This window comes from Streptomyces sp. NPDC005799, from assembly GCF_040630525.1.
GTDB lineage: Bacteria > Actinomycetota > Actinomycetes > Streptomycetales > Streptomycetaceae > Streptomyces > Streptomyces griseorubiginosus_B.
On sequence record NZ_JBEXXQ010000012.1, the window covers coordinates 1 to 115343 of the forward strand.

Below are 115343 nucleotides of genomic sequence, written 5' to 3' on the forward strand. Positions count from 1 at the left end.
TTATGAAATTATATGTGTATGGATTTTACCACTTGGTGGCCTGACCTGAGGTCGGCCCGCCCGCGTCGAGCGGGCGGGCCGGAGTGGTTCCTGCCGCCGCCGGGGGCGAGCCCGGCGCTTCTGTGATCGCGTTCAGTCCTCGGAACCGGCCACGGACGGATCCTCCAGCTCGTAGCGGAGCACGCCACCCGTCGCCGGGAAGGTGTCCGGCAGGAACGCGGTGCCGGCCGGGCGACCGTCGAGGGTCAGGGACCGTACCCGCGAAGTCGTCGCCGACGCCCGCGGGGCCAGGACCGTGAAGGTGACCCCGTTGCCGCGGTGGACGGTGACGGCGGGGAACAGCGGGCTGGCGAGGGCGAGTTGGGGGCTTCCCGGGATGTGCGGGTACATGCCGAGGGCGGCCCACACGGCCCAGGACGACATGGCGCCGAGGTCGTCGTTTCCCATGAGGCCGTCGGGGCGGTCGGCGAACAGGCTGGTCAGCACCCGCCGCACGGTGTCCTGGGCCCGGTCGGGACGGCCCGCCGAGTCGTAGGCCCACGGGGTGCCGAAGGACGGCTCGTTGCCCAGGTAGGCGTACGGCTCGTCGGGACCGGCGTTGAGCCGGGTGAAGAAGGCGTCCAGGCGGGCGGTGACAGCGGCGTCGCCGCCCATCGCGGCGAACAGGGCGGGCAGGTCGTGCGGGACCATCCAGGTGTACTGCGCCGCGTTGCCCTCGACGTACTCCGCGCGCTGGGCCGGTGTGAAGGACGGCCGGCTGCCGTCGGCGGCGCGGGGCTGGAGGTAGCCGCTCGCGGGGTTGAACAGCGAGCGCCAGCTGCCGGCGGCGCGCGTCAGGGCCGCCTCGCTGTCCGTCTCGCCGAGGCGACCCGCGAGACGGGCGAGGGCGCCGTCGGCGACGGCGTACTCGAGAGTGCTGGACGCACTGCCCCAGACCCCCTTGGTCGCGGTGGGGACGTAGCCCAGGCTGTCGTACTGCTCATGGCCCGGTCGCTGCCTGCTGTCGTGCCGGCCCGCCAGTGCGGTCCGCAGCAGGCCCTCCGCGTCGAAGTCGGTGGCGCCGAAGGCGTGGATCGAGGCGGCGATCGCTGGCAGCGGGTCGCCGACCATGACGCCGGTACCGCCGTTGGCCACGGTCCAGCGGTCGAAGTACCCCGCCTGGCGGCCCTGTTCGAGGATCGACTGGGCGATGTCGGAGGCCTCGTGCGGGGCGAGCAGGGCCAGCAACTGGACCTGGGAGCGGTAGACGTCCCAGCCGGAGAAGTCGGCGTACTGCGCGTGGCCGGGGCGGGTGCGGTGGACGAGGCCGTCCATCCCCGGGTAGCGGCCGTCCGCGTCGCTGAGGACACTCGGGTGCAGCAGCGAGTGGTACAGCGCGGTGTAGAAGATCCGACGCTGCTCCTCGGTGCCGCCCCGCACGGCGATCCTGCCGAGCCACCTGTTCCACAGGGCGCGGGTCGACCGCCGTACGGCGTCGAAGGGGCGGTTCTCCTGTTCCACCAGGGCGTTGGCGCGCGCGGAGTCGACGCTCACGAAGGAGATGCCCACCCGGGCGGTCACCGTACGGGTACCGGGCGCGAAGGAGACGTACGCCCCGGAGCTCTTGCCGTCCAGGGGCTCGGCGGTGGCGAAGGGCTGGTCGAAGACCGCGTGGAAGTAGAGCCGGTAGCGGTTGGACTTGCCGCAGAAGCCGCCACTGTCGGTGTGTCCCGACAGGGTGCGGGACCCGATGGTGATCTCTCCGGTGGCGCCGTTGAACGCCCGGGCCGCGTCCACCGTCAGCGCGGCCGGCTCGGTGCCGTCGGCCGGGTAGGTGAAGCGGGCGACGCCGGAACGCCGGGTCACGGCGATCTCCGTGTGGATGCCGTTGTCGAGGCGGACCCCGTAACTGCCGGGCGACGCCGCCTCGTTGACGTGGGAGAAAGTGGCGAAGCGCGCGGCCGGGTCCGGGTCGGGGCGGCCGGAGAGCGGCATGAAGGGGATGTTGCCGTAGTCGCTGCAGCCCGCGCCCGAGATGTGGGTGAGGCTGAAGCCCCGGATCCGGTTGTCGGGGTACGCGTAGCCGCCGTGCTGGTACGTGACCGTGTCGGGGCTCCACTGGATCCCGCCCAGCGGCGCCGAGGCGCCGGGGAAGGTGTTGCCCCCGCCGCCGCCGTGACCGAAGTCGACGCCGCCCGGTGACGTGCCGACGAAGGGGTTGACGTAGCCGGCCGGGTCGTCGGTGAGGCGCGTGGTGAGGGGCGCCGCGTGGACCGGGGGGGCCAGCAGGACGGCCGAGGCCAGGGCGGCCGCGAGGGGGTGCAGGCGCAAGAAGCTCTCCTGGAAGCGGTCGGGCGTCGTGGTGTCGTACGACGACGGTCCGCTCACGGTCGCCTCCGGGAGGCCCGATCGCGTGACGCCTGGCCGCGGCACGCCGATTAATCAGGCTCCCGGCGCAATGCCCAGCCAGGTCGGCATGATGGGGGTGCGGCGCGGCAGCTCGTGGCAGCCGCGCCGCAAGTGCGGTGTCCGCGGGGGACGTTGCCGGGGCGTCAGCCCGTCGGGGCGACGGCCCGGCCGGTCTGCGGCGAGATCATCCCGGCGCACAGGCCGCGGGCGGTGAGGCCCTGGGCGATGCGCGGGACGGCCGCGACCGTGTTGGCCGGCCAGTCGTGCATCAGGATGATCTGGCCGTTGGTCAGCCGGCCCGCGGCCTGGACGATCGCGTCCGTACCGGCGCCGTTCCAGTCCTGCGAGTCGACGTCCCAGATGATCTCCCTCAGCCCGTACTTGGCCTCGACCGTCCGCACCGTCGCGTTGGTCTCGCCGTACGGCGGCCGGAACAGCCTGGGACTGCCGCCGCCCGCGCCCGCGATCGCCTGCTGGGTGCGGGAGATCTCCGAGTCGATCTGGGACTGGGCGAGCTGGGTGAGGTGGGGGTGGGTGTAGCTGTGGTTGCCGACCCACATGCCCGCGCTCACCTCGGCGCGGACCTGGGCGGGATAAGCGGCGGCGTACTGGCCCTCGTTGAACATCGTGGCCCGCAGCCCGCTCTGCCGGAGCGCGTTCAGCAGATTCGGTGTGTTGCCGGAGGGGCCGTCGTCGAAGGTGAGTCCGACGTAGCCGTTGCAGGTGGCGGCTTGCGCGGGAGCGGTGGCCAGGGCGAGGGAGCCGGCGGCGAGGGCGACGGTGGCGGTGACCGCCAGCAGGGGCCGCAAGGGCGCGGCCCTCATGACGACACCGTGATGTTCGAACTGCCGCTGCTCTGGTAGCCCTCCGTCGCGAGGATCATGTAGTACTTGAAGCTGCCGAGGGGCATGCCCGCGCGGGCCCAGGCGTCGAAGTGGTTGCCCGTGGTGATGGAGCCGCCGGTCCGCTTGGACTGCCGTACGCTCCAGTACTGGTTGAAGGTCTTGTTGCCCTCGACGGACGGCGCGTTGTACCGGGTCGTCTGGTAGATGTCGTAGGTGCCGCCGTCGCTGGTGACCGTGCCTTTGTACGTGCCCGTGGGCCGGTAGGTGCCCCAGTTGTCGACGATGTAGTACTCCACGAGCGGATTCGACGTCCAGCCGTACAGAGACAGGTAGCCGTTGCCCGAGGGACTGAAGCTGCCGGAGTACGACACGGTCCTGCGGGAGCCGTTGCTCCAGCCCTTGCCGGCGACGAAGTTGCCGGTGTTCCGCCAGCTGGTGCTGTAGTTCCCGCCGGAGCCCAGGGTCATCGAGACCGTGCCCTGAGCGTCGGTCCAGAACGAGTAGTAGAAGCCGTTGTTGCTGCCGGTCTGGTTCGTGGTGATGACGGTGGCGGCCCGGGCGGTGCCGGGCAACGCCAGGGCGGCGGTGGCGCCCAGCAGCATCGCGCAGGCGGTCCGGCGGGTCGTCGTGGGTGCGGGTGCGACGTCCATGAGCGGTTTCCTCCGTGTCCTCCAAGGGGGTGGGGTCCGGTCGAACAGTGTTGGCCTGCACCCGTCAAGCGTCAACAGTTTCGGTCGGTATTTCGAAACATTCGGCACCCTGAATGGCGCTCGGACGGAAAAATGAGCAGCTCGAAGCGGCAAGTGATGTGAATGAGCCGTATGGCGCATTTTGCCGAGAAGATGAGACAGATGAAGAGACCTGCGATTCTCCGAATGTTTCGAAGCCCTTCCGGATGAAGTCACACGTCGCGGTGCTCGATGCCCAGCAGGCTCGCCGCGGCGCGGAAGTCCGCCGCGTGGTGGCCGAGGGCGAGGGACCAGTGGTGGCCCACGCCCGTGGCGCTCCAGGCGTCGACCCATTCGCCGGGGTCACGGCCGAAGTCGACGCGGCTGGTGGTGTTGCCGATCTCCAGATGGGGGCCGGGAACGACGGCGCCGTCGGCGGTGACGAACGACAGGCCGCCGTCTGCGTCCTGACCGAGGCCCAGCAGGGTGACCGGGCCGTGCCTAACGTCGAACTCCACGCTGACGCCCCAGCCCCGCTTGCCGTGGTAGACGCCGAGCCCGCGCAGCAGCGGATCGCGTGCGCTGACGGCGAGGTGGCCGGGTCCGTCATGGCCCATCTCCACGACGCCGGCCTCGAAGTCGAGGGCCTGGATCTCGGTGAACGAGCCGCCGGCGCCCACACTCTGCGAGGCCAACTGGGCGACGCTGGTGCGCAGTTCGTACTCGCCGGCCGCCGGGATCCCGCGCGCGGTGAGCAGGGAGGCACCGAGGATCATGCCGGCGCCGAGCCGTTCGTGGAGTTCGCCGTCGAGGCCGCGGTGGTAGTACGCCAGGGTGTCCAGGCCGAAGTCCTCGACGAGCCGGTCCAGGGCGACCGAGACGCTCGCGCCCCACGCGAAGTCCTCGTCGGCCACGCTCTCGTCGACGGTGAACAGGCGCCGGGCCAGTGCCACCCGCTCTCGGGTCTCCGCGTCGGTCACCTTCTCCACCCGGTGGCGCAGATCGTCGAACTCCAGCATCTCCACGTGCGAGCCGAAGGCCGTGGGCAGCAGGGTCAGGTCGGTGGACACGTCGAGCATGCCCGGATACAGATGCCCCATCAGACCATGCCGGGCGTGCCGCAGCGCGGCCCGCACATGAGCCGCGCGGATCCACTGCTCGATGCGCCGCCACGCCGACTCCTGCCGCAGCCAGCCCGAGACCGACCGGAAGGGGATGCCCGCGCGCCGGAAGACGTTGCCGACCTCGGGCACGGGGCACTGCCCGCAGTAGGCCAGCCAGGCGCCCGTGTCGAAGGTGGCGTGGTCCATCCGCTCGGTGGGCTGCAGGTCGACGACCAGGACCGGGGTGTGCGAGCGCCGGGCGATCGGCAGCACCATCGACGAGGTCAGATACGTCGTCAGGAACAGCACGATCAGATCGCAGTCGGCCCGGCGCAGCCGCTCGGCGGCGGCCGCTCCCTCCTCGGCGTCGGAGATGAACCCGACGTCCGTCACCTCCGCGTCCAACGCCCCGATCCGCTCGGCGACATACCGCGCCGACTCCCGCAACTGCGGCAGCAGTCCCGGGAACTGTGGCCAGTAGGCGCCCAGACCGCCGGCGACCAGTCCGATCCGGGTACGGCGGCGACCGACCGGGGGAAGCAACTCTTCTACGGGCACGGGGCGTTCGGCGGTTGCCATGGTCGATGCTCCTCGTGAGGTGCGCGGTCGGTTCAGGTGGGTGCCACCCGCAGGTCGGCCGGGTCGGGGTGCACACGGGCGGAGCGGCGGATCAGGATCCGGACGATGAACACGCCGGCGAAACCCGCCACCGCCATGCAGAGCGTGATCGACCAGAGCAGGAGTGCGGGGCTGCGGTCGAGCAGGGCGGGCGTGAAGAAGGCCGCTATGGCGAACACCCCGCGCGAGACGGCGTAGGTGAGGCCCTGGGTGGTGCCGCGGGTGTCCGGGGGCAGGGTGAGCTGCGACCACACCTTGTAGTTGGCCTCTCCGGCGAGGGGGCTGGAGAGCTGGTAGAGGACGAAGAAGACGAGGATGCCGGCCAGGGTGCCGGCGGTGGCGGAGGCGATGCAGAAGGCGGCGACCTGCACGACCGCGGCCGTGTGGAACAGCCGGTCCCGCCAAGGGGTGTCGGCGACCTTCACGAACGCCACGGTCAGCAGCAGACCGATCGGGAGGAAGGCCAGGTTGATCCCGGTGGCCAGGCTCTGCGAGGCGCCGCTGACGGTGACCACCAGATAGGTGCCGAACTGGCCGAAGGTGTTGGCGCCCAGGCCCCAGGTGACGTAGAAGACGAAGGTCGCGGCCATCGGCAGCAGCGCGGCACGGTTCCAGATGTTCCTCAGCGCCACGCCCTTGGGCGCGATCTCGCCCGCGATCAGCGGCGCGTCCCGCAGCTCCACCCGGGGTGCCGCGTCCTGCTCGCCGAGCCTCAGCCGGGAGCGCAGCAGCCAGGTGACGATCGCGGCGACGGCCAGATGCCCCGTGATCAGACGCGCTCCGACCATGCCCGTGGTCGACAGGACGAAGCCGAGGAAGATCACCACGACGATGCCGAGCATCCACATCACCTGGGTGAAGGCCACCAACCGGCCGCGGGCGTAAGCGGGGGCGGCGTCGGAGACCACTGCCAGGGAGGTCGGCAGGTCGGCGCCCGCCGCCAGACCCGCGACCAGGACACCGGCCAGCAGTACCAGGTCGTTCGGCGCCAGGGTGATCAGGATGGCCCCCAACGCGTAGCAGAGGATGTCCAGGTTGTAGACCCGGCGCCGGCCGAAGAGGTCGGCGAGCCGGCCGCCGACCAGGGATCCGACGGCGATGCAGATGGTGACGATGGCGCTGATCGCGCCGGCCATCCACACGCCCATGTCGTAACTGTCCCGGTAGATGGCCAGGTTGACCGAGATGCTGACGATGAGCGCCGCGTCCAGGTAGGAGGCCATGCCCGACAGGGCGGCGACCTTCCAGAGCAGCCTGGGGACGGGTTGTTCCGCTTGATCCGGTGAAGCCGAGGGTCGGGCCATGATGCGACTCCGTCGTCTGGGGAATGGCCGAGCGGAGGGGGACGTCGCGGCTGAAGGGCCGGGTCGCAGTGACTATATGAGCAAAAAAACGTTCCAACAAGGCGGGAAGCACGCATCATCTGCGCCAGAGTGAATGCGACTCCGATGGACTCCCCGGTCTGGCCGCGGCGCTTTCGGTGTTCTACGGTGAATCGGATGTAGAACGTTTTTTGATCCATGAGAGCGTCCGATCCGTGACCGGGAGGACCGCGTCCGTGATCTCCCCAGAGCTGCGACAGCTGTTTGAGAATCCACCCCGGGACTTCGGCCCGACCCCGCTGTGGTGGTGGTCCGGCGCACGGGTCACCCGCGATCGACTCGCCTGGCAGATGCGCAGATTCGCCGAGGGTGGCGTCCACAACCTCGTGGTCATCAACCTGGCACCGGCCGGCCCGAGTTTCGGCGCCCGGGCCGACGAACCGGCCTGGTTCGGCGAGGAGTGGTGGGCGCGCTTCACCGACGCCTGCGAAGTCGCCCAAGACCTTGGCGCGCGCCTGTGGTTCTACGACCAGATCGGGTTCTCCGGCGCCAACGTCCAGGGAAACGTGACCCGATGGCATCCCGAGGCGACAGGCCGAGCCCTGCGCCCGCGCCGGACGGTCGTCGCCAACGGCAGGGTGGAGCTGCGGAGTTCGGAGACCCTGGTCGGGGCCTACGACTCCGACGGCCGACGCCTCATGGACCTCGCCGCCGCCGAGGGGCGCGAGGTCGAACTCGTCACCGCCGTACCCACCGCATTCGACTACCTGGACCCGCACGCCGTGCGCCTGTTGCTGGACGCCGTCCACCACGAGTTCGACCGCCGCGTCCCCCAGTACCTGGGCAACGTCATCGCGGGCAGCTTCCAGGACGAACTGCCCGGCACCAACTCCTGGAGCCACCGCTTCGCCGAGGAGTTCCGCGCCCGGCGCGGCTACGACCTGCTCGACCATCTGCCGGCCCTCTTCCACGACGCCCCACAGGCGACGAGGATCCGCGGCGACTACTACGCCGTCCGCGCCGAACTCACCGAAGAGGCCCTCTTCCAGCCGCTCGCCGCCTGGCACGAGGACCGTGACATGCTCCTCGGCTGCGACCAGACCCACCCCGCACGCGCCGGCCATCCGACCCAGTCGACGCAGCTCTACACCGACTACTTCCGTACCCACCGCTGGTTCGGGGCGGCAGGCAGCGACCACCACGGCGACTCCAAAATCCACTCCTCCATGGCCCACCTCTACGGCCACGAACGCGTCTGGATCGAGGCGTTCCACTCCTCCGGCTGGGGCGGCACGCTCGAGGACACCTACGACTGGCTCCTGCCGTTCCTACGCAGTGGAGCCAACCTGTACAACCCGCACGCCAGTTACTTCGGCACCGCGGGCGGCTGGTTCGAGTGGGCCCCGCCGTCCACCGACTGGCGCCAGCCGTACTGGCCGCAGTACCCCGCCTTCTCCCGGGCCGTCGCCCGGATCTGCTCGATCATGTCCTGGGGGAGCTACAGCGCCGACGTCGCCGTCCTCCACCCCACCGCCACCTCGCAGGCCCGTATCCCGCTGGACGCGCCGATCCGGCACTTCGGCGCCGGCAGTCTGGGCGAAGGACACGCCGAGGTCGACGAGACCCAGGAGCACTATCTCGACCTGTGCGGCATCAACAACTGGCTGCACCCCCGGATCGGCGCCCTGGACCGCCACCGCGTCGCTTTCGATGTCATCGACGACGCTTCCGTACAGCGCGCCGCAGTATCCGAATGCTCCCTACGGATAAGGGACTTGGCCTACCGGGCGGTACTGCTGCCCTCGACCGACATCCTGGAGGAGGAGACGGCACGCCGTCTCACGCACCTGCTCGACGCGGGCGGGCGGGTCGTCGCGGTCGGCCGGGTACCGACCGCCGCGGCCGGGCTCGCCGGTGACGACCCGGCGGTGGCGGCGCTGACGGCGCATCCGAGGCTGGAGCGGGTGAGCGACGCCGAGGCCGGCGCGGCGGCCGTGGCCGACGGCGCCGCATACGCGACGGGTGACGTGCCGCTCCTCGTCAGAAGGCGCGAGGGGACGGCGGTCGCCCTGGTCACCGGTGCCTTCCCCGACGCCCGCCGGCACCCGCCCGGGGGCAACCACACCGTCGACCCCGCCCGCTACGCCCGCACCACCTCCGTCACCGTGCACGCCCCGGTCAGCGAGGCCGAGGTCTGGAACCCGGCGACCGGAACCCGGCACCCCGCCCACGTCACCGTCTCCAACGGGGTCTCGACCCTTGACGTACCACTCGACGGCGCCCCCGCCGCCCTCGTCGTCTGGCGCGAGGGCAACCCGGCGAGTCCCATGCCCGCGTCAACGCCCCACGAGTTTCGCACGATTGACATCTCGACCGGCTGGGACGGCCGCCTGGTACCCACCATGGACAACACCTGGGGCGACCTCGCCCTGCCCGCCGGTTCATCCGTCGACGAACCCCAGATCTGGACCATGCGCTGGACCGAGAACGACGCCGACTGGGAGAACTCGCGGGTGACCTACGGCAACAGGGTCCGCGTGCTGCCTCCGCTGCCCTCAGCGAAGGCCCCCGATCCACTCGATCCCGAGGCCGTCGCACGCGTCCTGGCCGGCGACCAGCCCCTCGTCCCCTGGGACGAGAACTGGGGTGTCGGGCTGTTCTCGTCGAGCCGTGGCGTGCCTGATCCCGAGGGGCTGCTGGGCAACAAGGGGATGGTGAACGAGGAGTTCGTGCGGGTCCCGGCGCCGGCGGACGGCACGGTCGCCCGGGTCCGGGCCCTCGTGCGGACCGACCATCGCGGACCCGCCGATCTGCACGTCGGCGCCGCGGCGGTCAAGCGGGTGTGGTGGAACGGGGTGTCGCTTCCCGCCGGCCCCGGCTATCTGGCCACCGCTCGAGTGGAGGTGGGGCAACCGCACAACGTCCTGGAGTACGAGCTCGCCGACGCCGAGGAGCGGCCTTCCCAGATCCTGGCCCATGCCCATGCCTCCCTGGGCAGCTACTTCTGCCTCTCCCTGCCGGACGGGTTCTCTCCGCGTCCGCAGTTCATGTGTCTGCCCGAAGGAGTACGGCCGGACGGCGCGGCCACCTACCGGGGCCGCATCCATGTGCCCCCCGAGGGCGCGCGAGCGGTGCTGATCGTCGGGGCGGCGGTGGGTGTCACCGTGCTGCTGGACGGAGCCGTGGTGGCCCGGCAGGAGAAGGTGGAGTACTACGAGTCCGACTGGGGTGCCGTGCCGATGTTCTTCCGGCACGAACTGGCCCTACGGTCGGGCGATCACGTAGTCGATCTCGTGGCCGACGGCGCGGTGTTCGTGGACCTGGTGGCCGACGCGGGATCGGGCGCGACCGCTCTGGTCAGCGGCGCCGGTTGGGAGGCGGAGGCAGGGGAGTGGCGCGGACGCACCGTCGAACTCGTCGGCCGCTGGGGTGAGTTGCAGCACTGCCATGCGGCGGTACGGCCGCACCCGTTGCCGGACACCGAGTGGCTCACCGGCACACCGGTGCTCGGCACGGCGGTACTGCCCCTGCGGACGACCGATGACATCCGCGCGAGCACCCAGCGCTTCCGCTTCACCGTGCCGTCGGGGACAGTGGCGCTGGACCTGCCGGTGGAGCCGTCCGCAAGGGTGAGGGTCGGAGGCGGCGCCGAACAGCCGCTGAACGGAAGCGAGTTGACTCTTGAGGGGCCCCTGCGGGAGCCGACCGGGATCGAGGTCCTCACTGCGCCCACGGCCACTCGGCGGGGCGGATCCGCGTGGCGGGGTCCGGTGCGCGTCCGTACCGTGCCGGCTCCGCTGCCGCTGGGGGACTGGCGGTCGCTGGGGCTGGGCGGCTGGAGCGGTGCGGTGACGTATGCGCGGGAGCTGGAGGTGCCGGTAGGCCCTGATCCGGTGCTGGATCTGGGGAGGGTGCGGGGCAGCGTCGAGGTGCGGGTGGACGGGGAGCGGGTCGGGGAGGCGTTCTGCGCGCCCTACCGCTTCGCACTGCCCGGTGCCGCCGGGCGGACCGTCCGGGTGGAGGTGACCGTTCACGGCACCCTGGCGCCGTACTTCGCCGAGGCGACCCCGACCGCCTGGGCGTTTGCCTGGCAGCTCTCGGCGGGGCTGCTGGGACCGGTGACGCTGCGGGTCGCGGACTCAGGGGCCGGAGACTGACCGGGTGGAGTCCCGCAGGACCAGGCCCGGCGCGAACACCCTTGCCTCATGGGCGTGTTCGGCACGCGCCTCCACCTCGTCCAGGAGCATCTCCACGGCGGCCCTGCCGAGATCCTCGACGGGCTGCCGTACCGTCGTCAGGGTCGTGCCCACGAAACTCGCGATGTCGAGGTCGCCGTAGCCGACCACCTGCACGTCCTCGGGCACCTTCACGCCCCGCTCGGCGAGTCCGCGGCACAGACCGGCGGCGAGGAAGTCGTTGGTGCAGAACACACCGTCGGGCAACTCCTCCAGGCGGTCGGCGATCCGGGTGCCGTACGCCACCGTCATCTCCTCGGCGACCACCTGGCCCAGCCGTGCCTCGCGCCGGGTGCGCACGGCCTGCCGGGCGCCCTGGTACCGGTCGGCGCACTGCCGTATCGAACGCTCTCCGTTGACCACGAGGATGTCGCGCGCTCCGCAGTCCAGCAGGTGCTGTACGGCGATGCGGCCGCCCGCGATGTCGTCGACCGACACGGAACAGCCGTCCTGGGACGGCATCGCGCGGTCCGCCAGGACCAGGGGGATGCCGCGTTCCCGCAGCCTGTCGAGGCGGGTGGGATCGGCGCTGAGCGGTACCACCACGACCCCGACGGCCCGCTGCCCGGCCAGCATGGTGAAGTAGCCCTGCTCCCGCTCCGGGGCGTCCCCGCTGTGGCAGAGGACGAGACTGTAGCCGTGGTCGTAGGCCGCGTCGGCCGCGCCCCTGGCGATGCGGGAGTAGAAGGAGTTGGTGACGTCGGGCAGCACCAGGCCGATCGACGAGGAGTGGCCGGTGCGCAGGCCGGCGGCCGCCGGGTGGGGGACGTAGTCGAGTGCGGCGACCGCGTCGCGGACCCGTGCGGCGGTGCGGGCGTTGACGCGCTCGGGGCGGTTCAGCACGTTCGACACCGTCGACACCGACACGCCGGCGGCGGCCGCGACGTCCTGGATACGGGCGGGGCGAACCGGAACGACGTCCACCCCCCTCGCTGTGAAAGCGTCGCGCGACCAGGCACGACGTGGTCCCCATGGGCGACGTCAGTGTACCCCCGGAGAGGCTTGTATCGTTTTCCGTCCGTTCATGAGGGGGGCTGTGAGCCGGTCGTGACCGGTGCTGCACACTGTGCCCATGACACGCATGAGGAAGCTCGCGGCCGCGCTCTTAGCCGCGTCGGCGCTGCTCGTGACGCCCCCCGCCGCCTCCGCCTCCCCCACTCGTTCCGCGCACAACTACCTCGCCCGCGAGACCCTCGACCGCCTCCCCCTGGGGCCGGTCACCGCGGGCCACGGCTGGACCGCCGACACCTCCGGCGGCTCGCTCACCGTCGAACCCGCCACCACCGGCCATGGCCGCGAACTGCGCCTCCACACGGAGGGCAACGGCCGTGCCTTCCTCGTCTTCCCCGGTCTCGCACCCGCCGGCAACAGCTTCTGGGCCCAGCTGCGTCTGCGCGTCGACCGGTTCCCCACGGCTCCCGACTGGGCGCACTGGACCATCGCGGAGGCCTCCGGCTCCGATGTCCCCACGCTGGTCCGCCCGTTGGGCGGTCAGTACGTGCCCACCTCCGGAGCCAACTTCTGGGGAGTCGGCTCCGACCTCGGCCCCACCGGGGACTGGACCGCATGGCGGACCTCGGCACCCGCCGCGGCGGCCACATGGCAGTGCGTCGAGTTCCACCTCGACGCGAAGGACAACCGCGTCACCGTCTATCTCGACGGTGTCGAGCGGCCCGAGTTGACGGTGTCCACCAAGCAGCACGGCGGCACCGCCGACGGCTTCGTCTTCCCTCACTTCGACAAGCTCAAGCTGGGGTGGCAGTTGTACCAGGCGAACCCCACCCCCTCCGCGTACGACGTCCGCATGGACGACGTGGCACTGAGCAACAGGCGCGTGGGCGGGTGTGCCTCATGACACGAGGACCGACAGGACGACCGATGCGGGGACTGACGCGCCGAGCGCTGCTGGGAGGGCTGGCCGGCGGGCTCGCGGCCGCGACCACCGGGGCGGGCCCTGCCGCCGCGGCCGGGCGGAGCACTCGGGCGGGCCGGGAGCCGTACGTCCCGGTGGCCGTGAGCGGCGGCGGTGGTCCGCTCGGCACGGACCGGGTGCATGTGCTGAAGATCGGCGCCGACAGCGCGCGGACGGTCCTGGTCCTGGTACCGGGCATGTTCGGGGCGGCCAACGACTTCCGGCTGCCGGCCCGGGACGTGGTCGCTGCCGTTCCCGGGGTGCAGGTGTGGGCCTTCGACCGGCGTGAGGAGAACCTGGCCGACCGCTCGGGCTTCGCCACCCCGGACCCCGCCGCGTACTACCTGGACGGCCACTACCGCACGCAGGATCCGGCGGCCTCCGCGTTCGCCGCGCGGTGGGGCCTGGCCCGCACCCTGGAGGACCTCCGGACGGTCGTCGCGGTCGCGGCCGAGGGCGGTCGGCGCCGGGTGGTGCTCGGCGGCCACTCCTGGGGCGCGACCACGGCGATGACGTACGCCGCCTGGGACTTCGACGGCTGCGCCGGATACCGGGATCTGGCCGGCCTCGCGGTGATCGACGGCGGAGTGCGCGGTGCCTTCGGCGGTACGGGGGAGCCGGTCGAGGACTCGCCGGAGCAGGTGCGCGAGCGGCTCGCCGCCATCGACGGCGGAGCGGTCTTCGACCTGACCCTGAGCGCCGTCGGGCTCGGCAGCCGGGCGGAGAGCACCCAGATCTGGTACCAGCTCGCGGGCTGGTACGCGCACCGGGACCCGGACGGCCGGTCGGTCCTGCAGCCCCGGATGCCCGACGCCCTGCGACCGCCCGTACCCGTCACCAACGCCGGTCTGCTGGGCACACTGGTGGACGCCGGGTTCGGCTGGCCGAACGACATCAGCGTGCACTCGGGGCACCTCGCCGACGGCGGCGACGTGCGCGGGTGGGTCGACACCGGTATCACACCGATCGGCCGGGTCGCCGCGACGTACGCGGGCGGCCCGGTACCGGCGGTGTGGGAGTGGTACTGGCCCGCCCGCCTCTCCGTCGACCTCGACGTCGCCGACGTCTACCGGGACACCGACCTGACCCGCTCGCTCGGGCTGCGGCTGTACCACGCGGCGGAACTGAACACGCCCCTCTACGTGTTCGAGACGAGCTACGCCAAGGGCACGGTCGCCTCGGCCGCTCGCGAAGTCGTGAGCGACTCGCGTATCCCGTACGCGAGATACGCGAGCGACGCCGGGATGAACCACCTCGACCCGCTGTTCGCCGCGACCGCGCACAACACCCTCACCCACACCCTCACACCGTTCCTCACCGGCCTCGACTGACGGCTCACCGCGGGACGGGCGGTGTCGGCGGGGCGCGCACGCTTCGCCGACACCGGGTCGGTACACGGCGCTTGGCGCTACCGAACAGGGGAGAGGAGCAGTACGGCGACGGCGACCGCGAGGGTCAGGAGGCCGCCGCCGGTGATCGTCCAGGTCGTACCGAAGACGGCACCGGCCGTGCCGTGGGCGAGGCCGCCCCCCATACGGCGATCGAGACGCCGATCGCCACGCCGTGACGAGGCGACGCGAGTGAACAGGCCGGAGAACAGGGCCGCCAGCAGACCGCCGGCCGAGAGCGCGGCGTACAGCACGCCGATGTCGGACGGGTGGAAGGCGCTCCCGGGGTTTTCCTCCCGCCGCGTCCGTGGCTCTGGCAGGATCGTTACTCCTGTCACTCTGGCAACGGAGGTCCGGTGCACGGACGGTGGCTGTTCCTGTCGGCGGCCGTGGTTCTCATCGTCGCTTCCCTGACGGTGGTGATCCTCTCCGGTCACCAGGCCGACGCCGGGCGGGTCTCGGCCGCGCCGACTTCCGCCACGGGCGCGGAGGTCACTCCCGCGTCGGCCTCACCGACTCCCTCCGCTCGTGCGACCGAAGCATCGCCGAGTGTGTCCGCGGGACGCACCGCGAGCAAGAAGTCCCCGTCGGCGACCGCTTCTTCGGCGACCGCCCCGCCGCTGAAGGCGTCCGCCGTGCCGGTCGGCCAACCGGCTTCCGGTGCGGCCCCGTTGGCGGGACGTATCCGCCCCGGCGTCACCCACCGGGGGGTCGCCACCTTCTACCAGACCGACGGCACCGGGGCGTGTCTGTACGACGCGAGCAGTGACGTCCTGACCGGGGCGATGAACACCGCCGACTACGAGGGGTCGAAGGCGTGCGGGGCGTATGTGGTCGTGCGGGCCGCGAGCGGTGCCTCCGTCACGGTCCGCATCACCAACGAGTGCCCGGGCGACTGCGCCGTCGGTCAGATCGACCTCAGCGCACAGGCCTTCGCCAAGCTCGCCGCGCCCTCGGCCGGCCGTGTCCCGATCACCTGGGAACTCGCGAGCCCCGGCGACGTCGGCACTCTCTCGGTTCGCTACAAGACCGGGTCCACGCGGTACTGGTGCGGCATCCAGGTCATCGGCCACCGAAATCCCCTCGCCCGGCTGGAGGTTCGCGCCGGCAGTGGCTGGCGGCAGCTGGCGCGCGCCGACTACAACTACTTCCTCGCCGAGGACGGGGGCGGCTGCGGGGGCCCGATCAGGATCACCGACATCTACGGCGAACAGCTCACCGTCGACGGCATCGCGATCCGGCCCAACGTCGTGCAGCCGACCCGGGTCCAGTTCGCCCGGCACTGAGCGCCGTCAGCTCCGGTACCCGCGCAGCTTCCGGTACAGGGTGGCGCGGGCGATGCCCAGGGCCGCCGCCGTACGGGCCTTGTTGCCGCCGTGCAGGCGCAGCGCCTCCAGGATGGCGGCGCGCTCGGCGTGTTCCATCGGGGTGAGGGGGCGGGCCGAGGGCCCCTCGCGCACGGGATCCGGCAGTTCGGCGCGCCGGACGGGACCGGTCACCCCGCGCTGTTCCGCCAACGCCCGTACCAGATGGGCGAGTTCGGTGACGTTGCCGGGCCAGGGGTGCTGCTCCAGGGCGCGCAGCGCCTCCAGTGTCCAGGTCACCGGCGGCCGGCCGGGCGCGGGCCTGGGGGTGAGGGCGGACAGCAACTCCCGTACGTCCTCCGGGCGTTCGCGGAGGGCGGGGAGGGGCACGGAGCGTGCCGCGAGGGTGTCCAGGAGCCGTTGGAGGCAGGGGCCGGGCGGTGTGCCCGGGGTATAGGTGAGCAGAAGAGGCGCGTCGGGGCGTGTGGCGAGCAGTGTGTTCAGGAGAGCTGTGTCGGGTTGGGTGAGACGTTCGGCGTGGCGGATGAGGACAGGGCGGTCCTCGTGCCGCAACGCCCAGATGTCGCGCGGCAGTTCGCCTTCGGCCGCGTCCACGACCAGGGGGTTCGCGACCAGCTCGCGGGCGAGCGAGGTCTTCCCGGTACCGCGCTCGCCGACGATCAGCAGTGGTTCCGGGGATCCGGCCAACTCCACTGCACGGTCCACCGCATGGCACCACGGCACCGAACGCCCGGCCAGACCGACGGCGTGCCGCGGGGCGGCAGGCACCTTCGCGGGCCCCGCCTGCTCCACCACACCGACCGCCCCGGCCACCAAGCCCAGGTGAAGGACCGGAGCCAGGGTCGCCGTGCGGGCCGGGAGACGGATGCGGTACGAGGCCTCAAGTCCCGTGCCGGAGGCGGACACCGCCGCCCGAGGCACCGTGTGCGCCTCGCCGCCCCAGTCCCGCAGCAGCGCGACCGCGTACCTCTCCAGCGTGTCCAGCTCCTCGGGTGACAGGAGTCGTGCCGCGGCCTCGCTGACGAGCCTGCTGCGGCCGTCGAGGGCCAGGGCCGCGCGTCCCGTTGCGCCGGCGGCACGCAAGTAGGCGTCCAGCAGCGCCCGTTCGGCCGCCCGGGAGCGGGACAGCAGCTCGGCCTCGACGGCGAGCGCGGCGGCCTCGGCGAGCGCGGCGCCGGGATGCGGTGCGTTCTCGGCGCACAGCTCGGAGGCCACCGTCACCGTGCCCAGGAGGTGTCCGGTCTCCGGGGCCCTCACCGGCACGCTGACCGCGGAGACGTTCTGCCATGCGTCGAGGAAGTGCTCGGGGCCGTGCAGCTCGGCACGGCCGTGCGTGTGCAGGGCGCGGGCCGCGCTGTTCGGGCCGACGGCCTGCTCGGAGAGGTCGGGGCAGGGACGGCTCGGGCCCAGTCCGCCGGACCACAGCACCCGCAGCCGCTCGTCGGTGAGCACCAGCGAGGTCCGGCCGGTGCCGAGTGTGGGGGCGATCCGGTCGAGGACGGGCCGGGCGGCGGTGAGCAGAGGGGGCTCCGGCGCTCGTACTGAAGGAGGAGGCGGCGCGAGGGCCTTGGTGTCGGGTCGTACGCCGAAGAACCGGGCACGCCTCCAGGCGGCGACGACGTCCTCGGGCACGCCGTCCGGGACTTGCTCGCCCCGCAGGAACAACTCCCGGGCCCTGCGCAGCGTTGCGAGGGTCGGGCGGACGGCGGGGCGCTCTGCGGTGGTCACGGCGGGGTTCACCCTACCGGGAGCAGTTGAACACGCAACCATAGGTCCGGGAGGCGCACTGTCTCTTATTGAGACACCCGCGCCGCCGCCCGGGCGTACACGATCTTGAAGAGTCGGCGCCTGTTCTCAGTCCCTGGAGCGTTCCCCGTGCACACCGTCGAGCCCGATGTCGTCACCGACGTACTGATCGTCGGCAGTGGCCCCGCCGGCGCCTCCGCCGCGCTCGCCCTGAGCACCTACGGCGTGCCGAACGTCGTCGTCACCCGCTACGCGAGCCTCGCCGACACGCCCCGGGCGCACATCACCAACCAGCGCACCATGGAGGTGCTGCGCGACCTCGGCGTCGAGGACGAGGTGATCGCCAAGGCGACCCCGCAGCAGCTGATGGGCAACACGACCTTCTGCACCAGCCTCGCCGGCGAGGAGCTGGGCCGGGTGCGCTCCTGGGGCAACGACCCGCTCGTCCAGGCCGCCCACGAACTCGCCAGCCCCACCCGGATGTGCGACATGCCCCAGCACCTCATGGAACCGGTGCTCATGGACGCGGCGGTCGCGCGCGGCACGCGGCTGCGCTTCAGCACCGTCTACAAGTCCTTCGTACAGGACGCCTTCGGCGTGACGGTCACCGTCGAGGACCGGCTGCGCGGCGACGAGTACACCATCCGCGCCAAGTACCTCATCGGCGCCGACGGCGGGCGCAGCAAGGTCGCCGAGGACGCCGGACTGCCGATGGGCGGCCAGATGGGCGTGGCCGGCAGCATCAACATCGTCTTCGACGCCGACCTGTCCAAGTACACGGCCCACCGGCCGTCCACCCTGTACTGGGTGCTGGCGCCCGGCGCCACCGTCGGCGGCATCGGCGCCGGCCTGGTGCGCTGTGTGCGGCCGTGGAACGAGTGGCTGATCGTGTGGGGGTACGACGTGACGGCCGGCGCCCCTGACCTGACCACCGAGTACGCCGAGACGATCGTGCGCCAACTGGTCGGCGACGACGAGATCCCGGTGACCATCAAGTCGTCCTCCGCCTGGACCGTCAACGAGATGTACGCCGAGACCTACGCGAGCGGCCGGGTCTTCTGCGCCGGCGACGCCACGCACCGCCACCCGCCGTCCAACGGCCTCGGCTCCAACACCTCCATCCAGGACTCCTACAACCTGGCCTGGAAGCTCAAGCTCGTCCTCGACGGCACCGCGTCCCCGAGGCTCCTGGACACCTACACCGCCGAACGCGCGCCGATCGGCAGGCAGATCGTCACCCGCGCCAACAAGTCCATCGGCGAGACCGCGCCCATCTTCGAGGCACTCGACGGGCTCTCCCCGCAGACCCCCGAGCAGCTGTGGGCCAACATCACCGCCCGCAAGGACGACACGGAGGCGGCGCAGAAGCAGCGGGCACGGCTGCGCGAGGCGATCGCGTTCAAGGTGTACGAGTTCAACGCGCACGGCGTCGACCTCAACCAGCGCTACACCTCCACGGCGATCGTCCCCGACGGCACCGCCGACCCCGGCTTCGACCGCGACCCCGAGCTGTACCACCAGCCGACCTCCCGCCCCGGCGCCAAGCTCCCGCACGCCTGGATCACCTCCGGCACCCGCACCCTCTCCACCCTCGACACCGTCGGACAGGGCCGCTTCACGCTGCTCACCGGCATCGGCGGGACCGACTGGCTGCGCGCCGCCGAGGCCCAGGACCTGGAGATCGCCGCCGTCGTCATCGGACCCGGTCAGCAGTACGAGGACCCCTACGGCGACTGGGCGCGGCTGAGCGAGGTCGCCGACGCGGGAGCGCTGCTCGTACGGCCGGACGGCTATGTCGCCTTCCGGCACCCCACCGCGGCCGGCTCCGGCGCCGAGGCCGAGCGGCTGCTCGGCGAGGCGGTGCGCCGGATCCTCGGCCACACCTGATTCCCCCCACCGCCGACTGAAAGGTGAACCCCATGCCCCTCGGACTGCTCCGGCGGCGACTGAGGAATGCCCCCGGAAGCGCCGCGGGCCTCACGCTTCCCGTTCCGGCCGGGGCGGGCGTCGTCGTACGCGAGGTCATGGACCCCGTGAACCAGCCGCTCGGCGGCGCCGACGTGACGGTGACGGAGCTGCGCGGCCACCAGGTCACCGCACGCGGCACCACGGACCCCTACGGCCTGTTCATGGCCGTGCTGCCGCCCGGAGGCTACAGCCTGATGGTCGTCGCGGAAGGGCTGGAACCGCACCGCGAGACCATCGACGTCGTCGCCGACTCGGGCGCGGCCCCGCAGCGGGTGTGGCTCCAACCGGGCCGGCAGGCCGACCTTCCGGTCCCGGGGACCTGGCTCTTCGACCCGCCGCACACGGCGATCCGCTTCATCGCCAAGCATGTCGGCATGGCCCATGTGCACGGCCGCTTCGAACGCTTCGAGGGCGGCATCCAGGTCACCCAGGACATCGCCGACTCGCGCGTCCATGTGCGCATCGACGCCTCCAGCATCACCACGGGCAACAACACCCGTGACGCACACCTGCGCTCGGCCGACTTCCTCGACGTGCAGCACTTCCCCCACATCGACTTCCGCAGCACCCGCTTCGCCTACCGCGGCGGCAGCAAGTGGTCCCTGCTCGGCACGCTGACCATGCACGGGGTCAGCCGGTCGGTGTCGCTGGACACCACCTACCTCGGCATGGTCAACGGCGGTTACGGTGAGGAGCTGCGCTGCGCGGCCCTGGCCAAGACGGAGCTCCACCGCGAGGACTACACGCTGAACTGGCGGTCGATGCTGGCCCGCGGGATCGCGGTCGTCGGCCCGACGGTCCAGCTGGAACTGGACGTCCAGGCGATGTACCGCACCCACGACACGCCGACCCCGCCCGAGTAGACGTCGCGGGCCGCCCGGGTGCTCCCCCTTGCCCCAGAAGGGCGCCCGGCGCACGCTGGTGCCATGGGTGCGCACGACGGCCCCACGCTGATCACGTCCGTCCAGCGGGCCTTCCGACTGCTGGAGGCGGTGAGCGCGCACGAGAACGGCGCGACCGCCAAGCAACTGGCCCGTGAGACCGGGCTGCCGTTGGCCACCGCCTATCATCTGCTGCGCACGTTGGTGCACGACGGGTACGCGCGGAAGGTGGAGGACGGCAGGTTCGTCCTCGGGGACAAGCTGCACACGCTGGGGACGACGGGGCGCGGGCAGGCGCTGCTCAGCCGGGTGCGGCCCACGCTCGCGGCACTGCGCGACGAGCTCGCGACCGCCGCCTACCTCACCTTCTACGAGGACGGCGAGATCCGCGTCGCCGAGATCGTCGACGGCCCCCGGGCGCCCCGCGTCGATCTCTGGGTGGGCTTCGAGGACGCCGGACACGCCACCGCGCTGGGCAAGTCCGTCCTGCGGGAGCTGGACGACGAGGCCCGCAGGGACTACCTCTCCCGCCACCATCTCGCCGACCTCACCCCACGGACGATCACCAGTCAGCTGGAACTGCTGCGGCGCCTGGACTCCTCACCCGTGGCCCCGGCGGTCACCGACCTCGAGGAGTACTGTCTGGGCACGGTGTGCGTCGCGGTGCCCGTCTACTGCGGGGACACGCTCGGCTCGCTCGGTGTCTCCATGCCGGCCGAGCGGCTGTCCCGGCTGCCGGACGTGAGGGCCCGGCTGCTCCCGACCGCGAGCCGCGTGACCAGGAGCCTCTCGCTCACTATCTGAAATTCCTCTCCTTGTGACGTCCGGGAGCGATTTCGTTTCCTGGAGGAACAAGCGTTTGAGGCGTGGGCCCGGACCGTGCCCCCCACAGGTGAGGACTGCGGACAGAGCATGAGTCAGGCCCGAGAGCAGCTGGCGAGTCAGGCCCGAGAACAGCTGGCCCACTGGGCCTCCGCCCTGCCCGTGCTGATCGTCTGCGCCGTCGTGCTCACCGACCTGGCCGGCGGGGCCGGCATGATCTGGCTGCCCCTGCTGGCCGCCGGTCCCGCCCTCGCAGCCACGACCAACGGGCCGCGCGGTGTGCTGTGCGCGGGTCTGCTCGCCGTGGTGCTGGGCGCGTCCCTGGGCACCCGGGACGGGGTTCCGGGTGGGGAACTGGCGGCCGTCCTGTCCGCCCTGGTGACGGTCACGCTGGCGAGCGGCCTGGCCAGCGTGCTGCGCGGTCGCCGGGAACGCGTGCTGGCGGCGGTCCGCTCGGTCGCCGAGACCGCCCAGCACGCGCTGCTCAAGCCGGTGCCGGCGACCGTCGGCCCCTTCCAGGTCGCCGTCCGCTACAGCGCCGCGGCGGCCGAGGCCCGCATCGGCGGCGATCTGTACGCCCTGATCCCCACCCCGTACGGGGTCCGGCTGATCGTCGGCGACGTGCGCGGAAAGGGACTGCCGGCGGTGGGGACCGCGGCACTGGTGCTCGGGGTCTTCCGGGAGGCCGCCTGGGACGAGCCGGACCTCCTGGCCGTGGTCGAGCGCATCGAACGGAGTCTGGCGCGCAATCTCGGCGCCGACGACTTCGTCACCGCCGTGGTCGCCGGATACCCCCGAGCCGGGCGGCTGGAGATGGTGAACTGCGGGCACGCGCCGCCGCTGCTGGTCCGCCGGTCGGGCGGCAGCCTGAGGGTGGAGCCGGTGGAGCCCGCCCACCCGGCGCCACCCCTCGGGCTGCGCGCGCTGACCGGACACGCTCCCGGCCTGCAGGTGCTGCCGTTCGCCGACGGGGACCAGCTGCTCCTCTACACCGACGGGGTCACCGAGGCCCGCGACCGGGGCCGGGAGTTCTATCCGCTCGGCGAAGGGCTGGCGCGCCACGCCGGCGAGGAGCCGTCCCGCACCCTCGACGCGCTGCACGCGGAGCTGCTGGCACATGTGGGCGGCCGGCTCCACGACGACGCGGCGCTGCTCCTGATCCGCAAACCCGCGGTGCCCGTCATCGCCGGGTGAACGCTTCTTGACCCCCAGTCGGGCCTCCATGATGCTGTGTTGCGACACATGCTGTGTGTGCCGCAATGAGCAACATTCGACTCAGGTCTCGTACCAGCCGAGGAGTGGCCATGACTCATCAGGTCCGCGCTGTCGTCGCCCGGAAGAAGGGCGCCCCCGTCAGCCTGGAGACGATCATCGTGCCCGACCCGGGGCCGGGTGAGGCGCTGGTGAAGGTCGAGGCCTGCGGGGTGTGCCACACCGACCTGCACTACCGCGAGGGCGGCATCAACGACGACTTCCCCTTCCTGCTGGGCCATGAGGCCGCGGGTGTGGTGGAGGCGGTGGGGGAGGGCGTCACCGATGTGGAGCCCGGCGACTTCGTGATCCTCAACTGGCGTGCCGTGTGCGGTCAGTGCCGGGCGTGTCTGCGCGGCCGGCCCTGGTACTGCTTCAACACCCACAACGCGAAGCAGAAGATGACCCTGCTGGACGGCACGGAACTGTCTCCTGCCCTGGGTATCGGCGCGTTCGCGGAGAAGACGCTGGTGGCGGCCGGGCAGTGCACCAAGGTGGACCGCGCCGCCTCGGCGGCGGCCGCGGGGTTGCTGGGCTGCGGGGTGATGGCCGGGATCGGTGCGGCGATCAACACCGGCAACGTCGGGCGCGGTGACAGCGTGGCGGTCATCGGCTGCGGCGGGGTCGGGGACGCGGCGATCGCCGGGTCCCGGCTGGCGGGCGCGGCGAAGATCATCGCCGTGGACATCGACGACCGCAAGCTGGCCACCGCCCGGAAGCTGGGGGCCACCCACACCGTCAACTCCCGCGAGGGCGATCCCGTCGAGGCGATCCGCGAGCTGACCGGCGGCTTCGGCGCCGACGTCGTCATCGAGGCGGTCGGCCGCCCGGAGACCTACCGCCAGGCCTTCTACGCCCGCGACCTGGCCGGCACGGTGGTGCTGGTGGGCGTGCCCACCCCGGAGATGAAGCTGGAGCTGCCGCTGCTGGACGTCTTCGGCCGCGGCGGCGCGCTGAAGTCCTCCTGGTACGGCGACTGCCTGCCCAGCCGCGACTTCCCGATGCTCATCGACCTCTACCTCCAGGGCCGCCTGGACCTGGACGCCTTCGTGACGGAGACGATCGCCCTGGACGAGGTGGAGAAGGCCTTCGAGCGGATGCACGGCGGCGACGTGCTGCGCTCGGTGGTGGTGCTGTGATGGCCGCTGCCCGCATCGAACACCTCGTCACCTCGGGCACCTTCTCCCTGGACGGCGGCACCTGGGAGGTCGACAACAACGTCTGGATCGTCGGCGACGACCACGAGGTGATCGTCGTCGACGCCGCGCACGACGCCGACGCCATCGTCGACACCGTCGGCGGCCGGATCCTGCGGGCGATCGTGTGCACCCACGCCCACAACGACCACATCGACGCCGCCCCTGCCCTCGCCGCGCGCACCGGCGCCCCCGTCCTGCTGCACCCCGACGACCTGCCGCTGTGGAAACAGACCCACCCCGACCGGACGCCGGACGCGGAGCTGGCCGACGGGCAGGTGCTGTCCGTGGCCGGCGTCGAACTGACCGTGCTGCACGCCCCCGGGCACGCCCCCGGTGCGGTCTGCCTGTACGCGCCGGCCCTGGGAGCGCTCTTCAGCGGAGACACCCTCTTCGCGGGCGGCCCCGGAGCCACGGGGCGGTCGTACAGCGACTTCCCGACCATCGTCGAGTCGATCCGCGAGCGGCTGCTGACGCTGCCCGGCGCGACCGTCGTGCACACCGGTCACGGGGAGACGACCACCGTAGGTGCGGAGGCCCCGCACCTGCAGGAGTGGATCGCGCGCGGTCACTGACCGTCTGACCTGCCCGGACGTACCGACCGAAGGGTCGACCCCTGCCCTGAACTTGTTGCTTATTGCGACATCTGTTGCATGAAGAGCAACAATCCGCGGGGGTCGACAAGGCCTCTGAACTCCTTGACAAGGGTTCTGGGGCGACCTCAGACTGATGTTGCGCTTACCGCAATCCGTTTCGTTATACGCACCGAGGTGTCATGATGATTCCCGCGTGCCGTCTCGCGGATCTTCCGCGAGGCGAGGCCTTCCGGCTCGACATCGATCCGCCGGTCTCGGTGTTCCACACCGACGACGGCGAGGTCTTCGCCATCGACGACACCTGCACCCACCAGGACGCCTCGCTCGCCGACGGCTGGCTGGAGGGCTGCGAGGTGGAATGCCCGCTGCACGCCTCGAAGTTCGACCTGCGCACCGGCGCCGTCGACGCCCCGCCGGCCAAGCTCCCGGTGCGTACGCACGAGGTCGTGGTCGAGGACGGGATGATCTACGTGCGGGTGTCCACGGACGCCCCCAACCTGCCGCCCTGCGTCGCCTCCCGGCTGGCCGGAGGTCCCGCGTGAGGACCGTGGCCGTGGTGGGCGCGTCGCTGGCGGGACTGTCGGCGGCGCGCTCGCTGCGGGGGCAGGGCTACGACGGGCGGCTCGTCGTCATCGGCGAGGAGTTCCACCGCCCGTACGACAGGCCCCCGTTGTCCAAGGAATTCCTGGCCGGCACCCTCGGCGAGGCGGACCTGGTGCTGGAGACCGACGACGAGGACCTGGGGGCCGATTGGCTGCTCGGTGCCCGTGCCGTCGGCCTCGACGCCCGCGACCGTGCCGTGCGCCTCGCCGACGGACGGGAGGTGCGCGCCGACGGCGTCGTCATCGCGACCGGCGCCGCCGCCCGCACCCTGCCCGGCTCCGCGGGGCTGGCCGGGGTGCACACCCTGCGCACCCTGGACGACGCCCGCGCCCTGCGCGTCGAACTCGCCCGCGGCGGACGGCTCGTGGTGATCGGCGGAGGCTTCATCGGCGCCGAGGTCGCCTCCACCGCCCGCGCCCTCGGCCTGGACGTGACGGTGGTCGAAGCGGCTCCGACACCGCTGGCCGGCCCCCTGGGCGAGACCATTGGCGCCCTCGTCTCCGCCCTCCACGCCGACCACGGCGTACGACTGCTGTGCGGGGTCGGCGTGAAGGGGCTGGGCGGCGAGAAGCGTGTCGACGCGGTCCTGCTGGAGGACGGCCGGACGATCCCCGCCGACATCGTGGTCGTCGGCGTGGGGGCACGCCCCTGCGTCGAGTGGCTGGCGGGATCCGGCGTCGACCTCGACAACGGCGTCAAGTGCGGCGCGGACGGCCGCACCAGCCTGGCCGGTGTGGTCGCGGTCGGCGACTGCGCCAACTGGTACGACCCGCGTGCGGGCCTGCACCGCCGGGTCGAGCACTGGACCGGCGCCCGGGAGCGGCCCGGCGCCGCCATCGCCACGCTGCTCGCGGGCGGCGCGGTGGAACCGGGGGTGCCCCGGCCGCCGTACTTCTGGTCCGACCAGTACGGCATAAAGATCCAGTTCGCCGGTCACGCGGCCGGCGCCGACAGCGTGACCATCGAGGAAGGCGCCGCCGAGGACCGCAACGTCCTCGCCGTCTACCGGCGTTCGGGCCAGCCCGTCGCCGTGCTCGGGATGAACCAGCCGCGCCTGTTCACCCGCCTGCGCAAACAGCTCGCCGCGTGAATGACCCCTCCACGACGTTTCCCGAGGAGTGCACCGTGACCTCGACCAGCCTGCCGGACAGCCTGATCGCCACCCTGCCCGGCTCCTCCTATACGGACCCCGGGATCTTCGCCCAGGAGCAGGAGCGCATTTTCGAGACCATGTGGTTCTGCGTGGCGCGCGCCTCCGAGCTGGCCAAGCCGGGCGCCTTCCGCACCGTCGACGTGGGCCGCGAGAGCATCCTCGTCACCCGCGCCCGGGACAACTCGATCCGCGCGTACTTCAACGTCTGCCGGCACCGCGGGGCCAGGCTCTGCACCGAGGAGACCGGCGAGGTCAAGCGGGCCTTCCAATGCCCGTACCACGCCTGGACGTACGACCTGAACGGCAAGCTCGTCGCCGCTCCCAACCTCACCAAGATGCCCGACGTCGGCCGCACCGAGTACGGCCTGGTGAGCGTCGCCGTGCGCGAATGGCTGGGCTATGTGTGGGTGTGCCTCGCGGAGAACCCGCCCTCCTTCGAGGAGGACGTCATGGGCGCCGTGGTCGAACGGCTCGGCGACGTCGAGTCCATCGACCACTACGACATCGACAACCTCTCGGTCGGCCGGCGCATCGTCTACGACGTCAGGGCGAACTGGAAGCTCATCATCGAGAACTTCATGGAGTGCTACCACTGCGCCACGATCCACCCCGAACTGACCGAGGTGCTGCCGGAGTTCGCCGACGGCTACGCCGCCCAGTACTACGTCGGCCACGGCGCCGAGTTCGGTGAGGAGATCCAGGGCTTCACCGTCGACGGCAGCGAGGGCCTGGAGCGCATACCCGGGGTCGCCGAGGACCAGGACCGCCGCTACTACGCGATCACCGTCAAGCCGCAGGTCTTCATCAACCTCGTCCCCGACCACGTCATCTTCCACCGCATGTACCCGGTGGCCGTCGACCGCACGATCGTCGAGTGCGACTGGCTGTACCTCCCGCACGTCGTCGACAGCGGCAAGGACGTCAGCCGCTCCGTGGAGCTCTTCGACCGGGTCAACCGGCAGGACTTCGAGGCGTGCGAGCGCACCCAGCCCGGCATGCACTCCCGGATGTACGCCAAGGGAGGCGTGCTGGTGCCCAGTGAGCACCACATCGGCGCCTTCCACGACTGGGTCAACGAGCGGCTGGGTACGGTGACTCAGCCCAGGTAGCCCATACGGTGACTGATCTCCTCGGCGCCCTTGAGCAGCACCGGGGCCAGTTCGTGCAGCCGCTCCTCGGTGAAGCGGTACGACGGCCCCGAGGCGCTGAGTGCCGCGATGACCTCGCCGTCCTGGTTGCGGATCGGGGCGGCCATGGCGTGCAGGCCGATCTCCAACTCCTCCAGGGTGAAGGCGTAGCCGTGCTCCCGCGCGTCGGCGAGGTTCTTCTCCAGCTTCGCCTTGGCGGTGATGGTGTGCGGGGTGACCTTCTTCAGCCCGGCCTCGGAAAGCAGCGCCGCGCGCTCCTTGGTCGGCAGGTGGGCGAGGAGGATCTTGCCGCTGGAGGTGGCGTGCAGCGGGGTCAGCTCGCCGACCCAGTTGTGCGCGGCGACGGCCGCCGGGCCGCGCACCTGGTAGAGGTTGATCGCGAAGTGCTCCTGCATCACCGCGATGTTGATGGTCTCGCCGATCTCCTCGGCGAGACGCTCACAGACCGGGCGGCCCTGCTGGGTGATGTCGAGGCGTCCGGTGACCGCGCCGGCCAGCCGCACGATGCCGAAGCCGAGCCGGTACTTGCCGCGCTCGCCGGCCTGCTCCACCAGACCCCGCGACTCCAGGGCGCCGAGCAGCCGGAACGCGGTGGACTTGTGAACGTCGATCTCGGCGGCCACCTCACTGACGCCGGCCTCCCCACGGTGGGCCAGGATCTCGAGGACGCTGATGGCTCGATCGACCGACTGCACCCCGCCGGCCTGCGAATTTGACGTTTCGGTGTCTTGGCTGTGGTTGCTCACAGCGAAACTATACGCGCAGTACGGTACAGCGTCTTGGGCCTGACGACCCTGACCGGGGCTGATCCGGGCTGTCCGGGCGTACCGCGGATTCAGTAGTCGCGAACGGACTTGGGCTTCCCTGACGTGGCTGATTTCGCTGCGGACGCCGGGAGCCTGCGACGAGGAGTTCTCGATGCCGCAGAAGGTCGCCGCGACCGGCAACCGCCGGGCCGTTAAGGAAACAGTGGACTCCCTGGCCGACGGCGGGCAGGTCGCCGGTGTCGCGAACCCGTCTGCCATTGCGAACGCGGTCCTCTCGCGCAAGGTCCGCAAGACACGCGAGGGGACCGGTCGGGGCACGGGGGAGAAGAGCGAGCGGCCCGGGCTTCAAAGCGTCGGCATTCCGAGGGTGACCGGGATCCACGGCCGGCGTGAGCCTGCCTCGGACGGCTCGGGGCGATGCGGCGCGAGCACGTCACGGCTGCGAAACAAAGGTCCACCCGTGCCGAAACAAAGGTTCGGTGGCGTCGGAACCAAGCCTTCCAGGTTGCGTGCCACGCAACCTAGTGCGTATAGCGCTACGCGTATTAGCATGCCTCGCGTATCGACGGCGCGAGCGAGACGAGGCACCATGGCTCCTCTGCAGTACGACTTCGTCATCGTCGGCGGCGGTTCGGCAGGCAGCGCACTGGCGAACAGGCTCTCCGCGGACCCGGGCAACCGGGTGCTGGTGCTGGAGGCCGGCCGGTCCGACTACCCGTGGGACGTCTTCATCCACATGCCCGCGGCCCTGACCTACCCGATCGGCAGCCGATTCTACGACTGGAAGTACGAGTCCGAGCCCGAGCCGCACATGGGCGGACGCCGTGTCTATCACGCCCGCGGCAAGGTGCTCGGCGGCTCCAGCAGCATCAACGGCATGATCTTCCAGCGCGGCAATCCCATGGACTACGAGCGGTGGGCCGCCGACCCCGGGATGGAGACCTGGGACTACGCGCACTGTCTGCCCTACTTCAAGCGCATGGAGAACTGTCTCGCCGCCGACCCGGACGACGAGTTCCGCGGCCACGACGGTCCCCTCGTCCTGGAGCGCGGTCCCGCCACCAACCCGCTCTTCACCGCCTTCCAGAAGGCCACCGAGGAGGCCGGTTACGCCCCGACCGACGACGTCAACGGCTACCGGCAGGAGGGCTTCGCCAAGTTCGACCGCAACGTCCACCGCGGACGCCGGCTGTCGGCCTCGAAGGCGTACCTCAAGCCCGTCAGGAAGCGCCCCAACCTCACCGTCAGGACCCGGGCCCTCGTCACCCGCGTCCTGTTCGAGGGCAAGCGCGCCGTCGGCGTCGAGTACCGGCACGGCAGGGGCGCCCTGCAGCAGGTCCGCGCCAGGGAAGTGATCCTGTGCGGCGGCGCGATCAACTCGCCGCAGCTGCTCCAGCTCTCCGGTGTCGGCAACGCGGCGGAACTGAGCGCCCTCGGTATCGACGTCGTCCACGACCTGCCGGGCGTCGGCGAGAACATGCAGGACCACCTCGAGGTCTACGTCCAGTACGCCTGCAAGCAGCCCGTCTCCATGCAGCCGTACATGGCGAAGTGGCGCGCCCCCTTCATCGGGCTGCAGTGGCTGTTCAGGAAGGGACCGGCGGCGACCAACCACTTCGAGGCCGGCGGCTTCGCCCGCAGCAACGAGGACGTCGACTACCCCAACCTGATGTTCCACTTCCTGCCGGTCGCCGTCCGCTACGACGGCTCCTCACCGGCCGGCGGTCACGGCTACCAGGTGCACGTCGGGCCCATGTACTCCGACGCCATCGGCTCGGTGAAGATCAAGAGCAGGGACCCGCGCGAGCACCCGGCCCTGCGCTTCAACTATCTCTCCACCGAGCAGGACCGCCGGGAATGGGTCGAGGCGATCCGGGTCGCCCGCAGGATCCTCAACCAGCCCGCGCTCGCCCCCTACAACGGCGGTGAGGTCTCGCCGGGACCGAAGGTGGAGTCGGACGAGGAGATCCTCGCCTGGGTGGCCAAGGAGGGCGAGACCGCCCTGCACCCGTCCTGCACCTGCAAGATGGGCACGGACGACATGGCCGTCGTCGACCCGGCCAGCATGCGGGTGCACGGCGTCGAGGGGCTGCGCGTCGTCGACGCCTCCGTGATGCCGTACGTCACCAACGGCAACATCTACGCGCCGGTGATGATGGTCGCCGAGAAGGCCGCCGACCTGATCCTGGGCAAGGAACCGCTCGCTCCGTCGAAGGCCGCGTACTACCGCCACCGCGACGCCCAGAAGCAGGCGGGGTAGGCCTTGGCCGCCACGGGGCTCGGGGCGCTGCTCGGCAGCGTCCGCTACGAGGTGCTGCCCGCCCGGTCGACCGAGGAGAAGGTCCTGGCCCATGTCCCGCGTGACGTCGTCCTCACGGTGACGGCGTCGCCGGTCAAGGGCCTGGAGCCGACCCTCGCCCTCACGGAGAGGCTCGCCGCGCACGGCTACCGTGTCGTCCCCCACGTCCCGGCACGGCTGCTGCGGGACGAGGTGCACCTCAAGGAGGTCGCGGGCCGGCTGCGCGAGGCCGGCGTGGACGACGTGTTCGTGCCGGCCGGCGACGCGGATCCGCCGGCCGGGGTGTACGACGGCGCGCTGCCGGTGCTGCGGGCGCTGAGCGAGCTGGGCAGCCCCTTCGCGCACCGGGGGATCACCGGATACCCGCAGAGCCATCCCCTCATCCACGACGACGTCACCATCCAGTCCATGTGGGACAAGCGCGAGCACGCCACGTACATCGTGAGCAATCTCTGCTTCGACCCGCGGGTGCTGGGGGAGTGGATCGCGCGGGTGCGGCGCCGGGACGTCACCCTGCCCCTGTACGTCGGTGTCGCCGGGCCCGTGCAGCGCGCGAAGCTGCTCGCGATGGCCACGAAGATCGGCGTGGGGGAGTCGACGCGCTTCCTGACCAGGCACGCGTCGTGGTTCCTGCGCTTGGCCGCCCCCGGCGGCTACTCGCCGCAGAGACTGCTGGAGCGCTGCGAGCAGGCCCTGACCGCGCCGTCGGCGGGCGTGGCGGGCCTGCATCTGTTCACCTTCAACCAGATCGCCGAGACGGAGGCCTGGCGCCGGGCCCTGCTGGACCGCCTCGGCCACTGATCGCCGTATACGACGAAGGGGCGGGCCGGTGTCTCCGGCCCGCCCCTCGGCTGTGTCGTCCGTGTCCCGCTCAGCGGAAGACCACCGTGCGGTTGCCGTCGGCCATCACGCGGCTCTCGCTGTGCCACTTCACGGCGTGCGCGAGGACCTGTGCCTCGACGTCACGGCCGACCGTGACCAGTTCGCCGGGGTCGAGGGAGTGGTCCACGCGGACCACGTCCTGCTCGATGATCTGGCCCTCGTCCAGGTCCGGCGTGACGTAGTGTGCCGTCGCGCCGACCAGCTTCACACCCCGGTCGTAGGCCTGCTCGTAGGGGCGGGCGCCCTTGAAGCTGGGGAGGAAGGAGTGGTGGATGTTGATGGCGCGGCCCTCGAGCTGCTTGCACAGGTCGTCGGAGAGGATCTGCATGTAGCGGGCCAGGACCACGAGGTCCACGTCCAGCTCGCGCACCAGCTCAAGGAGCCGTGCCTCGGCCTCGGGCTTGGTGTCCCTGGTGACCGGGACGTGGTGGAAGGGGACGCCGTAGGTCTCCGCCAGGCTCTCGAAGTCGCGGTGGTTGGAGACGATCGCCGGGATCTCGATGTTCAGGGCGCCGGTGCGCTGGCGGAAGAGCAGGTCGTTCAGGCAGTGCCCGAACTTGGACACCATGATCAGCGTCCGGGTCGGGGTGGCGGCGTCCCGCAGCGTCCAGGAGATGTGGTGGGCCTCGGCGACGGGTCCGAACCGGTAACGCAGATGTTCCAGTCCGACGCTCGGATCGGAAACATCGAAGTGGACCCTCATGAAGAAACGGCCCTGGAGCCGGTCGTCGAACTGCTGGCTCTCCAGGATGTTGCCGCAGTTGCGGACGAGAAACCCGCTCACGGCATGGACCAGGCCCGCACTGTCGGGACACGAGAGGGTGAGGACGTACTCACGGCCGGGCTGGGGACGAGGGGACATGGGCGGCCTCCGTTGGTGCGTAATGCACAACTTGGTGAGCGATACGCAACATGCTCCAAGCGAAAGGGTCCTTCGGTCAAGAGAGAAGGGACGGTCGGGCCCTTGCTAAATCGTCATCGGCGAACCTCTTGACGTATGTCTGCACATTCGCCAGGGTGTTCCACCACAAGCAATTGGATGCACAATGCGCAACGCATTTCGGTTGAAGGGCTGGCGCGTGGCAGACCTGTATCTGGACGGTGAATGGCGGGAGCCGGTGGCCGGCGGCCGCCGCGAGATCCGATGTCCCGCCGACGGCACGCTCGCCGCGACCGTATCGGAGGGCACCCGTGCCGACACCGAGGCGGCGATCGCCGCGGCCCGCCGCGCCTTCGACGAAGGCCCCTGGCCGCACACCCCCGAGCGGGAACGCGGCGCCCTGCTGCTGCGCACCGCCGACATCATCGAGCGCGACGCCAAGGAGTTCGCCCGCGCCGAGTCGCTGGACACCGGCAAACGCCTGGTGGAGAGCGAGTACGACATCGCCGACGTCGTCTCCTGCTTCCGCTACTACGGCGGCCTCGGCGGCACCGACGCCGGCCGCGTGATCGACACCGGCCGCGACGACGCCGTCAGCCGCGTCGTCTACGAGCCGGTCGGCGTGTGCGGACTGATCACCCCCTGGAACTACCCGCTGCTGCAGGCCAGTTGGAAGGTCGCCCCGGCTCTGCTCGCCGGCAACACGATCATCCTCAAGCCCAGCGAGCTCACCCCCTCGACCTCCGTCCTGCTGATGAAGGCGCTGCAGGAGGCGGGACTGCCCGCGGGCGCCGCCAATCTCGTGCTGGGCGCCGGCCCCGAGGTGGGCGCGCCCCTCTCCGAGCACCCGGCGGTCGACATGGTCTCCTTCACCGGCGGCCTGAACACCGGCCGGCACATCATGGCGACCGCCGCCGCCACGGTGAAGAAGGTCGCCCTCGAACTGGGCGGCAAGAACCCGAACGTCGTCTTCGCCGACGCCGACTTCGACACCGCCGTCGACTTCGCCCTGACCGCGGTCTTCCTGCACTCCGGGCAGGTCTGCTCGGCCGGCGCCCGGCTGATCGTCGAGGACTCGCTGCACGACCGCTTCGTCGACGAGGTCGTCCGCCGCGCCCGGCAGATCCGCCTCGGCGGTCCCTTCGACCCCGACGCCGAGACCGGCGCGCTGATCTCCGCGCAGCACCTGGCGAAGGTCGAGGCGTACGTCGCGGCGGGCCTGGCGGAAGGCGCCGTACTGCGCTGCGGCGGTGCCCGGCCCGACGACCCGGCCCTCGCGGGCGGCCACTACTACCCGCCGACCGTCCTCGACGAGTGCACGCAGGACATGCGGGTGGTGCACGAGGAGTCCTTCGGCCCCGTACTCACGGTGGAACGCTTCACCCACGAGGACGACGCCGTCCGCATCGCCAACGACACCGAGTACGGCCTCGCCGGCGCCGTCTGGACCCAGGACGCGGGCAAGGCCCAGCGCCTGGCCCGGCGGCTGCGCCACGGCACCGTGTGGATCAACGACTACCACCCCTATGTGCCGCAGGCGGAGTGGGGTGGCTTCGGGCATTCGGGCGTGGGCCGGGAGCTGGGACCGACCGGCCTGAACGAGTACCGAGAGCCCAAGCATGTCTGGCAGAACATCCAACCCCGGCCGCAGCACTGGTTCCGCGGCTGAACGCCGAAAAGAGGTCGATCGTGACCCCCACACAGACCGAGGTGCCGCAGCGGCGCGGCACGCCCCAGGACTCGGACGGCACTCCGGTCATATCCGTGCGCAGGCTGTGGAAGGTGTTCGGACCCAAGGCCGAGAAGGTGCCGGAGTCCGAGGAGCTGTGCGGTCTCTCCCGCCGGGAGCTGATGGACCGCACCGGATGCACCGCCGCCGTGCGCGACGTCAGCTTCGACGTGGCGCCCGGCGAGGTCTTCGTCGTCATGGGCCTGTCCGGCTCCGGCAAGTCCACCCTGGTGCGCTGTCTGACCCGGCTGATCGAACCCACCACAGGTGAGGTCGTCTTCGAGGGCCAGGACATCCGGGAGGCGGACGCGGCCCGGCTGCGGGACCTGCGGCGCCGCAAGTTCTCCATGGTCTTCCAGCACTTCGGGCTGCTGCCGCACCGCCGGGTCGTCGACAACGTGGCCTTCGGCCTGGAGATCCGCGGTATGAGCAGGGCGGAGCGCACCAAGCGCGCCCTGGAGGTCGTGGAACTGGTCGGTCTCGCCGGTTACGAGAGGTCGTACCCGGACCAGCTCTCCGGCGGTATGCAGCAGCGCGTCGGTCTGGCACGGGCGCTGGCGGGCGACCCGGACGTCCTCTTCTTCGACGAGCCCTTCTCCGCGCTGGACCCGTTGATCCGGCGCGACATGCAGAACGAGGTCATCCGGCTGCACCACGAGGTGGGCAAGACCATGGTGTTCATCACCCACGACCTCTCCGAGGCGCTCAAGCTGGGCGACCGCATCCTCATCATGCGCGACGGGAAGATGGTGCAGTGCGGCACCGGCGACGAGCTGGTGGGCGCACCCGCCGACGACTACGTCCGTGAGTTCGTCAAGGACGTGCCGCGCGGAGACGTGCTCACCCTGCGCTGGATCATGCGCGCCCCGGAGGACGGCGACGAACTCGACGGCCCCGAGCTGGGCCCGGACGTCGTGGTCAAGGAGGCCACCCGGGCCGTCCTGGCCGCCGACAAGCCGGTCAAGGTCGTCGAGAACGGAAAGCTGCTCGGCATCGTCGGCGACGAGGAGATCCTGACCGTCGTCGCCGGGCAGGAAGGCGGCGCGTGATGACCGTCGCCATGGAGAAACCGGAGACGACGGAGGCCGCGCCCCCGGTCGCGCCCGCCAGGAGCGTGCGCAAGGTCGGCCGGCCCGTGGTCATCGCCGCGATCCTCGTCGTCTGGCTGGTGCTCTTCGCCGTCCTGCGCGGCAAGCAGACCCTGTCCCTGGCGGTGGCGGATCTCACCGACCTGCACCGCTGGATCAACGACTTCAACGACTCCATCGGCGCCAACCGCAACTCCAACCCGCTCTTCCTGTACTTCTTCAACGAGATCCGGCTGGTCATCGACAACCTGGTGACCTTCGTCCAGCACCTGATCTCCCAGCCGTCCGGGGCCCGCCCGGTCCCGCAGATCGGCTGGCTCGGTGTCGTCGGCCTCGCCGGATTCGCCTCCTGGGCCCTGGGCAACTGGAAGGTCGCCCTGCTGACCGTGGCCGGTTTCACCTTCTTCGGGCTGCAGGGCCTGTGGCAGGAGAGCATGGACACTTTGGCGCTCATCCTGTGCGCGGTGTTCGTGGCCCTGCTCTTCGCGATCCCGCTCGGGGTGTGGGCCGGACTCTCGGACCGGTTCAACCGGTTCATCACGCCGTTCCTGGACTTCATGCAGACGATGCCGGCCTTCGTCTACCTTGCGCCGCTGACCCTGGTCTTCCTCATCGGCGGTGCGTCGGCCACCATCGCCACCGTCGTCTACGCGGCCGCGCCGACGATCCGCATCACGGCGCACGCCATCCGCAACGTGTCGAAGACGACCGTCGAGGCGGCCGACTCCCTCGGTGCCACGCGCCGCCAGTCGCTGCTGAAGGTCCTGCTGCCGATGTCCAAGCGGACCGTGGTGATGGGCGTCAACCAGACCATCATGGCCGCTCTGGCCATGGTCACCGTCGCGGCCCTGATCAACGCGCCGGGCCTCGGCGTCAACGTCCTGCAGGCGCTGCAGTCGCTCGACGTCGGAACGGCCTTCAACGCGGGCCTCGCCATCGTGATCATGGCGATCGTGCTGGACCGGGTCACCACCGCGGCCGCCGCCCGCGAGGAGAACGCGCGCAACGCCAGGCACGACCTCACCAAGTGGCGCCCTGCGCTGCTGGGCGCCGGTGCCGTGGTCACGGTGGTCCTGATCTACCTCTCGCACACCTATCTGTGGGCGGCCGACTTCCCCGGCGACGGCACCGTCGGCAGCCACATCGCGAGCGCGACGGACACCGTGACCACCTGGGTGCAGGACCACCTGTCGGGCATGACCAACGCATTCCGTGACGGCATGACCAACGGCCTGCTCAACCCGTTCCAGACCCTGTTCACCGACTCCCCGTGGTGGCTGGTCGGCGCGGTGCTGGTCGCCCTCGCCGTGGTGCTGGGCGGCTGGAAGTCGGGGATCACCACCGCCGTGTGCGTGGGCCTGCTGGTCGCCACCGGCGTGTGGTCGGACGCCATGACGACGCTCGCCTCGACGATCGTCGCGACGGTCCTGGTGATGATCCTCGGCGTCGTCTTCGGCGTGTGGATGGGGCGCAGCACGCTGGTGGACCGGACGATCCGGCCCACCCTGGACGCGGCCCAGGTCATGCCGCCGTTCGTCTACCTGGTGCCGTTCCTCGCGCTGTTCGGCGCCACCCGCTTCACGGCCATCGTCGCCGCGATCGTCTACGGCGCCCCGGTGGCCATGAAGATCATCGCGGACGGGATCCGGGCGGTGCCCGAGACCACCGTGGAGGCGGCCACCTCCGCCGGGTGCAACACCTGGCAGATCATCACCAAGGTCCAACTGCCGATGTCACGCAGTGCCCTGACGCTCGCGACCAACCAGGGCCTGATCTACGTGCTGTCGATGGTTGTTGTGGGCGGCCTGGTAGGAGCAGGAGCCCTCGGCTACGACGTCGTGGCCGGATTCTCGCAGGGAGAGCTGTACGGCAAGGGGCTGGCGGCAGGGCTCGCCATCGTACTGCTCGGAGTCATGTTCGACCGGATCACTCAGGCCGCGGCGCGACGCGCGGGCGCTTAAAGGAGCAGGACACCATGGCAAGACACTGGCGAGTCGGCGCGGCCGGCCTGGCCGTCCTCGGCCTCACCCTCACCGCGTGCGGAGGTGCGAAGGTCGGTGACACCTCCTCGGGCTCCGGCAGCAGCTCGGGCAGTTCCGGCAAATGCGGCACCTTCAACCTCGCGGTCAACCCCTGGGTGGGTTACGAGGCCGACGCGGCGGTCGTCGCGTACGTCGCCCAGCACAACCTCGGCTGCACGGTGAACAAGAAGAACCTGAAGGAAGAGATCGCCTGGCAGGGCTTCGGCACCGGAGAGGTGGACGCCGTGCTGGAGAACTGGGGCCACGCCGACCTGGTGAAGAAGTACATCGACCAGCAGAAGACCGCCGTGGACGCCGGCCAGACCGGCAACAAGGGCATCATCGGCTGGTACGTGCCGCCGTGGCTGGCCAAGGCCCACCCCGACATCCTCGACTACAAGAACCTCAATAAGTACGCGGCGAAGTTCAAGACGTCCGAGTCGGGCGGCAAGGGCCAGCTCCTGGACGGCGACCCGTCCTACGTCACCAACGACGCGGCGCTGGTGAAGAACCTGAACCTGAACTTCAAGGTGGTCTACGCGGGCAGTGAGGCCGCCCTCATCACGGCCTTCCGCGACGCCGAGAAGAACAAGAAGTGGGTCATCGGCTACTTCTACGAGCCGCAGTGGTTCCTGTCCGAGGTGCCGCTGAAGAAGGTCAGTCTGCCCGCGTACAAGACGGGCTGTGACGCGGACGCGGCCAAGGTCGCCTGCGACTACCCCGTCTATAACCTCAACAAGATCGTCAGCGCCAAGTTCGCCAAGTCCGGCAGCCCCGCCTACAACCTGGTGAAGAACTTCAACTGGACGAACGACGACCAGAACGAGGTCGCCAAGTACATCGCCCAGGACAAGCTGTCCGACGACGCGGCCGCCAAGAAGTGGGTCGACGCCAACAAGGACAAGGTGGACGCCTGGCTCAAGTAGCCCACGGCACGAACCGGTCGGACCTGCCCGGCGGGCGGTGCGCGCAGCGGCGCACCGCCCGCCGGGCATTGCCGTGTTCCGGCCCTGTGACGGGCCCTTTTCCGGCGTCACGGACCCCTTGACACCCGCTCCCGGCGACAGGCACGCTGAGTTGCGCAACTTGAATCGTGTTGCGTAGGCAGCAACTGACCGGTTTGATTTCGGAGGTGCGGCGATGGCGGGACCCCGAGTGGTGATCATCGGAGCGGGCGTCGTGGGTGCGGCCCTCGCGGACGAGATCTCCGCACGAGGCTGGACCGAAGTGACCGTGGTCGACCAGGGCCCCCTCCCGGCCACCGGAGGATCCTCGTCGCACGCTCCCGGCCTGGTCTTCCAGACGAACTCGTCGAAGACCATGACCGAGCTGGCCCGCTACACCGTCGAGAAGTTCTGCTCCCTCGACGTCGACGGCAAGCCCTGTTTCCTGCAGGTCGGCGGCCTCGAAGTGGCCACCACCCCCGAGCGCCTGACGGAACTGCACCGCCGCCACGGCTGGATCACCGCCTGGGGCGTCGAGGCCCGTCTGCTGACCCCCGACGAGTGCGTCGAGCAGCACCCGCTGGTCGACCGTGACAAGGTCCTCGGCGGCCTCCTGGTCCCCACCGACGGCCTGGCCAAGGCCGTCCTCGCGGTCGAGGCCCAGATCCGCCGGGCCACCGAGCGCGGCGTACGCTTCCTCGCCCGCCACGAGGTCCTCGACGTCCTCCAGGCCGACGGCGAGGTCACCGGCGTCCGCACCGACCACGGCGATCTCGACGCCGACATAGTCGTGTGCTGCGCCGGCATCTGGGGCCCGAGGATCGCCCGCATGGCCGGCATGAACCTCCCGCTGACCCCGCTCGCCCACCAGCTCGCCTGGACCGGCCCCGTCCCCGCCCTCGCCGGTCAGACCGAGGAGGCGGTCCGCCCGATCCTGCGCCACCAGGACGCCGACCTCTACTACCGCGACCGCTTCGACGGCATCGGCATCGGCTACTACGGCCACCGCCCCATGCCGATCTCGGCGGACGACATCCTTTCCGTGGACGCGGCCGACCAGATGCCCTCGGTGCTGAAGTTCACCGAGGAGGACTTCGCGCCCGCCTGGACCGAGACCCAGTCCCTGCTCCCCGCGACTCAGGACGCCAAGATCGAGGAGGGCATCAACGGCCTCTTCTCCTTCACTACCGACAACTTCCCGCTGCTCGGCGAGTCCCCGGACGTCAAGGGCTTCTGGGTCGCCGAGGCCGTCTGGGTCACCCACTCCGCGGGCGTCGGCCGGGCGATGGCCGAGTGGCTGGTCGACGGCCACTGCTCGTCCTTCGACCTGCACGAGTGCGACGTCAACCGCTTCGAACCGCACCAGCTGACCCCCGAGTACGTGCTGGCCCGCGACTGCCAGAACTTCGTCGAGGTCTACGACATCCTCCACCCGCTGCAGCCGAGCGGAAAGCCGCGCCCGATCCGCAAGAGCCCCTTCCACACCCGCCAGCAGGAGCACGGAGCGTTCTTCCTGGAGGCGAACGGCTGGGAGCGCCCGCAGTGGTACGAGGCCAACGCCCGCCTGGTGGAAGGCCGTTCCATCCCCACACCCAACGACTGGGCGGCGCGGTACTGGTCGCCGATCGTCGGCGCCGAGGCCCAGGCCACCCGCGAGACGGTCGCCCTGTACGACATGACCGCCCTCAAGCGCCTGGAGGTCAGCGGCCCCGGTGCCGCCGACTTCCTGGAGCGGCTGGTCACCGGCAAGGTCGCCAAGTCGGTCGGCTCGGTGACGTACACGCTGCTCCTGGACCACGACGGCGGCATCCGCAGCGACATCACGGTGGCGAGGCTGGCCCGCGACCTGTTCCAGGTCGGCGCCAACGGCAACCTCGACCTCGACTGGTTCACCCGCCACCTGCCGGCCGACGGCACGGTCCAGGTCCGCGACATCACGCCCGGCACCTGCTGCATCGGCTTGTGGGGCCCGCTGGCCCGCAAGGTCCTGCAGCCGCTGACGGACGAGGACTTCTCCAATGACGGGCTGAAGTACTTCCGCGCCAAGCGCGCCCACATCGGCTCCGTCCCGGTCACCGCCATGCGTCTGTCGTACGTCGGCGAGCTCGGCTGGGAGCTGTACACCACCGCCGACTTGGGCGAGAAGCTCTGGGACACGCTGTGGGCGGCGGCCGAACCGCTGGGCGGCGTCATCGCCGGCCGCGGCGCCTTCAACAGCCTGCGCCTGGAGAAGGGCTACCGGTCCTTCGGCACCGACATGACCTACGAGCACGACCCGTACGAGGCCGGCGTGGACTTCGCCGTCAAGCTCGACAAGCCGGACTTCATCGGCAAGGCGGCGCTGCTGCTCCGCAAGGAGAACGTGGGGCGCAGGCTGACCTGCCTCACCATCGACGACCCGAGGTCGGTCGTCCTCGGCAAGGAGCCGGTGTACGACGGCGAGCGGGCCGTCGGTTACGTCACCAGCGCGGCGTACGGCTACACGATCGGCAAGGGGATCGCGTACGCCTGGCTCCCGACGGAGGTGGCCGCGCCGGGGACGGTGCTGCACATCGGGTATTTCGACCAGCGGGTGGAGGCCGTGGTCGCCGAGGAGCCGTTGTTCGACCCGACGATGTCCCGTCTCCGTGGTTAGCCGTCAAGGACAAGGAGCACCACCGGTGACCGCACAACTCCTCGACGGCAAGGCGACCGCGGCCGACATCCGTCGTGAACTCGCCGAGCGGGTGGCGAAACTGACCGCCGACGGGAGCCGTCCCCCAGGCCTCGGCACCCTTCTCGTCGGTGACGACCCGGGCAGCCGTGCCTACGTCGCCGGCAAGCACCGGGACTGCGCCCAGGTCGGCATCGCCTCCATCCGGCGGGACCTGCCCGCCGACGCCACCCAGCGGCAGGTCGAGGACGTCGTCGACGAGCTCAACGCCGACCCCGCCTGCACCGGCTACATCGTCCAACTCCCGCTGCCCGCGCACCTGGACGCCCATGCGGTACTCGCCCGGATGGACCCCGCCAAGGACGCGGACGGGCTGCATCCCGTCAACCTGGGGCGGCTGGTGCTGGGGACCGAGGCGCCGTTGCCGTGCACGCCGCGCGGGATCGTCGAACTGCTGCGGCGTCACGACGTCCCGATCGCCGGGGCGCGGGTCTGCGCCATCGGGCGCGGCATCACCGTAGGACGGCCCATCGGCCTGCTCCTGACCCGCCGCTCCGAGAACGCCACCGTCACCCTCTGCCACACCGGAACCAAGGGTCTGGCCTGGCATGTCCGGGAGGCCGACATCGTCATCGCCGCAGCCGGTTCGCCCGGACTGATCACCAAGGACATGCTGCGCCCCGGTGCGGCCGTCCTGGACGTCGGCATCACCCGCACCGAGCACGGGCTGGTCGGCGACGTGCACCCGGAGGCCGCCACGGTCGCCGGATGGCTCGCGCCGATGCCCGGGGGCGTGGGCCCCATGACCCGGGCGATGTTGCTCGCCAACGTCGTCGAGGCCGCCGAGAGGAACGCGAACGCCGTATGAACGCGCTGAACACCCCCCTGGCGGAACTGGACCCCGAGGTCCACGCGGCCCTGACGGCCGAGCTGCACCGCCAGCAGTCCACCCTCGAGATGATCGCCTCCGAGAACTTCGCACCCACCGCCGTGATGGAGGCCCAGGGCTCGGTCGCCACCAACAAGTACGCCGAGGGCTACCCCGGCCGCCGCTACTACGGCGGCTGCGAACACGTCGATGTCACCGAGCGGTTGGCGATCGAACGGATCAAGTCCCTGTTCGGCGCCGGGTTCGCCAACGTCCAGCCGCATTCCGGCGCCCAGGCCAACACCGCCGTGTTCTTCGCCCTGTTGCAGCCCGGCGACACCGTCCTCGGTCTCGACCTCGCGCACGGCGGCCATCTCACCCACGGCATGCGCATCAACTACAGCGGCAAGATGCTCAACGTCGTGCCCTACCACGTCTCCGAGGCCGACAACCTGATCGACCTGGACGAGGTCGAGCGCCTCGCCAAGGAACACCGCCCCAAGATGATCATCGCGGGCTGGTCGGCATACCCCCGGCACCTGGACTTCGCGGCCTTCCGCCGGATCGCCGACGAGGTCGGCGCCCTGCTGATGGTCGACATGGCGCACTTCGCCGGACTGGTCGCGGCGGGCCTGCACCCGAACCCCGTACCGCACGCCCACGTCACCACGACCACCACCCACAAGACCCTCGGCGGCCCGCGCGGCGGAGTCATCCTCACCAACGACGCCGACCTCGCCAAGAAGATCAACTCGGCGGTGTTCCCCGGCATGCAGGGCGGCCCGCTGGAGCACGTCATCGCGGCGAAGGCGGTCTCCTTCAAGGTCGCCGCGTCACCGGAGTTCGCCGAGCGGCAGGCGAGGACCCTCGCCGGAGCCCGCGTCCTCGCCCAGCGCCTGACCCGACCGGACGCGACGGCCGCGGGCGTGAAGGTGCTCACCGGCGGCACCGACGTCCACCTGGTCCTCGTCGACCTCCGGGAATCCCCGCTGGACGGCCGCCAGGCCGAAGACCTGCTCCACGAGATCGGCATCACCGTCAACCGCAACGCCGTCCCCTTCGACCCGCGCCCGCCCATGGTCACCTCGGGCCTGCGCATCGGCACCCCCGCCCTCGCCACCCGGGGCTTCACCGAGGAGGACTTCGCCGAGGTGGCGGACGTCATCGCCCTCGCCCTCCAGCCGGAACCCGACGTGGCCGCCCTGCGCGCCCGCACCGAGGCGCTGGCCGCCAAACACCCGCTCTACCCGCACCTGTCCGACAACGGAGACGCCCGATGAGCCCCCGCACCCCCGGCGCCGAGCTCCCCGAACACCCCGACTGGCTGTGGCGCACGCCCGAGCCGAAGCGCTCGTACGACGTCGTCATCGTCGGCGGCGGCGGACACGGCCTGGCCACCGCCCACTATCTGGCGCGCAACCACGGCATCACCAACGTCGCCGTGCTGGAGAAGGGCTGGCTGGCGGGCGGCAACATGGCCCGCAACACCACGATCATCCGCTCCAACTACCTGTGGGACGAGAGCGCCGGCATCTACGAGCACGCCCTCAAGCTCTGGGAGGGCCTGGCCGAGGAGCTGGACTACCCGATCCTCTTCTCCCAGCGCGGCGTGCTCAACCTGGCCCACAGCCTCCAGGACGTCCGCGACAGCGTGCGCCGCGTGGAGGCCAACCGCCTCAACGGCGTCGACGCGGAATGGCTGGACGCGGACGGCGTCAAGGATGTCTGCCCGATCGTCAACACCTCACCCGAAGTGCGCTACCCGGTCCTCGGCGGCACCTACCAGCCGCGCGCGGGCATCGCCAAGCACGACCACGTGGCCTGGGGCCTGGCCCGCTCGGCGGACGCGGCCGGCATCGACATCATCCAGAACTGCGAGGTGACGGGCCTGGACGTGGTCGGCGGCCAGGTGGTGGGCGTGCGGACCAGCCTCGGCCCGATCGCCGCGGGCAAGGTGGCGCTCTGCTCGGCGGGCCACACCTCCGTCCTCGCCGCCATGGCCGGCATCGAACTCCCGCTCCAGAGCCACCCGTTGCAGGCGCTGGTGTCGGAACTGCTGGAGCCGGTCCACCCGACCGTCGTCATGTCCAACGCGGTCCACGTGTACGTCAGCCAGGCGCACAAGGGCGAGTTGGTGATGGGCGCGGGCATCGACGCGTACAACTCCTACACGCAGCGCGGCGCGTTCCACATCATCGAGGAGCAGATGTCGGCGGCGCTGGAGTTGTTCCCGGTCTTCGCCCGCGCCCACGTCCTGCGCACCTGGGGCGGCATCGTCGACGTCAGCCCCGACGCCTCACCGATCGTCGGCCTCACCCCGGTGGACAACCTCTACCTCAACTGCGGCTGGGGCACGGGCGGTTTCAAGGCCACCCCGGGCGTCGGCTGGGTGTACGCCCACACCATCGCCCACGACGCGCCCCACCCCCTCAACGCCCCCTTCTCGCTCGACCGTTTCACCACCGGCGCGCTCGTCGACGAGCACGGCGCGGCCGCGGTGGCCCACTAGGGATCCCCAAGGGAGCCGAACGACATGCTGCTCATCCCCTGCCCATGGTGCGGACCGCGCGACGAGGCCGAGTTCCACTACGGCGGCCAGGCCCATGTGCCGTACCCGGAGAACCCGGCGTCCCTCACCGACGAGGAGTGGGCCAGGTACCTCTTCTTCCGCGCCAACCCCAAGGGCCCCTTCGCGGAACGCTGGTCCCACGCGGCGGGCTGCCGCCGCTGGTTCAACGCGGTACGGGACACGTCGACGAACGAGATCCTCGCTGTCTACCGCGCGGGGGAGGAGCGACCGGCGGCTTCGGAGGCACGCTCACTCAGCCCAGCCCGTCTGGGGGAGTTTGAGGACGAGGCCCCTTCAGGGCCGATCGAGGGCCTGGCGGCGGAGCCCCTGGCACGCACCCGCGGCCAAAAGCGAACCCTCACCTTCACCTTCGACGGCACCGAATACCAGGGCGTGGAAGGCGACACCCTCGCCTCCGCCCTCCTCGCCAACGGCGTCATCCAGGCCGGTACCAGCATCAAGCTCGGCCGCCCCCGAGGCATCTTCTCCGCCGGCCCGGAAGAACCCAACGCGGTCGTCCAGATCGAGGCCCCGTTCCCCGAGCCGATGCTCCCCGCCACGACGGTCGAGCTGTACGACGGCCTGGTGGCGACCAGCCTCCCCGGCCAGGGGCGCCTCGCCACCGAACCGGACCCGGCCCGCTACGACGCCGTGCACGACCACTGCGACCTGCTGATCGTCGGCGGCGGCCCGGCCGGTCTCGCGGCAGCCGCGGCCGCCGTGGGTACCGGCGCCCGCGTCATCCTCGCCGACGACCGGCCCGAGCTCGGCGGCAGTCTCCTCGGCTCCGGTGAACTCCCCGACTGGCTCGCCGGGACGGCCGCACTCCTCGACGCCGCCCCCGACGTCCGTGTGCTGCGGCGCACCACCGTCTTCGGCTACTACGACGACAACCACCTCCTCGCCGTCGAGCGCCGCACCAACCACCTCGGCGCCGACGCCCCCGAGCACATCTCCCGCGAGCGCGTCCACCGCATCCGCGCCCGCCGCGTCGTCCTCGCCACCGGCGCCCATGAGCGCTCCCTCGCCTTCGCCGACAACGACCGCCCGGGTGTGATGCTGGCCGCCTCGGCGCGCACGTACCTCAACCGCCACGGCGTTCTGCCCGGCCGGCACGCGGTCGTCCTCACCACCAACGACAGCGCGTACGCGGCGACCCTGGACCTGCACCGGGCCGGTGTGACCGTCGCGGCGATCGTCGACACGCGCCCGGAGCCGGGGGAGTGGGCGGAGCGTGCCCGCGCGGCCGGCATCGAGGTGCTCCCCGGGCACGCGGTCACCGGCACGGAGGGCGAGGCGCGGCTGACGGCGGTGACCGTCGCCCCGTATGGACAGAGCACAGGGCAGCGGGAGTTCGCCGCCGATCTGCTGCTGGTCTCCGGCGGGTGGAATCCCGTGGCGCACCTGTTCAGCCAGGCGGGCGGCAAGCTCCGCCACGACGAGGCCCTCGGGACGTTCGTCCCCGACACCTGCCGTCAGGCCGTCGAGGTCGCGGGCAGCGCGAGCGGTGTCTTCCAGCTGGCCGGCGTCCTCGCGCAGGGCGCGGCCGCCGGAGGCCGCGCCATCGAGGCCGAGGGCCACACGCCCGCGACTCCGCGCCTGCCGCAGGTGCCCGCCGAGCCGCGGCCGACCCCGCCCATGCAGGTCTTCACCGTCCCCGGCCGTGCGGGCGCCCCCCGCTTCGTCGACCTCCAACGGGACGTCACCGTCGACGACTTGGCGCGGGCGACGGGGGCCGGCATGCGCTCGGTCGAGCACACCAAGCGCTACACGACGGCCGGAACCGCGAACGACCAGGGCAAGACCTCCGGGGTCCTGGCCGGCGGTGTGGTCGCCGAACTGCTCGGCGTGGACGTCTCCGCCCTCGGCACGACCACCTTCCGTCCCCCCTACACGCCCGTCTCCTTCGCCGCCCTGGCCGGCCGCGACCGGGGCGCCCTGCACGACCCGATCCGTACAACCGCCCTGCACCAGTGGCATGTCGACCACGGCGCCCTGTTCGAGAACGTCGGCCAGTGGAAGCGGCCCTGGTACTACCCGCAGGACGGGGAGGACATGGAGGCGGCGGTCTTGCGCGAGTGCGCGGCCGCCCGGGAGGGCGTCGCCTTCATGGACGCCTCCACCCTCGGCAAGATCGACGTCCAGGGCCCGGACGCGGCCGTCTTCCTCGACCGGCTCTACACCAACATGATGAGCACCCTGAAGGTCGGCATGATCCGCTACGGCGTGATGTGCCGCCTGGACGGCATGGTCTTCGACGACGGCACCGTCATCCGCCTCGCCCCGGACCGCTTCCTGGTCACCACGACCACCGGGAACGCCGCCGCCGTACTGGACTGGATGGAGGAGTGGCTGCAGACCGAGTGGCCGGAGCTGCGCGTCCACTGCACGTCCGTCACCGAGCAGTGGGCCACGGTCGCCCTGGTGGGCCCGGCATCCCGCGCGGTGCTGGGCTCGCTCGCACCCCAACTCGCCGTGACCAACGACGACTTCCCCTTCATGGCCTGGCGGGAGACGACCGTCGCCGGCATCGAGGCCAGGGTGTGCCGGATCAGCTTCTCCGGTGAACTCGCCTACGAGATCAACGTGTCCCCGTGGGCGGCGGTCGCCCTGTGGGAGGCGCTGTACGAGGCCGGCGCCCCCTACGGCATCACCCCGTACGGCACCGAGACCATGCACGTCCTGCGCGCCGAGAAGGGCTACCCGATCATCGGGCAGGACACCGACGGCACGGTCACCCCGCAGGACCTCGGCATGGGATGGGCGGTGTCGAAGAAGAAGCCCGACTTCATCGGCAAGCGCTCCTTCGCCCGCGCCGACACTCACCGCCCGGACCGCAAACACCTGGTCGGCCTGCTCCCCGAGGACCCGGCGGCCTTCCTCCCCGAGGGCACCCACCTGGTCGCCGACAGCGTGCTGCCCGCCCCGCCCGTGCCCATGCTGGGCCACATCACCTCCAGCTACCGCAGCGCCGCCCTGGGCCGCACCTTCGCCCTCGCCCTGATCAAGGGCGGCCGCGAACGCGTCGGCGAACGGCTCTACGCCCCCGTCGGCGACCGGCTGCTCCCGGTGACCGTCGCCGGCCCCGTCCTCTACGACCCCGAGGGAGCTCGCCGAGATGGCTGACACCGCACTCACCGCCCCGCCGCGCAGTCCCCTGTCGCACGCGGCCGACCGGCTGGCCGCCGCGACCCGTGCCTCCGGCGGCGCGGTCCGGCTGGCCGAACTCCCCTTCCTGGCCCAGCTCGATGTCCGGCTGGACGCCAAGGGAGCAGCGGCGGACGCGGTCGGTCTCGCCCTGGGTCTCCAGCTCCCCCTGGAGCCCAACACAGTCGTACGCGCGGGGGAGTTGACCGCGCTGTGGCTGGGGCCCGACGAATGGCTGCTGGTGGGACCGCCCGGCACCCAGCGGGACCTGGAGGCCCGGGTCCGCGAGGCCGTGGGTGACGAACCGGTGTCCGTCACCGACGTCTCCGCCCAGCGCACCACCCTCCTCGTCGCCGGCCCTCGCGCCCGTGACCTGCTGTCCCACGGCTGCTCCCTCGACCTCCACCCGCGCGCCTTCACTCCGGGCCGCTGCGCCCAGACCACGCTGGCCCGCACCCAGGTGGTCCTGATCGCCCGCGACGAACCCGGAACCGGTTTCTGGGTGCTGGTCCGCTCCTCCTTCGCGGGCTATCTCACGGACTGGCTGCTGGACGCGGCGACGGAGTACGTCCACGCCCCGCACCCGGACTGAGCGGCACCCGGCCGCAGCCGCCGGTATGCACTAGCGTCCTCGTCATGAGCGAGCCGCTGACAAACCCCGGCGAAGGCTTCCACCCGCACCTCGACGACGCCTCCGCGGCGGCGCCCCCGCGCACCCGTCTGCACCACGTCCGCGCCGACGCCCTCGACGCGGACACCGCGCAGAGCACCGGCATGCGCCGGTTCGCCGCCGTCAGCGGAAGGAGCGTCGGCTCGGAGAAACTCTGGATGGGGCAGACCCACGTCGCCCCCGCCACCGCCTCCTCCGACCACCACCACGGGGAGTCCGAGACCGCGATCTACGTGGTCAGCGGCCACCCCGAGTTCGTCTTCCTGGACGACACCGGCGACCGCCCCGAAGAGGTACGGCTGCGCACCTCCCCGGGCGACTACGTCTTCGTACCCCCGTACGTCCCCCATCGTGAGGAGAACCCCGACCCCGCCGAGGAGGCGGTGGTGGTCATCGCCCGCAGCACCCAGGAGGCGATCGTCGTCAACCTCCCGGGGCTGTACGCGCTGCGGGACGAGCGGACCTGAGCGACGGGCCCGGCCTGCCGGGTCAGGCCGTGTGGAGGGTCAGCCCGTACCGGTTGAGGATCTCGTTGATGGGCTGGTACCAGGTCTCGCCGCCGGAGGTGCAGTCGCCCCAGCCGCCCGAGGTGACGCCCTGCGCCTGGTCGCCGCTGATGAACGAGCCGCCGGAGTCACCGGGTTCGGCGCACACGCTGGTCTTCGTCATCTCGTGCACCGCGCCCTGGCTGTAGTTGACGGTCTCGTTCTTGGCCAGCACCGTGCCGCAGTGCCAGTGCGAGGTGGAACCCGAACGGCAGATGGAGGCGCCGACCGGCGCCTCGGCCGAGCCGCGGACGAGCTGGTCGGAGACGGTGCCCCAGCCGAGCACCACCGGCACGGTCCACCAGCCGCTGCCGACGTTCACCCAGGCGTAGTCGTTGTCCGGGAACGAGGAGCCCTGGAAGTTGCCGACGTACGAGCCGTCCCAGCCGTACACCGCGCCGGTGTGCTGGTCGCAGTGCCCGGCGGTGACGAAGCCGCCGTACACCGAGAAACCGATGGAACAGCGGACGTTGCCGGTGTAGAAGGGGTCGCCGCCCACGGTTCCGGCGGCGAGGGTGCTCGGGGCGTGGGAGGTCTGCCGTACCGTGACGGGGCCCGCCTTGTGCGCGCGGGCCAGGAAGGTTCGGACATCGTTGTCATCGCGGTGTGCGGAGACGACGTCCACGACGACCGAGCCGGCCTTGGGATCGACGTACCAGTTGCTGATCCCGGTGGGCGCGGACAGGGCGTCGATGCGGGTCTTCGCCGCGTCGAGCTGCCGGGCGCTGTACTTGACGAGGCGTACGTCCGCGCCGGTCGCGCGGACCGCGTCGGCGTTCGCGCCGCGGGTGACCGCGACGCTGAGGCGGCCGCGGGCTGCGTCGAACCAGGAGCCGCCGTAGGCGGAGCCGGCGGCCCGCTTCGCCTTGCGTTCCACGGCGGTTGCCGTCTTCTCCTGGGCCAGCCGCGCCTCGGCCTGACGCTTCGTCAGGCCGAGGTCGCGCTGCATCGCGGAGAGCAGGGCGCCGGAGGCGGGTGCCTGGGTGCGGTGTGCGGGGGAGCCGGCGGCGGAGGCGGGCAGGGTGCTCGCGCCGGCCAGACCGCCGAGGAGGAGGGCCGCGGACAGGGCGGCGCGCAGGGCTGTTGTGCGTCTCAAGGGAGTGCCCCTTCGTTGTTCCAGGGATGTGGGGGTGGAACAGCAGAACGGTGAGAGCGCTCTCAATGTGTGCGCGGCCGAGCATAGCCAGGGATCATGGGCAGGTCCATGCCAATGACAGATTCTCGGTGTTCGGCTCCCCGGCCCGCCTCACCGGCTGCGGATCACCAGCATCACGACACCCTCGGCGCTCGACCACGGCCCGTGCTCCATGCCCGGATGCCGGTACGCGTACATCCCCGCGGTGAAGGTCTCCCCGAGTCGTAGATCGGTGAGGTCGCCTTCGAGGATGTACACCTCCTCGAAGTAGTCGTGCCGGACCGTGCCCTGCGCGCTCGTGTCCGTACCCGGCTCGTACCGCTGGAGCACGGTGCCGTCACCGGTCCCGGGGTCCTCGGCCAGCACCTGCTCCCAGACGCCCTCGCTCGCCCCGGGCGGTCGCCGCCAAGGTGTCACGGGCCGGTGGAACTCGGACTGCGGTCTGCTCATCGGTGCCGCCCCTCATGGTGTCGACCCAGTTCAGCCCCCCTGCCCCGCCTTGTCCGAGGGCCGCCCGTGGTGGGACGCTGGGGGATATCCGCCGCCGAGGCTACTCGGGAGGTCGCATGGGACGTGATGTGCCGGCCCTGGTGTTCACGCGGGAGGACCGGCGTCGGTACCGGGACAAGATGCACACCTGTCTCGACGTACTGGCGCAGATGCTGCGTGAGTCCGGCTTCGAGAGCGAGCGGCCCCAGGTGGGGCTGGAGATCGAGCTCAACCTGGTGGACTCGCACGGGCTGCCCGCGATGCGCAACACCGAGGTGCTGCAGGCGATCGCCGACCCCGCCTGGTCGAGCGAGCTGGGCCGCTTCAACCTGGAGATCAACATCCCGCCCCGGCAGCTGACGAGCGGCGGACCCGGCGCCTGGGAGCAGGCGATCCGCGACGCGCTCAACCACGCCGAGGAGCGCGCCGCGGCCGTCGGCGCGCATCTGATCATGATCGGCATCCTGCCGACGCTGGGCGAGACGGACGTCGGCGAGGCCGCTCTGTCCGGTGATCCCCGCTACCGGCTGCTCAACGAGCAGATCTTCGCGGCCCGCGGCGAGGACCTGCGGATCAACGTGGACGGCGTGGAGCGGCTGGCGATGTACGCCGACGCCATCACCCCCGAGGCCGCCTGCACCAGCACCCAGTTCCATCTCCAGGTCGACCCGAAGGAGTTCGCGGACTACTGGAACGCGGCCCAGGCCGTCGCCGGCGTGCAGACCGCGCTCGCCGCCAACTCGCCCTTCCTCTTCGGCAGGGAGCTGTGGCGCGAGACCCGCATCCCGCTGTTCGAACAGGCCACGGACACCCGTCCCGAGGAGATCAAGGCGCAGGGCGTACGGCCCCGGGTGTGGTTCGGCGAGCGCTGGATCACCAGCGTCTTCGACCTCTTCGAGGAGAACGTGCGCTACTACCCGGCCCTCCTGCCGATCTGCGACGAGGAGGACCCGCAGCGCACGTTCGACGCCGGCGGTGTTCCGCAACTGGGCGAACTGACCCTGCACAACGGCACGATCTACCGCTGGAACCGGCCCGTGTACGCCGTCACCGACAGCGGCCCGCATCTGCGCATCGAGAACCGTGTGCTGCCCGCGGGCCCCACCGTGGCGGACATCATCGCCAACGGCGCCTTCTACTACGGCCTCACCCGTGCCCTCGTCGACGACGACCGGCCGGTGTGGACGCGGATGTCCTTCGCGGTCGCCGAGGAGAACCTGCACACCGCGGCCCGCGATGGCATCGACGCCCGCCTCTACTGGCCCGGCGTGGGTGAAGTCCCGGTCACCGAGCTGGTGTTGCGGCGCCTGCTGCCGCTGGCCCACCGGGGGCTGGAGCTGGCCGGCATGGACGCGGACTGGCGCGAGCCCCTGCTCGGCGTCATCGAGCAGCGCTGTGTCACCGGTCGCAACGGCGCCCTGTGGCAGGCGGAGATGGTCCACCACCTGGAGAAGAACAGAGGCTTCGACCGGCGTGAGGCACTGCGCCGGATGACCACGACGTACAAGGACTACATGCACCTCAACGCACCGGCGCACACCTGGCCGGTGGAGTGACGGGCCGTCAACCATTGTGTCGCATGGCCGGAATGGCACGGGCGAGGCGAGGAGGACCGGCCAACCGCCGTTCCTCGCAGCTCGGGTGGCATGTCGAGGGCGATGGGTTGCTGGTCGTTCGCCGTCCTCCCTCGTAGCCCAGGTGGCATGTCGAGGGCGACGGGGCGCTGGTCAATCGTTGTCCCTCTGGCCCGGGTGGCATGTGGAGGGTGACGGGATGCTGGTCATTCGCCGTCCCCCCCGGCCCGGTTGACATGCCGTGCGCGACAGGACGCCGGTCAATCGTTGTCCAGTACTGCCCGGATGACATGACGCGCGTTGCCCGCCATCGCGGGGTTCGTCTCGCGGTAGTACGGCAGTGCGATCACCGCCTGTGACAGCGTCCGTGCCCGCCCGCGCCGCCAGGTGGCCGCGTCCACACCGAGTGCCTCGCGGAAGATCTCCCGCGCTCCGGCGGGCAGCAGATTCCACGCCGGGAACAGGTCGCAGGCCGGATCCCCCATGCCCATGCAGCCGAAATCGATCACAGCGGTCAGCCGGCCGGCGTCCACCAGCAGATTGCCCGGCATCAGATCCGCGTGCAGCCACACCGGCGATCCGTCCCAGCCCGGGGCCCGCAGCGCGTCCTCCCACACGGCGAGGACGGCGTCGCAGTCGACGCCCTCCTCCGGAATCCTGCGCAGTCGCTCGACCGCAGCCCGCGTCTCCGCGTCCAGTTCGGCGAGCGGCCCTCCACGATGGGCCCGCGGAGCCCCCGGCAATGTGACGCCGCGCATCGCCTTCACGAACGCGGCCAGATTCCCGGCCAGCGCCCCGGGCTCCGCCAACGCCCCCGCCTCCGGGTTCCGTCCCGGCAGCCAGCGGTACACCGACCACGGCCACGGATACCCGTGCCCCGGCTCCCCGGCCCCGAGCACCTCCGGCACGCCCGTGGGCAGCAAAGGAGCGAGCCGCGGCAGCCACTCCTGCTCCCGCGCGACGTCCTTGGCGCCGCCTTCCACCAGCGGAAGCCGTACGACCATGTCCTCCCCGAGCCGGAACATGGCGTTGACCGTCCCGCCGGAGGGAAACCGCTGGATCGGCAGCTCCGCCCACCGCGGGAACCGGTCGGTGATCAGCCGCCGTACGAGATCGTCGTCGACGGGGTGCAGGCCGGGATGCATCTGCCCTGTGGTCATGGACGGTCATCCGACCGTGGGGCCTCCAGCGGGGTCAACCGCATTTCCCGGCGGCGCCCCGGGAGCGACCCGGGCGTCCTGCCGCGATCACCGCCGTGCCAGGATGCCGGGACACCGTCTGTTCCCCGGAGGCTGTCGTACGTGAGCAAGACCGAGATGGTCACCGCGCCGGACCCCCTGCTGCTGGCCGACGGCAGGCTCGCCGTCGAGGCGTGGTCGCTGGACCCGGGGCTCAGGCATCTGAACCACGGTTCGTTCGGGGCGGTTCCCCTGGTGGCCCAGCGGCGGCAGGAGGCGCTGCGCGCGGAGATGGAGCGCTCGCCGGTGGTGTGGTTCCCCGCGCTGCCCCAGCGCCTGGCCGCCACCCGGGCCGACCTCGCCGCATTCCTGCGTGTCGACGCCGCCGATCTCGCCCTGGTGCCGAACGCCAGCGCCGGCGCCAGCGTGGTGTACGCCGCGCTCGACCGGCGGGGCGGCGGGGAGATCGTCGTCACCGACCACGGCTACGGGGCGGTCACCATGGGTGCCGAGCGGCTGGCGCGCCGGTGGGGCGGACGGGTGCGGACAGCGCGGGTGCCGCTCGACGCGGACGAGGACCAGGCGTACGAGGCGGTGGTCGCCGAGATCGGGGAGGCCACGGAGCTGGTGGTCGTCGACCAGATCACCTCGGCGACCGCGCGCCGGCTGCCCGTCGAGCGGATCGGCGCCGAGGCGCGGCGCCGGGGTGTGGCGATGCTGGTCGACGGCGCGCACGCGCCCGGGCTGCTCGCCGCGCCGCTCGCGGACGCCACGTACGACTTCTGGACCGGCAACCTGCACAAATGGGGCTGTGCCCCGCGTGGCACCGCGGCCTTGGTCGCCCGCGGGCCCCTGCGCGATCGGCTGCACCCGCTCATCGACTCCTGGGGCGCCCCGGATCCCTACCCCGACCGCTTCGACCAGCAGGGCACGCTCGACGCCACCTCCTACCTAGCCGCGCCGACCGCCCTCGCCTTCGTCGAACGCAGCTGGGGCTGGCCCGCCGCCCGCCGCTACCTGCACGACCTCGCCGACTACGGCGCCCAGGTGATCGGCGCCGCCGTCACCCGGCTCACCGGCGAGGACAGTCGCGTGGACGTCGGCATGCCCGTTCCCGGCATGCGCCTCGTACGGCTCCCGGACGGCCTGGGCGCCACCCGGATCGAGGCCGACGCGCTGCGCGACCGGGTCGCCCGCGAACTCGACGTGGAGGCCGCCTTCACCAGCTTCGACGGCATCGGGTATCTGCGCCTGTCCGCCCATGTCTACAACACCGCCGACGACTACGAGCACTTCGCCGAGGAGTGCGTTCCGGTGCTGGGCGACTGGGCCGCTACTGGCCGGCGTGCGGCACCCGGACGACCGCGACCCCTCCGTCCAGGTCCACCGTCGTCCGGTTCGGCGGCGCCCCGTCCTCCTCGTCGTCCCGCATGACCAGGGACGACTGGCGCTCCTTGAGCTCGTTCTGCTTGCCGGGCGAGAAGCTCGCGTGGAGCTGCTCGAAACCGGTCGCCGAGATCTGGCCCTGCCGGACGCTGTTGCGCCAGGGCAACAGACCTGCCCGCCCGGCCCGCAGAAGCAGCTGATCCACGAAGGCCACGGCGGTCAGCAGGATGACCAGCCCGGGCAAGGTCATGAAGACGGCGAGTCCCATGGCCAGAGGATCTACGCCGCGGAGGCGATGCCGCAAGCCCTTCACTAGCCCTTCGACGGACGGGTTGCCCGCCGACCGGTCAACTCCCAGCTCACGCAGGGTTTCCCGGTCGCTCCTCGGACGGGCAACAGGAAACCCGTCGATCGCGGCACCCTCCCGGGACAGGCTGATCCCGTCAGCTCGAAGCACGGCCTGCGACGACGCAGGAGACCAGCTAGGGGGAAACATGCGCAAGATGATGAGCGCCGCCGCCGCCGCGTTCGCGACCGCGGCCACGGCAGTGGTGGCGATGAGCGGCGCCGCCCAGGCCGCGCCCGCCGGCGACACGGCGCTCTGGGGCTGCCCGTCGGGGGCGGTGTGCATCTACGGCGAGGGCGTGAACCCGGCCCTCAACCCGCACCCGACGAACGTGTACTACAGCTACGGCGCCCACAACCTGAGCAACCAGTTCGGTTACCACGTGGTCCTCAACAACCAGTACGGCGGCGCGTCCGCGAGCCTGTGCAAGAACTACGGCGGTTCCAACTGCGTCTGGGACATCCCGCAGGACTACTACGTCAACTACGACCTCACACCCATCAACTCCATCACCCTCAACCGCCCGTAACGCACCTTCCGCCACGGGGGAGCGACCGCCGGGACCGGCCCCACACCGGTCCCGGCGGTCCCGTTCTCGCCACTCCGGGTGAAAGGCTTGGCTCCCTGTCCGACCCCCGCAGTAACCTGGGCATCCGCCGTCTCACGATCCGGGCAGGCCAGTGCCAGGGGGGACGCCTTGGGGGAGCAGGAACACGCACACGCGGGCGTCGACCGGACCGACCAGCCGGAAAGCCCCGCACAGGCCACGCCGTCCTTTCCGGCGCAGCTGAGACGGCTGCGCCGGGAGCGCGGGATGTCGCTGGCCGACCTCGCACGCCGGACGCACTACAGCAAGGGCTATCTCAGCAAGATCGAGACCGGCGTCAAGCGGGCGACCGTCGATGTCGCCCGTCAGTGTGACCACATCCTGGGCGCCGGGGGCGAGTTGCTCCGGCTGGTGCGGGACACCGCCCCGGCCGAGCGCGGTGGCGTGCCGGCCGCCGACTCCGGCGCGCCCGCCTGCCCCTACCGCGGCCTGGCGGCGTTCACCCCGCAGGAAGCGGCCTGGTTCTTCGGCCGGGAACGGGCCACGGCCGCCCTGGTCGAGCGGGTCTTCCAACGCGTCGGCGCCGGGCCGCTGTTGCTGGTCGCCCCGTCCGGTGCCGGCAAGTCCTCCCTGTTGAACGCCGGTCTCGTCCCGGCACTGCGACGCCCCGGCGGCTTCCCCATGCCCGGCGCCGACCGCTGGCCCGTGGTCGCCCTCACGCCCACCGCCCATCCGCTCGACGAACTCCTCGAACGAACCGCGAAGGTCCTCGGCAGCGATCTCGAACTCACCCCGACCGAGTTGGCCGAGCGCCCCGAAACCCTGCTGGACGTCGTCCGCGCCCGCTCGGAGGGCGCCCCGCCGGGCCCGGACGGCCGCCGCCCGCCACCGGTGCGGCCGGTGCTGCTCGTCGACCAGTTCGAGGAGCTGTTCACCCTCTGCTGCGACGAGGACGAGAGACGGACCTTCGTACGGGTCCTGCACGCGCTGTCCACCAGCCCGGACCCGGCGGTCGTCGTGCTCGGCGTCCGCGCCGACTTCTCCGGACGCTGCCTCGAACTCCCCGGACTCGCGCCCCTGTTCAGCGACGGACTGTTCGTCCTTCCCCCGATGTCCGTCGCGGAACTGCGGCAGTCCATCACCCGCCCCGCCGAACTCGCCGGCGTCACCCTGGAACCCGGCCTGGTCCCCCTCCTCCTGCGCGACGCGGGCCTGCGCGACGAAGGGGCCGGCGCGAGCCGTACCACCGCCCCCGACGACACCCCGTCCGGCGCGCTGCCCCTCATCTCGCACGCCCTCCTCGCCACCTGGCAGCAGCGCGAGGGCACCACCCTCACCGTGGCCGGCTACGAGCGCACCGGCGGCATCCAGGGCGCCATCGCCCGCACCGCCGAGACCGTGTTCGCCCAGCTCTACCCGGCCGAGCAGAAGTCCATCCGGCGCGTCCTGTCCCGTCTCGTCCACGTGTCCGACGACGGGACCGTCGCGACCCGGCGCCGCACCGGCCGCGGCGCCCTCATGGAACAACTCGGCGACGCGGACGCCGCCTCCACCGCCCTCGACGCGTTCGTCCGGGCCCGGTTGGTCACCGTGGACCGGGACACCGTCGAGATCACCCACGAGGCCCTGCTCCACGCCTGGCCCCGGCTGCGCGACTGGATCCACGCCGACCGGGCCGGTCTCCTCATCCACCAGCAACTCGCCCACGCCGCCGCGGAATGGGAGCGCGAGGAGCGCGACCCGTCCGCCCTCTACCGCGGCACCCGCCTCGACACCGTCCGCTCCTGGGCCGACGAACTCGACGGCCGCAGCCGTCTCGGCCCGAGCGAAGAAGCCTTCGTGCTGGCCAGCCAGGCGGAGGAGGACGCCCGCCACGTCCTGGCGAGGCGTCAGACACGGTTGCGGCAGGCCCTGTTCGTCGTCCTCGCCGTCCTGCTCGGCCTTGCCGTGACCGCCGGCGGCCTCGCCTACCAGCAGCGCTCGGCCGCCCTCGCCCAGGAGCGTGTCGCCCGCTCCCAGGCCCTCGCCGTGCAGTCCACCTCCCTGGCCGGTGGCCAGCCCGAGGCCTCCATGCTGCTCGCCGAGGAGGCCTACCGCGCCGACCCCACTCCCGAGGCGCGCGGGGCCCTGCTGAGCACCCAGGCGCAGGCGTTCTCCGCCCGTCTCGTCGGACACCACGGGCCCGTCAACGCGGTCGCCTTCGCCCCCGACGGCCGGCTGCTGGCGACGGCGGGCGCGTACGGCACCGTCCAACTGCGCCGGACAAGCGACCACCGGACCACCGCCACCCTGACCGTTCCCGGACGGGTGCGTTCCGTCGCCTTCAGCCCGGACGGGCGCACGCTCGCCGCGACCTCCACCAACGGCCCGGTGCGGATCTGGGGCACCGCCGACCGCCGGCTGCGGACCCTGCTGCCCGCGGCCACCCAGGGAGCCCACGCGCTCGCCTTCGACCCCCGCGGCCATACCCTCGCCGTCGCCGCCGACGACGGAACGGTCCAGCTGTGGAACACGGGCGCCGGACACCCCGCAGAGGTGCGCCTCGTCGGGCACACCGGCCGGGTCAACACGCTCGCCTACGCCCCGGACGGGCGGACCCTGGCCTCGGGCGGCGCCGACCGCACCGTACGGCTGTGGGACACCGACCGGGCCCGCCCGACGGCCGTGCTCAGGGGGCACACCGACGAAGTGCTCGGGGTGGCGTTCGCCCCCGACGGGCGCAGCGTGGCCTCCGGGGGCGTCGACCGGACCGTACGCCTGTGGGACGTGGCCGGGCACCGGGCCACGGCGACGCTCACCGGGCACAGCGACGACGTCAACGCGGTCGCCTACACCCCGGACGGCACCACGGTCGTCAGCGCCGGCGGCGACGGCACGACCCGTCTGTGGGACGTCCGCAGCGGCCGTCCGGCGGCGATCCTCGCGGGCCACACCGACTACGTGATGTCCGTCGCCGTGAACGAGACCGGCACGACGCTGGCCACCGGAGGGTTCGACCAGTCCGTGGTGCTGTGGGACCTGCGCGGCCCGGTGCTGACGGCGCGTCCGTTCACCGAGGTCTCGCAGGCCGCGTACAGCCCGGACGGGAAACTTCTCGCCACCGCCGACGCGGACCACACCCTTCGCCTGTGGGACGTGGCACGGCACCGCATCGTGACGACGTTCACGGGGCACCGCGAGAGCGTGTTCTCGGTGGCGTTCGCGCCGGACGGCCGCACCCTCGCCTCCGCGGGCTCGGACGGCACGGTCCGGCTGTGGGACATCCCGTCGCACCGTGCGCTCGCGACCCTCACCGGCCACACCGGCGATGTGTTCTCGGTGGCCTTCGCACCGGACGGCCGCACCCTCGCCTCCGCGGGCGCCGACCGCACGGTCCGCCTGTGGGACGTCGCGACCCACCGTCAACTCGCCGTCCTGACCGGTCACACGGACTACGCCAACGATGTCGCGTTCAGTCCGGACGGCCGCACCCTGGCCAGCGCGAGCGACGATCTGACGGTCCGGCTGTGGGAAACGGCCACCGGCAGGCTGCTCGCCACCCTGACCGGCCACACCGGCGCCGTACGGGGCGTGACCTTCAGTCCCGACGGCTCGACCCTTGCGAGCGGCGGCAACGACGGGACGGTCCGGCTGTGGGACGTCCGCCACCGCCGCCCGGAGGCATCCCTGACCGGCCACACCGGATCGGTGCGCGGCATCGCCTTCTCACCGGACGGCCGACTCCTCGCGAGCAGCGGCAGCGACCGGACGGTACGGCTCTGGGACGTGCCGGGACGGCGGCCCTGGGCCACGCTCACCGGACACACCAACGCGGTGTGGGGCGTCGCGTTCGGCCCGGACGGGCGGACCGTGGCCAGCAGCAGCAACGACGGGACCGTACGCCTGTGGGATCTCGACCTCGGCGCGCAGCTCGCCCGGATCTGCCGACTGCGCAGGGCGATGGGTCCGCAGGAGCGCAAGGCGCTGATGCCGGGACTGCCCCTGTCCCCCACTCCCGCGTGCGCGCGGGCTTGAGGCGCCTGGCCGAACTCCGCTGGTGAAACGGGGTTTCCCAAGGGTTTCCCGTTGCCCGTCGCAGGGGGGTGACGCCGGGTGCTCGACCGGCCGGGACCCGGTCGGCAGGCTGAGGCACGACCATCCACGCATCACAGAAAACGGGGGTCCCGGCATGCTCCGGCGGACCGGAATCATCACAACACTCATCGGGCTGACGGCCCTTCTTCTCTGGGCACCCGCGGCCGTAGCCGCGACGTCCGCCGCCCCGGCGGCGAGCGGCTGCGGGGTCCTCGCGCCCGGCGGCTCAGCGGCCGCCGAGCGCGCGATCGCCGCGGCCTGCGCCCAGGTCGACGCGGGCACCTGGTACACCTGGGGCGGCGGCCACGGTGCCCAGCCCGGCGCCACCTACGGTCAGGTCGACCCCACCGACCCGGCCAGCCAACACGACCCCGAGCGGCTCGGCTTCGACTGCTCGGGCCTGGTCCGGTACGCCTACGCGCAGGCCGCCGGCTCCGACATCCTGAACGGCGACGCCAGCCAGCAGTACTACACGGTCCGCGCCGCCGCCCGCTTCACCGCCGCCCAGGGCATCGCCCCGCTGCTCCCCGGCGATCTGCTGGCCTACGGGACCTCGGCGGATCTGCACCACATCGCGATCTACCTCGGCGCGGGCAAGATGGTCGAGGCGAAGCAGTCCGGCACGCATCTGATGGTCAGTGACGTCCGCCTGGGCGGCGACTACTTCGGGGCGGTCCGCGTCAACACCGGGGCGGTCACCGGGCATGTCTTCCAGACCTGGGGCACCGGCGTCTGGACGAAGACGGCGCCCTCCGTCAGCGCGGACCGTGTGTACGCCTTCCCGGACTCCACCACCATCCGCGTCGAGTGCCAGAAGCACGCGGAAGTCGTCACCTCCGACGGTTACACCAACGACGCCTGGGCCTACCTGCCCGACTACAAGGCGTGGATGACAAACATCTACATCAAGGGCCCGGCCTGGCTGGACGGCGTGCCCACCTGCCCCTGAGACCTCCCGCACCGGGCTCCCTCACTCGCCGCAATGTGCCGGCGGACGGGGGAGCCCGGCCGCGCGTGCCTCCGCCGGTCGCACGTCACCCGCTATCAGGTCAAGCGTCCCGGACCCTTGACTCGGAACGCGGCCGTCGCGATCCTCGTCGCATATCTTGTGCCGGTCATGACAAGCCCAACGGTTCGTCAACCGCGCTCATCCCGCCGACCGAGGGACGTGGACAGTGACGTCGACTCCACGCACGTACCGCCGCCGCAGGAACGTCACCCTGGTGTCGCTGCTCCTGCTGGTGCTGACCATGGCGCTCGGGCCGACGCCGAGTTCGGCGGCCGGCGACGAGTGGTGGATCCCCACCGCCCGCCCGACGCCGGACTCCGGGATCAACGTCACCGGCGAGCCCTTCACGGGCACCAACTCGGCAGGCGAGGTACGGGGGTTCATCGACGCGCACGACCACCTCTTCTCCAACGAGGCCTTCGGCGGACGGCTGATCTGCGGCAAGGTCTTCTCCGAGGCGGGCGTCGCCGACGCCCTCAAGGACTGCCCCGAGCACTACCCCGACGGCACGCTCGCGGTCTTCGACTACATCACCCACGGCGGCGACGGCCGGCACGACCCGGTCGGCTGGCCCACCTTCAAGGACTGGCCCGCCTACGACTCGATGACCCATCAGGCCAACTACTACGCCTGGGTCGAGCGGGCCTGGCGCGGCGGCCAGCGGGTCCTCGTCAACGACCTCGTGACCAACGGGGTGATCTGCTCGGTGTACTTCTTCAAGGACCGCAGCTGCGACGAGATGACCTCGATCCGGCTCCAGGCGAAGCTGACCTACGAACTCCAGGCGTACGTCGACGAGATGTACGGCGGCCCGGGCAAGGGATGGTTCCGGATCGTCACCGACAGCGCGCAGGCCCGGCAGGTCGTCGAACAGGGGAAGCTGGCGGTCGTCCTGGGGGTCGAGACCTCGGAACCCTTCGGCTGCAAGCAGATCCTGGACATCCCGCAGTGCAGCAGGGCCGACATCGACAAGGGGCTCGACGAGCTGTACTCGCTGGGCGTGCGCTCGATGTTCCTGTGCCACAAGTTCGACAACGCGCTGTGCGGCGTCCGCTTCGACGAGGGCGGGCTCGGAACGGCCATCAACGTCGGGCAGTTCCTGTCGACCGGCACCTTCTGGAAGACGGAGAAGTGCACCGGCCCGCAGCACGACAACCCCATCAACGGTGCCTCCCCCTCGGCCGCCGAGGAGGACCTCCCGGCCGGCGTGAGCGTCCCGTCGTACAGCGGTGACGCCCAGTGCAACACCCGCGGGCTCACCGACCTCGGCGAGTACGCCGTGCGCGGCATGATGAAACGCAAGATGATGCTGGAGATCGACCACATGAGCGTCAAGGCCGTCGGCCGCGCGCTCGACATCTTCGAGGCCGACTCCTACCCCGGAGTGCTCTCCTCGCACAGCTGGATGGACCTGAACTGGACCGAACGCGTCTACAAGCTCGGGGGTTTCGCGGCCCAGTACATGCACGGATCGCAGGACTTCGTCGCGGAGGCCGCCCGCACCAAGGCGCTGCGCGACAAGTACGGGGTCGGGTACGGCTACGGCACCGACTTCAACGGCGTCGGCTCACATCCCGCACCTCGCGGCGCCGACGCCCCGAACAAGGTGACGTACCCCTTCAGGAGCACCGACGGAGGCTCCGTCATCGACCGGCAGGTCACCGGCGAACGCACCTGGGACATCAACACCGACGGCGGCGCCCACGCCGGTCTGATCCCCGACTGGATCGAGGACATCCGCAAGGTCGGCGGCCAGGACGTCGTGAGCGACCTCTTCCGGGGCGCCGAGTCCTATCTCGACACCTGGGGTGCGACGGAGCGGCACCAGGCCTCGGTCAATCTCGCCGACGGAGCCTCCGCGACGGCCAGTTCGGCGGAGTGGAACCCCTTCACCAGCTACGCCCCGGGCCGGGCCCTGGACGGCACCCGCGACACCCGCTGGGCCAGCGACTGGAGCGACGACCAGTGGCTGCGCATCGACCTGGGTTCCACCCACCGGGTGGGGCGGGTCACGCTCGACTGGGAGCGGGCCTACGGCAAGGCGTACCGCATCGACCTCTCCACCGACGGCACCAACTGGCAGACGGTGTGGTCCACTTCCTCCGGTGACGGGGGACTCGACACGGCCGTGTTCGCCGGGACACCGGCCCGCTATGTTCGCGTCCAGGGCCTCCAGCGGGGCACCGACTGGGGATACTCGCTCTACGAGGTCGGTGTTCACAGCGCCTGAGGCGGGAGTTCACGCATGGCACGGATGCCGTCGGCCGAGCGGCGCCGGCAGCTGACGGAGGCGGCGATCAGGGCGATGGCCCGGGACGGAGTCGCGAAGACGACGACCCGGTCCATCGCCGCCGAGGCCGGCGTGTCGCTCAGCGTCTTCCACTACTGCTTCGACTCCAAGCAGGCCCTGGTGGAGTCCGTCATCACCACGCTCACCGACCACTCGGTGAGCGTGGTGACGCGGGCACTGCGTCCCCGGGCCACCCTCGCGGACACCGTCCGGGCCGGCTTCCAGGCGTACTGGGATCACGTCCGCGCCCACCCCGACGAGCACATGCTCACCTACGAACTCACCCAGTACGCGCTGCGCGAGCCGGGGTTCGAGCACCTGGCCCGCCGCCAGTACGAGCTGTACGGCATCGCCTACACCGACCTGATCCAGCGCCTGAGCCAGGGCAGGGACCTCCGGCTCCGCGTCCCCGCCACCGCCCTGGCCCGCTACCTCGCCGCCATGACCGACGGCCTGACCCTCAACTATCTGGTCCTCGGCGACGAGTCGGCCTGGGCGGACATCCTCGACACGGTGGTCACCCATGTCGCGGGACTGGTGCGAGCCCACTAGGGACACCGTGCGGGGGCACGGTGCGGCGGTCGCCGCCTTGACGCATGCCGATATAGGCATATGATGGCCTCATGGCACGAGCGGCGACGACCTCGGACGCGTTCAACGCGATCGCCGAACCGCAGCGGCGGGAGATCCTGGTGCTGCTGCGGGGTGGCGAGCGGCCCGTGACCGACCTCGCGCGGGACCTGGGCATGACCCAGCCGCAGGCGTCCAAGCACCTGCGGGTCCTGCGGGAGGTCGGGCTCGTGCGGGTCCGCGGGATGGGCAAGCAGCGGCTGTACGGGCTGGACGCCCGCGGGCTGCGGCCGGTCCATGAGTGGCTGGGCGGATTCGAGCGGTTCTGGAACGAGAGCTTCGACCGGCTGGACGAGTACGTGCAGGAGTTGAAGCAGGCACGGCAGGAGGAACCCCACGATGACGACGACCAGTAGCGGCGGCGAGCCCGCGCCCGCGACCGCGGACCGCGAGATCGTGATCTCCAGGGTGATCGACGCACCCCGGGAGCTGGTGTTCAAGGCGTTCACCATGGTCCGGCACCTGTCGCGATGGTGGGGACCGGAGGGCTTCACCACCACCACGCGGACCTTCGAGTTCCGCGTCGGCGGAGTCTGGGACTTCGTGATGCACGGGCCGGACGGAACCGACTACCAGGAGTGGATCACCTGGCGGGAGATCGCCGCGCCGGAGCGGATCGCACTGCTGCACGGCGAGTCCCGCGACGACCCGAACGCCTTCGAGTCGGTCCTGACCTTCGCACCGGCCGGTGAGCGGACCCGGATCGTGATGCGCACGGTGTTCCCGACCAGGGAACTGCGCGACGAAGCGGTGGAGAAGTACCACGCGATCGAGGGCGGCGAGCAGACGCTGAGCAACCTGGCGGCCTACGTCGCCGAACTCACCGGGAACGGAACGGCACCGAAGGGAGCGGAGGACTGATGGCCGGGAAGGTGTTCTTCAGTGTGACGATGTCACTGGACGGCTTCATGGCGCCCGAGGCGGTGCCCGTCCAGTACGTGTTCTCGCCCGAAGGCCAGAACGACCCGAGGACCCGGCGCTGGATGGCGAAGTGGTCGGAGCTGCAGGCGTGGCTGTTCCCGCAGCGGTGGTTCAGGGAGAACCTGAAGCTCGGCGAGGGCGGCGAGGAGGGCGTCGACAACGACATCGCCCGGGCGACGTACGAGCGCACCGGTGCGAGCGTCATGGGCAAGCGCATGTTCGACGGCGGCGAGCTGGCATGGCCGGAGGAGGCGCCGTTCCACACGCCGGTGTTCGTCGTCACCCACAGCGGGCGTGACCCTTGGGAGCGGCCGGGCGGTACGACCTTCCACTTCGTCGACGACGGCATCGACAGCGCCCTGCGCCAGGCCCGCGAGGCCGCCGGAGACCGGGACGTGCGCATCGCGGGGGGCGCCGAGACGATCCAGCAGTACCTGAACAGCGGACTGATCGACGAGTTCTCGATCACGCTGGCCCCCGTCCTGTTCGGCACCGGCATCCGTCTGTTCGACCACGTCGACCCCGACCATCTGGCCCTGCGGCAGACCCGTACGGACGCCTCGTCCCGGGTGACCCACCTGACGTACACCGTCGAGAAGCGGTAGCCGGCATCCCCACGGCGAAGGCAGGGCGGCACCCCCAAGCAGACCCGCGGAGCGGTGAGCGTCTCCACCCGTTGACGCGTCAGGGAGAAGGCTCCGTCAGCGGGCCTCCTCGCCGCCCGCCAACCGGTCCGCGAGACAGGCCAGATACAGGGCCATGGTGGTGCGGTGCTCCCGCAGCGGGCGGCCGGTGATCTGCTCGATCTTGTTCATGCGGTAGACGACCGTGTTGCGGTGGATGTGCAGGGCCGCCGAGGCCCGTACGAGGTTGAAGCCGCTCTCGCACCACGCGGTGATGGTGTCCCGCAGCGCCGGCCAGTCCGACTGGGCGCGCAGTTCGGCCGTGGTCAGGTCGAGCAGACGTCCGCGCGCGGGCTGGCCGACGGCAGCCAGGAGCTGGTGGACGCGCAGGTCGCCGATGGCGTGGACCCGGGAGCCGTCCGCGAGCCGGGAACCCAGGCGCAGCGCGTCACAGGCGTCCTGGTAGGAGTCGTGCAGTCCGCCGACGGAGGCCGCGGGCTCGCCGATGCCGGCGCGGGCGGTCAGCCCGTCCTGGGCGGCGATCACATCGGTGACCCGGCGGCAGGCGGCGAGCAGGTCCGCCGGGTTGTGGTCGGTGAGCCGGTGCAGCACGCCGATCCATCCGGGAGTCGTGGAGGCCACGACGTCCTGCGGGTCGGCGAAGACCTCGCGGACCGTGCGCAGCAGTTCCGAGCGGATCAGCGCCATGTCCTGGGTCGGCGTGCGGTGCCGGCGGGCCGTCGTGCTGGGCACGCCCACCTCGACGGCCACCGCGACCCGCGGCAGGCGCAGGTCGAAGCCGAGTTCGGCGGCGCGGAACATCAGGAACTCGCCCTCGACGACTTGCGGGTCGTACGAGGCGATGTCGGCCAGCAGCTTCTCCGCGGCCCGCTCGGCCAGCAGACGGGAGCGGAGCATCACCGACTCGCGCAACAGGATCTCCGTCTGGCGCTTGACCAGCAGACCGAAGCGGCGCACCTGGGCAGGGGTCCCGGTGATACCGACCGTGCCCACCGCCCGCCCACCGGCGACCAGGGGCAGGGTGCAGCCGGGCCGCACCCCGCGCAGCCGCTGGGCCTCGGCGGCGCTGTGGGTGGTGGGTTCCTGGGTGCGTACGACCTCGACGGACGCCTCGTGGAAGGTGCCCACCCGGCTGGTGTCACCGCTGCCGATGACCATGCCGTCCGAGTCGGTGATCAGCACATTGAAGCCGATCACGGCGGAGGTGTCCGCGGCGATCTCCTGGGCGAGTGACGGGCTCAGCACGGTGTTCCTCCCGCCGACGGGCCGGTTCCGCTTTGGCCGCACCGTACAGGGGAGGGGGCGATTTCGGCCACAACCTCGTACGGAGTGACCGATGACGCGTGCCTGCGCGATCCCTAGCGTATGGCCCCAATCAGAACCCCGCCGAGGGCACAGCGCGGTGAACGGCGGGTCCCTTCAGCGCCCAGACGGAAGGCCCGAGCCGATGATCCGTGCGCGTTCCCTCATATCCGCCCTCCTGACCGGGGCGTTGCTCTCCACGGTGGCCGCGTGCGGCTCCGGCGGTGGCGACGACCCCAAGAACGTCTCGGCGAAGACCGCCGCCCTCGGCACCCTCACGCCCGGGGTCATCAAGGTCGCCGTCGAGCCCTACGCCCCGTACACCACGGTCCGGGGCGGCAAGATCGTCGGCCTGGACGGCGACATCCTCACGGCCGTCGCCAAGAAGCTCGGTCTGCGGATCAAGCCGCAGGTCACCGACTTCGCCGGGATGCTGGCCGGGGTGCAGTCCCGCCGGGTGGACATCACCGTCGGCGGTGTCGCCTGGTCCGCCGAGCGGCAGAAACAGGGTCTGTTCACCGACCCGCCCTACTACTCGCCCCCGGCGATGGCGGTGCGCGACGGCAGGACGTACAAGACGGTCGACGACCTCAAGGGCCTGAACCTGGGCACGGTCGAGGGCTACGTCTGGGTCAAGTCCATCCAGTCCGTGCCCGGCGCCAAGCTGCACGCCTACCCGGACGCCAACGGTGTCTTCGACGACCTCGGCGCCGGCCGCATCGACGTCGGCTTCCTCGACCCGCTGCTCATCATCGCGGCGCAGAAGCAGCGCCCCGACCTGAAGATCAGCACCGAGTACCTGACCCCGCCGACCGCCGCCGAGGTCAAGGCCAAGCCCGCCTACCAGTACTTCCAGCCCTACCAGACCGGCTTCTACCTCCCCCAGCAGGCGGGGAAGCTGGAGAAGGCGATCTCCGCGCAGATCGACGCCATGTACACCGACGGGGAGATGGCCAAGCTCGTGCGGAAGTACGGCGGTGACCCCGAGCAGTTCCTCAAGCCCGCCGCCGATGTCGCCACCGCACGCCGTGGCGTGGACCGGCCCGCGAACTGGACGCCGCCGTCCATCAGCAAGTGAGGCGATGACCATGTCCGGTCTCTTCCAGGTCCCCTGGTCCGACTACCGCCCCGACCTGCTCGACGCCCTCGGACGGACCGTCTCCTACACGGTGGTCAGCTTCGCCGGCGCGGTTTTGCTCGGCCTGGTGGTGGCACTGCTGCGGCTCAGCAAGGTCTGGCCCGCCCGGGCCGTCGCCGCCGTCTACACCGAGGTGTTCAAGAACGTCCCCCTCCTGGCCATCATCTTCCTGACCTACTTCGGGCTCGCCTCGGCCGGGATCCGGCTGGACGTGTTCACGGCCGGCTGTCTCAGCCTGATCGTCTTCTATGCCGCGTACCTGTCCGAGATCTTCCGGTCCGCCATCAGCGGCGTGCACGAGGGGCAGACGGAGGCCGGCGAGGCGCTCGGTCTCGGCAAGGCGGGCATCTTCGCCCACATCGTCCTGCCGCAGGCGGTACGGCAGGCGTTGCCCGGCACCAACACCATGCTGGTCGACCTGCTGAAGTCCACGTCGCTGCTCGTCACCGTCTCCGCCGCCGAGCTGATGTCGGAGGGGCGGCTGATCACCTCGGAGACCTTCCGCGCGCTGGAGGTCTACCTGGTCATCTCCGCCGTCTACTTCGCCCTGTGCTATCCGCTGTCGCAGCTCCTGCTGCTGCTGGAGCGCAAGGTCCGGGCGGGCGTCCCGCTCTCCCCGCGGCGCCGGCGCCGGGTGCGCGCCGCGCGAGCGCTGCTCGCCGCCGACCTCGACAACCTCAACGACCGCGTCAGTGACCGGAAGGAGGCCGTCGTATGACCGAGCCCGTCGCCACGGCGAAGACCGTGGCCGCAGCCCGCGCCGAGGCAGTGGTCCGGATCGAGGGGCTGAGCAAGTCCTTCGACGGGCGGCTCGTCCTCGACGACGTGAGCCTGGAGGTCGACCGCGGCCGTATCGTCAGCGTCATCGGGCAGAGCGGCGGCGGCAAGACGACGCTGATGCGCTGCGTCAACCTGTTGGAACGGCCCGACCGGGGCACGGTCGAGGTGGCCGGCGAGGTGGTGCACAGCGGCGGGCGGACCGTCTGCCGGGATCTGCCCGCGCTGCGCCGTACCGTCGGCATGGTCTTCCAGAAGTTCAACCTCTTCCCGCATCTGACGGCCGTGGAGAACATCGTGCTGGCCCAGCGCAAGGCGGGCATCGCCGAGGCGGAGGCCCTGGAGCGGGCCGTCACCCTGCTGCGCCGGGTCGGTGTCGCCCACCGCGGACTCGCCCGGCCCGACCGGCTCTCCGGCGGCGAACAGCAGCGCGTCGCCATCGCCCGGGCACTCGCGCTCCGCCCCGAAGTGCTGCTCTTCGACGAACCGACGTCGTCCCTGGACCCGGAATCCACCCGCGAGGTGCTCACCGTGATGCGTGAACTGGCGGCGGACGGGATGACGATGCTGCTGGTGACGCATGAACTGCCCTTCGCCCGTGAGGTGTCCGACCATGTCGTCTTCGTCGACGGCGGCCGGATCGTGGAGGAGGGCCGGCCCCAGGACGTCCTCGACCGTCCGGCCGAACGCCGGACCCGGGAGTTCCTCGCCGCGTACGGGTCCGCGTCATGAGCGCTCCCCTGGTGGTGGTCGGCGGCGGGGTCGTGGGGCTGTGCGCCGCGTACTACCTGGCCCGGGAGGGCATGCCGGTCGAGGTCGTCGAGCGACGGGGCATCGGTTCCGGTGCCTCGCGCGGCAACGCCGGCTGGGTCTGTCTGAGCCATTCGACGCCGGTGCCCGCTCCGGGTGTCGTGCGGTACGCCCTGCGCTCCCTGGGCCGCCCGGACTCGCCCCTGTATCTGCGGCCGCTGCCCGACCCGGCGTTCGCGCGCTGGCTGTGGCGGTTCTGGCGCAGCAGCACACCGGTCGCCTTCCGGCGCGGTTACGCGGCGATCGCCGAGCTGAACCGCGACACCTTCGATCTCTTCGACGGCCTGCGCGCGGCGGGCGTCGGGACCACCCTGACCCGCCCGGGCATGGTGCACGCGTTCCTCTCACCGACCGAGGCCCGTCATCACCTCGCGCTCCAGCGGGAGATGGCCGACGGGCGTTATCCGCTGCCGGACGACGTCGTCACCGGCGAGGAGGCCCGGCTGCTGGACGACGCGCTGTCCCCGCAGGTGCGCGCGGCCTACCTGGTGGAGGGGGAGGGCGTGGTCGACCCCGAGGCCTTCGCCCGCGGGCTCGCCGAGGCACTCGCCGCGCTGGGGGTCAAGGTCCACGAGAACACCGGGGTCACCGGGTTCCGTACGACGGCGGGGCGGGTCACCGCCGTGTCGACCACCACGGGCGAACTTCCCTGCTCAGGCGTCGTCATCGCGGCCGGCATGCGCTCGGCCGGTCTGCTGCGCGCCCTCGGCCGGCCCCTGCCGCTGCAGGCCGGCAAGGGCTACAGCTTCTCCGTCGACCTCGATCCGGCCCCCCGGCACACCCTCTACTTCGGCGAGCGCCGGGCCGTCGCCTCGCCCATCGGCCCGACCACGCGCATCGGCGGCACGATGGAGCTGAGCGGCAACAACAACCGGCTGGACTGGCGCCGGGTGGTCGCCGTCGCCCTCGCCAGCCGGCACTACCTGGGGAAGTGGTTCGAGGACCCCGACGACCTGGTCGGCCAGATCCGCGATCCCTGGGTCGGCGGACGGCCCTTCCTGCCCGACGGACTGCCCGTCGTCGACCGACTGCCTGGCTACGACAACGCCTTCGCCGCCACCGGCCACGGCATGCTCGGCATCACCCTGGGCCCGGTCACCGGCCACCGGCTGACCGAGTACATCCGCACCGGCCACCGCCCGGAGATCCTGGCACCGTTCCGCTTCGACCGGTCGATCACTGCACAGGGATGAGCGGGATGCGGACCCGGGAGGCGGGCGAGGTCTTCGGCCCGCGCATGACCCTGTTCGCCGATGTCCTCGGCGTCGGCCTCGCCACCACGGCCGCCTGACTGCCCCTGCTGACCGCACCGGCCGCGCTGTCGACGGCATGCGGCTGCGGGGCGCGGGGGAGGACCGACCGGCCACGGCAGGACGGCACTTCGCGCTGCTGCGGCGCCGGCTGCGCGCCGGCGATCTGGCGGCCGGCGCGATCGCCCTCGCCGGCGCGGTGCTGTTCGCGGCCGACCTCGCGCTGGCCGGGGCGGGACTGCCGGAAGCGGCGCTCTTCGCGACCGTGGCCGCCGCCATCGGGGCGACGGCCCTGGTGGTGGGGCTGAGGGCGTGCGGGTGTCCCGAGTCGCTCACCGGCTGGCCGGCCGCCGTGCGCGAGGCCGCCCGGGACGCCGTGCGCGACCCGGGCGGCAGCGCCCTGGTGCTCCTCGCCGTGGCGACCGCCGCCCTGCGCGCCTGGATGCTGATACCGCTCGCGTTCCTGGCACCGGGACCACTCGCGCCGGCGCTCACGGCGGTGGACGTACGGCTCGCGGGCAGGACGGACGGGGCTACGGCAGCCCCCACGCGGCCCCCGGCTCGGTGACGGCCACCGGGGCGATGGTGAGGTCGGGGCGGGGGCCGGTGTGCAGGAGGACCTCGCGGCCCTTGGGCAGGTCGACGGAGACAGTGCCGGGTGACACGGCACTGACCCGGGCGGCCCGCCCGTCGTCCAGCACGGCGGTCAGCCGCCCGTCCCCCAGACCGTGTCGTATCACCAGCGGCTCGCCCGCCAGACTGCGCACCCGCACGAACCGGGTGACCCCGCCCGTGCGCACCGCGCTGACCAGGAACGCCCCCTGGGTGCGGAAGTCGTGCAGGGTGACGTCGGCCCAGGCGGACGGCACGGCCGGGAAGACCCGGATGACACCGCCCCAGCTCTGGCAGAGCATGTCGTGCAGGGACTGCGAGGCGGACAGGGGTGTCTCGATGACCGGACCGGCCTCCGTGTAGTGGGTGTTGGCCCGGCACGGGTAGCGCGTGGTCGGATCGAAGAACTTCTTCAGGTACGACAGCGCGGTGTCGCCGTTCTCCATCATCGCGTACATCGACGCGGCGCCGGTGTAGCTGTAGCCGCGGTGGGCACCGGTGAGGGCGTGCCAGCGCACCACGGACTTCTCGATCAGCTCCCGCTGCTCCTGCTGGTCCCAGTTGACCAGGTAGAGCGGGTAGACCATCAGCAGGTGGGAGTAGTGGCGGTGGGACTGCGCGTACGGTGTCTCCGCGCCGATCATGAAGCCGTTGTCGTCGACCGGATGGGGTGTGAGTCTGGTGAGGATCTCCCGCCAGCGGGCCCGGAGCGGGTCGTCGACGCGCAGCCGTTCGGTGATCTCCAGCAGGGTGGTGCAGCCCCAACGGATCAGGGAGAGGTCGTAGTTGGTGTCCCTCGGCGGGACCACCGGGTACTCCGGTGAGAGCGTGGAGGGCAGGTGCAGCCTGCCGTCGTCGCCGGGCTGGAGGAAGTGCCAGTAGTAGGTGACGGCGCGGCTCAGCAGGGGATAGATGGTGTCGCGCAGCAGCCCCTCGTCCATGGTGTGCCGGTAGCTCAGCCAGGCGTTGTGCAACGCCCAGGTCAGGTCGCCCACTTCGGCGCCCGTTCCTGGCTGCCCCACCGCGCGTTCGGCGAACATGTCGGAGCTGCGCCCGATCCCGGCGCTGTCGGAGCGGTACGGGGCGGGCACGTTGGCGGCCAGCTGCTCCTGGTTCTGGCGCAACGTGCTGACGAGCGAGTCGAGTTCGAGGTGGTTGGAGCCGTGGATGAGCCAGTACTCCAGCTGGACGTTGAGGTTCCACCACACCGCCGGCCAGGGCGTGGGCTCCAGCCAGGGGCCGGAGGTGGCCATCACCGGGCCGCCCGCGCGGCTGGCGGAGGCGACCTTGTAGAGCTGGATCCAGTGGAAGCTCTGCAGTCGCTGGTCCGGGAACGACACGAAGCTCCTGCGGTGGAAGGCGTGCCACCAGCCGGTGTGCCGGGACCGCAACGCCGTGTACGAGGGGGCCCGTTGGATCTTCCTCAGTGACAGCTCAGCGGCGCGGGTGTCCGAGGGATGGCTGTGGGCGACGGTGAGCAGGAGAGTGTCGCCGGTGCGGCGGTGGGCCGAGGCGGTCTGACCGCCGCCCACGAGAGCTTGGAGGACCTGTTCCACGTCGCCGGTGGTCCGCGTGGTCCAGGGCGGGTTGGGGACGTATCCGGCCGGGGGTGCCTCCTGGATCTTCCGGGGGCTGACGGCCTCCTCGGGGTGGAAGGTCCAGCGGACCACCTCGTCGCCGGTCGCCCTGACGCGGGCGGCCAGGACGCCGTCGTGGATCAGGGCGGCGAGCGTGAGCGTGCCCTTGTCCGTGGTGACCGAGCCGGTCAGTTCGGCGTCCCACAGGCTCAGCCGCCAGTCGACGGCCGTGATCGTGCCCACCGGGTCCAGGGTCAGATGCCCCACGGGCAGCCTCGCCGTGCCCCATCCGCTGCCGAACTCCGGCCGGTGGTCCTGGACTTCACCGTGCTGCACGGTGAAGCGGACGCCGCCCGTGTCCGGGTCCCGGTACACCATGCTGCCCAGCCGGCCGTCCCCGAGGAACGGGCCCTCGTACCAGAGTGTGGGCAGCCTGTGCCACACCAGGTCCTGTCCGTGCAGGAAGCCGGCCCACGCTCCGTCCGAGTCCATCCGGTTGCGCAGTCTCCAAGGCTCTGCCTTGCCGGAAGCCGTGTCCGGGGCCGCTGCCTCGGCCGCTCCGGGTAAGGCGACGGCGGCCGCCGTGCCGCCCAGGACGGAGCCGAGGACGGTTCTTCTCGAGGTCATTACGGAGTGCCTCCCGGCGAGAGCATGCCAAGCAATCATCGGACCTATTGCTCGATGGAGCGTAGGCAGAGGGGTAGAAGGCGTCAATGAGTTCAGCATGCTGAAGAGAGATCCGATGTAAGGTCCTGCGGACACAGCGAGGCCCTCCCGTCGGTGTCGTGCGGCCGACGGGAGGGCCTCACTGCGGCGGTGCGGCGCTACGGCTTGATGCCCACCCCGGTCCACAGGCTGACCTCGGCGTCCGTGGCCGTCGGCTCGCTGTCCGGACGCCAGCGGTGGCCCACGGTGACACCCGGATCGAGCAGTTCGAGCCCGTCGAAGAAACGCGTGACCTCGTCCTTCGAGCGGAACTGCACCGGCGTGCCGGCGCCGTTGTAGATCTCCGTGACCTTCCGCCAGGTCTCCGGGTCGAAGTCGGGCGTGCAGTGGCTCAGAGCCAGCGCGCTGCCCGAGGGAAGCGCCGCCAGCAGACGGTTCACGATGCCGTACGGGTCCTGGGCGTCCGTCACGAAGTGCATCAGCGCGTTGAGCGACAGGGCCACCGGCTGCCCCAGGTCCAGTATCTCGGCCAGCTCCGGGGCGTCGAGCAGCGCGTTCGGGTCGTTGACGTCGGCCTCGATGTACGTGGTGCGGCCCTCGGCCGTGCTGCGCATCAGTCGCTCGGCGTACTTCAGCACCAGCGGGTCGTTGTCGGCGTACACCACCCGGGCGTCGGGGACCACGGACTGGGCGACCTGGTGCAGATTCGGCTCGGTGGGGACGCCGGTGCCGATGTCCAGCCACTGGCGGATGCCGTGCTCCCGGGCCAGCACGCGCGTGGCGCGGTGCATGAAGGCACGGTTCTCGCGGGCGCAGACGAAGATGCCGGGGTAGGCCGCCGCGACGGTCTCGGCCGCCTGCTTGTCGATGTCGAAGTGGTCCTTGCCGCCCAGGTAGTAGTCGTACATGCGGGCGGAGTGGGGCCGGCTGGTGTCGATGTCCCGCGCCGCGGGCGAGTTGGTCATCCTGAACCTTTCAGAGGGGGGTGCGAGGGAGAGTCAGCCATGGGTGAGATGGTCGGCGAGGCCCCGTTTGACGCCCGCGACGAACGCGGCGATCTCCTCCGGGGTGTAGATCAGCGCGGGACCGGCCGGATCGGTCGACTGCCGTAGCGCCACGCGGCCGTCGGCGAGCTGCTTGGTCTCCACGCACTGGCCCCCGTTGGGGCCGCTCCAGGGAGACTCCCAGCCGTGCTCGCCGAGGTCGGCGGCGGGCATGCCGTTGTAGACGTCGCAGGCACGGTCGTCGATCGTGGTCATGAGTACTCCTTGCGCATGCGGTTCAGGAGTGCCCTGCTGTGCGCGTCGGACGTCAGCAGGGACATGCGGCTGTGCGCCTCGAGATGGGCGACGACGTCGGAGCGCTGGTCCAGGTACATGGCACCGGAGAGGACCTCGGTGTAGACGATGTCCGGAAGTTCGCGCTCCTCGAAACGGAAGTACGTGAAGGGGGCGCACGCGCCGACATGGGCGCCCGCGGTGAACGGGACGACGTCGACACTGATGTGCTCCAGCTCCGAGACCTCCAGGAGTCGGTCGATCTGCTCCCGCATCACCTCGGGGCCGCCGACCACCCGGTGCAGCACGGCCTCCTCCATCACGACCCACAGCGTGGGCGCGTCGGGTCTCTCCAGCAGGCTCTGGCGGCGCAGCCTCAGATCCACGCGCCGGTCGAGCTCCTCGTTCCCTTCGTTGGGGAAGCCGCCGCTCAGCACCTCGCGCGCGTACCGACGGGTCTGCAGCAGGCCCGTCACGTAGTGCGGCTCGTAGGTGCGCAGCGTCTTCGCGCCGGTCTCCAGGCTCACGTAGGCGCTGAACCAGGTGGGCAGGACGTCGCGGTACGTGTGCCACCAGCCGGGCTCGTTGGCCCGCTCGGCGTACTCCACGAACTCGTCGATCTCCTGCCGGTCCGCCCCGTAGGTCTCCAGCAGCTTCTCGACGTAGAGCGGTTTGAGGGCGACCTCCGCCTTCTCCAGACGGCGGATGGTCAGGGACGTGACCCGCAGGGCCCGCGCCGCGTCGTCCAGCGACACCCCCGCGTCCTGGCGCCGTTCCTGCAGCCGCCGGCCCAGGATCATGCGCAGAACGGTGGGCGCACTGTTGGTGCCCGCCGCGCTCGAACGGCCTTCGCTCACGCCCAACCTCCTGAAGGACAGTCACCGGTGCGAGTCTGACAGTCACTTGTTGAAGCGACCAGTCGGATACCGGCTTGTTGAAATTATCAGGCAGCCGGTTGCACGTTGAACTTGGATGCGAGCATAGTGACTTGTGTGATTCGTTTCGACGATCACACGGAACCCCCCGTCCCCGTCGGCCTGTTGCACGTCTCGGCTCGTCCGACCGCGCCCGCCCCAGGAAGGCCACCACCGTGTCCCCCCACGCGACGTCCTCCCCCCAGCTGTTAGACGTAGCCGACCCCGAGCGCGCGCACTGGATCGAACTGCCCTCGCACCGCTCCAGCGTCCGAGTCGCCCGCCGCTCCCTGAACACCCGGATGAACGGCTGGCTGCTGCCGGGCGAGCTGTGCGCGGACGCCGTGCTGCTGGTGTCCGAGCTCGTCACCAACGCCATCCGGCACACGTTCAGCGCGCGGATCCTGTGCGGCATCGGAATGGTCTCCGAGGGCTGCGTGCGCCTCGAGGTGCACGACCACGACTACTCGGGCCGCGGCCTGCCGCGACGCGAGCCGGGCCCCGACGACGAGGGCGGCCGCGGGCTGCTCCTGGTCGAGGAGCTGTCCGACACCTGGGGGGTCGACCGTTCCCGGCTCACCGGCGGCAACGCCGTGTGGGCGACCCTGAGGGTCTGAGGGCGCCCGGCACGGGGGTCCGGGCGTCCTCGGACGGGGGGTCAGGGGCGTCGGCGGACCGGGGGGTCAGTCCGAGACGGGGGTCAGCTCGGCGAGCAGCAGGGTGCGGTCGTCCGCGCCCGTCGGGTCGGAGGGGGAGTGCAGGAGGTGCCGGCACAACGCGGGCAGCTCGTCGCCCGTACCGCCGCTGTCCGCCCGGGCTTCGGTGGCCGAATCCAGTGTGCGCGCGAGGCGGACTATCTGGTGGTCGATGTCGCTGTCGCGGGACTCCACCAGTCCGTCGCTGTAGAGCACGAGCAGGGCCGGCTCCGGCACTTTGAGCACGGTCGCCTCGTAGTGCCCGGTGCCGAGCCCGAGGGGCAGGCCCGCGCCGACCAGGGGGACCGGGACAGTGCGTCCGTCGGGCCCGCGCAGCAGCGGGGGAGGGTGACCGGCGCCCACCAGGGTGCACAGGCCCCGGCGGGCGTCCCACTCGGCGTAGATGCAGGTCGCGAACGAGGCGCCCGGGGTCGCGCAGGCGAGCGCGTCGAGCCGTCGTACGAGCTCGTCCGCCGGCATGTCCAGGGCCGCCAACGTGCGCACCGCGGTGCGCAGTTGGAGCATCGCCACGGCCGACTCCGGGCCGTGCCCCATGGCGTCCCCGACGATCAGGCTGACCCGCCCGTCCGGCCGCTCGAGCACGTCGTACCAGTCACCGCCGATCACCGTGTCCGCACCGGCGGACAGTGAGCCGTGGGCGACCCGGCAGCCCTCGAACTCCCGCAGCGGACCGGGCGGCAGGCTGTTGCGGATCGCCAGCGTGGTGCGCCGCTCGTGCTCGTAGCGGCGCGCGTTGTCGAGCGCGACGGACGCCCGGGCGGCCAGCGCCTCCACGGCCGTCACCTCCGCCGGCAGGAACGCCTTACGCGCCGGACCGCGGGTGCAGACCACGAACCCCAGCGTGACGTCCCGCAGCCGCAACGGGACCACCAGGAAGGACGCCACCGACAGCAGATCCCGGATCCGCGCCTCGCCGTCGCCGGAGGCGATCAGCCGGCTCGCGGTCTGGGCGTCGACGGCGTCGAGCAACTGCGTCTGCCCGGAGACCAGCGCGCGGGCGTGCGGCGTCCCGCGCGGGAAGACGATCACCTCGTCGACCGGCAGGGCGGCCTCCCAGTCCTCGTGTGCGTCCGTTCCCACCCGCAGCGCCAGTCGGCGCGCCTCGATCCGGGGCGGGTCCGCGGTGAGGGACGCGCTCTCCCCTCGGCGCCAGCGTTCCAGCAGATACAGCGAGGCCGCGTCGCAGAAGCCGGGCGTCAGCGCGTGCGTCAGCTGGCTTCCGGTCAGCCGGAGATCGAGCTCCGTGCCGATCACGTCTGCGGCGGGCGAGAAGACCGACCGGCGGAGCGAAGGCTGGGCGGGTATGTCATCGGTGCGGCTGCGCGGTTCGTTCCGCAGGGTCGTGCCTTTCCGGGTGGGGGGCTCCGGCCGCGCGGCAGGTCAACGGGGCGCCGTGCGTCGCAGGCAACTATATGATGGTGCGTCAAGATCCATTACGGGGAAGGATGTTGTGGTGTCAGACAGCACAGATCAAAAGCCCGGAACCGATCCCGACAAGGCCAGTGTCGCCCGGATGTACGACGCGATGCTGGGCGGCCGGCACAACTTCGCCATCGACCGCGAGGCGGTGGCCGCCTTCTCCGCCATCGACCCCCAGGTGCGCACGCTGGCCCGCGCCAACCGGGCCTTCCTCGGCCGCGCCGTGCGCTTCCTCGTCGACGCCGGGGTACGGCAGTTCATCGACCTCGGCTCCGGCATCCCCACCCAGGGCAACGTCCACGAGGTCGCCCAGGCGGCGAGCCCCGGTGCGCGCGTGGTCTACGTGGACAACGACCCCGTGGCGGTCGCCCACAGCGCCTCCCTGCTGGCCGACAACCCCGACGCGGAGATCGTCGACGCCGACATCCGCCGGCCGGCCGACGTCCTCGGCTCCCCGCAGGTGCGCAAGCTGATCGACTTCGACCAGCCCGTCGCCGTGCTCATGGTCACGATCCTGCACTTCATCACGGCCGAGGAGAACCCGGCCGGGATCACCGCCGCCTTCCGGGACGCGCTGCCCGAGGGCAGCTGGCTGGCGCTGTCCCACGCGACGAACCAGGACCGTCCGGACACGGCCGCCGCGGTGGGCCAGCTGTACCGCTCCCGGGCCACCTCACCGGTCACCGCCCGCTCCCACGACGAGATCCTCGGCCTGTTCACCGGCTTCGACCTGGTGGAGCCGGGCCTGGTCCACGTCCCCCTGTGGCGCCCGGACCCCACCGACGACCTCCCGGACAACCCGTCGGAGTACTGGGTGTACGCGGGAGTGGGCCGCAAGCGTCCGTAGCCACGGAAGTGCGTCAGCCGGGTGGCGGCGCCGTGCTCCGTCTGACCACCAGACTCGTGGGGACCAGGTCCGTGCCCGGCCGGGCGCCGCCCCGGGCCCGGATCTGGTCCAGCGCTCCCTGCACACAGCGTCGGCCCACCTCCGCGAAGTCCTGGTGGACCGTGGTCAGGGGCGGGACGAAGAACGCGGCGTCCGGGATGTCGTCGAAGCCCACGACGCTGATGTCCTCGGGGACTCGGACCCCGAGTTCATGGAAGGCGCGCAGCAGGCCCAGGGCCATCTGGTCGTTGGAGGCGAACACGGCCGTGCAGTCCGGGTGCCGGGCGAGCTCCTGTCCGGCGGCGTAGCCCGACTCCGACGACCAGTCCCCGTGCAGCGGCGGCGGGACGGGGCACCCCGCCTCTTCGAGTACCGCCCGCCAGGCCTGAGTTCGCCGCTGCCCGGCGAAGGACGTCTCGGGCCCGGTGACATGCCACACGGTGCGATGGCCGAGGTCCAGCAGATGCCGTACGGCCCTGCGGGCGCCGTCGGCCTGGTCGGTGTCGACCACGCTGTAGCGGTCGCCTGCGTCGGAGTCCACGACCACCACATGGACCCCGGGCGGGAGTTGGACCGTGCCGGCGTCGAGCAGATGGATCTCCATGATGACGATGACGGCGTCGACGGCCAGCTCGCCCATCCGCGTGAAGGCGCCCAGCACGTTGTCCTGGGTCGGCACGTCGATGGGGATCAGGGTGATCGCGTACCCCTCGGCCGCGGCCTGCGTGGCGATCGCCTCCACCGTACGGCTGTTGCCCGTCGAGGACAGGCTGAACAGGATCACGCCGATGGTGTTGAACTGGCCGTACCGCAGGGCGCGGGCCGCGCTGTTGGGCCGGTAACCGAGGTCCCGCATCGCGGCCAGGACCTGCTCGCGGGTCGAACTGATCACCCCGGGGTGGCCGTTGGACACCCGGGAGACCGTCTGCGAGGAGACGCCCGCCAGTTTGGCGACGTCGGCCATCGAGACACGCTGTTTGCGGCGCCCGCCGGGCACGCCGGAGCCGCCCCGTTCCACCATGGTGTGCCTCCCTCGACCCGATTCCCTGACCCGATGCGCAGTGCACCGGATGTTACGCGTGGGAAACCTTGACGGCCGCTGAGACGGATGTCACGATTCCGGCGCCGCCGAGTTTACGTAAACATCCGACATAGGGACCACATGTTTACGTAAACATGCGGAGCGCCGAGCCACCTCTCGAAAGGGCAAGTCGATGCGCAAGACCCCCACCGGAAACCGCCTCGCCTTCCGTCTGCGCGCCACCGGCGCGGCCGTCGCGATCGCCGCGGTCAGCGGCGCGATGCTGGCCGGCAGCCCCGCCTCCGCCGCGGCGCCGACCGGTACGAGCCAGTTCCGGGGCGTCAACTGGGCCGACCCCCGCGACAACTTCGCCGACGACTACCTGCAGCTCTCGGGCCTGTCGACCTCGGACAACTACGCGCGGACGTACGCCAAGTCGAGCCGGATCATCTCGGCCTTCCGCGCCAACCTCGGCGCCAACACCGTCCGCCTGCCCATCAACCCGTACACGGTCAACGGCGCCTACTGGAAGTCGTACCGCGCGGTCATCGACGCCGCCTCCGACCGCGGCTTCAAGGTGATCGTGTCCTACTGGGAGGGCACGGGCGACAAACGGGACGGCTTCATCGACGACGAGGCCACCTTCTGGCCCATGTGGGACACCGTGGTCAAGGCCTACAAGCACGACCCGCGCGTCTACTTCGAGCCGATGAACGAGCCGCACGGCTACACCGACGCCCAGTGGGCCGACATCGCCGCGAAGTGGCTGGCGGCCTACCCGTCCGTGCCGCGCAACCGCGTCTTCGTCAGCGGCGCCGGCTACAACGACCACGTCACCACGGTCTGCGCCGACCCGCGGCTGAAGGGCACCTACCTCTCCCTGCACCACTACGGCTTCTGGAAGAGCTACGCCACCTACGACCAGTGGGTGGCCGACCTCAAGGAGCGCCTCGGTGACTGCGCGAACCGCACGGTCGCGGACGAGTTCGGCGCGGAGATGACGACGGGCCTGAACTACAACGTGCCGACGCCGTCGAGCAACCCGATCAACTTCATCCAGGCCGACACCGACACCTTCCGCAAGCTCGGCATGGGCTCGGTGTACTGGCCCGGTCTGCGCACCGACGACATCTACTCGATGCAGAAGCTGACCGGCACCGCCGACCGGCCCTGGCTGGAGACCACCAACCAGTCCGGCGCCGACCGGCTGGCCTGGGGCTGGGGCCGCGGCAGGCCCGTCAAGTCCTGAACGACTCCTCGCCACGACAGCCACCTGCGCCGGCTGTCGTGGCGAGGTCGCTCGGGGTGGGTACGGGAGTGGGGGTGGACTCCTCAGGCCGCCGGCTGTACCAGCCCGGACTCGTAGGCGAAGACAACTGCCTGCACCCGGGCGCGGGCGCCGATCTTGGCGAGGATGTGGCTGACGTGCGACTTGACGGTGGTCGGCGCGATGCACAGCCGCTCGCCGATCTCGGCGTTGGACCAGCCGGAGGCCACCGCGGTGAGGATGTCGCGCTCGCGCTCGGTCAGCGCGTGCAGCTCCGTCTCCCGGGTGAGCCGGCGGACGGGCTGCTGCTGCCGGACCGTGTCGATGAGGGCCCGGGTCAGGCCGGGGGTGATGACGGCGTCGCCGGCGGCCACCACCCGTACGGCGGCGGCCAGTTCCTCGGGCGTCGCGTCCTGCAGGAGGAAGCCTCCCGCCCCGGCGCGCAGGGCGGCGTAGGAATGCGTCTCGCAGCCGGCCGGGATGAGGACCAGGACGCGCGGCCGGCGTTCGCCGGGCAGGGTCCGCCGGGTGATGCTGCGGATGGCGTCGAGACCGTCCGCGTCGTCGACACGGCTGCCCATGACCACGACGTCCGGCTGGAGTTCGGTGCTCATGCGGGCCGCGTCGAGCGGGTTCGCCGTCTCGCCGACGACGGTGAGATCGGGCTCGGCCGCGAGGAGCATCCGGAGGCCGAGGCGCTGCAGGGTCTGGTCATGGACGACGAGTACGGAGGTCATGGCGTGCTTCTCCCCTGAACGAAACGGTTTCGTTCACGTGGGAGTCAGCATAGTCCCGTCCTTATCGAAACGGCTACGTCTCGATTGTGGTGTGGGTCACGCGGTCAGTCGGTTTCGCGCAGAGCGTTCCACGTGTCGTGAGCCACCACGCCGTCGACGGACAGTCCCTTGTCGCTCTGGAAGCGCTCGACGGCGGCCTCGGTGTCGGCACCGAACTCGCCGTCCACGCCGGAACCACCGATGTCGTAACCGCGCTTGGTCAGCATGCACTGCACCTGCAGGACCTTCTTCCCGCTGTCGCCCTCGCGGGTGCGGCCGTTGCCGTCGTAGTACGTGCAGTCGGAGTTCCAGGGCGCGCTCGCCGGCTCGGAGGTGCCGCCGCTCGCGGGCTCGGAGGTCGTGTCGCCCGCCGTCGGGGCGGAGGCGGAGGCGGAGGGCGCCGAGGAAGAGCCGCCCGGATGGGCGCCGGCCGTGGGGGAGGCGCCGGACGGGGCGGGGGATTCGGCGGTCCTGTCCGCCCCGCCGTCCACGCTCTTGCCGGACGCGGACCGCGCGTCCGCCGCTCTGGACGCCGAGGCGACGGCACCGCGGGGCAGGGTGCCGTCCAGCGTCGTACCGGACCCGGGCGGGGCCGCGGACGCGGAATGGTTCTGGTCGCGGTCGAGGGCGAGGACGCCCGCGGCCGCCACGCACAGCACGACACCCGCGGCGACGGCCAGCAGTGGCTTGCGCACGGCCCTGGAGCCGGCCTTGCGCGCAGCGGCCGGCTTCTCCGGCGGCCCGGGCGGAGGAGGAGCCGTCCGTTCCGCGATGCGACCGGGCGGGGGAGGGGCGGTCTGCTCCGCGACGGGCGCGTGCGCGGGCAGGGCCGGCTGCCCCACGGCGGGCCCGGGCGTGGGAGGAGCGGGTTCGTCCGTCGGCGGGCGGTCGTCCCACGTGCGTAAATGGGACGCCCTGTCGACCGGCAGACGGCCCAGCACCTCGTACGCCCGCTGCCGGGCGAGCACCCTGCCGGCCAACGGCTCGGGCCAGCCGGTCACTTCGGCGTGGGGCACGGCCGCGTCGCTCAGCTCGCGCGGAGTGGGCCGCCGCTCCGGCTCCTTGGCCAGACAGGCCGACAGCAGCGCCGCCAGTTCCGGGTCCGCCGTCGCGACCTCCCCGAGCAGCTCGGCGCTCGGCTCCTCGAAGGCGACCCGGTGCATGACGTCGACGCCGGTGCCGTCACCGAACGGGGCGTGCCCGGTGGCCGCGTACACCAGCGTCCCGGCGAGGGAGAACACGTCCGAGGCGGTGTCGCAGATGCCCGTGCGCAGGTGCTCGGGCGACATGTAGGCCGGTGTGCCCACCCGGTTGCCGGTGCCGGTGAGGGCGCTGGCGTCGACGGCCTTCGACAGACCGAAGTCGATCACATGGGCGCCCCGGACGGACAGCAGCACATTGGACGGCTTCAGGTCCCGGTGCACGATCCCGGCCGCGGAGAGGTCGGCGAGCGCGTGCCCCAGCTCCGCCGCCAGCCGCCACACCGCGCCGGGCGCGAGGGCGCCGTCCTCGCGCACCGCGTCCGCGAGGTCCAGGCCCGGCAGGTACTCGGTGGCCATCCACAGCAGTTCGTCCTCGAAACCCGTGCCGCACAACCGCGGGGTGCGCGGTGTGCGGACCAGATCGTGCACCGAGGCCTCGCGCTCGAAGCGGCGCCGGAAGCCCGGATCGTCCGCGTACTCCGGCCTGATCACCTTCACCGCGACCAGCTCGGGCCCGCCCTCTTCGGCGCGGGCGAGATAGACCCGCCCCATGCCGCCGCTGCCGAGCAACGCCAGCGGAACGTACGGGCCGATGCGGCGCGGGTCGCCCCGGTGCAAGGGCGCGGCGCCGGTCTGCCGCAGCACGGTCGCCTCGTCCGCTGTCGAGTCCGGTGGCACCGGCCGGTGTTCTGACACGAGTCCCCCGAAGTGATGTTCGCCGTATGCCAGTTCGGCTGTGAAGGGAAGACGAGGCTAACGCAGGGACGGCGTGAAGACCGAGTTTCGATCACTTCTGTCACACGAGTCGCTGCGCATGGTGAACGACCGCAGGTCTTGATCCGTACCCCCGGGCGGAACAGCCCGGGTACGCGGATACGGAGAACCACGTGGCAGTGCAGTCACCGCAACGACGCCCAGGACGCATCCCGCCCACCGTCCGTCTGGTGCGCGGCGCCACCCTGGCCGGCAGCCTGGCCCTGCTGCCCCTGGCCGCGGCCTGCACCGGCGAGGGGGAGGACAGCGCGGAGCGAAGCAGGACCGCGGTGACGGCCGCCCCCGAGGCCGGGGTCGTGGCGCCGGCGAAGGTGGAGGTGATCGCCGGGCTGATCGGCTGCGCCAAGCCCAGGATCCGGGTCGACGCGGAGGAACTGCGGCAGGGCGTGTGCCACACGAACCAGGCCGACCGTGTCATCACCACGTTCCCCGAAGAGAAGTACAAGCTGGCCTGGCTGGACGCCGCCGGCGGCTACGGCGGGAGGCACCTGGTCGGCACCCGGTGGGTGGTCAGCGCCAAGCCGGAGCTGCTGGAGGGCTTCCGCAGCAGGCTCGGCGGCGAGATCCAGGAGCTCCCCGGCTTCGGCCCGCGGGCGGAACCCACCGCCAAGTGACGCCTCAGCCGGCCAAGGGGTAGTGACAGGCGACAAGGCGGCCGGAAGCGGTGCCGCTGAGCGAGGGGCGTTCCCGGGCGCAGAGATCGCGGGCGTGGGCGCAGCGCGTACGGAACGGGCAACCGGTCGGTTTGTTCGCGGGGTTGGGGACCTCGCCGCTGAGGACGACGCGTTCCCGCCGTGACGCCTCCGCGGTGCCGGTGCCGTCGTCGATGTCCGGGACCGCCGACAGCAGCGCCTCGGTGTACGGGTGCGCCGGGGCGCCGAAGAGGGCCTCGGTTCCGCCGAGTTCGACGATCTCGCCGAGGTACATCACGGCGATGCGGTCGGAGACGTGCCGGACCACACCGAGGTCGTGGGCGATGAACACGTAGGTGAGACCGAACCGCTCCTGGAGGTCGGCGAAGAGGTTGAGCACCTGGGCCTGGATCGACACGTCCAGAGCGGAAACGGGCTCGTCGGCCACGATCAGCTTCGGTTCGGTGGCGAGTGCCCGCGCGATACCGATGCGTTGGCGCTGGCCGCCGGAGAACTCGTGCGGATAGCGGTCCCGGTGCGCCGACGACAGTCCCACGACGTCGAAGAGCTCCGCGACCCGGCGGCGGACCGTGGCGGCGTCGCCGTACCGGTGCACGAGCAGCGGCTCCGCCACGATGTCCCCGGCGCGGCGGCGGGGGTTGAGCGAGGCCTGCGGGTCCTGGAAGACCAGCTGCATGCCGGGACGGAGCGGGCGCAGCCGCCGCGAGGAGAGGCCGGTGATGTCCTTTCCGTCGAACTCCACCCGCCCGCCGGTCAGTTCGGTGAGCCGTAGCAGGCAGCGGCCCAGGGTGGACTTGCCGCAGCCCGACTCGCCGACGACGCCGAGGGTTTCCCCGGTGCGGACCTCGAGGGACACGCCGTCCACGGCCCGCAGGACCCGTCGGCGCCGGGCGAGTCCGTCCGGGCGCAGGGTGTAGTGCTTGCTGACGTCCGTGGCACGCAGCAGGACCTCACCGCCCGACGAGGGGGTCTGCTCCACCGTCACCACCTCCTGTGCCGTCACGATGCCGCCTCCGCGTCCGTGTCCTTCTCCCCCGCCGTCGTCGTTGTCAGGCGCAGCGCCGCGCGGCCGCCGGACGGCAACCAGCAGGCGTCCCGGTGCGCCGCGTCGCCGTCGCCCACGGACAGCGGTGGCCGCTCCTCGCACCGCTCGTGCCGCAGCCGGCAGCGCGGCGCGAACGCGCAGCCCTCCGGCAGACTGCCCGGCGTGACCGGCACGCCCGCGATGGTGGGCAGCCGCCGCAGCCGTGGGCCGTCGACGCGGGGCACCGAGTCCAGCAGGCCCCAGGTGTAGGGGTGCCGGGGGCCGTGGAACACCGCCCTGCGCGGGCCCTCCTCGGCGGCCCGCCCGCCGTACATCACCAGGACCCGGTCGGCGATCTGCGAGATCACCCCCATGTCGTGGGTGATCAGGACGACGGCGGAGCCGCCTTCGTTCAACTGCCGCATCAGGTCGAGGATCTGGGCCTGCACCGTGACATCGAGAGCCGTCGTCGGTTCGTCGGCGATCAGCAGGGACGGGCCGCAGGACAGCGCCATCGCGATGACCGCCCGCTGGCGCATGCCGCCGGAGAACTCGTGCGGGTAGGCGTTCACGCGCGAGGCGGCGTCGGGAATGCCGACGTCGGACAACAGCTGGACGGCCCGGGCATGCGCCTCCCGGCGGGAGACCGGTTCGTGCGCCCGGATCTGCTCGGCTATCTGCCAGCCCACGGTGTACACGGGGGTCAGCGCGGTCATCGGGTCCTGGAAGACCATGGCGATCTCCCGGCCCCGCACCGCCCGCATCTCCCTGTCGGGCAGGGTCAGCAAGTCCCGTCCGCGGAAGAGCACTTCGCCCGACACGGTCACGTTCGGGTTGGTCAGCAGCCGCAGGACGGCCAGCATCGACACGCTCTTGCCGGAGCCCGACTCGCCCACCACGCCCAGGATCTCTCCGGGTGCTACTGAGAAGGACAGGCCGTCCACGGCCGTCACCGCGCCCTGGCGGGTGCGGAAGGAGACCCGCAGGTCGCGTACGTCGAGCAGGGGTTGGTCAGGCATGGCGTGCCCTCGGGTCGAGTCGGGCGTAGAGGATGTCGACGAGCGCGTTGGCGAGGACCACGAAGAACGCCGCGTACAGGACCGTCCCCATGATCACCGGCAGGTCCAGGTTCTGCAGGGCGTCGTAGGTGAGCTTGCCGATCCCGGGCAGGCCGAAGACGACCTCGGTCAGCAGCGCGGCGCCGCCGACGAGCGCGCCGAAGTCCAGGCCGAACAGCGACACGATCGGGATCAGGGAGCAGCGCAGGGCGTGCCGGAGCAGGATGCGCCGCTCGGACAGGCCCTTGGCGCGGGCGGTGCGCACATAGTCCTCGTTCAGCGCGGTGACGACCTCGCCGCGCAGGAGACGGGCGTAGATCCCGGCGTACAGCAGCGCCAGGGTCAGCCACGGGAAGAGCATGTGCAGCGCCCACTGACCGGGGTCGCGGCCGATGCCGACGTATCCGGGTGGCGGCACCCAGGAGAAGACCGAGGAGTGCAACTGCTTCTGGGTGACGAGGTTGACGACCTCGCCGAGCCAGTAGGCCGGCAGGGAGACGCCGACCACGCCGACGAGCATGATCAGCGGGTCGGCGGCCCTTCCGCGCAGGGTGGCCGCGGCCGTACCCATGACGACGCCGGCCACCATCCAGATCAGGGCGGCGCCGACGACCAGTGACAGGGTCACCGGCGTGGCCTGCAGGATCTGCGGGATCACCCGGGAGCCGCGGTTGACGAAGGACTCCAGGTCCCGGTCGATCAGCAGATGACGCATCATCAGCAGATAGCGCACGGGCATCGGCCGGTCGAGGCCGAAGGAGTGCCGCACCTGGGCGAGGGTGGCGGGGTCGGCGTTGCGGCCCGCGATGCGGGCGGCCGGGTCGACCCCCGGGGTGGCGAAGAAGATCAGGAACACCAGCACACTGATGGCGAACATCACCAGCAGCGCCGAGGCGAACCGTTTGAGGGCGAAGGACAGCACGGTCGTCACACCCCTCCGCGCAGTCGCGCGCCCGGGTCGAGCGCGTCGCGGACCCCGTCGCCCAGGACGTTGAGGGCGGCCGTGGTCAGGGCGATGAGCAGCCCCGGTGCGATGGTCACCGCGGGCCGCGTGTACAGCAGGCCGAGGCCGTCCTCGATGATCGTGCCCCAGCTGGCGTCGGGAGGCTGGACACCGACCGACAGGAACGACAGGGCCGACTCGGTGAGCATGGCCAGCGCGGTCATCAGCGGGACGAAGACGATCGTCGTCGGCAGGACGTTCGGCAGCACCTCCCGGCGCAGGATGCGCGGGGTCGGGGCGCCGGAACCGACGGCGGCGTGGATGAACTCCTTGTTCCGCAGCACCAGCACCTGGCCGCGCAACGGCCGGGCGATGTACGGCACATAGATCGCCGCGATGATCGTCACCGGAAGCCAGAGGCTTCCCGTGTCCACGGTGAGCGGGCCGAGGTGCAGTCCGTTGGTGAGCAGTACCACCGAGAGGCAGATGGCCAGCAGATAGACGGGGAAGGCCCAGATGACGTCCAGGACGCGGGAGATGACGGAGTCCACGACGCCGCCCGCGTAGCCGGCGACGACCCCGACGGCCGTCCCCACCAGGCAGGTCAGCACGGCCGCGGTGAACCCGATGAACAGGCTGGTGCGTCCGCCGTACAGCAGGCGCGCCATGACGTCGCGGCCCTGGTTGTCGGCGCCCAGGAAGTAGTGCGCGGGGTCCCAGGTCGGCCCGATGGGCGTGACACCGAGGCCGAGGCCGGTGCTGCTGGGGGTGAGCACCGGCACCGTCTTCCCGTCGACGACGGTCGTGCCGGAGACATGGGACTGGAACGGATCGGTGTGGGCGATGTGCGCCGCGTACAGCGGCGCGCACAGACTCGCCGTGACGACGATCAACAGGACGACGGCCGCGGCCAGCGCCGACCTGTTGTGCGACAGGTCGGCGGCGGCCGTCCGCCAGGGGCCCGGCGAGCGCCGGGCCTCGACGGTGGACGAGGGCTGGGCGGCGGTCACTTGACCCACGTCTGCCCGACGAGCATGTAGAACTGCTTGCTGAACCGGTAGTCGCCGAGCCGCTTCGACGTGAAGTCGATGATCTTCGGGTTGATCAGCGGGACGACCGGCGACTGGGCCATGACGTCCTGGTCGATCGCGCCCCACTGCTGGTTCGCGCCCTGCTCGTCGGTCTGCGCCGTCCTGATCGCGGTCTGCATCTTCGCGTCGACGCTCTTGTCGCAGAAACCGGAGATGTTGATGCTGGAGTCGCTGCCCGGGTGGAACGAGGCGCAGGAGAACAGCACGTTGAGGAAGTCCGAGGCCGCCGGATAGTCCTGGTACCAGGAGGTCAGCGCCAGCTGGACCTTGTTCTTGGTGTTCTGGATGTAGGTGAACTGGATGTTCGCCGACAGCGGTTTGAGGGTGGCCTTGTAGCCGAGCTGCGTCAGCAGGCTCTGCAGGTACTGTCCGATCGATTTGTTGACGTCGTCGTCCTGGACGACGATGCCGACCTGCTGCCCCGCGGTGCCGGACTGCTTGACCAGGGCCTTGGCCTTGGCCAGGTCCGGCGCTTTCCAGGTTTTGCCGCCGCCCTCGGTGTAGTCGCACGAGTCGACGTGGCCGGGGAAGCCCGGCGGCAGGATCGTGCACGCGGGAGAGGCGAGGTTGGTGCCGCCGTACAGCCGCACCACGGCGGACCGGTCGACGGCCCAGTTGATCGCCTGGCGGGCCAGTTTGTTGTTGAACGGCGCCGAGTTCACGTTCAGGGTGGCGTACCAGAACGCCGTCAGCGGGTTCACGTGTGCCTGGGAGGCGTACTTGGTGCCGATCTCGTTCAGCCGGTCGGCGGGAGGTGCGTCGAACATCCAGTCCGCCTGGCCGTTCTCCACGGCCGTGACCTCCGACTCCACGGTCTGCCCGAAGGTGTAGTCGATGACGTCCGGGTAGCCCTGCGGCTCGGCGTCGCGCGACCACTCCTTGAAGTGCGGGTTGCGCACCAGCTTCAGCTCGCGGTTGGGGTCGTACGAGGCCGCCGTGTACGGGCCGGTCGACGGCAGCGGCTTGGTACCGGCGTCCTTCGCGGGGGAGTCCTTGGGCAGGATGCCGGCGTGCGGGACGGCCAGCTTGTACGGGAACTCCGCGTCCGCGGCGGTGAGGTTGATGGTGACCGTGTTCGTCTTCGCGTCGCCGATCACGCCCCGGGGCAGCGTGCAGCCGGCCGGTTTCCTCAGACAGGCGTCGGCGCCGACGATGCCGTTGTAGAAGGTGCCGGCGGTGGGGCTGGAGACCTTGAAGATGCGCTCGAAGGAGGCCACCACGTCGTCGGTGGTCAGCGCCTTGCCGTTGGAGAAGGTGACGCCCTTGCGCAGCGTGAAGGTGTAGGTCTTGCCGCCGTTGGTGACCTTCGGCATCGCCGTGGCGAGATCCGGGACGACGGTGAAGGACTCCTGGCCGCCGACCTTCTTGAAGGCGAGCAGCCCGTCGTACATCGACTGGTACAACTGCCAGTACTGAAGGGTGTAGTTGACCTGCGGATCGAAGCTGCCGGCGGCGGCGTGGGCGACCAGCTTCAGGGTGCCGCCCTTGTGCTGCGGCTGGAAGGCGGCGGTGCCGGATCCGGAGGACGAGGCGGTCGGGCCGGTGGACGAGCCGCCGCCGGAGGAGGAACAGGCGGCTGCGGTCAGAGCGAGGGCGACGGCGGCTGCGGCGAGCGCGCCCCGTCTGGTGCTGCGGGACATCGCGGGGAACTCCCCTCGGGGAAGGTGGGGGATCAGTCGGTGGAGTCGAGAAAGGCGCCCACGACCCGGAGGTAGAGCTCCTCCTCCTCGACGTGCGGCATGTGGCTGGAGTGCTCGAACATGTGCCAGCGCACGTCGGGGACGCGCTCGGCGAAGGGGTGGAGGGTCTCGGGGGTCGCCTCGTCGTGACGGCCGGAGACCAGCAGGGTCGGCACCTCGACGAGATGCAGGCGGTCGACGACGGTCCAGTCCTTGAGCGTGCCGACGACGTGGAACTCGTTCGGCCCGTTCATCGTGTGGTACACGGTCGGATCGGCCGCGATGTTGTCCCAGGTGGCCTGTACTTCGGGCGGGTTGGGGGTCACGCGGCACACATGGCGCTCGTTGAAGACCTGTTCGGCCGCGCGGTAGTCGGGGTGGTCGGTGGTCCCTGCCCTCTCGTGGGCGTGCAGGGTGTGCTGGACCTCCGGCGGCAGTTCGGCCCGGAGCTCGGCGGCCCCCGCCAGCCACAGCTCCATGGAGGCCGGGGAGTTGGCGATGACCAGACCGCGCAGTCCGGGCGGGCGGCGTACGGCGTGTTCGGCGGCGAGCATGCCGCCCCAGGACTGGCCGAGGAGGTGGTAGGCGTCGGCGATGCCCAACTTCGCGAGCAGGTTGTCGAGTTCGTCGAGGAAGAGCTGGACGGTCCAGAAGTCGGCGCCCTTGTGGGGCAGATGGGTGGACAGGCCGGTGCCCAGTTGGTCGTAGTGCACGACGGGACGGCCCTGCCGGGAGATGCCCGCGATGCTCAGGGTGTAGTTGTGACCGGCACCGGGTCCGCCGTGCAGGACCACCAGGGGTGTCCTGCCCGGCTCGCCCGTGATCCGGTACCAGGTGGACCAGCCGTTGAAGTCGACGGTTCCGGTGCGGTTCGGTTCGGGGATCGCCACGGGGAAGCCTCCCAGACCGGCCGTAGGGAATCGGCCGCTGGCTGAAACAAGATGGGTGTGACGGATGGGTGAGATACTGATTGGGTAAATGGTCAGCGCACAAGACCTTTTAGTCGGGCCAGGCCAAGACGTAACAGCGGATTAACCTGGCCCGCGCGCGTTAACAGGAGCGGCGAACAAGGGGGCACCAGCTGACATCCGTACCTGAGCCGCCCGAACCCGGCGGCGAGTTCTCCCGCGTACTGGACCGTGTCCTGCTCGGCGGTGCCCCCTCACCCGAGCTGCGCCCCGTCCGGGTGGCCTCCGCCGTGGACGAGGTCTGCGACCGGCTGCTGACCGCGATCGCCGTCGGCGACTTCCTGCCCGGTGAACGGCTCCCCGTGGAACGCGAGTTGATCCGGCTGCTGCGGGTCAGCCGGCCCACCGTGCGCGAGGCGGTCGCCCGTCTGCAGGCCGTCGGCGTGGTCGAGATCCGCCGCGGCCGCAACGGCGGGGCCTACGTGCGCGACAGCTGGACCGAGTCGACCGCCGCGGCCGTCCGGCACACCCTGGTACCGCGCTGGGAGGAGTTCGAGCAACTCTTCGACCTGCGGGGTCTGGTGGAGGGCATGGTGGCCGCGACCGCGGCCCGGCGTCGGCGTCCCGAGGACCTCGAGCCGATGCGGGACGCCCTGAGCGCCTATCTGTCCGCCCGCACGCCCCGCGACGAGCAGACCGCGGACAGCGCCTTCCACCAGGCGGTGCGCACCGCCACCGGCAACCCGCAGATCGTCATGCTCAGCCGTGACCTGCTCGCCCGGATCAGCCTCGGTTTTCCGGTCGAACCCTGGGGCAAGGGCGAGCGCACCCGCTTCCACCAGGGCGGCGAGGACCACAAGGCGCTGTACGAGGCCATCGCGGCGGGCGAGCCCGAGCGCGCGGAACAGATCGCGCGACGCCACTTCATGATCAGTGCCGAGATGATCCGGGACGTCCTGACCCGGGTGAAGGCCGTGGATCCGTCCTGACCCCGGATGTGTCGATCCGGCGGACGGTTCTTCGTCTGAAAAGTGAGGGCCGGCTCGACCGAAGGGACGTGACGACCATGACCGAGGTGTCCACGCTGCTCACCGGCCGGGGTCTGCTGGAGTCCCCGCACATCCACGGCGGACGGCTGTACTTCTCGGACTGGTCCGCGGGCGAGGTCGTCGCCGTGGACCTGTCCGGCCGCAGCGAGGTGGTCGCCCGGGTGGCGTCGCTGCCCCTGTGCACCGAATGGCTCCCGGACGGCCGTCTGCTGATCGTCTCGTCCGCCGAGGGGCGACTGCTGAGCCGCGAGTCCGACGGAAGCCTGGTGACGTACGCCGATCTCGGGGCCCCCGGCTGGAACGACATCGTGGTCGACGACCGCGCCAACGCGTACGTCAACCGGATCGGCTTCGCCCCGATGTCCGGGGAGGACGTCAGACCCGGCTTCGTCCATCTGGTCACCCCCGACGGCGCGGTCCGCGAGGTCGCCGACGACCTCGCCTTCCCCAACGGCATGACGATGACCGTCGACGGCTCCACGCTGATCGTCGCGGACTCCTACCGGCATCAACTGGTCGCCTTCACGGTGGACCCGGACGGCTCACTGTCCGGCCGGCGCGTCTGGGCCGACCTCGGCGAGGGCGCCCCGGACGGCATCTGCGTCGACGCGGAGAACGCCGTCTGGTACGCCGACGTACCGAACCGGCGCTGTGTGCGCGTGGCCGAGGGCGGCACCGTACTGCGGACGGTCTCCCTGGACCGGGGCGCGTTCGCCTGCGCGCTCGGCGGCCGGACGCTGTTCGTCACGGCGGCACGGTGGCAGGGCATGACCGGGGGCGAGCTGGTGGCACCCGGCAGCGGCCAGGTCCTCACGGTCCCCGTCGAGGTACCGGCGCCGTAGGACTCACAGGAACGGCGTCCCCGCGTCCAGCCCCGACAGGACCCGTCCGTACAGCTCCAGGTTGGTGGCGGGATTGACGAAGGAGTGCAGATTCAGGGCCTGCACATCGCGCACCGCCCGCTGGATCGGCACCTCCCGGCGCAGCGACGACGCGCCGGACGCGGAGGCGACGATGTCCACGGCCTCCTTGCACAGCCGGGCCACATAGCCGCTCTGCGCCCGGATCCTGGCCCGCTCCGCCACGCCGAACGGCCCGCCCGCCTCGATACGGGCGAGGAAGTCGCCCGTCAGCGACTCGGCGCAGGCGAGCTTCATCGCCGCCTCGGCCGCCTGCAGATGCGTGACCGCCGCCTCGCTCTGCCGCTGGTGGAAGGTGTACGTGATGCCCCGCCGGTGGATCCGCTCGGTGAACCCCTCCAGCGCCGCCCGTGCCAGACCGAGAGCGGCCGGCGCCGTCCAGGCGCAGAACATCAGCAGCACCGGAGTCCGGTAGAAGGGGTCGTCGGCGTTGGTCTTGGAGGGGAACTCGCCCGCCAGCATCGGCCCTACGGGCAGCACCCGGTGGGCCGGGACGAACACGTCGCGGGCGACGACGCTGTCGCTGCCACTGCCCGCCAGTCCCGAGACGAACCAGTCGTCGAGGATCTCCAGCTCGGCCATGGGCACGGCGGTCCACAGCACCTCGGGCGGTCCGTCGGCGTTCTCCACCCGCGCCGTCAGCAGATGCCAGTCGGCGTGTCGGCAGCCGGTCGCGAACCCCGAGGTCCCGTTGACGACATAGCCGCCGTCGGTGGCGACCGCCACCGCGTCCGGGACGAGGGTGCCGCCGACCCGTACGTCGGGACCGGTGAAGATCTCGTCCTGCGCCTCGTCGGGGAAGAGCGCCGCGATGAACGCGCAGCCCGCCTGGATCAGCGCCGCGAACGCGGTGGATCCACAGGCCGCGGCGATTTCGGCCAAAGTGTCGACCTGGACGCGCGGCCGGGTCTGGTAGCCGCCGTAGCGCCGGGGAACGTTCATCCGGTAGACCCCGGCGTCCGTCAGGGCGGCGACGACCTCGTCGGGCACGCTGCGCTCCTGCTCCGTGCGCAGTGCCTGCTCACCGATGAAGGGGCGGAGCGCGCGGACGCGTTCGACGATGCCGGTGTCGGTGCGGGGTGCTGACGAGGGAGCCATGGCGGACCTCCGGGCACGACGGACCCTCACCGTGACGCGGGACCCACCACGTGTCAACGGCACCCGCCCGCGGGCACCCGTGAAACGGCCACCGGCATCTTCCGTAGCGGTGGACGGTCTTGACAACATGCGTACTGTTTCGCGACGTTTGATCCTCGCCGGTTGGTCCGGAACGTGGCGGTCAATCACGGAACGACCGTGTACACGGCGTGTAATCGGCTGATACTCAAAGAAGTACGACGCGGACAGCGCGTCACGGGGGGAGCGGTCGCCGATGCGATCCAGCAACAGCAGTCCACACGCCCTACCGGCCTGCGCCACGGCCGGGACGTTCCGCACGGAACCCGTGGAAGGGCGGTTGATCTGACGTGGATGTCACGGTCCACAGAGTCGACGAGCTGAACGCATCGCTCCGCGAGGCGTGGCACCGCGCGATGGACGAGTCACCCGAGTACTCCAACCCCTTCCTGGCCCCGGAGTTCACCCTCGGCATCGGCGGACACCGCTCCGGCACCCGTGTCGCCGTCCTGCGCGAGAACGGCTCACCGGTCGGCTTCTTCCCCTACGAGCGCAACGCCCTCGGCGTGGGCAGGGCCATCGGCCTGGGCCTCTCCGACTGCCAGGCCCTCGTGCACCGCCCCGGCGTCACCTGGAACGCCCAGGAACTGCTGAAGGCCTGCGGACTGTCCATCTTCGAGTTCGACCATCTCGTCGCCGAGCAGAAACCCTTCGCCAGACATGTCACGGGGACCTTCGCCTCCCCGGTGGTCGACCTCAAGCCCGACCCCAGCGGCTATGCGCAGTGGCTGCGCGGCGCCTACCCGGGGCACGCCAAGACGACCCTGAAGAAGGAGCGCCGGCTGGGCCGCGACGTGGGCGAGGTGCGGTTCGAGTTCGACGAGCGGGACCCGCGGATGCTGCGTCGGCTCATGCAGTGGAAGTCCGCCCAGTACCGCAGAACGGGGCGGATGGACCGGTTCGCCCGGCCGTGGATCGTCGATCTGGTCAACCATCTCTTCGAGGTCCGCGAGGAGCACTTCACCGGCGTCCTGTCCGTCCTCTACGCCGGCGACCGGCCCGTGGCCGCGCACTTCGGGCCGAGATCCCGCACGGTCCTCGCCGCGTGGTTCACCGCCTACGATCCCGAACTGCACCGGTATTCGCCGGGCCTGATGATGCACCTGCGCACCGCCGAGGCCGCAGCCCGCAACGGCGTGACGCTGATGGACCTGGGGCGCGGCGACAAGGAGTACAAGGACTGGCTCAAGACCCGCGAGCTGCGGGTGGCGGAAGGGTTCGCCAGCCGCCCCCACCCCGTCGCGGCGGCCCACCGGCTGTGGCGCCGGCCCGTGCGCGGCCTGCGCAACACCGTCAACGCCCACCCCGAGCTGCGCGCCCCCGCCGACCGACTCCTGCGGACGGCCGGCACCCTGCGCAGCCGTGCCGAGGCAGGCGTCAAGGGCCGCCGCACGGGCTGAAGCGAGAAGACGGGGCGGTGTCAGCGCGCGGGGAGTCCGGGGCGCTCTCTGTGCGGTTAATCCGAGGGTGCGGTGCGGTGTCAGCCGCAGTGAATACGGGGACCGGGGTGTCAGCCGCAGGGAATCCGGGGGCGGTGTCGGCCCGTACGAAGCCGAGGGCGGTGTCAGCCGCAGTGAATACGGGGGGCGGGGGGCCAGCCGCAGGGAAGCCGAGGGCGGTGTCAGTCCGCACCGAATCCGGGACCGCGGTGTCAGTCCGCACCGAATCCGGGGCCGCGGTGTCAGCCCGCAGCGAAGTGCGGACCGCTCGCGGATGCTGGGGTGTAAGCATGTAATCCGGGCCCCTGGGCGCATGGAGAAGCCCCGGGGCAGGCGGAAAGGTCGACTCGTGGCCGAGACACTCTCCGGGCCCGACCGCTCCTCTGCGGAGCAGGCCGCGCTCGACTCCTACTCCCGGATCGTCACCTCGGTCGCCGCCGAGCTCACCCCGAAGGTGGCGTCCCTCAACGTCGCGCACCGCCGCGCCCGAGGCCGCTTCGTGGTCGGTACCGGCTCCGCGGTGGTCTTCACCGACGACGGCTTCCTGCTCACGAACGCCCACGTCGTCGGGCACTCCGACGCCGGTACGGCATCCTTCGCCGACGGCACCACCACTCCCTTCCACGTCATCGGCGCCGACCCGCTGTCCGACCTCGCCGTGGTCCGCGCCGACGGCCCCACCCCGGCCCCGGCCCGCCTCGGCGAGGCCGACGCGCTGCGGGTCGGCCAACTGGTCGTGGCGGTCGGCAACCCGCTCGGCCTGGCGGGCAGCGTCACCGCCGGCGTGGTCAGCGCCCTGGGCCGCTCCTTGCCGACCAGCGCCGGCACGGCGACGCGGGTCGTCGACAACGTCGTCCAGACCGACGCCACCCTCCACCCCGGCAGCTCGGGCGGCGCCCTGGCCACGGCCGACGGCAGTGTCGTCGGCATCAACACCGCCATCGCGGACGTCGGACTGGGCCTCGCCATCCCCGTGAACGACACCAGCCGCAAGATCATCGCGGCGCTGCTCTCCACCGGCCGGGTCCGCCGCGCCTACCTCGGCGTCGCCGGCATCCCCGCCCCGCTCCCGCCCACGCTCCGGGCCCGCACGGGCGTCGCCACCGGTCTGCGCGTCGTCGAGGTCGTCCCCGCCTCCCCGGCCGCCCGCGCCGGCCTGCGCACCGGTGACCTGCTGGTCACCGCCCAGGGCGAACCCGTCAGCAGCGCCCAGTCCCTGCAGCGCCTGATGCTGGAGGACGCCATAGGCCGCCCGCTGGCCCTGACCGCCCTGCGCGGCGAGGCCCTGGTGGACGTCATCGCCACGCCTGTCGAACTCGTCGCGGACGACTGAGACCGCTTCTCCTGCCCGGGGTTGCCGAAACGCCGCTGTTGCCGAAACGCCGCTGTTGCCGAAGCGGCAACAAGTGTCGTGTGGGCTGCGCCGGCCGCCGCATGATCGGCAGTGGCCACCGCAGGCACCCATTCCGGGAGGACCCGTGTCGTACCCCCACGCCATCACCGACCGTATCCACCGCCTGGTGTCCTCACCGGCCGGCCGCACCCACCTCGTGGAGCAGGGCGGCGGACCCCTGGTCCTGCTCGTGCACGGCTTCCCGGAGTCCTGGTACTCCTGGCGCCACCAACTGCCCGCCCTGGCCGCCGCCGGGTACCGTGCCGCGGCGATCGACGTCCGTGGCTACGGCCGCTCCTCCAGGCCGGAGGCGGTGACCTCGTACCGGATGCTCGACCTGGTCGCGGACAACGTGGCCGTGGTCGAGGCCCTGGGGGAGCGGTCGGCAGTGATCGTCGGGCACGACTGGGGCGCGACGATCGCCGCCATGTCCACGCTGCTCAGGCCCGATGTCTTCCGCGCGGTGGGCCTGCTGAGCGTGCCGTACACGCCCCCTGGCGGCCCCCGGCCGAGCGAGGTCTTCGCGGGGATGGGCGGCGAGGAGGAGTTCTACGTCTCGTACTTCCAGGAGCCCGGCCGCGCCGAGGCCGAGATCGAGCCGGACGTCCGCGGCTGGCTCGCCGGGTTCTACGCCGCCCTGTCCGCCGACACCATGTCGGCGCCCGGCGCTCCCGACCCGCACTTCGTCACCCGGGGCGGGACACTGCGCGAGCGCTTCCCGGCCGGGCCCCTCCCGGCCTGGCTCGCCGAGGACGAACTCGATGTCTACGCTGGGGAGTTCGAGCGGACCGGGCTGACCGGGGCGCTGAACCGCTACCGGAACATGGACCGCGACTGGGAGGACCTGGCCGCCCACCACGGTGCCCCGCTCAAGCAGCCCGCCCTGTTCGCCGGCGGCGCGCTCGACGCCTCCACCACCTGGCTGGCGGACGCGATCGAGGCGTACCCCACCACCCTTCCCGGCCTCACCTCGTGCCACCTCCTCGACGGCTGCGGCCACTTCATCCAGCAGGAACGCCCCGAGGAGACCAGCCACCTCCTGACCGACTGGCTCACCACCCTCTGGGTCTGAAAATGGGCGCGACCGTGCCCTGATCGGCTCACGTCCGCGCGCGGGCGGCCGTTCCGGCTGGTCGACTGGCCGGAGTTCTCCTACCTCCGAGGAAGGGAAGTCAGCATGGCGATCGTCGCGGTTTTCGATGTTCCGGGGATGACCCGCGAGCAGTACGAGGGAAGCGCGGAGAAGGTGGCCGGCCGGCCCGGCCCGGTCAAGTCCCCCGGTGACTGGCCGGTGGCCGGGCTCATCTCGCACACCGCCGCCCCCACGGACGACGGCTGGCTCGTCGTGGACGTCTGGGAGTCCGAGGAGGCGTTCCGGGAGTTCGGCGAAACCATCCTGCCGATCCTGAGGGACCTCGGCGTCCCGGACGTGCAGCCGAAGGTCTATCCGGCACACACCGTGGTGACGCCCTAGCGGGCTCCGTGCCGGGGCGTCACCAAGGGCCGTAAGTCCAGGTGCCGCCCAGCATCGTGGCGTGCACCGGCATCTCGCGCAGGGTGTGCGCGTCGGCGTCCAGCGGGTCGGCGTCCACGATCACCAGGTCGGCCGGGTCGCCGGGCCGCAGCGCGCAGCGGCCGCCTGCCGACGCCGTGAGCGCGGCCCGTACCGGGATGCGTTGCTCGGGGTGCCAGGCGGGGCGTCCGTCGTTCGTGCGGTGGACGGCGGCGGCGATGCCCAGCCAGGGATCCAGCGGCGAGACGGGCGCGTCGGAGCCGAACTCCAGCCGGGCGCCCGCCGCCAGCAGATCCGCGTAGGCGAAGGCCCGCCCGGTACGTCCGGCCCAGTGCCGGTCGGCCACGTCACGGTCGTCGGTGGCGTGCGCGGGCTGCACACTCGCCGTCACCCCCAACTCCGCGAACCTCGGCATGTCGGCGGCCGTCAGCAGCTGGGCGTGCTCGATCCGTCCCCGGCAGCCGACGGCCGCGAACGCGTCCAGGGCAAGGGAGTTGGCCCGGTCGCCGATCGCGTGAACGGCGGGCTCGATGCCCTGGGCGGCCGCGCGCCGCACCAGACGGACCAGTTCGTCGTACGACGTCTCCTGGCTGCCGTACACCTCGCGCGTACCCTCCAACCCGGGGTACGGGTCGCAGCACAGCGCCGTCCGCGTGTTGAGCGAACCGTCCGTGAACAGCTTGAGCGGGCCCACCTGGACACGGCCTCCGGTACCGGGCAGCACGTCCCCCGTCCGGTAACCGCGCTCGATCGCCCCTTCCAGGTGCCTCGGATAGACGGCCGCCCGGACGCGTACCGCGGGCGGCCGGTGCGCCGAACGCCGGCTCCAGTCGGCGATGTTGTCGGAGAAGTGGAAGTCGACGACCCCGGTGACACCCCGCGCGGTCGCGTCCCGGCAGGCCTCGGCCACCCAGCGGTCCTGCACCTTCGCCGGCACCTCGGGCAGCGCGCGCATCGCCTCGAAGCATTCGTGCTCACGCAGCAGTCCCGTGGCGTGGTCACCCCGGCCGACCAGCGCCAGACCGGCCGAGTTCAGCCACACGGCGTGCAGATCGGCGCTGATCAGCACGACCGGCCGGTCCGGGCACACCGCGTCCAGCAGCGCCTTGTGCGGCACGTCGGGCCACATCCCGTCCCGGAAACCCTGCCCCGTCACCGTCTCGCCGGCCGGCAGACCGGACGGGTGCGCCCGTACCGCGTCGGCCACCGCCCGCGCCGAGGCATGCCCGGACAGGTCCACCCGGTGGCGGTTTCCGGCCCACTGCGCGACATGGGCGTGCGCGTCCCACAAGCCGGGCAGCACGGTCCGCCCGTCCAAGTCCAGCCCGCCACCGTCCAGTTCGCCCTCCGCGACGGCGACGACGCGTCCCTCGGCGACGCGCACGCTGCCCAGCGGGCCGCCCGGGCCGAGCCGCACCCGGGTGAGGGTCAGCGCGTCGAGGCCGTCCGCCGGGCGGCCGGGCATGCTGTCGAGGGTCGTCACCGAAGGCTCCCACGGGGGTCGTCAGCCGAGGGCCTTGTCCAGGTTGAACGCGGCGCTGATCAGGGCGAGATGGGTGAACGCCTGCGGGAAGTTGCCCTGTTGCTCACCGGTGTTGCTGATCTCCTCGGCGTACAGGCCGAGATGGTTGGCGTACGTCAGCATCTTCTCGAAGGCCAGGCGGGCCTCGTCGATGCGGCCGGCGTGGACCATGGCCTCGACGTACCAGAACGAGCAGATGGAGAAGGTGCCCTCGTCACCGCGCAGTCCGTCGGGGCTGGCCGTCGGGTCGTAGCGGTAGACGAGGGAGTCGGACACCAGCTCGTTGGTCAGCGCGTCGAGCGTGGACAGCCACTTGGGGTCGGTCGGGGCGATGAACTTCGTCAACGGCATCATCAGGACGGCCGCGTCCAGCACGTCGTCGTCCTCGTGCTGGACGAAGGCCTGGCGGGCCTCGGACCAGCCGTGGGTCATGATCCGCCGGTAGATCGTGTCCCGGGCCTCGCGCCAGCGCGGCAGATCGGCGGGCAGCCCCCGCCGGTTGGCCATGCGGATGGCCCGCTCGATCGCCACCCAGCACATCAGTCGCGAGTACAGGAATTTCTTGCGGCCGCCCCGGGTCTCCCAGATCCCCTCGTCGGGCTGGTTCCAGTGCTCGCACACCCACTCCACCAGCGCGCACACGTCGTCCCACTGGTCGCTGGAGATCGGCTTGGCCCACTTGTCGTAGAGGTAGATCGAGTCGATGAGGGCGCCGTGGATGTCGAGCTGGAGCTGGTCGGCCGCCGCGTTGCCGACCCGTACCGGAGCGGAGCCGTGGTGGCCCTCGAAGTGGTCGAGTTCGCGTTCGGTGAGGTCGGTGCGGCCGTCGATGCCGTACATGATCTGCAGCGGGGCGGAGTGCCCGTCGGTCGACGGACTGACGTGCTGGGTCAGGAACTTCATGAACGCCTCGGCCTCGTCGGTGAACCCGAGGCGCAGCAGCGCGTACACGCAGAAGGCGGCGTCGCGCACCCACACGTACCGGTAGTCCCAGTTGCGTTCGCCGCCCAGCTGCTCGGGCAGGCTGGTCGTCGGCGCGGCGACGATGGCGCCGGTGGGCGCGTAGGTGAGCAGCTTCAGGGTGAGGGCGGAGCGGTGCACCATCTCCCGCCAGCGGCCCCGGTACTTGGAGGCGGACAGCCAGCGACGCCAGTACGCCACGGTCGTGCCGAACTGCTCCTCCGCCTCCAGCTTCGCGCACCGGCGCGGTTGGAGGTCACCGCCGACCTGGTCCAGCGCGAACACCGCCGTCTCGCCCTCCGAGAGCTTGAAGTCGGCCCGCGCGTCCAGCCCCTCGGCGGCGAGCGGCACCGTCGCGGTCAGGGCGAGGGAGAGCCCGTCGGAGGCGAAGACCGCGGCCTCGCCGGCCATGCGCACGGTGTGCGGCCGGGTGCCGTAGTCGAAGCGCGGGGCGACCCGGGTGCGGAACGGGATGGAGCCGCGCACGCACACCACCCGCCGGATCAGCCGATGCCGTTCGGCCTCGACCTTGCCGCCGTTCACGGGCATGAAGTCCTGCACCTCGCCGACGCCGTCCTCGGTGAAGAACCGGGTGATCAGCACGTTGGTGTCGGGGAAGTAGAACTGCTTCGTCTTGGCCGGCACGGTGGCGGCGAGCTCGAAGCACCCGCCGCGTTCGGCGTCCAGGATCGAGGCGAAGACGCTGGGGGCGTCGAAGGCCGGGCAGCAGTACCAGTCGATGGTGCCGTCGGTCCCGACCAGGGCCACGGAGCGGAGATCGCCGATCAGACCGTGCTCGGCGATCGGCAGATAACGCGGGTCGGCCCCGGGGACCTCCTGGTCGATCACTCGTGCGCCCATCGTGGCCTCCCTGCCCCGGACACGCATCTCGCCCTCAGCCTAGGCGGAATCGACGCCGTGAGCGCGGGGATCTCGGGGACGGAGCGCACCGCGCCGGCCGGTCACGCCCCGGAGCCCCGCCGCCTCGAACCGGCGCGCACCGTGTCCTCGCTCGCCGTCATGCCCGTCACGAGCGTGCCGACCACCTCGGTCCCGCGGATCCGCGCGAACGCCCGTCGGCCCAGCTTGCTGAAGTGGGCCTCCGCAGCGCCTTCCAGCGGGGCCCCGCGACATCAGGGCCCCCGTCCCTATCAGGGCCCCCGTCCCTCGGTCTCCGGCGATCCTCGCACCCGACTTCGCGCGAATGCTTGATTATGCTCGAATGCTGGCTATATCTTGCAAGAACAATCACGAGCAGGGGAGGGCTCCGGCATGACCCATGTCGAGGACGAGCTGACCAGTCAGCCCGAGTGCTGGACGCGCGCCGCCGCCGAGGCGGAACGGTACGGCGGGGTGCTCCCGGCGCCGGGGGAGCGGGTCGCGATCGTCGGCTGCGGCACCTCGTACTTCATGGCGCAGTCGGCCGCGGCACTGCGCGAGGCCGCGGGGCAGGGCGAGACGGACGCCTTCGCCGCCTCGGAGTTCCCTCACGGACGCGCCTACGACCGTGTCCTGGCCCTGACTCGCTCCGGCACCACCACCGAAGTCCTGTGCCTGCTGGCCGAGTTGCAGGGCCGCACGCGGACGACGGCCATCACCGCCGACCCCGGCACCCCGGTCATGACGGCCGCCGACGAGGCCGTCGTGCTCGACTTCGCCGACGAACTCTCTGTCGTGCAGACCCGGTTCGCCACGACCGCCCTCACCCTCCTCCGTGCCCACCTGGGGCTGCACACGGACGACGTGGTCGCCGACGCCCGCACCGCGCTCGCGACCCCGCTGCCCGAAGGGCTCGTCGAGTGCACGCAGTTCGCCTTCCTCGGCCGGGGCTGGACGGTGGGACTGGCGAACGAGGCGGGACTGAAGATGCGCGAGGCGTCCCTCGCCTGGACCGAGGCGTACCCGGCGATGGAGTACCGCCACGGACCGATCAGCATCACCACCCGCGGCACCGCGACCTGGATGCTGGGCGAGGCTCCCGACGGGCTCGCCGAACAGGTGGGGCAGACAGGCGGGTTGTGGGTGGCGGGCGACCTCGACCCGCTGGCCGAACTGGTCCGGGCCCAGCGCCTCGCCGTCGCCGTCGCCGCCGCGCGCGGCCTCGACCCGGACCGGCCCCGCCATCTCACCCGCTCGGTGATCCTCGCGCCCTGACGCCCAGATGCGTCCCGACGGTCAGATTCGCCCTGACGCCCAGAAAGGCAGCAGCCGTGCCCCTCACCACCACCGGTGAACTCGTCACCCGGGCCGCGGCGGCGCAGTCCGCCGTCCCCTCCTTCAACGTCATCACGCTGGAACACGTCGAGGCCGTCATCGCCGGTGCCGAAGCCGCCGGAGCTCCGGTCGTCCTCCAAGTCAGCGAGAACGCCGTCAAGTTCCGCTACGGCCGCCTGCTGCCGCTGGCCCGGGCCGCCGCCGTCGCCGCCGAACGTGCTTCCGTCCCCGTCGCGTTGCACCTCGACCACGTCCAGAGCGACGACCTGCTGCGCCAGGCGCCCGGCGCCGGTTTCAGCTCGGTCATGTACGACGCGGCCCGGCTGCCCTACGAGGAGAACCTCGCCGCGACCCGCGCCGCCGCCGAGTGGGCGCACGGCCAAGGCCTGTGGATCGAGGCGGAGTTGGGCCAGATCGGCGGCAAGAGCGGGCGGCCCGCGCTGGACGCCCATGCCCCCGGCGCCCGTACCGACCCCGACCAGGCCCGCGCCTTCGTGGCCGACTCCGGGGTCGACGCGCTCGCCGTCGCCATCGGCAGCACCCACGCCATGACCACCCGCACCGCCACCCTCGACCACGCCCTGCTCAAGCGCCTGTCCGCCGTGCTCGACGTCCCGCTCGTCCTGCACGGCTCCTCCGGCGTGCCCGACGACGAACTCGCCGGTGCGGTCGCGGGCGGCATCGCCAAGGTCAACGTCGGCACCGCGCTCAACATCGCCATGACGGCCGCCATCCGGGAGTTCCTCGCCGCGCACCCCGAGGCGGTCGACTCGCGCCAGTACCTCAGCGTGGGCCGCGAGGCGATGGTGCGCACGGTCACGGACATCGTCCGCACCCTCGGCTGACTACCGCTTGACCGCCTTGAGCACCACGAACTTCGGGTCACCGGCGACCAGTTGACTGTTGCCGAACAGCCGGCGCAGCTTCAGGTGGTACCCCAGGTGCCGGTTGCCGACCACCCACAGCTCACCACCGGGGCGCAACACGCGTTTCGCCCCGGTGAACATCCGCCAGGCCGTCGCGTCGGTCGTCGCCTGGTGCGAGTGGAACGGCGGATTGTTCAGCACCAGGTCCGCGCTCCCGGCCGGCACCCCGGCCAGCCCGTCCCCGACCCGGAACTCGGCGCGTCCCGCCACCCGGCTCGCCCGGTACGTCGCCTCCGCCGAGGCCACCGCCTGGTACGACTCGTCCACGAACAGCACCTCGGCGTCCGGGGCGGCGACCGCCACCGCCGTCCCGACGACCCCGTTCCCGCAGCCCAGGTCCACCACCCGCCGGCCACCCCGGGCGCTGGGCAGATGCCCCAGGAAGAACCGCGTCCCGATGTCCAGCCGGTCCGCGCAGAAAACCCCGGCGTGATTGACGACCGTCCGCCCCGCGACCGGACCGATGCCGTCCGGCAGCACATAGCTGTACGGCCACGGATTGTCCGACCGCTCCAGTGCCGGATCCGGCGTGCAGAAGATCAGCCGCGCCTTCTTCTCCGCCAGCGAGGTGCGGGTCGGCCCGAGGATCCGCTCGAACAACTGCAGCGTCGAGGTGTGGATCTCCTTCACCATCCCCGCGCCGACGACCACGGTCCCCCCGTGTACGGCGGGCGCGAGCCGCAGCAGCTGGTCCTCCAGCAGCGCGAGACTCTTCGGCACCCGCACCAGCAGCACGTCGATCCGCTCGGGCGGGTCGTCCTGCGTGGTCAGCAGCTCTACGGCACCCGCTTCGACGCCGTTGCGGGCGAGATTGGCCCTGGTCGCCTCCTGCGCGAGGAAGGAGTCCGTGATGTGCACGGGCCGGTGCTCCGCCAGCGCGGTCACCAGCGCGCCCCACCGGTCCCCGACGGTCACGACCGTGCCGTCCAGGCGTACCTTCTCCTGCGCGAGATGCCTCAGCAGATACTCGTCGGAGGCGTCCCAGGCACGCAGCCGGTCGCGCGGATCCTCGGGAAACCGGGCCAGCGCGAGCTCGCCCCACGGCGTCGTCATACGGTCGTTCATCGTCCGACCAGGCTAGCGGAGCCGCAGCTCAGGGCTGATCGGGGAGGATGGGCGGGCTGCTGTCCCGGACCCGCACCCGGATCGTGTACGTCAGGGTCGGCCGCCTGTGGCCCCGGCGCCTGCGGATCATGGGAGACTCGCCCTCATGAGCGGCAAGGCGGACCCCCGGCCGGCGGGGGAAGGGACCACCTCGAGGACGCGGTTGGACCGGGGGCGCGGTGCGCTCGGGCCCGCGTTGGAGCTCGTGCACACCGGGCGTGCGCCGACCCGGGCCGTGCTCACCGCCGAGCTCGGGGTGACCCGGGCGACGGCCGGTGCGGTCGCCGCCGAGCTGGAGGCACTCGGGCTGATCAGGGTCGACGCCAGGCCCGGCGCGGCGGCCGGATCGCAGGGCAGGCCCTCGCACCGGCTGGCGGTGGCCGACGAGGGGCCGGTCGTGCTCGCCGCCCAGGTGCACGCCGACGGATTCCGGGCGGCACTGGTGGGCCTCGGCGGACGGATCGTCGCCACCGCGCCCGGCTGCGAGACCGTCGACGCCGACCCGGCCAAGGTGCTCGGCTCGGTCGTCGAGGCGGGCGCGGAGCTGCTGCGCGAGACGGGACGGCGCTGTGTCGGCGCCGGTCTCGCCGTACCGTCCGCCGTCGCCGAACCCGACGGTCTCGCCCTCAACCCCCTCCATCTGGCCTGGCCCGTCGGCGCCCCCGTCCGGCGGATCTTCGCGGAGCGAGTGCGCGCGGCCGGGATCACCGGACCGGCCTTCGCGGCCAACGACGTCAACCTCGCCGCCCTCGCCGAACACCGGCACGGCGCCGGTCGCGGCGCCCGTGACCTGCTGTGTGTGGCCACCGGACACCGCGGTGTGGGCGGCGCGCTGGTCCTCGACGGCCGTCTGCACACGGGCAGTTCGGGCCTCGCCCTGGAGGTCGGCCACCTCACCGTCAACCCGGCGGGCCGCCCCTGCCACTGCGGCAGCCGCGGCTGCCTGGACGTCGAGGCCGACCCGCTGGCCCTGCTGACGGCCGCCGGGCGTGATCCGGGCCCGGCGGACTCCCTGCTCAAACAGGCCGACGACCTCATCCGCGACCACTACGCCGACCCGACCGTGCGTACGGCCGCCGAGACCCTCATCGACCGCTTGGGCCTGGGCCTCGCAGGCCTGGTCAACATCCTCAACCCCGACCGCGTCATCCTCGGCGGCCTGCACCGCACCCTGCTCGACGCCGACCCCGACCGACTGCGCGCCGTCGTGGCCGACCGCAGCCTGTGGGGGCAGAGCGGCAGTGTCCCGATCCTGCCCTGCACCCTGGACCACAACAGCCTGGTCGGAGCGGCGGAGTTGGCGTGGCAGCCGGTGCTGGACGATCCCCTGGCCGCGCTCGGAGCCTGAGCGCGACGTACTCTCGGGGCATGCGGATCTCCGTCTCCTCAGACATGGACGAACCCGTGGCGCGCTCGCTCCTCGCGCAGCTGACCGAGCGGGGCCACGAGGTCGTGACGCACGGTGCGCTGAGCCCCGGCGACGACCCCCGGTGGGCCGCCTGCTCGGAGGCGGCCGCCCGGGACGTCGCCTCCGGCGCCTCGGACCAGGCGGTCGTGTGCTGCTGGACCGGCACCGGCGCCTCCATCGCCGCGAACAAGGTGCCGGGCGTACGGGCCGCCCTGTGCACCGACGCCTACACCGCGGACGGCGCTCGCCGCTGGAACGACGCCAACGTGCTCGCCCTCAGTCTGCGGCTGACGTCGGAGCCGCTGCTGAAGGAGATCCTCGACGCCTGGTTCGCCGGTGAGGCCAGCCCGGATGCCGAGGACCGGCAGAACGTGGAGCGCGTCGAGCGTCTCGACGGCGACAGGGCGACCCCCTGAGGTGCCGGGCGATGGACAGGGCGGTCGGTGGACATCTCCGTGGCCCGGGCCGAGTGTCAGTGGCCACGGATAGCCTGCGCGCATGACCGAGACAACCGACGGCGAGCGCCGGCTTCCGCCCGCCCTGGCCGCCGTGGCCCGGGTGGAGTTCGACTACGACGACGGCGAGGGCGTCGACTTCGAGCCGTACGACGCCTTCGACTCCGCCGAGGAGACCACCGACTGGCTGCGCAACTGGACCGGCAACCGGGACGTCGACGGTGACGCCTACCGGGTCTTCGGGCAGGACGGCACCGGCGGTCTGGCCGCCCTCTGGTGTGTGCGACCTGGGCGACCGCTCCCTGAACAGCCCGTGGTGTTCCTCGGTTCGGAGGGGGAGCGGGGCGTGGTCGCCGGCAGCCTCTCCGACTTCCTGTGGCTGCTGGCCGACGGCCTCGGACCGATGGAGGTCGTCGAGTTCGGCCGACGCGATGCCCGGCCGAACGCGGAGCTGACGAAACTCGCCGAGCAGCACGCCACGTCTCCGCACCGCCCGGCCGAGGAGATCATCGCCGAGGCCCGGGCGGAGTTCCCGACCTTCTCCGACGACCTCGACGAACTCTGCCGCTGAGGCCGGTCCCGGACGGTCAGCGCCACTCCACCCCGAACGCGCGCCCCGGGTTCCGCGTGAAGATCCGGTCCACCAGGTCGTCGCCCAGCAGGAGGGCGAGCCGCGGCCGGACCCTTCGCAGCAGATACGGCATCCCCGGGCCGCCGTTGACCGAGCGGGCGCTGTCCGTCACGGTGTCCCCACCGAGCAGGAGACGGTCTCCGAAGCCAGCCTCGGCGAGGGCCGCCACGGCCTCGGGCATGCGCCAGTCGGTGGCGTGATGGGTACGTGACGGGCCGTCGAAGGCCAGATACGCACCCGTCTCCGCGGCCTGGCGTTGGACCACGAAATCGGGGGAGCGGTTCAGGTGGCCGAGGATCACCCGGTGCGGCGGAACCCCCAACTCGCCGCAGAGCAGGTCCAGTACGTCCAGCGCTCCCGTCCCCAGCTCCAGGTGCACGGCGATCGGCGCGTCCGTCGCCCGGTAAGCCTCGGCCGCCGCGGTCATCGTCCAGCGGGCATGCGTGTCGAGGGCGTGGAAGCCTCCGGCGACCTTGATCAGCCCCGCCCGCACCCCCGACGTGCCGATACCGTCGGTGAGTTCGGAGACGAACAGCTCGGCCGGCTTTCCGCGCAGCCCGGCGAGCGTGTCCTCGGTGTAGTGGGCAGCCTGGTGCAGCCCGGTCGCCGCGACCACGTGCACCCCGGTCTCCCGGGACAGCGACGGCAGATCGGCTGCCCGCCGCCCCAGTCCGTAAGGCGTCCACTGCACCACCGCACCACCCCCCTGAGCCCGGAACGCGGCCAGTTCCTCCCGTGCCGCGCCCAGGGACCGCAACTCCTGGCCCGGCAGCAGCGGAGTGCCGAAGAACAGATGATCGTGCGCGTCGCACACACCCAGCTCCTGCGGCCGTACGTCCCCCAGTACCGTGCGGACCGCACTCACCACTGTCGCCCCCGCGGCAACCGCTCCCGGCCCGGCGCCGACGTGTGCAGCACCTGGAACACATCCCCCTCGGCCTTGGGCGCGTCGTGCTCCCAGAGCGAGAAGTGGACCAGCTCCCAACGGCTCGTGTCCACGGCGGCAGCCGCGAGCACCGCCCCGTCCTCCCCGGCCAGCCGCTCGGTCTCCCGCGCCGCGTCGCCCATGACCTGGGCCAACTCCGCTCCCTCCGGCACGAGTCGGCGCCCGCGCACCGCGAACCGGGCGAGTGAACCGGCGGCGCTCCCCTCCTCGTACGCCATTCCCGACCACTGCCGCACCGACGGCCGCCCGAAGTCATCGCTGAGGCCCTGGAAGGCGCCGCCCCAGAGGAAGGTGTTCATGCCCTCCATGGTGTTCCAGAGATAGAAGGGCGCGTACTGGTTGACCGGAGACCCGAACCGCCCGCGCTCGCGCAGGAGATACGTCTTGACACCCAGCCCCTCCCAGTCGTCCAGCAGATGCCCGATCCGCGCGACACGGGCACGGACGATGCCCGTGTCGTAGTCGGCGGGCAGGGTCAGCTCGTACTGCATGGCGTGCATCCGGTGCCTCCTCGGGCCGGTGGTGCGAGCAGGGAGAGCAGTCCGCGGACGCCGGCGTCGAAGGCGGCGGGGGAGCCGGAGGCGCGGGCCAGGACGTAACCGCCCTGCACGGTCGCGAGAACTGTCGCTGCGATCTCCTCGCCGTCCAGCGCGGGCCCGAACAGGCCCTGTTCCTTGCCCTCCTCGACGATTCCGGCGATCAGCTCGCGGACGGCGTCGAGTGTCTCGTCGACCGGGGCACGCAGTTCGTCGCTCGCGATGACGTCCGGGTCCATGGTCAGACGGCCGATCGGGCAGCCGCGCAGCACGTCGCGCTCGCGCAGCAGATACGCCTCGATGCGCTCGTAGGGCGTCCCCGGTCCGCCGAGTGCTCCCTCTGCGGTGGCCCGCATCTCCTCGGCCGTCCGCCGGATCGCCGCGAGCGCGAGATCCGGCTTGCCCTTGAAGTGGTGGTACATGCTGCCCTGTCCGGCGCCCGCCCGCTCCAGGATCGCCTTCGGGCTGGTGCCCACGTAGCCGCGCTCCCACAGCAGCTCACGGGTGGATTCGACGAGTCGGTCCGCAGTGCTCATGAAGCCACTGTACATACTAGTAGGTACAGTCGTCGAGGAGGGAGGAAGCAGCGGAGAAAGGCGCTCGTACTCCCCGGGAGGTAGGCGCACTGCCGCTGGCCGTACGACGACCCGGCCCCCCTTGCGGCGCGAGTCTCGAGGCATCACCCACAGGACCCTCGTGAGGAGACGACCCGAGATGCAGACCCTCGCTGACTGGCACGGCGGCCCCGGCCCCTGGATCCTCTTCTTCCCGCTGATCTGGGCGGCCGTCGTGATCGGCGTCGCCACTTTCCTGCGCCGTACCGTCCGGCGCGGCCGCCGCGGACCCTGGCACCCGATGGACGACCGGCCCACCGGCGACTCGCCCCTCGCCGTGCTCGGCCGGCGCTTCGCCTCCGGTGAGATCGACGAGGACGAGTACTGGCGCCGGCTGTCCGTCCTGGACGAGCAGTTCGGCCGCAAGGGCGGTGCCGCATGACGACCGCGACCACCGTGCGGACGGCCGCCCGGGTCGTCGACGCCGTGAAGGTGTACGGCCGCGGCGACACCGAGGTCAGGGCCCTGGACGGGGTGAGCGTCGGCTTCCCGGCCGGCCGCTTCACCGCGATCATGGGCCCCTCCGGCTCCGGGAAGTCCACGCTGATGCACTGCGCGGCCGGCCTCGACACGCTCACCTCCGGCACCGCCCACATCGGCGACACCGACCTCGGCGCCCTCGACGACCGCAGGCTCACCCTCCTGCGCCGCGACCGCGTCGGCTTCGTCTTCCAGGCGTTCAACCTGGTGCCCACACTGACCGTCGCCGAGAACACCACCCTTCCCCTGGACCTCGCGGGCGGCAGGGGCGACCCGGAGTGGATCGACGCGCTGATCGACGTCGTCGGTCTGCGCGACCGACTGCACCACCGGCCCGCCGAACTCTCCGGCGGCCAGCAGCAACGCGTCGCCGTGGCACGGGCGTTCGCGGGCCGTCCGGACGTCGTCTTCGCCGACGAGCCGACCGGCAATCTCGACTCCCGGGCCGGCGGGGAGGTCCTCGGCCTGCTCGGCCGCACCGCGCGGGAGACCGCCCGCACGGTGGTCATGGTCACCCACGACCCGGTGGCCGCCGCCCACGCCGACGAGGTCGTCTTCCTCGCCGACGGACGCCTCGTCGACCGCATGGAAGCCCCCACTGCCGACAGGGTCCTGGACCGGATGAAAGCCTTCGAGGTGCCGTCATGAACGCCGCCGTCCGTCTGAGTGCCACCTCCCTGCGCGCCCACAAGCGCCGCTTCGCCGGCACCTTCCTCGCCGTCTTCCTCGGCGTGGCCTTCCTGGCCGGCACCCTCGTCATGGGCGACACGCTCCGCGCCGCCTTCGACACCATGTTCGGCGACGCGACCAGCGGCACGGACGCCGTCGTCCGCGGCGCGGACACCATCACCACGCCCGGCGAGAGCCAGGGCGTACGGCAGCCGGTTCCCACCTCCCTGGCCGGCACCCTCGCCAGGGTGCCGGGCGTCGCGGCCGCCGAGCCCGACATCGAGGGCGCCGGCCAGCTCGTCGGCAGGAACGGCAAGGCCATCGGCGGCCAGGGCCCGCCCACACTCGCCGGGAACTGGATCACCGACCCGAGGCTGAACCCGTACCGGCTCGCCCAGGGCCGCGCCCCGCGGCGGACGGGCGAGGTCGTCGTCAACCGGGGGGCCGCGAAGAAGGGCGACCTGAAGATCGGCGACACCACGACACTGCGCACCCCGGACCCCGTCAAGGTGACGATCGTGGGCCTCGCGACCTTCGGGGGCGAGGACGGCATGGCCCAGGTGACCTTCACCGGCATGACCCGCGCCGACGCCGAGAAGTACCTCACGGCCAGGCCCGGACAAGCGGCGAGCATCAAGGTGCGGGCGGGACCCGGTATCGGCGAGAAGCAGCTCGTCGACCGCCTGACTCCCGTCCTGCCCAACGGCGTCGAGGCGATCACCGGTCAGGAGTCGGCCCAGGAGAACACGGACATGATCTCCAGCCGGTTCCTGACGATCTTCACCACCTTCCTCCTCGTCTTCTCCGGCGTCGCCCTGCTGGTCGCGACCTTCTCCATCCACAACACCTTCGCCATCGTCGTCGCCCAACGCACCCGCGAGAACGCTCTGTTGCGGGCTCTTGGCGCCTCACGACGGCAGGTCACCGCGACCTCCCTGGTCGAGGCCGTCGCCGTCGCCGTGGCCGCGTCGGCGACGGGCCTCGCCGGCGGCATCGGCATCGCCGCCGGCCTGCAGGCCCTCTTCCCGGCCATCGGATTCCCCTTCCCCGACGGCGACTTGGTGATCAACGCGCTGTCCATGGCACTGCCGCTCGCGGTCGGCGTCGTGGTCTGCCTCGGATCGGCGCTCCTGCCCGCCGTACGCGCCGGCCGCACCGCCCCGCTGGCCGCCCTGCGCGAGACGGCCGTCGACACCTCCGGCGCCTCCCGCAGCCGCGCGGTCACCGGCCTGGGCCTGGCCGCCCTCGCCGTCGCGGCGACGCTCAGCGGAGTGCTGGTCTCACCGTCCGTGTGGACGGCGGGACTCGGCGCCGTACTCGCCCTGGTCGCCTTCGTGGTCCTGGGCCCGGTCGCCGCCACCACCGCCCTGCGCGTCCTCGGCGCGCCGCTGGGCAGACTCCGGGGCGTCACCGGCGCTCTGGCGCGCCGCAACGCGCTGCGCAGCCCCAGGCGAACGGCCGCCACGGCCAGTGCGCTGATGATCGGCGTGGCGGTCGTGTCCCTGTTCACGGTCTTCGGCGCCTCGCTCAAGGCCACCATGGACCAGACCGTCTCCCGCTCCTTCGCCGGCGACGTGGCGGTCAGCACCCCGTCCTTCGGCGCGGGCGGCAGCGGACTGAGCCCGCGCCTGGCCGGAGCGATCCAGCGGCTGCCGCAGGTCGACACGGCCGTGGGCCTCGGCCGCGGAGTGGCGAAAGTGGACGGCGCGGGACGGGCCCTGACGGTCACCGACCCCGTCGCCCTGCAACGCACCTTCGACCTCGGCACCGTCCAGGGCTCCCTGCGCGACCTGGGCACCGACGGCATCGCCATCACCCGCAAGGAGGCGGCCGAACAGCACCTCACCACCGGCGACAGAGCCCAACTCACCTTCACCGACGGCAAGAAGGAGACCTTCACGGTCCGGGCCCTGTACGGCCGGTCCGAACTCGCGGGTGACTACGTCATCACACGGGCGGCCTGGGCCCCGCACCGCACCCAGGACTCCGACACCCTGGTGGCCGTCACGTTCAAGAAGGGTGTGAGCGCGGACGCGGGCAAGGCGGCGGTCGGGAAAGTGGCCGCACGGTACGGCAACCCCAGCGTCCAGACCCGCCACGAGTACGCGCAGTCCTCGGCCGGCGGCATCGACATGATGCTCACGCTCGTCTACGCGCTGCTCGCCCTCGCGGTCCTCATCGCCCTGCTCGGCATCGCCAACACACTCACCCTGGCGGTCCATGAACGCACGCGCGAACTGGGCCTGTTGCGCGCGGTGGGCCAGACCCGCGCGCAACTGCGGGCCATGGTGCGCTGGGAGTCGGTCCTGGTCGCCGCCTTCGGCACGGCCGGCGGGCTCGGCCTGGGCGCCTTCCTCGGCTGGGTCCTGGTCAAGGCCTCGGACGGCGCCGGCGACAGCAGCTTCGCCTTCGCGATCCCGCCCGCCCAACTGCTCGTCGTGGCCCTGGTGGGCCTCGCCGCGGGCGCCCTCGCGGGCCTCCGCCCGGCCCGGCGTGCGGCACGTCTGGACGTGCTGCACGCGATAGCCGCCGAATAGGCGCGCCGACGGGCCGGCCCGCTCAGGCGATCACCGCCCGGTCAACCGCCAACGGCTGACCGGGCGGGAGCATGCCCGGCCCGATGGGCCTCGGCCATGGGCTCGACCTCGACGAACCGGCGCACCGGTTTCTCGGCCACGCGGCGCGGCGGACGGGCCGGTGCCGCGAGCGCGGGCGGCGCGGCGGGCAGGGTGAACCAGACGACCTTGCCCGACTCACCGTCCGGGCGCACCCCCCAGCTCTCGCTGACCGCCGCCACCATGGCCAGCCCGCGCCCGCTCGTGGCGGAGGACTCCACGTCCCGCACCTCGGGCAGTCGGGGGTCGTGGTCGCGCACGGAGACGGTGAGCCGGTCCAGCAGCAGCTCGATCTCCACGGTGCACACCTTGTCCGGCTGGGCATGCCGGTGCACGTTGCTCAGCAGTTCGGTCAGACCGAGCGCCGCACGGTCTATGAGGGCGTCCATGTGCCAGTAGCGCAACTGCGCAGAAAGGATTCTGCGGACCTGGCCGATCCGCGACGGCAGGGCTTGGAGCTCCACCGTGCAGTGCCTGCTTGGGTGACTGATCACGGCTGCGACTCCCCGACTTGAGGTCCGGAAGAACACGGGATTCGGATCCAGCAACGGGCCGGTGGGAAACGGACGGCTGCTGTCGTGCCCGGCGGGCTGGTTCGCAGTGTTATCGCCGGTAAACCCAGAGTGACGTGAGACCAGCGTGACGCAGGGGGTGCCAGAGTGCAACTCATCGTGAAGAAGCCGTCGCCCTCCGTCGTCGGACCACGCCGTCAGCCACGTCGTCGGACCACGCGGTCAGCCGCCGCGCCCCGCGGCCCGCCGCACGGCCTCGATGAACCGGCGCGCCGCGGGTGGCCCCGGCTCGCCCGGCGCCGGATCGTGCTCGCCCAGGGTCAGCGTGTACCGCTTGCCGTTGAGGTCCGCGAGCGCCCGGTCCTCCGCCGCGAACCAGGGTTTCGAGGCCCGTACGGCCTGCACCGGCGCGCTGTCGATCTCGCTGCCGTAGCTGGTGAGCAACTCGAGCCTGCCGTCACTGATCCGGACCTGCCCGGCCCGGGTGAGTGAACGCAGCCGCTTCCCGATCCGCACGCCCGTCGCCGTGAACTCCGGCTCCGCCATGCCGTCCGCCCCCTCGTACGCGTCCGGTCGCGCCGGCCCGTGCGCCCACGTGGGCCCTGGCTCAGCGCGTTCGTGATCCAGTGTGCGTCCCCGTTCGGTGCAGTCTGCCCGCACCCGGCGTCGAGCACCAGTGCGCACGGCCCGTACGGCCCGGGCGCCCGGAGCATTCGCGCGAATGCGCCCCCACGCCCCCCCGCGCCTCTGCCCCAGGCCGTGCTTTGGGCTGCTCAAAGGGGTGTTTATGCAGGTGAGAAGCGTGTGGAAGGTGCATATGATCGGTGCGTCGGCAGCGCGATGTGCCGTCGGCGCGCAGCGTAAGGAGCCCCGCCGTGACCACCCCCCAGCAGACCCGGACCGGCGCGACCCTCGACGTCGACCACAGCGACGCCGACTATCGCGACTGGCTGAAAGAAGCCGTCCGGAAGGTGCAGGCCGACGCGAACCGTTCGGCGGACACGCACCTGCTCCGTTTCCCGCTCCCCGAGAGGTGGGGCATCGACCTGTACCTGAAGGACGAGTCCACCCACCCCACCGGCAGCCTCAAGCACCGCCTCGCCCGCTCGCTCTTCCTCTACGGCCTGTGCAATGGCTGGATCCGTCCGGACCGCCCGGTGATCGAGGCGTCCAGCGGTTCGACGGCCGTCTCCGAGGCGTACTTCGCGAGGCTGATCGGCGTGCCCTTCATCGCGGTCATGCCCGCCACGACGAGCGCCGAGAAGATCCGCCTCATCGAGTTCCACGGCGGGCGGTGCCACTTCGTGGACGACTCGCGCCGGATGTACGAGGAGTCGGCCCGTCTGGCGGTGGAGACGGGCGGCCACTACATGGACCAGTTCACCTACGCGGAACGGGCCACGGACTGGCGCGGCAACAACAACATTGCCGAATCCATCTTCCGGCAACTGGAGTTGGAGCGGTTCCCCGAGCCCGCGTGGATCGTCGCCACGGCCGGCACCGGAGGCACCTCCGCGACCCTCGCCCGCTACGTCCACTACACCCAGCGCGACACCCGCATCTGTGTCGCCGACCCCGAGAACTCCTGTTTCTTCGAGGGCTGGACCACCGGCGATCCGGACGCCACCTGCGACTGCGGCTCGCGCATCGAGGGCATCGGCCGGCCCCGGATGGAACCGAGCTTCGTGCCCGGCGCGATCGACCGGATGATGAAGGTGCCCGACGCGGCCAGCGTGGCCGCCGTACGGGCGCTGGAGCGGGCCATCGGCCGCAAGGCGGGCGGCTCGACCGGCACCGGGCTGTGGAGCGCGCTGAAGATCGTCGCCGAGATGGTGGCCCAGGGCCGGCGGGGGAGCGTGGTGACCCTGCTGTGCGACCCGGGCGACCGCTACCTCGACAAGTACTACTCGGACACCTGGCTCAGCGAGCAGGGCCTGGACATCCAGCCGTACACCACGGCGATCGACTCCCTGCTGGAAACGGGCGTGTGGCCCTGCTGAGCGGAACGGGTGAAGTCCGCTGCGGTTCGGTGGCGCCCCCGAAGGGGCGCGGGGAACCGCGTGACAGG

At 71.4% G+C, this 115343-nt stretch carries 98 protein-coding genes; 60 read left to right on the forward strand and 38 right to left on the reverse strand.

Features of this window, described 5'->3' with window-relative positions; all coding sequences use genetic code 11:
* Positions 1-132: 132 nt before the first annotated feature.
* From ABZ453_RS13850 to ABZ453_RS13870, 5 genes are all read right to left on the reverse strand, one after another.
* On the reverse strand, positions 133-2367 hold the full coding sequence (locus ABZ453_RS13850) for a GH92 family glycosyl hydrolase (RefSeq protein ID WP_359014788.1): 2235 nt from the start codon (positions 2365-2367) through the stop codon (positions 133-135).
* Between the two features lie 164 nt (positions 2368-2531).
* Positions 2532-3212 (reverse strand): polysaccharide deacetylase family protein, encoded by a 681-nt coding sequence (locus ABZ453_RS13855; RefSeq protein ID WP_359014790.1) that lies wholly within the window; start codon positions 3210-3212, stop codon positions 2532-2534.
* Positions 3209-3883, reverse strand: coding sequence for a glycoside hydrolase family 11 protein (locus ABZ453_RS13860; protein ID WP_359014792.1), 675 nt, complete (start codon positions 3881-3883; stop codon positions 3209-3211). The genes ABZ453_RS13855 and ABZ453_RS13860 overlap by 4 nt, the downstream gene beginning before the upstream one ends.
* A 251-nt stretch (positions 3884-4134) precedes the next feature.
* Positions 4135-5583, reverse strand: coding sequence for an L-fucose/L-arabinose isomerase family protein (locus tag ABZ453_RS13865; RefSeq protein WP_359014794.1), 1449 nt, complete (start codon positions 5581-5583; stop codon positions 4135-4137).
* A 32-nt stretch (positions 5584-5615) separates the two neighbouring features.
* Entirely contained in the window at positions 5616-6926 is a 1311-nt protein-coding gene (locus tag ABZ453_RS13870; protein WP_359014796.1) for an MFS transporter, read from the reverse strand.
* A 254-nt stretch (positions 6927-7180) separates the two neighbouring features.
* On the opposite strand from ABZ453_RS13870, the gene ABZ453_RS13875 reads away from it, so the two are divergent.
* Positions 7181-11101 (forward strand): glycosyl hydrolase, encoded by a 3921-nt coding sequence (locus ABZ453_RS13875; protein WP_359014798.1) that lies wholly within the window; start codon positions 7181-7183, stop codon positions 11099-11101.
* Here the strand turns inward: ABZ453_RS13875 and ABZ453_RS13880 are convergent.
* Positions 11084-12103 (reverse strand): LacI family DNA-binding transcriptional regulator, encoded by a 1020-nt coding sequence (locus tag ABZ453_RS13880; protein WP_359014800.1) that lies wholly within the window; start codon positions 12101-12103, stop codon positions 11084-11086. The two genes, ABZ453_RS13875 and ABZ453_RS13880, sit on opposite strands and share 18 nt — an antisense overlap.
* 148 nt (positions 12104-12251) lie before the next feature.
* On the opposite strand from ABZ453_RS13880, the gene ABZ453_RS13885 reads away from it, so the two are divergent.
* The gene (locus tag ABZ453_RS13885) at positions 12252-13034 is read left to right on the forward strand and encodes a hypothetical protein (protein WP_359014802.1); all 783 of its coding nucleotides are present in this window, start codon (positions 12252-12254) and stop codon (positions 13032-13034) included.
* Positions 13035-13057: 23 nt separating this feature from the next.
* The gene (locus ABZ453_RS13890; protein ID WP_359014804.1) at positions 13058-14422 is read left to right on the forward strand and encodes an alpha/beta hydrolase; all 1365 of its coding nucleotides are present in this window, start codon (positions 13058-13060) and stop codon (positions 14420-14422) included.
* Between the two features lie 77 nt (positions 14423-14499).
* Here ABZ453_RS13890 and ABZ453_RS13895 read toward each other — a convergent pair whose 3' ends face one another.
* A complete protein-coding gene (locus ABZ453_RS13895) occupies positions 14500-14817 on the reverse strand; it encodes a hypothetical protein (protein ID WP_359014806.1) in 318 nt (105 codons plus the stop codon).
* 18 nt (positions 14818-14835) lie between these two features.
* Between ABZ453_RS13895 and ABZ453_RS13900 the strand changes: the two genes are divergently transcribed.
* Positions 14836-15765: an expansin EXLX1 family cellulose-binding protein gene (locus tag ABZ453_RS13900; RefSeq protein ID WP_359014808.1), complete on the forward strand. Its 930-nt coding sequence runs from the start codon at positions 14836-14838 to the stop codon at positions 15763-15765.
* Between the two features lie 6 nt (positions 15766-15771).
* Here the strand turns inward: ABZ453_RS13900 and ABZ453_RS13905 are convergent, their stop codons facing one another.
* Positions 15772-17574 carry a helix-turn-helix domain-containing protein gene (locus tag ABZ453_RS13905; protein WP_359014810.1) on the reverse strand — a complete coding sequence of 601 codons (1803 nt, stop codon included), beginning with the start codon at positions 17572-17574 and terminating at the stop codon, positions 15772-15774.
* A 105-nt stretch (positions 17575-17679) separates the two neighbouring features.
* Here ABZ453_RS13905 and ABZ453_RS13910 point away from each other — a divergent pair, with 105 nt between their 5' ends.
* From ABZ453_RS13910 to ABZ453_RS13950, 9 genes are all read left to right on the forward strand, one after another.
* Positions 17680-19437, forward strand: a complete 1758-nt coding sequence (locus ABZ453_RS13910) for an FAD-dependent monooxygenase (RefSeq protein WP_359014812.1) — start codon at positions 17680-17682, stop codon at positions 19435-19437.
* Positions 19438-19469: 32 nt separating this feature from the next.
* On the forward strand, positions 19470-20381 hold the full coding sequence (locus tag ABZ453_RS13915) for a YceI family protein (protein WP_359014814.1): 912 nt from the start codon (positions 19470-19472) through the stop codon (positions 20379-20381).
* A 63-nt stretch (positions 20382-20444) separates the two neighbouring features.
* Entirely contained in the window at positions 20445-21203 is a 759-nt protein-coding gene (locus tag ABZ453_RS13920) for an IclR family transcriptional regulator (RefSeq protein WP_359014816.1), read from the forward strand.
* Between the two features lie 108 nt (positions 21204-21311).
* Entirely contained in the window at positions 21312-22415 is a 1104-nt protein-coding gene (locus tag ABZ453_RS13925; protein ID WP_359014818.1) for a PP2C family protein-serine/threonine phosphatase, read from the forward strand.
* A gap of 110 nt (positions 22416-22525) precedes the next feature.
* Positions 22526-23611, forward strand: a complete 1086-nt coding sequence (locus ABZ453_RS13930) for an S-(hydroxymethyl)mycothiol dehydrogenase (RefSeq protein ID WP_359014820.1) — start codon at positions 22526-22528, stop codon at positions 23609-23611.
* Positions 23611-24243: an MBL fold metallo-hydrolase gene (locus tag ABZ453_RS13935; protein ID WP_359014822.1), complete on the forward strand. Its 633-nt coding sequence runs from the start codon at positions 23611-23613 to the stop codon at positions 24241-24243. The genes ABZ453_RS13930 and ABZ453_RS13935 overlap by 1 nt, the downstream gene beginning before the upstream one ends.
* Before the next feature lie 200 nt (positions 24244-24443).
* Positions 24444-24806 carry a bifunctional 3-phenylpropionate/cinnamic acid dioxygenase ferredoxin subunit gene (locus tag ABZ453_RS13940; protein ID WP_133045065.1) on the forward strand — a complete coding sequence of 121 codons (363 nt, stop codon included), beginning with the start codon at positions 24444-24446 and terminating at the stop codon, positions 24804-24806.
* Positions 24803-25957, forward strand: coding sequence for an FAD-dependent oxidoreductase (locus tag ABZ453_RS13945; RefSeq protein WP_359014825.1), 1155 nt, complete (start codon positions 24803-24805; stop codon positions 25955-25957). The genes ABZ453_RS13940 and ABZ453_RS13945 overlap by 4 nt, the downstream gene beginning before the upstream one ends.
* 35 nt (positions 25958-25992) lie before the next feature.
* Complete coding sequence (locus ABZ453_RS13950) at positions 25993-27129, forward strand: aromatic ring-hydroxylating dioxygenase subunit alpha (RefSeq protein WP_359014827.1); 1137 nt, start codon at positions 25993-25995, stop codon at positions 27127-27129.
* On the opposite strand, the gene ABZ453_RS13955 is transcribed toward ABZ453_RS13950, so the two are convergent.
* A complete protein-coding gene (locus ABZ453_RS13955) occupies positions 27117-27863 on the reverse strand; it encodes an IclR family transcriptional regulator (protein WP_359014829.1) in 747 nt (248 codons plus the stop codon). The two genes, ABZ453_RS13950 and ABZ453_RS13955, sit on opposite strands and share 13 nt — an antisense overlap.
* Positions 27864-28524: 661 nt before the next feature.
* On the opposite strand from ABZ453_RS13955, the gene betA reads away from it, so the two are divergent.
* Positions 28525-30195, forward strand: coding sequence for a choline dehydrogenase (gene betA, locus ABZ453_RS13960; protein ID WP_359014831.1), 1671 nt, complete (start codon positions 28525-28527; stop codon positions 30193-30195).
* 3 nt (positions 30196-30198) lie between these two features.
* On the forward strand, positions 30199-31035 hold the full coding sequence (locus ABZ453_RS13965) for a 5,10-methylenetetrahydrofolate reductase (protein ID WP_359014833.1): 837 nt from the start codon (positions 30199-30201) through the stop codon (positions 31033-31035).
* Between the two features lie 70 nt (positions 31036-31105).
* On the opposite strand, the gene purU is transcribed toward ABZ453_RS13965, so the two are convergent.
* Positions 31106-31978, reverse strand: coding sequence for a formyltetrahydrofolate deformylase (gene purU, locus ABZ453_RS13970; RefSeq protein ID WP_359014835.1), 873 nt, complete (start codon positions 31976-31978; stop codon positions 31106-31108).
* 217 nt (positions 31979-32195) lie between these two features.
* On the opposite strand from purU, the gene ABZ453_RS13975 reads away from it, so the two are divergent.
* From ABZ453_RS13975 to ABZ453_RS14025, 11 genes are all read left to right on the forward strand, one after another.
* Positions 32196-33665, forward strand: a complete 1470-nt coding sequence (locus ABZ453_RS13975) for an aldehyde dehydrogenase family protein (RefSeq protein ID WP_359014837.1) — start codon at positions 32196-32198, stop codon at positions 33663-33665.
* A 20-nt stretch (positions 33666-33685) separates the two neighbouring features.
* Positions 33686-34774: a glycine betaine/L-proline ABC transporter ATP-binding protein gene (locus ABZ453_RS13980; RefSeq protein WP_359014839.1), complete on the forward strand. Its 1089-nt coding sequence runs from the start codon at positions 33686-33688 to the stop codon at positions 34772-34774.
* Entirely contained in the window at positions 34774-36774 is a 2001-nt protein-coding gene (locus tag ABZ453_RS13985; RefSeq protein ID WP_359014841.1) for an ABC transporter permease subunit, read from the forward strand. The genes ABZ453_RS13980 and ABZ453_RS13985 overlap by 1 nt, the downstream gene beginning before the upstream one ends.
* A gap of 14 nt (positions 36775-36788) precedes the next feature.
* Positions 36789-37760 (forward strand): ABC transporter substrate-binding protein, encoded by a 972-nt coding sequence (locus ABZ453_RS13990; RefSeq protein WP_359014843.1) that lies wholly within the window; start codon positions 36789-36791, stop codon positions 37758-37760.
* Positions 37761-37974: 214 nt separating this feature from the next.
* Complete coding sequence (locus tag ABZ453_RS13995; RefSeq protein ID WP_359014845.1) at positions 37975-40413, forward strand: FAD-dependent oxidoreductase; 2439 nt, start codon at positions 37975-37977, stop codon at positions 40411-40413.
* A 25-nt stretch (positions 40414-40438) separates the two neighbouring features.
* Complete coding sequence (locus tag ABZ453_RS14000) at positions 40439-41299, forward strand: bifunctional methylenetetrahydrofolate dehydrogenase/methenyltetrahydrofolate cyclohydrolase (RefSeq protein WP_359014847.1); 861 nt, start codon at positions 40439-40441, stop codon at positions 41297-41299.
* The gene (gene glyA, locus ABZ453_RS14005; RefSeq protein ID WP_359014849.1) at positions 41296-42579 is read left to right on the forward strand and encodes a serine hydroxymethyltransferase; all 1284 of its coding nucleotides are present in this window, start codon (positions 41296-41298) and stop codon (positions 42577-42579) included. Before ABZ453_RS14000 ends, glyA begins: the two co-directional genes overlap by 4 nt.
* Positions 42576-43808, forward strand: a complete 1233-nt coding sequence (locus ABZ453_RS14010; RefSeq protein ID WP_359014852.1) for a sarcosine oxidase subunit beta family protein — start codon at positions 42576-42578, stop codon at positions 43806-43808. Before glyA ends, ABZ453_RS14010 begins: the two co-directional genes overlap by 4 nt.
* A 24-nt stretch (positions 43809-43832) precedes the next feature.
* Positions 43833-46994, forward strand: coding sequence for a sarcosine oxidase subunit delta family protein (locus tag ABZ453_RS14015; protein WP_359014854.1), 3162 nt, complete (start codon positions 43833-43835; stop codon positions 46992-46994).
* Entirely contained in the window at positions 46987-47607 is a 621-nt protein-coding gene (locus ABZ453_RS14020) for a sarcosine oxidase subunit gamma family protein (protein ID WP_359014856.1), read from the forward strand. The genes ABZ453_RS14015 and ABZ453_RS14020 overlap by 8 nt, the downstream gene beginning before the upstream one ends.
* A 44-nt stretch (positions 47608-47651) precedes the next feature.
* Positions 47652-48152 (forward strand): cupin domain-containing protein, encoded by a 501-nt coding sequence (locus ABZ453_RS14025; RefSeq protein ID WP_359014858.1) that lies wholly within the window; start codon positions 47652-47654, stop codon positions 48150-48152.
* Positions 48153-48174: 22 nt separating this feature from the next.
* Here the strand turns inward: ABZ453_RS14025 and ABZ453_RS14030 are convergent, their stop codons facing one another.
* The gene (locus ABZ453_RS14030) at positions 48175-49326 is read right to left on the reverse strand and encodes an alpha-lytic protease prodomain-containing protein (protein ID WP_359014860.1); all 1152 of its coding nucleotides are present in this window, start codon (positions 49324-49326) and stop codon (positions 48175-48177) included.
* 150 nt (positions 49327-49476) lie between these two features.
* The gene (locus ABZ453_RS14035) at positions 49477-49815 is read right to left on the reverse strand and encodes a cupin domain-containing protein (protein WP_359014862.1); all 339 of its coding nucleotides are present in this window, start codon (positions 49813-49815) and stop codon (positions 49477-49479) included.
* Positions 49816-49931: 116 nt separating this feature from the next.
* Here ABZ453_RS14035 and ABZ453_RS14040 point away from each other — a divergent pair, with 116 nt between their 5' ends.
* The gene (locus tag ABZ453_RS14040; RefSeq protein ID WP_359014864.1) at positions 49932-51410 is read left to right on the forward strand and encodes a glutamate-cysteine ligase family protein; all 1479 of its coding nucleotides are present in this window, start codon (positions 49932-49934) and stop codon (positions 51408-51410) included.
* Positions 51411-51688: 278 nt separating this feature from the next.
* On the opposite strand, the gene ABZ453_RS14045 is transcribed toward ABZ453_RS14040, so the two are convergent.
* Entirely contained in the window at positions 51689-52588 is a 900-nt protein-coding gene (locus ABZ453_RS14045; protein ID WP_359014866.1) for an aminoglycoside phosphotransferase family protein, read from the reverse strand.
* A gap of 141 nt (positions 52589-52729) precedes the next feature.
* Here ABZ453_RS14045 and ABZ453_RS14050 point away from each other — a divergent pair, with 141 nt between their 5' ends.
* Positions 52730-54040: an aminotransferase class V-fold PLP-dependent enzyme gene (locus tag ABZ453_RS14050; RefSeq protein ID WP_359014868.1), complete on the forward strand. Its 1311-nt coding sequence runs from the start codon at positions 52730-52732 to the stop codon at positions 54038-54040.
* Here ABZ453_RS14050 and ABZ453_RS14055 read toward each other — a convergent pair.
* Entirely contained in the window at positions 53940-54260 is a 321-nt protein-coding gene (locus ABZ453_RS14055) for a DUF6191 domain-containing protein (protein ID WP_359014871.1), read from the reverse strand. The genes ABZ453_RS14050 and ABZ453_RS14055 overlap by 101 nt on opposite strands.
* Positions 54261-54486: 226 nt before the next feature.
* Here ABZ453_RS14055 and ABZ453_RS14060 point away from each other — a divergent pair, with 226 nt between their 5' ends.
* From ABZ453_RS14060 to ABZ453_RS14095, 8 genes are all read left to right on the forward strand, one after another.
* On the forward strand, positions 54487-54867 hold the full coding sequence (locus tag ABZ453_RS14060) for a hypothetical protein (RefSeq protein WP_359014873.1): 381 nt from the start codon (positions 54487-54489) through the stop codon (positions 54865-54867).
* A 168-nt stretch (positions 54868-55035) separates the two neighbouring features.
* Positions 55036-58899: a helix-turn-helix domain-containing protein gene (locus ABZ453_RS14065; protein ID WP_359014875.1), complete on the forward strand. Its 3864-nt coding sequence runs from the start codon at positions 55036-55038 to the stop codon at positions 58897-58899.
* 154 nt (positions 58900-59053) lie between these two features.
* Positions 59054-59908 (forward strand): NlpC/P60 family protein, encoded by an 855-nt coding sequence (locus ABZ453_RS14070; RefSeq protein ID WP_359014877.1) that lies wholly within the window; start codon positions 59054-59056, stop codon positions 59906-59908.
* A 226-nt stretch (positions 59909-60134) separates the two neighbouring features.
* Complete coding sequence (locus ABZ453_RS14075) at positions 60135-62198, forward strand: discoidin domain-containing protein (RefSeq protein WP_359014879.1); 2064 nt, start codon at positions 60135-60137, stop codon at positions 62196-62198.
* A gap of 15 nt (positions 62199-62213) precedes the next feature.
* Positions 62214-62810, forward strand: coding sequence for a TetR/AcrR family transcriptional regulator (locus ABZ453_RS14080; protein ID WP_359014881.1), 597 nt, complete (start codon positions 62214-62216; stop codon positions 62808-62810).
* Positions 62811-62881: 71 nt separating this feature from the next.
* The gene (locus ABZ453_RS14085) at positions 62882-63244 is read left to right on the forward strand and encodes a metalloregulator ArsR/SmtB family transcription factor (RefSeq protein WP_359014883.1); all 363 of its coding nucleotides are present in this window, start codon (positions 62882-62884) and stop codon (positions 63242-63244) included.
* Positions 63228-63749 carry an SRPBCC family protein gene (locus ABZ453_RS14090; RefSeq protein ID WP_359014885.1) on the forward strand — a complete coding sequence of 174 codons (522 nt, stop codon included), beginning with the start codon at positions 63228-63230 and terminating at the stop codon, positions 63747-63749. The genes ABZ453_RS14085 and ABZ453_RS14090 overlap by 17 nt, the downstream gene beginning before the upstream one ends.
* Entirely contained in the window at positions 63749-64414 is a 666-nt protein-coding gene (locus tag ABZ453_RS14095; RefSeq protein WP_359014887.1) for a dihydrofolate reductase family protein, read from the forward strand. Before ABZ453_RS14090 ends, ABZ453_RS14095 begins: the two co-directional genes overlap by 1 nt.
* 96 nt (positions 64415-64510) lie before the next feature.
* On the opposite strand, the gene ABZ453_RS14100 is transcribed toward ABZ453_RS14095, so the two are convergent.
* Positions 64511-65698 carry a sugar diacid recognition domain-containing protein gene (locus ABZ453_RS14100; protein ID WP_359014889.1) on the reverse strand — a complete coding sequence of 396 codons (1188 nt, stop codon included), beginning with the start codon at positions 65696-65698 and terminating at the stop codon, positions 64511-64513.
* 202 nt (positions 65699-65900) lie between these two features.
* Between ABZ453_RS14100 and ABZ453_RS14105 the strand changes: the two genes are divergently transcribed.
* The 5 genes from ABZ453_RS14105 to ABZ453_RS14125 all read left to right on the forward strand — a co-directional run bounded on the left by ABZ453_RS14105 (position 65901) and on the right by ABZ453_RS14125 (position 70298).
* A complete protein-coding gene (locus ABZ453_RS14105; protein WP_359014891.1) occupies positions 65901-66833 on the forward strand; it encodes a transporter substrate-binding domain-containing protein in 933 nt (310 codons plus the stop codon).
* Between the two features lie 10 nt (positions 66834-66843).
* Positions 66844-67611 carry an amino acid ABC transporter permease gene (locus ABZ453_RS14110; RefSeq protein WP_359014893.1) on the forward strand — a complete coding sequence of 256 codons (768 nt, stop codon included), beginning with the start codon at positions 66844-66846 and terminating at the stop codon, positions 67609-67611.
* Complete coding sequence (locus ABZ453_RS14115; protein WP_359014895.1) at positions 67608-68402, forward strand: amino acid ABC transporter ATP-binding protein; 795 nt, start codon at positions 67608-67610, stop codon at positions 68400-68402. Before ABZ453_RS14110 ends, ABZ453_RS14115 begins: the two co-directional genes overlap by 4 nt.
* The gene (locus ABZ453_RS14120) at positions 68399-69673 is read left to right on the forward strand and encodes an FAD-dependent oxidoreductase (RefSeq protein WP_359014897.1); all 1275 of its coding nucleotides are present in this window, start codon (positions 68399-68401) and stop codon (positions 69671-69673) included. The genes ABZ453_RS14115 and ABZ453_RS14120 overlap by 4 nt, the downstream gene beginning before the upstream one ends.
* A 136-nt stretch (positions 69674-69809) precedes the next feature.
* On the forward strand, positions 69810-70298 hold the full coding sequence (locus ABZ453_RS14125) for a hypothetical protein (protein ID WP_359014899.1): 489 nt from the start codon (positions 69810-69812) through the stop codon (positions 70296-70298).
* Here the strand turns inward: ABZ453_RS14125 and ABZ453_RS14130 are convergent.
* The 4 genes from ABZ453_RS14130 to ABZ453_RS14145 all read right to left on the reverse strand — a co-directional run bounded on the left by ABZ453_RS14130 (position 70264) and on the right by ABZ453_RS14145 (position 74719).
* The gene (locus ABZ453_RS14130; protein WP_359014901.1) at positions 70264-72546 is read right to left on the reverse strand and encodes a Tat pathway signal sequence domain protein; all 2283 of its coding nucleotides are present in this window, start codon (positions 72544-72546) and stop codon (positions 70264-70266) included. The two genes, ABZ453_RS14125 and ABZ453_RS14130, sit on opposite strands and share 35 nt — an antisense overlap.
* Positions 72547-72743: 197 nt before the next feature.
* Positions 72744-73550 carry an SAM-dependent methyltransferase gene (locus tag ABZ453_RS14135; protein WP_359014903.1) on the reverse strand — a complete coding sequence of 269 codons (807 nt, stop codon included), beginning with the start codon at positions 73548-73550 and terminating at the stop codon, positions 72744-72746.
* Positions 73551-73583: 33 nt separating this feature from the next.
* Positions 73584-73844, reverse strand: a complete 261-nt coding sequence (locus tag ABZ453_RS14140; RefSeq protein WP_359014905.1) for a DUF397 domain-containing protein — start codon at positions 73842-73844, stop codon at positions 73584-73586.
* Positions 73841-74719 carry a helix-turn-helix transcriptional regulator gene (locus tag ABZ453_RS14145; protein ID WP_359014907.1) on the reverse strand — a complete coding sequence of 293 codons (879 nt, stop codon included), beginning with the start codon at positions 74717-74719 and terminating at the stop codon, positions 73841-73843. The genes ABZ453_RS14140 and ABZ453_RS14145 overlap by 4 nt, the downstream gene beginning before the upstream one ends.
* Before the next feature lie 233 nt (positions 74720-74952).
* On the opposite strand from ABZ453_RS14145, the gene ABZ453_RS14150 reads away from it, so the two are divergent.
* The gene (locus ABZ453_RS14150) at positions 74953-75393 is read left to right on the forward strand and encodes an ATP-binding protein (RefSeq protein ID WP_359014909.1); all 441 of its coding nucleotides are present in this window, start codon (positions 74953-74955) and stop codon (positions 75391-75393) included.
* A gap of 66 nt (positions 75394-75459) precedes the next feature.
* Here ABZ453_RS14150 and ABZ453_RS14155 read toward each other — a convergent pair whose 3' ends face one another.
* Complete coding sequence (locus ABZ453_RS14155; RefSeq protein WP_359014911.1) at positions 75460-76746, reverse strand: GAF domain-containing SpoIIE family protein phosphatase; 1287 nt, start codon at positions 76744-76746, stop codon at positions 75460-75462.
* A gap of 199 nt (positions 76747-76945) precedes the next feature.
* Here ABZ453_RS14155 and ABZ453_RS14160 point away from each other — a divergent pair, with 199 nt between their 5' ends.
* On the forward strand, positions 76946-77758 hold the full coding sequence (locus ABZ453_RS14160; protein WP_359014913.1) for an SAM-dependent methyltransferase: 813 nt from the start codon (positions 76946-76948) through the stop codon (positions 77756-77758).
* A 13-nt stretch (positions 77759-77771) separates the two neighbouring features.
* On the opposite strand, the gene ABZ453_RS14165 is transcribed toward ABZ453_RS14160, so the two are convergent.
* Positions 77772-78818 carry a LacI family DNA-binding transcriptional regulator gene (locus ABZ453_RS14165; protein ID WP_359014915.1) on the reverse strand — a complete coding sequence of 349 codons (1047 nt, stop codon included), beginning with the start codon at positions 78816-78818 and terminating at the stop codon, positions 77772-77774.
* A 193-nt stretch (positions 78819-79011) separates the two neighbouring features.
* Here ABZ453_RS14165 and ABZ453_RS14170 point away from each other — a divergent pair, with 193 nt between their 5' ends.
* Positions 79012-80067 (forward strand): cellulase family glycosylhydrolase, encoded by a 1056-nt coding sequence (locus ABZ453_RS14170; protein ID WP_359014917.1) that lies wholly within the window; start codon positions 79012-79014, stop codon positions 80065-80067.
* Positions 80068-80150: 83 nt separating this feature from the next.
* On the opposite strand, the gene ABZ453_RS14175 is transcribed toward ABZ453_RS14170, so the two are convergent.
* A complete protein-coding gene (locus ABZ453_RS14175) occupies positions 80151-80822 on the reverse strand; it encodes a response regulator transcription factor (RefSeq protein WP_359014919.1) in 672 nt (223 codons plus the stop codon).
* A gap of 104 nt (positions 80823-80926) precedes the next feature.
* On the reverse strand, positions 80927-82759 hold the full coding sequence (locus tag ABZ453_RS14180) for a serine/threonine-protein kinase (RefSeq protein WP_359014921.1): 1833 nt from the start codon (positions 82757-82759) through the stop codon (positions 80927-80929).
* Positions 82760-82956: 197 nt separating this feature from the next.
* On the opposite strand from ABZ453_RS14180, the gene ABZ453_RS14185 reads away from it, so the two are divergent.
* Positions 82957-83451: a hypothetical protein gene (locus tag ABZ453_RS14185; RefSeq protein WP_359015131.1), complete on the forward strand. Its 495-nt coding sequence runs from the start codon at positions 82957-82959 to the stop codon at positions 83449-83451.
* Between the two features lie 4 nt (positions 83452-83455).
* Here the strand turns inward: ABZ453_RS14185 and ABZ453_RS14190 are convergent, their stop codons facing one another.
* Genes ABZ453_RS14190 through ABZ453_RS14215 form a run of 6 tightly spaced genes read right to left on the reverse strand, consistent with a single transcriptional unit; the run spans position 83456 to position 90175 of the window.
* The gene (locus tag ABZ453_RS14190; RefSeq protein ID WP_359014923.1) at positions 83456-84493 is read right to left on the reverse strand and encodes an oligopeptide/dipeptide ABC transporter ATP-binding protein; all 1038 of its coding nucleotides are present in this window, start codon (positions 84491-84493) and stop codon (positions 83456-83458) included.
* Positions 84490-85533: an ABC transporter ATP-binding protein gene (locus ABZ453_RS14195; protein ID WP_359014925.1), complete on the reverse strand. Its 1044-nt coding sequence runs from the start codon at positions 85531-85533 to the stop codon at positions 84490-84492. Before ABZ453_RS14195 ends, ABZ453_RS14190 begins: the two co-directional genes overlap by 4 nt.
* On the reverse strand, positions 85526-86503 hold the full coding sequence (locus ABZ453_RS14200; RefSeq protein ID WP_356764646.1) for an ABC transporter permease: 978 nt from the start codon (positions 86501-86503) through the stop codon (positions 85526-85528). Before ABZ453_RS14200 ends, ABZ453_RS14195 begins: the two co-directional genes overlap by 8 nt.
* A complete protein-coding gene (locus ABZ453_RS14205; RefSeq protein ID WP_359014927.1) occupies positions 86500-87525 on the reverse strand; it encodes an ABC transporter permease in 1026 nt (341 codons plus the stop codon). The genes ABZ453_RS14200 and ABZ453_RS14205 overlap by 4 nt, the downstream gene beginning before the upstream one ends.
* Positions 87522-89246, reverse strand: a complete 1725-nt coding sequence (locus ABZ453_RS14210) for an ABC transporter substrate-binding protein (RefSeq protein WP_359014929.1) — start codon at positions 89244-89246, stop codon at positions 87522-87524. The genes ABZ453_RS14205 and ABZ453_RS14210 overlap by 4 nt, the downstream gene beginning before the upstream one ends.
* Before the next feature lie 32 nt (positions 89247-89278).
* Positions 89279-90175 carry a proline iminopeptidase-family hydrolase gene (locus ABZ453_RS14215; RefSeq protein ID WP_359014931.1) on the reverse strand — a complete coding sequence of 299 codons (897 nt, stop codon included), beginning with the start codon at positions 90173-90175 and terminating at the stop codon, positions 89279-89281.
* Between the two features lie 308 nt (positions 90176-90483).
* On the opposite strand from ABZ453_RS14215, the gene ABZ453_RS14220 reads away from it, so the two are divergent.
* Positions 90484-91182, forward strand: a complete 699-nt coding sequence (locus tag ABZ453_RS14220) for an FCD domain-containing protein (RefSeq protein ID WP_359014933.1) — start codon at positions 90484-90486, stop codon at positions 91180-91182.
* A gap of 77 nt (positions 91183-91259) precedes the next feature.
* Positions 91260-92084, forward strand: a complete 825-nt coding sequence (locus ABZ453_RS14225; protein ID WP_359014934.1) for an SMP-30/gluconolactonase/LRE family protein — start codon at positions 91260-91262, stop codon at positions 92082-92084.
* A 3-nt stretch (positions 92085-92087) separates the two neighbouring features.
* Here ABZ453_RS14225 and ABZ453_RS14230 read toward each other — a convergent pair whose 3' ends face one another.
* Positions 92088-93260, reverse strand: coding sequence for an acyl-CoA dehydrogenase family protein (locus ABZ453_RS14230; RefSeq protein ID WP_359014936.1), 1173 nt, complete (start codon positions 93258-93260; stop codon positions 92088-92090).
* 368 nt (positions 93261-93628) lie between these two features.
* Between ABZ453_RS14230 and ABZ453_RS14235 the strand changes: the two genes are divergently transcribed.
* From ABZ453_RS14235 to ABZ453_RS14250, 4 genes are all read left to right on the forward strand, one after another.
* Positions 93629-94738 (forward strand): GNAT family N-acetyltransferase, encoded by a 1110-nt coding sequence (locus ABZ453_RS14235; protein WP_359014938.1) that lies wholly within the window; start codon positions 93629-93631, stop codon positions 94736-94738.
* A gap of 388 nt (positions 94739-95126) precedes the next feature.
* A complete protein-coding gene (locus tag ABZ453_RS14240; RefSeq protein WP_359014939.1) occupies positions 95127-96110 on the forward strand; it encodes a trypsin-like peptidase domain-containing protein in 984 nt (327 codons plus the stop codon).
* A 145-nt stretch (positions 96111-96255) separates the two neighbouring features.
* Positions 96256-97242: an alpha/beta hydrolase gene (locus ABZ453_RS14245; RefSeq protein ID WP_359014941.1), complete on the forward strand. Its 987-nt coding sequence runs from the start codon at positions 96256-96258 to the stop codon at positions 97240-97242.
* A 105-nt stretch (positions 97243-97347) separates the two neighbouring features.
* Positions 97348-97644, forward strand: a complete 297-nt coding sequence (locus tag ABZ453_RS14250) for a hypothetical protein (protein ID WP_356764666.1) — start codon at positions 97348-97350, stop codon at positions 97642-97644.
* Positions 97645-97663: 19 nt separating this feature from the next.
* Here ABZ453_RS14250 and ABZ453_RS14255 read toward each other — a convergent pair whose 3' ends face one another.
* Both ABZ453_RS14255 and ABZ453_RS14260 read right to left on the reverse strand, forming a co-directional pair.
* Positions 97664-99148 (reverse strand): amidohydrolase, encoded by a 1485-nt coding sequence (locus ABZ453_RS14255; protein ID WP_359015133.1) that lies wholly within the window; start codon positions 99146-99148, stop codon positions 97664-97666.
* A 39-nt stretch (positions 99149-99187) separates the two neighbouring features.
* Entirely contained in the window at positions 99188-101026 is a 1839-nt protein-coding gene (locus ABZ453_RS14260) for a glycoside hydrolase family 15 protein (protein ID WP_359014943.1), read from the reverse strand.
* 411 nt (positions 101027-101437) lie between these two features.
* On the opposite strand from ABZ453_RS14260, the gene ABZ453_RS14265 reads away from it, so the two are divergent.
* A complete protein-coding gene (locus ABZ453_RS14265) occupies positions 101438-102319 on the forward strand; it encodes an SIS domain-containing protein (protein WP_359014945.1) in 882 nt (293 codons plus the stop codon).
* A 56-nt stretch (positions 102320-102375) separates the two neighbouring features.
* On the forward strand, positions 102376-103224 hold the full coding sequence (locus ABZ453_RS14270) for a class II fructose-bisphosphate aldolase (protein WP_359014947.1): 849 nt from the start codon (positions 102376-102378) through the stop codon (positions 103222-103224).
* Here ABZ453_RS14270 and ABZ453_RS14275 read toward each other — a convergent pair whose 3' ends face one another.
* Entirely contained in the window at positions 103225-104358 is a 1134-nt protein-coding gene (locus ABZ453_RS14275; protein ID WP_359015135.1) for a methyltransferase, read from the reverse strand.
* Positions 104359-104515: 157 nt separating this feature from the next.
* Between ABZ453_RS14275 and ABZ453_RS14280 the strand changes: the two genes are divergently transcribed.
* The 3 genes from ABZ453_RS14280 to ABZ453_RS14290 all read left to right on the forward strand — a co-directional run bounded on the left by ABZ453_RS14280 (position 104516) and on the right by ABZ453_RS14290 (position 106843).
* Positions 104516-105757 (forward strand): ROK family protein, encoded by a 1242-nt coding sequence (locus ABZ453_RS14280; protein ID WP_359014948.1) that lies wholly within the window; start codon positions 104516-104518, stop codon positions 105755-105757.
* 20 nt (positions 105758-105777) lie between these two features.
* Positions 105778-106233 (forward strand): RpiB/LacA/LacB family sugar-phosphate isomerase, encoded by a 456-nt coding sequence (locus ABZ453_RS14285; protein WP_359014950.1) that lies wholly within the window; start codon positions 105778-105780, stop codon positions 106231-106233.
* 82 nt (positions 106234-106315) lie between these two features.
* Complete coding sequence (locus ABZ453_RS14290; RefSeq protein WP_359014952.1) at positions 106316-106843, forward strand: SMI1/KNR4 family protein; 528 nt, start codon at positions 106316-106318, stop codon at positions 106841-106843.
* Between the two features lie 16 nt (positions 106844-106859).
* Here ABZ453_RS14290 and ABZ453_RS14295 read toward each other — a convergent pair whose 3' ends face one another.
* The 3 genes from ABZ453_RS14295 to ABZ453_RS14305 are packed head-to-tail and all read right to left on the reverse strand — an operon-like array spanning position 106860 to position 108936.
* A complete protein-coding gene (locus ABZ453_RS14295) occupies positions 106860-107768 on the reverse strand; it encodes a phosphotriesterase (protein ID WP_359014954.1) in 909 nt (302 codons plus the stop codon).
* Positions 107765-108349 (reverse strand): DUF4865 family protein, encoded by a 585-nt coding sequence (locus ABZ453_RS14300; protein ID WP_359014956.1) that lies wholly within the window; start codon positions 108347-108349, stop codon positions 107765-107767. The genes ABZ453_RS14295 and ABZ453_RS14300 overlap by 4 nt, the downstream gene beginning before the upstream one ends.
* On the reverse strand, positions 108325-108936 hold the full coding sequence (locus ABZ453_RS14305; protein WP_359014958.1) for a TetR/AcrR family transcriptional regulator: 612 nt from the start codon (positions 108934-108936) through the stop codon (positions 108325-108327). The genes ABZ453_RS14300 and ABZ453_RS14305 overlap by 25 nt, the downstream gene beginning before the upstream one ends.
* A gap of 163 nt (positions 108937-109099) precedes the next feature.
* On the opposite strand from ABZ453_RS14305, the gene ABZ453_RS14310 reads away from it, so the two are divergent.
* The 3 genes from ABZ453_RS14310 to ABZ453_RS14320 are packed head-to-tail and all read left to right on the forward strand — an operon-like array spanning position 109100 to position 112685.
* Positions 109100-109381 carry an SHOCT domain-containing protein gene (locus ABZ453_RS14310; RefSeq protein WP_356764688.1) on the forward strand — a complete coding sequence of 94 codons (282 nt, stop codon included), beginning with the start codon at positions 109100-109102 and terminating at the stop codon, positions 109379-109381.
* Positions 109378-110127, forward strand: a complete 750-nt coding sequence (locus tag ABZ453_RS14315; protein ID WP_359014960.1) for an ABC transporter ATP-binding protein — start codon at positions 109378-109380, stop codon at positions 110125-110127. The genes ABZ453_RS14310 and ABZ453_RS14315 overlap by 4 nt, the downstream gene beginning before the upstream one ends.
* Positions 110124-112685, forward strand: a complete 2562-nt coding sequence (locus ABZ453_RS14320) for an ABC transporter permease (RefSeq protein WP_359014962.1) — start codon at positions 110124-110126, stop codon at positions 112683-112685. Before ABZ453_RS14315 ends, ABZ453_RS14320 begins: the two co-directional genes overlap by 4 nt.
* Before the next feature lie 41 nt (positions 112686-112726).
* Here the strand turns inward: ABZ453_RS14320 and ABZ453_RS14325 are convergent, their stop codons facing one another.
* Both ABZ453_RS14325 and ABZ453_RS14330 read right to left on the reverse strand, forming a co-directional pair.
* Complete coding sequence (locus tag ABZ453_RS14325) at positions 112727-113257, reverse strand: ATP-binding protein (protein ID WP_359014964.1); 531 nt, start codon at positions 113255-113257, stop codon at positions 112727-112729.
* Positions 113258-113497: 240 nt separating this feature from the next.
* Positions 113498-113821 carry a hypothetical protein gene (locus ABZ453_RS14330; RefSeq protein WP_133045141.1) on the reverse strand — a complete coding sequence of 108 codons (324 nt, stop codon included), beginning with the start codon at positions 113819-113821 and terminating at the stop codon, positions 113498-113500.
* 329 nt (positions 113822-114150) lie between these two features.
* On the opposite strand from ABZ453_RS14330, the gene ABZ453_RS14335 reads away from it, so the two are divergent.
* Positions 114151-115275, forward strand: a complete 1125-nt coding sequence (locus tag ABZ453_RS14335; RefSeq protein ID WP_359014967.1) for a PLP-dependent cysteine synthase family protein — start codon at positions 114151-114153, stop codon at positions 115273-115275.
* Positions 115276-115343: the final 68 nt, after the last annotated feature.

What these genes read in the sequence shown, in the direction of transcription:
- ABZ453_RS13855 (WP_359014790.1), bottom strand. Translation starts at nt 3,212, where the DNA reads ATGAGGGCCGCGCCCTTGCGGCCCCTGCTGGCGGTCACCGCCACCGTC.
- ABZ453_RS13860 (WP_359014792.1), bottom strand. Translation starts at nt 3,883, where the DNA reads ATGGACGTCGCACCCGCACCCACGACGACCCGCCGGACCGCCTGCGCG.
- ABZ453_RS13865 (WP_359014794.1), bottom strand. Translation starts at nt 5,583, where the DNA reads ATGGCAACCGCCGAACGCCCCGTGCCCGTAGAAGAGTTGCTTCCCCCG.
- ABZ453_RS13870 (WP_359014796.1), bottom strand. Translation starts at nt 6,926, where the DNA reads ATGGCCCGACCCTCGGCTTCACCGGATCAAGCGGAACAACCCGTCCCC.
- ABZ453_RS13885 (WP_359014802.1), top strand. Translation starts at nt 12,252, where the DNA reads ATGACACGCATGAGGAAGCTCGCGGCCGCGCTCTTAGCCGCGTCGGCG.
- ABZ453_RS13890 (WP_359014804.1), top strand. Translation starts at nt 13,058, where the DNA reads ATGCGGGGACTGACGCGCCGAGCGCTGCTGGGAGGGCTGGCCGGCGGG.
- ABZ453_RS13905 (WP_359014810.1), bottom strand. Translation starts at nt 17,574, where the DNA reads ATGGTTGCGTGTTCAACTGCTCCCGGTAGGGTGAACCCCGCCGTGACC.
- ABZ453_RS13915 (WP_359014814.1), top strand. Translation starts at nt 19,470, where the DNA reads ATGCCCCTCGGACTGCTCCGGCGGCGACTGAGGAATGCCCCCGGAAGC.
- ABZ453_RS13920 (WP_359014816.1), top strand. Translation starts at nt 20,445, where the DNA reads ATGGGTGCGCACGACGGCCCCACGCTGATCACGTCCGTCCAGCGGGCC.
- ABZ453_RS13925 (WP_359014818.1), top strand. Translation starts at nt 21,312, where the DNA reads ATGAGTCAGGCCCGAGAGCAGCTGGCGAGTCAGGCCCGAGAACAGCTG.
- ABZ453_RS13930 (WP_359014820.1), top strand. Translation starts at nt 22,526, where the DNA reads ATGACTCATCAGGTCCGCGCTGTCGTCGCCCGGAAGAAGGGCGCCCCC.
- ABZ453_RS13935 (WP_359014822.1), top strand. Translation starts at nt 23,611, where the DNA reads ATGGCCGCTGCCCGCATCGAACACCTCGTCACCTCGGGCACCTTCTCC.
- ABZ453_RS13940 (WP_133045065.1), top strand. Translation starts at nt 24,444, where the DNA reads ATGATGATTCCCGCGTGCCGTCTCGCGGATCTTCCGCGAGGCGAGGCC.
- betA (WP_359014831.1), top strand. Translation starts at nt 28,525, where the DNA reads ATGGCTCCTCTGCAGTACGACTTCGTCATCGTCGGCGGCGGTTCGGCA.
- purU (WP_359014835.1), bottom strand. Translation starts at nt 31,978, where the DNA reads ATGTCCCCTCGTCCCCAGCCCGGCCGTGAGTACGTCCTCACCCTCTCG.
- ABZ453_RS13985 (WP_359014841.1), top strand. Translation starts at nt 34,774, where the DNA reads ATGACCGTCGCCATGGAGAAACCGGAGACGACGGAGGCCGCGCCCCCG.
- ABZ453_RS13990 (WP_359014843.1), top strand. Translation starts at nt 36,789, where the DNA reads ATGGCAAGACACTGGCGAGTCGGCGCGGCCGGCCTGGCCGTCCTCGGC.
- ABZ453_RS13995 (WP_359014845.1), top strand. Translation starts at nt 37,975, where the DNA reads ATGGCGGGACCCCGAGTGGTGATCATCGGAGCGGGCGTCGTGGGTGCG.
- glyA (WP_359014849.1), top strand. Translation starts at nt 41,296, where the DNA reads ATGAACGCGCTGAACACCCCCCTGGCGGAACTGGACCCCGAGGTCCAC.
- ABZ453_RS14010 (WP_359014852.1), top strand. Translation starts at nt 42,576, where the DNA reads ATGAGCCCCCGCACCCCCGGCGCCGAGCTCCCCGAACACCCCGACTGG.
- ABZ453_RS14015 (WP_359014854.1), top strand. Translation starts at nt 43,833, where the DNA reads ATGCTGCTCATCCCCTGCCCATGGTGCGGACCGCGCGACGAGGCCGAG.
- ABZ453_RS14020 (WP_359014856.1), top strand. Translation starts at nt 46,987, where the DNA reads ATGGCTGACACCGCACTCACCGCCCCGCCGCGCAGTCCCCTGTCGCAC.
- ABZ453_RS14025 (WP_359014858.1), top strand. Translation starts at nt 47,652, where the DNA reads ATGAGCGAGCCGCTGACAAACCCCGGCGAAGGCTTCCACCCGCACCTC.
- ABZ453_RS14035 (WP_359014862.1), bottom strand. Translation starts at nt 49,815, where the DNA reads ATGAGCAGACCGCAGTCCGAGTTCCACCGGCCCGTGACACCTTGGCGG.
- ABZ453_RS14040 (WP_359014864.1), top strand. Translation starts at nt 49,932, where the DNA reads ATGGGACGTGATGTGCCGGCCCTGGTGTTCACGCGGGAGGACCGGCGT.
- ABZ453_RS14045 (WP_359014866.1), bottom strand. Translation starts at nt 52,588, where the DNA reads ATGACCACAGGGCAGATGCATCCCGGCCTGCACCCCGTCGACGACGAT.
- ABZ453_RS14055 (WP_359014871.1), bottom strand. Translation starts at nt 54,260, where the DNA reads ATGGGACTCGCCGTCTTCATGACCTTGCCCGGGCTGGTCATCCTGCTG.
- ABZ453_RS14060 (WP_359014873.1), top strand. Translation starts at nt 54,487, where the DNA reads ATGCGCAAGATGATGAGCGCCGCCGCCGCCGCGTTCGCGACCGCGGCC.
- ABZ453_RS14070 (WP_359014877.1), top strand. Translation starts at nt 59,054, where the DNA reads ATGCTCCGGCGGACCGGAATCATCACAACACTCATCGGGCTGACGGCC.
- ABZ453_RS14080 (WP_359014881.1), top strand. Translation starts at nt 62,214, where the DNA reads ATGGCACGGATGCCGTCGGCCGAGCGGCGCCGGCAGCTGACGGAGGCG.
- ABZ453_RS14085 (WP_359014883.1), top strand. Translation starts at nt 62,882, where the DNA reads ATGGCACGAGCGGCGACGACCTCGGACGCGTTCAACGCGATCGCCGAA.
- ABZ453_RS14090 (WP_359014885.1), top strand. Translation starts at nt 63,228, where the DNA reads ATGACGACGACCAGTAGCGGCGGCGAGCCCGCGCCCGCGACCGCGGAC.
- ABZ453_RS14095 (WP_359014887.1), top strand. Translation starts at nt 63,749, where the DNA reads ATGGCCGGGAAGGTGTTCTTCAGTGTGACGATGTCACTGGACGGCTTC.
- ABZ453_RS14105 (WP_359014891.1), top strand. Translation starts at nt 65,901, where the DNA reads ATGATCCGTGCGCGTTCCCTCATATCCGCCCTCCTGACCGGGGCGTTG.
- ABZ453_RS14110 (WP_359014893.1), top strand. Translation starts at nt 66,844, where the DNA reads ATGTCCGGTCTCTTCCAGGTCCCCTGGTCCGACTACCGCCCCGACCTG.
- ABZ453_RS14115 (WP_359014895.1), top strand. Translation starts at nt 67,608, where the DNA reads ATGACCGAGCCCGTCGCCACGGCGAAGACCGTGGCCGCAGCCCGCGCC.
- ABZ453_RS14120 (WP_359014897.1), top strand. Translation starts at nt 68,399, where the DNA reads ATGAGCGCTCCCCTGGTGGTGGTCGGCGGCGGGGTCGTGGGGCTGTGC.
- ABZ453_RS14125 (WP_359014899.1), top strand. Translation starts at nt 69,810, where the DNA reads ATGCGGCTGCGGGGCGCGGGGGAGGACCGACCGGCCACGGCAGGACGG.
- ABZ453_RS14130 (WP_359014901.1), bottom strand. Translation starts at nt 72,546, where the DNA reads ATGACCTCGAGAAGAACCGTCCTCGGCTCCGTCCTGGGCGGCACGGCG.
- ABZ453_RS14135 (WP_359014903.1), bottom strand. Translation starts at nt 73,550, where the DNA reads ATGACCAACTCGCCCGCGGCGCGGGACATCGACACCAGCCGGCCCCAC.
- ABZ453_RS14140 (WP_359014905.1), bottom strand. Translation starts at nt 73,844, where the DNA reads ATGACCACGATCGACGACCGTGCCTGCGACGTCTACAACGGCATGCCC.
- ABZ453_RS14165 (WP_359014915.1), bottom strand. Translation starts at nt 78,818, where the DNA reads ATGGTGGAACGGGGCGGCTCCGGCGTGCCCGGCGGGCGCCGCAAACAG.
- ABZ453_RS14170 (WP_359014917.1), top strand. Translation starts at nt 79,012, where the DNA reads ATGCGCAAGACCCCCACCGGAAACCGCCTCGCCTTCCGTCTGCGCGCC.
- ABZ453_RS14175 (WP_359014919.1), bottom strand. Translation starts at nt 80,822, where the DNA reads ATGACCTCCGTACTCGTCGTCCATGACCAGACCCTGCAGCGCCTCGGC.
- ABZ453_RS14195 (WP_359014925.1), bottom strand. Translation starts at nt 85,533, where the DNA reads ATGCCTGACCAACCCCTGCTCGACGTACGCGACCTGCGGGTCTCCTTC.
- ABZ453_RS14210 (WP_359014929.1), bottom strand. Translation starts at nt 89,246, where the DNA reads ATGTCCCGCAGCACCAGACGGGGCGCGCTCGCCGCAGCCGCCGTCGCC.
- ABZ453_RS14225 (WP_359014934.1), top strand. Translation starts at nt 91,260, where the DNA reads ATGACCGAGGTGTCCACGCTGCTCACCGGCCGGGGTCTGCTGGAGTCC.
- ABZ453_RS14230 (WP_359014936.1), bottom strand. Translation starts at nt 93,260, where the DNA reads ATGGCTCCCTCGTCAGCACCCCGCACCGACACCGGCATCGTCGAACGC.
- ABZ453_RS14250 (WP_356764666.1), top strand. Translation starts at nt 97,348, where the DNA reads ATGGCGATCGTCGCGGTTTTCGATGTTCCGGGGATGACCCGCGAGCAG.
- ABZ453_RS14255 (WP_359015133.1), bottom strand. Translation starts at nt 99,148, where the DNA reads ATGCCCGGCCGCCCGGCGGACGGCCTCGACGCGCTGACCCTCACCCGG.
- ABZ453_RS14260 (WP_359014943.1), bottom strand. Translation starts at nt 101,026, where the DNA reads ATGGGCGCACGAGTGATCGACCAGGAGGTCCCCGGGGCCGACCCGCGT.
- ABZ453_RS14265 (WP_359014945.1), top strand. Translation starts at nt 101,438, where the DNA reads ATGACCCATGTCGAGGACGAGCTGACCAGTCAGCCCGAGTGCTGGACG.
- ABZ453_RS14275 (WP_359015135.1), bottom strand. Translation starts at nt 104,358, where the DNA reads ATGACGACGCCGTGGGGCGAGCTCGCGCTGGCCCGGTTTCCCGAGGAT.
- ABZ453_RS14280 (WP_359014948.1), top strand. Translation starts at nt 104,516, where the DNA reads ATGAGCGGCAAGGCGGACCCCCGGCCGGCGGGGGAAGGGACCACCTCG.
- ABZ453_RS14285 (WP_359014950.1), top strand. Translation starts at nt 105,778, where the DNA reads ATGCGGATCTCCGTCTCCTCAGACATGGACGAACCCGTGGCGCGCTCG.
- ABZ453_RS14290 (WP_359014952.1), top strand. Translation starts at nt 106,316, where the DNA reads ATGACCGAGACAACCGACGGCGAGCGCCGGCTTCCGCCCGCCCTGGCC.
- ABZ453_RS14300 (WP_359014956.1), bottom strand. Translation starts at nt 108,349, where the DNA reads ATGCACGCCATGCAGTACGAGCTGACCCTGCCCGCCGACTACGACACG.
- ABZ453_RS14305 (WP_359014958.1), bottom strand. Translation starts at nt 108,936, where the DNA reads ATGTACAGTGGCTTCATGAGCACTGCGGACCGACTCGTCGAATCCACC.
- ABZ453_RS14310 (WP_356764688.1), top strand. Translation starts at nt 109,100, where the DNA reads ATGCAGACCCTCGCTGACTGGCACGGCGGCCCCGGCCCCTGGATCCTC.
- ABZ453_RS14315 (WP_359014960.1), top strand. Translation starts at nt 109,378, where the DNA reads ATGACGACCGCGACCACCGTGCGGACGGCCGCCCGGGTCGTCGACGCC.
- ABZ453_RS14320 (WP_359014962.1), top strand. Translation starts at nt 110,124, where the DNA reads ATGAACGCCGCCGTCCGTCTGAGTGCCACCTCCCTGCGCGCCCACAAG.
- ABZ453_RS14330 (WP_133045141.1), bottom strand. Translation starts at nt 113,821, where the DNA reads ATGGCGGAGCCGGAGTTCACGGCGACGGGCGTGCGGATCGGGAAGCGG.